Source organism: Flavobacterium phycosphaerae (assembly GCF_010119235.1).
Lineage (GTDB): Bacteria > Bacteroidota > Bacteroidia > Flavobacteriales > Flavobacteriaceae > Flavobacterium > Flavobacterium phycosphaerae.
In genome coordinates this window covers 3,091,420-3,206,762 of record NZ_JAAATZ010000001.1, presented here as the reverse complement: position 1 = coordinate 3,206,762, position 115,343 = coordinate 3,091,420, and the positions used below count along the sequence as shown (strand labels likewise).

Annotated in this window: 99 protein-coding genes and 7 pseudogenes (2 of these 106 only partly in view); 30 read left to right on the top strand and 76 right to left on the bottom strand. The window is 38.2% G+C overall.

What is annotated here, in order from left to right:
- Nucleotides 1–1,117 carry the final stretch of an HYR domain-containing protein gene (locus GUU89_RS14310; RefSeq protein ID WP_162128546.1) on the top strand. Its footprint begins 2,813 nt before the window's first position, so only the last 1,117 of its 3,930 coding nucleotides appear in the window; its start codon lies off the left edge, out of view; the stop codon is at nt 1,115–1,117.
- 90 nt (nt 1,118–1,207) lie between these two features.
- Here the strand turns inward: GUU89_RS14310 and GUU89_RS14305 are convergent, their stop codons facing one another.
- Nucleotides 1,208–2,152, bottom strand: coding sequence for a TerC family protein (locus GUU89_RS14305; protein WP_162128545.1), 945 nt, complete (start codon nt 2,150–2,152; stop codon nt 1,208–1,210).
- A 205-nt stretch (nt 2,153–2,357) separates the two neighbouring features.
- Here GUU89_RS14305 and GUU89_RS14300 point away from each other — a divergent pair, with 205 nt between their 5' ends.
- Nucleotides 2,358–4,547 carry a glutamine synthetase III family protein gene (locus GUU89_RS14300; protein ID WP_162128544.1) on the top strand — a complete coding sequence of 730 codons (2,190 nt, stop codon included), beginning with the start codon at nt 2,358–2,360 and terminating at the stop codon, nt 4,545–4,547.
- Between the two features lie 137 nt (nt 4,548–4,684).
- Here the strand turns inward: GUU89_RS14300 and GUU89_RS14295 are convergent, their stop codons facing one another.
- Together GUU89_RS14295 and GUU89_RS14290 are read right to left on the bottom strand one after the other, a co-directional pair.
- Nucleotides 4,685–5,794, bottom strand: coding sequence for a cadherin repeat domain-containing protein (locus GUU89_RS14295; protein WP_162128543.1), 1,110 nt, complete (start codon nt 5,792–5,794; stop codon nt 4,685–4,687).
- 1 nt (nt 5,795) lies between these two features.
- The gene (locus GUU89_RS14290) at nt 5,796–6,248 is read right to left on the bottom strand and encodes a T9SS type A sorting domain-containing protein (protein WP_162128542.1); all 453 of its coding nucleotides are present in this window, start codon (nt 6,246–6,248) and stop codon (nt 5,796–5,798) included.
- Nucleotides 6,249–6,359: 111 nt separating this feature from the next.
- Here GUU89_RS14290 and GUU89_RS14285 point away from each other — a divergent pair, with 111 nt between their 5' ends.
- The 5 genes from GUU89_RS14285 (at nt 6,360) to GUU89_RS14265 (ending at nt 10,764) form a co-directional block, all read left to right on the top strand.
- Nucleotides 6,360–7,247 carry an OmpA family protein gene (locus tag GUU89_RS14285; protein ID WP_162128541.1) on the top strand — a complete coding sequence of 296 codons (888 nt, stop codon included), beginning with the start codon at nt 6,360–6,362 and terminating at the stop codon, nt 7,245–7,247.
- A 1-nt stretch (nt 7,248) separates the two neighbouring features.
- The gene (locus GUU89_RS14280; RefSeq protein ID WP_162128540.1) at nt 7,249–8,088 is read left to right on the top strand and encodes an OmpA family protein; all 840 of its coding nucleotides are present in this window, start codon (nt 7,249–7,251) and stop codon (nt 8,086–8,088) included.
- Nucleotides 8,088–8,861 (top strand): OmpA family protein, encoded by a 774-nt coding sequence (locus tag GUU89_RS14275; RefSeq protein WP_162128539.1) that lies wholly within the window; start codon nt 8,088–8,090, stop codon nt 8,859–8,861. The genes GUU89_RS14280 and GUU89_RS14275 overlap by 1 nt, the downstream gene beginning before the upstream one ends.
- 80 nt (nt 8,862–8,941) lie before the next feature.
- Nucleotides 8,942–10,120 carry an AIR synthase related protein gene (locus GUU89_RS14270; protein WP_162128538.1) on the top strand — a complete coding sequence of 393 codons (1,179 nt, stop codon included), beginning with the start codon at nt 8,942–8,944 and terminating at the stop codon, nt 10,118–10,120.
- A 215-nt stretch (nt 10,121–10,335) separates the two neighbouring features.
- Nucleotides 10,336–10,764 carry a hypothetical protein gene (locus GUU89_RS14265; protein ID WP_162128537.1) on the top strand — a complete coding sequence of 143 codons (429 nt, stop codon included), beginning with the start codon at nt 10,336–10,338 and terminating at the stop codon, nt 10,762–10,764.
- Here GUU89_RS14265 and GUU89_RS14260 read toward each other — a convergent pair.
- The 8 genes from GUU89_RS14260 to GUU89_RS14225 form a co-directional block, all read right to left on the bottom strand.
- Nucleotides 10,761–11,036: an ATP-dependent Clp protease adaptor ClpS gene (locus GUU89_RS14260; protein WP_162128536.1), complete on the bottom strand. Its 276-nt coding sequence runs from the start codon at nt 11,034–11,036 to the stop codon at nt 10,761–10,763. The genes GUU89_RS14265 and GUU89_RS14260 overlap by 4 nt on opposite strands.
- 34 nt (nt 11,037–11,070) lie before the next feature.
- Nucleotides 11,071–11,904 (bottom strand): 50S ribosomal protein L11 methyltransferase, encoded by an 834-nt coding sequence (gene prmA, locus GUU89_RS14255; protein WP_162128535.1) that lies wholly within the window; start codon nt 11,902–11,904, stop codon nt 11,071–11,073.
- Nucleotides 11,905–11,976: 72 nt separating this feature from the next.
- Nucleotides 11,977–12,444: a hypothetical protein gene (locus tag GUU89_RS14250; protein ID WP_162128534.1), complete on the bottom strand. Its 468-nt coding sequence runs from the start codon at nt 12,442–12,444 to the stop codon at nt 11,977–11,979.
- A 146-nt stretch (nt 12,445–12,590) separates the two neighbouring features.
- Complete coding sequence (gene tpiA / locus GUU89_RS14245; RefSeq protein ID WP_162128533.1) at nt 12,591–13,343, bottom strand: triose-phosphate isomerase; 753 nt, start codon at nt 13,341–13,343, stop codon at nt 12,591–12,593.
- Nucleotides 13,343–13,840, bottom strand: coding sequence for a TlpA family protein disulfide reductase (locus GUU89_RS14240; protein WP_162128532.1), 498 nt, complete (start codon nt 13,838–13,840; stop codon nt 13,343–13,345). The genes tpiA and GUU89_RS14240 overlap by 1 nt, the downstream gene beginning before the upstream one ends.
- Before the next feature lie 24 nt (nt 13,841–13,864).
- Nucleotides 13,865–14,182: a hypothetical protein gene (locus tag GUU89_RS14235; protein ID WP_162128531.1), complete on the bottom strand. Its 318-nt coding sequence runs from the start codon at nt 14,180–14,182 to the stop codon at nt 13,865–13,867.
- 49 nt (nt 14,183–14,231) lie between these two features.
- A complete protein-coding gene (locus GUU89_RS14230; protein WP_162128530.1) occupies nt 14,232–15,329 on the bottom strand; it encodes a MauE/DoxX family redox-associated membrane protein in 1,098 nt (365 codons plus the stop codon).
- Between the two features lie 9 nt (nt 15,330–15,338).
- Nucleotides 15,339–15,884, bottom strand: coding sequence for a DUF1599 domain-containing protein (locus GUU89_RS14225; protein WP_162128529.1), 546 nt, complete (start codon nt 15,882–15,884; stop codon nt 15,339–15,341).
- Nucleotides 15,885–15,975: 91 nt separating this feature from the next.
- Between GUU89_RS14225 and folP the strand changes: the two genes are divergently transcribed.
- Both folP and GUU89_RS14215 read left to right on the top strand, forming a co-directional pair.
- A complete protein-coding gene (folP, locus tag GUU89_RS14220) occupies nt 15,976–16,794 on the top strand; it encodes a dihydropteroate synthase (RefSeq protein ID WP_162128528.1) in 819 nt (272 codons plus the stop codon).
- A complete protein-coding gene (locus tag GUU89_RS14215) occupies nt 16,791–17,372 on the top strand; it encodes a hypothetical protein (protein ID WP_162128527.1) in 582 nt (193 codons plus the stop codon). Before folP ends, GUU89_RS14215 begins: the two co-directional genes overlap by 4 nt.
- A 76-nt stretch (nt 17,373–17,448) precedes the next feature.
- Here the strand turns inward: GUU89_RS14215 and rlmH are convergent, their stop codons facing one another.
- From rlmH to GUU89_RS14170, 9 genes and pseudogenes are all read right to left on the bottom strand, one after another.
- A complete protein-coding gene (rlmH, locus tag GUU89_RS14210; RefSeq protein ID WP_162128526.1) occupies nt 17,449–17,922 on the bottom strand; it encodes a 23S rRNA (pseudouridine(1915)-N(3))-methyltransferase RlmH in 474 nt (157 codons plus the stop codon).
- Nucleotides 17,923–17,930: 8 nt separating this feature from the next.
- Nucleotides 17,931–18,671, bottom strand: a complete 741-nt coding sequence (locus GUU89_RS14205) for a shikimate dehydrogenase family protein (RefSeq protein WP_162128525.1) — start codon at nt 18,669–18,671, stop codon at nt 17,931–17,933.
- Entirely contained in the window at nt 18,672–20,072 is a 1,401-nt protein-coding gene (locus tag GUU89_RS14200) for a tetratricopeptide repeat protein (protein WP_162128524.1), read from the bottom strand.
- Nucleotides 20,073–20,218: 146 nt separating this feature from the next.
- Nucleotides 20,219–21,415, bottom strand: coding sequence for an aspartate aminotransferase family protein (locus GUU89_RS14195; protein ID WP_162128523.1), 1,197 nt, complete (start codon nt 21,413–21,415; stop codon nt 20,219–20,221).
- 12 nt (nt 21,416–21,427) lie between these two features.
- Nucleotides 21,428–21,673, bottom strand: coding sequence for a hypothetical protein (locus GUU89_RS14190; RefSeq protein WP_162128522.1), 246 nt, complete (start codon nt 21,671–21,673; stop codon nt 21,428–21,430).
- Nucleotides 21,673–23,264, bottom strand: a pseudogene (locus tag GUU89_RS14185) (OstA-like protein). The gene GUU89_RS14190 and the pseudogene GUU89_RS14185 overlap by 1 nt, the downstream one beginning before the upstream one ends.
- Nucleotides 23,265–23,457: 193 nt before the next feature.
- Nucleotides 23,458–26,469: a DUF7619 domain-containing protein gene (locus GUU89_RS14180; RefSeq protein WP_162128521.1), complete on the bottom strand. Its 3,012-nt coding sequence runs from the start codon at nt 26,467–26,469 to the stop codon at nt 23,458–23,460.
- A gap of 11 nt (nt 26,470–26,480) precedes the next feature.
- Nucleotides 26,481–27,242, bottom strand: a complete 762-nt coding sequence (locus GUU89_RS14175; RefSeq protein ID WP_162128520.1) for a LytR/AlgR family response regulator transcription factor — start codon at nt 27,240–27,242, stop codon at nt 26,481–26,483.
- Nucleotides 27,243–29,177, bottom strand: coding sequence for a tetratricopeptide repeat-containing sensor histidine kinase (locus GUU89_RS14170; RefSeq protein ID WP_162128519.1), 1,935 nt, complete (start codon nt 29,175–29,177; stop codon nt 27,243–27,245). It abuts the gene before it with no gap.
- Nucleotides 29,178–29,484: 307 nt separating this feature from the next.
- On the opposite strand from GUU89_RS14170, the gene asnB reads away from it, so the two are divergent.
- From asnB to mdh, 3 genes are all read left to right on the top strand, one after another.
- On the top strand, nt 29,485–31,101 hold the full coding sequence (asnB, locus tag GUU89_RS14165) for an asparagine synthase B (protein ID WP_162128518.1): 1,617 nt from the start codon (nt 29,485–29,487) through the stop codon (nt 31,099–31,101).
- Nucleotides 31,102–31,286: 185 nt separating this feature from the next.
- Nucleotides 31,287–33,227, top strand: a complete 1,941-nt coding sequence (gene gyrB, locus GUU89_RS14160; RefSeq protein ID WP_162128517.1) for a DNA topoisomerase (ATP-hydrolyzing) subunit B — start codon at nt 31,287–31,289, stop codon at nt 33,225–33,227.
- Nucleotides 33,228–33,264: 37 nt separating this feature from the next.
- Nucleotides 33,265–34,200, top strand: a complete 936-nt coding sequence (mdh, locus tag GUU89_RS14155; RefSeq protein ID WP_162128516.1) for a malate dehydrogenase — start codon at nt 33,265–33,267, stop codon at nt 34,198–34,200.
- Between the two features lie 124 nt (nt 34,201–34,324).
- Here the strand turns inward: mdh and rplS are convergent, their stop codons facing one another.
- From rplS to GUU89_RS14135, 4 genes are all read right to left on the bottom strand, one after another.
- Nucleotides 34,325–34,675 (bottom strand): 50S ribosomal protein L19, encoded by a 351-nt coding sequence (gene rplS, locus GUU89_RS14150; protein WP_162128515.1) that lies wholly within the window; start codon nt 34,673–34,675, stop codon nt 34,325–34,327.
- A 217-nt stretch (nt 34,676–34,892) separates the two neighbouring features.
- Complete coding sequence (gene trmD / locus GUU89_RS14145) at nt 34,893–35,573, bottom strand: tRNA (guanosine(37)-N1)-methyltransferase TrmD (RefSeq protein ID WP_162128514.1); 681 nt, start codon at nt 35,571–35,573, stop codon at nt 34,893–34,895.
- A 72-nt stretch (nt 35,574–35,645) separates the two neighbouring features.
- Nucleotides 35,646–36,467 carry a class I SAM-dependent methyltransferase gene (locus GUU89_RS14140; protein WP_162128513.1) on the bottom strand — a complete coding sequence of 274 codons (822 nt, stop codon included), beginning with the start codon at nt 36,465–36,467 and terminating at the stop codon, nt 35,646–35,648.
- A 7-nt stretch (nt 36,468–36,474) separates the two neighbouring features.
- The gene (locus tag GUU89_RS14135; protein WP_162128512.1) at nt 36,475–36,924 is read right to left on the bottom strand and encodes a DUF1569 domain-containing protein; all 450 of its coding nucleotides are present in this window, start codon (nt 36,922–36,924) and stop codon (nt 36,475–36,477) included.
- A gap of 75 nt (nt 36,925–36,999) precedes the next feature.
- On the opposite strand from GUU89_RS14135, the gene GUU89_RS14130 reads away from it, so the two are divergent.
- From GUU89_RS14130 to GUU89_RS14120, 3 genes are all read left to right on the top strand, one after another.
- On the top strand, nt 37,000–37,932 hold the full coding sequence (locus tag GUU89_RS14130; protein WP_162128511.1) for a peptidylprolyl isomerase: 933 nt from the start codon (nt 37,000–37,002) through the stop codon (nt 37,930–37,932).
- A gap of 94 nt (nt 37,933–38,026) precedes the next feature.
- Complete coding sequence (locus tag GUU89_RS14125; protein ID WP_162128510.1) at nt 38,027–38,338, top strand: HU family DNA-binding protein; 312 nt, start codon at nt 38,027–38,029, stop codon at nt 38,336–38,338.
- A 46-nt stretch (nt 38,339–38,384) separates the two neighbouring features.
- Entirely contained in the window at nt 38,385–38,726 is a 342-nt protein-coding gene (locus tag GUU89_RS14120; RefSeq protein WP_162128509.1) for a tRNA-binding protein, read from the top strand.
- Here the strand turns inward: GUU89_RS14120 and GUU89_RS14115 are convergent.
- The 3 genes from GUU89_RS14115 to GUU89_RS14105 all read right to left on the bottom strand — a co-directional run bounded on the left by GUU89_RS14115 (nt 38,723) and on the right by GUU89_RS14105 (nt 41,196).
- A complete protein-coding gene (locus GUU89_RS14115) occupies nt 38,723–38,935 on the bottom strand; it encodes a hypothetical protein (RefSeq protein ID WP_162128508.1) in 213 nt (70 codons plus the stop codon). The two genes, GUU89_RS14120 and GUU89_RS14115, sit on opposite strands and share 4 nt — an antisense overlap.
- Nucleotides 38,936–38,990: 55 nt before the next feature.
- Nucleotides 38,991–39,368: a PUR family DNA/RNA-binding protein gene (locus GUU89_RS14110; protein ID WP_162128507.1), complete on the bottom strand. Its 378-nt coding sequence runs from the start codon at nt 39,366–39,368 to the stop codon at nt 38,991–38,993.
- Between the two features lie 70 nt (nt 39,369–39,438).
- Nucleotides 39,439–41,196 (bottom strand): ABC transporter ATP-binding protein, encoded by a 1,758-nt coding sequence (locus GUU89_RS14105; protein ID WP_162128506.1) that lies wholly within the window; start codon nt 41,194–41,196, stop codon nt 39,439–39,441.
- A 192-nt stretch (nt 41,197–41,388) separates the two neighbouring features.
- Between GUU89_RS14105 and GUU89_RS14100 the strand changes: the two genes are divergently transcribed.
- From GUU89_RS14100 to yajC, 4 genes are all read left to right on the top strand, one after another.
- Nucleotides 41,389–42,495 (top strand): Glu/Leu/Phe/Val family dehydrogenase, encoded by a 1,107-nt coding sequence (locus GUU89_RS14100; RefSeq protein WP_162128505.1) that lies wholly within the window; start codon nt 41,389–41,391, stop codon nt 42,493–42,495.
- Nucleotides 42,496–42,607: 112 nt separating this feature from the next.
- A complete protein-coding gene (gene nusB, locus GUU89_RS14095; protein WP_162128702.1) occupies nt 42,608–43,513 on the top strand; it encodes a transcription antitermination factor NusB in 906 nt (301 codons plus the stop codon).
- Between the two features lie 10 nt (nt 43,514–43,523).
- Nucleotides 43,524–43,928 (top strand): DUF1573 domain-containing protein, encoded by a 405-nt coding sequence (locus GUU89_RS14090; protein ID WP_162128504.1) that lies wholly within the window; start codon nt 43,524–43,526, stop codon nt 43,926–43,928.
- 11 nt (nt 43,929–43,939) lie between these two features.
- A complete protein-coding gene (gene yajC, locus GUU89_RS14085; RefSeq protein ID WP_162128503.1) occupies nt 43,940–44,212 on the top strand; it encodes a preprotein translocase subunit YajC in 273 nt (90 codons plus the stop codon).
- Between the two features lie 124 nt (nt 44,213–44,336).
- On the opposite strand, the gene GUU89_RS14080 is transcribed toward yajC, so the two are convergent.
- The 12 genes and pseudogenes from GUU89_RS14080 to GUU89_RS14025 form a co-directional block, all read right to left on the bottom strand.
- A complete protein-coding gene (locus GUU89_RS14080; protein WP_162128502.1) occupies nt 44,337–44,918 on the bottom strand; it encodes a YdeI/OmpD-associated family protein in 582 nt (193 codons plus the stop codon).
- A gap of 14 nt (nt 44,919–44,932) precedes the next feature.
- Entirely contained in the window at nt 44,933–46,204 is a 1,272-nt protein-coding gene (pepT, locus tag GUU89_RS14075) for a peptidase T (RefSeq protein WP_162128501.1), read from the bottom strand.
- 159 nt (nt 46,205–46,363) lie between these two features.
- Complete coding sequence (locus GUU89_RS14070) at nt 46,364–47,119, bottom strand: hypothetical protein (protein ID WP_162128500.1); 756 nt, start codon at nt 47,117–47,119, stop codon at nt 46,364–46,366.
- A gap of 144 nt (nt 47,120–47,263) precedes the next feature.
- Complete coding sequence (locus tag GUU89_RS14065; RefSeq protein WP_162128499.1) at nt 47,264–49,669, bottom strand: alpha-ketoacid dehydrogenase subunit alpha/beta; 2,406 nt, start codon at nt 49,667–49,669, stop codon at nt 47,264–47,266.
- Between the two features lie 184 nt (nt 49,670–49,853).
- On the bottom strand, nt 49,854–52,667 hold the full coding sequence (locus GUU89_RS14060; RefSeq protein WP_317163892.1) for a gluzincin family metallopeptidase: 2,814 nt from the start codon (nt 52,665–52,667) through the stop codon (nt 49,854–49,856).
- Nucleotides 52,664–53,515 carry a hypothetical protein gene (locus tag GUU89_RS14055; protein ID WP_235922055.1) on the bottom strand — a complete coding sequence of 284 codons (852 nt, stop codon included), beginning with the start codon at nt 53,513–53,515 and terminating at the stop codon, nt 52,664–52,666. Before GUU89_RS14055 ends, GUU89_RS14060 begins: the two co-directional genes overlap by 4 nt.
- A gap of 38 nt (nt 53,516–53,553) precedes the next feature.
- Nucleotides 53,554–54,987 carry an MBOAT family O-acyltransferase gene (locus GUU89_RS14050; protein ID WP_162128497.1) on the bottom strand — a complete coding sequence of 478 codons (1,434 nt, stop codon included), beginning with the start codon at nt 54,985–54,987 and terminating at the stop codon, nt 53,554–53,556.
- Between the two features lie 57 nt (nt 54,988–55,044).
- Nucleotides 55,045–55,767, bottom strand: a complete 723-nt coding sequence (locus GUU89_RS14045; protein WP_394350926.1) for an LOG family protein — start codon at nt 55,765–55,767, stop codon at nt 55,045–55,047.
- Between the two features lie 113 nt (nt 55,768–55,880).
- Nucleotides 55,881–56,894: an acyltransferase family protein gene (locus GUU89_RS14040; protein WP_162128495.1), complete on the bottom strand. Its 1,014-nt coding sequence runs from the start codon at nt 56,892–56,894 to the stop codon at nt 55,881–55,883.
- Nucleotides 56,895–56,907: 13 nt separating this feature from the next.
- Nucleotides 56,908–59,738 (bottom strand): annotated as a pseudogene (gene uvrA / locus GUU89_RS14035) (excinuclease ABC subunit UvrA).
- Between the two features lie 80 nt (nt 59,739–59,818).
- Nucleotides 59,819–61,639: a chloride channel protein gene (locus tag GUU89_RS14030; protein WP_202924469.1), complete on the bottom strand. Its 1,821-nt coding sequence runs from the start codon at nt 61,637–61,639 to the stop codon at nt 59,819–59,821.
- Nucleotides 61,640–61,686: 47 nt separating this feature from the next.
- Nucleotides 61,687–62,210, bottom strand: a pseudogene (locus tag GUU89_RS14025) (acyl carrier protein phosphodiesterase); the annotation flags it as partial.
- Nucleotides 62,211–62,387: 177 nt separating this feature from the next.
- Here GUU89_RS14025 and glmM point away from each other — a divergent pair.
- Nucleotides 62,388–63,776 carry a phosphoglucosamine mutase gene (gene glmM, locus GUU89_RS14020; protein ID WP_162128494.1) on the top strand — a complete coding sequence of 463 codons (1,389 nt, stop codon included), beginning with the start codon at nt 62,388–62,390 and terminating at the stop codon, nt 63,774–63,776.
- A 73-nt stretch (nt 63,777–63,849) separates the two neighbouring features.
- On the opposite strand, the gene GUU89_RS14015 is transcribed toward glmM, so the two are convergent.
- The 6 genes from GUU89_RS14015 to GUU89_RS13990 are packed head-to-tail and all read right to left on the bottom strand — an operon-like array spanning nt 63,850 to nt 66,091.
- On the bottom strand, nt 63,850–64,281 hold the full coding sequence (locus GUU89_RS14015; protein WP_162128493.1) for a VOC family protein: 432 nt from the start codon (nt 64,279–64,281) through the stop codon (nt 63,850–63,852).
- A gap of 31 nt (nt 64,282–64,312) precedes the next feature.
- Nucleotides 64,313–64,726, bottom strand: a complete 414-nt coding sequence (locus GUU89_RS14010) for a VOC family protein (RefSeq protein WP_162128492.1) — start codon at nt 64,724–64,726, stop codon at nt 64,313–64,315.
- 11 nt (nt 64,727–64,737) lie between these two features.
- The gene (locus GUU89_RS14005; protein WP_162128491.1) at nt 64,738–65,142 is read right to left on the bottom strand and encodes an SRPBCC family protein; all 405 of its coding nucleotides are present in this window, start codon (nt 65,140–65,142) and stop codon (nt 64,738–64,740) included.
- Nucleotides 65,139–65,501: an iron chaperone gene (locus GUU89_RS14000; RefSeq protein WP_162128490.1), complete on the bottom strand. Its 363-nt coding sequence runs from the start codon at nt 65,499–65,501 to the stop codon at nt 65,139–65,141. The genes GUU89_RS14005 and GUU89_RS14000 overlap by 4 nt, the downstream gene beginning before the upstream one ends.
- Entirely contained in the window at nt 65,502–65,711 is a 210-nt protein-coding gene (locus tag GUU89_RS13995; protein WP_162128489.1) for a hypothetical protein, read from the bottom strand.
- 5 nt (nt 65,712–65,716) lie between these two features.
- The gene (locus tag GUU89_RS13990; RefSeq protein ID WP_162128488.1) at nt 65,717–66,091 is read right to left on the bottom strand and encodes a DoxX family protein; all 375 of its coding nucleotides are present in this window, start codon (nt 66,089–66,091) and stop codon (nt 65,717–65,719) included.
- 126 nt (nt 66,092–66,217) lie between these two features.
- On the opposite strand from GUU89_RS13990, the gene GUU89_RS13985 reads away from it, so the two are divergent.
- Nucleotides 66,218–67,192: a GlxA family transcriptional regulator gene (locus GUU89_RS13985; protein ID WP_162128487.1), complete on the top strand. Its 975-nt coding sequence runs from the start codon at nt 66,218–66,220 to the stop codon at nt 67,190–67,192.
- Nucleotide 67,193: 1 nt separating this feature from the next.
- Here the strand turns inward: GUU89_RS13985 and GUU89_RS13980 are convergent, their stop codons facing one another.
- From GUU89_RS13980 to GUU89_RS13955, 6 genes and pseudogenes are all read right to left on the bottom strand, one after another.
- Nucleotides 67,194–68,108 (bottom strand): class I SAM-dependent methyltransferase, encoded by a 915-nt coding sequence (locus tag GUU89_RS13980; RefSeq protein WP_162128486.1) that lies wholly within the window; start codon nt 68,106–68,108, stop codon nt 67,194–67,196.
- Between the two features lie 52 nt (nt 68,109–68,160).
- Nucleotides 68,161–70,784, bottom strand: a pseudogene (gene cphA / locus GUU89_RS13975) (cyanophycin synthetase).
- Nucleotides 70,785–71,037: 253 nt separating this feature from the next.
- Nucleotides 71,038–71,883 (bottom strand): alpha/beta fold hydrolase, encoded by an 846-nt coding sequence (locus GUU89_RS13970; RefSeq protein WP_162128485.1) that lies wholly within the window; start codon nt 71,881–71,883, stop codon nt 71,038–71,040.
- A 31-nt stretch (nt 71,884–71,914) separates the two neighbouring features.
- Nucleotides 71,915–72,694 (bottom strand): zinc ribbon domain-containing protein, encoded by a 780-nt coding sequence (locus GUU89_RS13965; RefSeq protein ID WP_162128484.1) that lies wholly within the window; start codon nt 72,692–72,694, stop codon nt 71,915–71,917.
- Between the two features lie 3 nt (nt 72,695–72,697).
- On the bottom strand, nt 72,698–73,792 hold the full coding sequence (locus GUU89_RS13960; protein WP_162128483.1) for a Nif3-like dinuclear metal center hexameric protein: 1,095 nt from the start codon (nt 73,790–73,792) through the stop codon (nt 72,698–72,700).
- 34 nt (nt 73,793–73,826) lie between these two features.
- Entirely contained in the window at nt 73,827–74,396 is a 570-nt protein-coding gene (locus GUU89_RS13955) for a hypothetical protein (RefSeq protein ID WP_162128482.1), read from the bottom strand.
- A gap of 59 nt (nt 74,397–74,455) precedes the next feature.
- Between GUU89_RS13955 and lpxK the strand changes: the two genes are divergently transcribed.
- Together lpxK and GUU89_RS13945 are read left to right on the top strand one after the other, a co-directional pair.
- The gene (gene lpxK / locus GUU89_RS13950; RefSeq protein ID WP_162128481.1) at nt 74,456–75,475 is read left to right on the top strand and encodes a tetraacyldisaccharide 4'-kinase; all 1,020 of its coding nucleotides are present in this window, start codon (nt 74,456–74,458) and stop codon (nt 75,473–75,475) included.
- Nucleotides 75,447–76,259 carry a purine-nucleoside phosphorylase gene (locus GUU89_RS13945; protein ID WP_162128480.1) on the top strand — a complete coding sequence of 271 codons (813 nt, stop codon included), beginning with the start codon at nt 75,447–75,449 and terminating at the stop codon, nt 76,257–76,259. Before lpxK ends, GUU89_RS13945 begins: the two co-directional genes overlap by 29 nt.
- Here the strand turns inward: GUU89_RS13945 and GUU89_RS13940 are convergent.
- From GUU89_RS13940 to GUU89_RS13900, 9 genes are all read right to left on the bottom strand, one after another.
- On the bottom strand, nt 76,256–78,424 hold the full coding sequence (locus tag GUU89_RS13940; protein WP_162128479.1) for a tetratricopeptide repeat-containing hybrid sensor histidine kinase/response regulator: 2,169 nt from the start codon (nt 78,422–78,424) through the stop codon (nt 76,256–76,258). The two genes, GUU89_RS13945 and GUU89_RS13940, sit on opposite strands and share 4 nt — an antisense overlap.
- A gap of 42 nt (nt 78,425–78,466) precedes the next feature.
- Complete coding sequence (gap, locus tag GUU89_RS13935; protein WP_162128478.1) at nt 78,467–79,468, bottom strand: type I glyceraldehyde-3-phosphate dehydrogenase; 1,002 nt, start codon at nt 79,466–79,468, stop codon at nt 78,467–78,469.
- Nucleotides 79,461–80,330, bottom strand: coding sequence for a cation diffusion facilitator family transporter (locus GUU89_RS13930; protein ID WP_162128699.1), 870 nt, complete (start codon nt 80,328–80,330; stop codon nt 79,461–79,463). Before GUU89_RS13930 ends, gap begins: the two co-directional genes overlap by 8 nt.
- Before the next feature lie 14 nt (nt 80,331–80,344).
- Nucleotides 80,345–81,214, bottom strand: coding sequence for a lipoyl synthase (lipA, locus tag GUU89_RS13925; protein ID WP_162128477.1), 870 nt, complete (start codon nt 81,212–81,214; stop codon nt 80,345–80,347).
- A 354-nt stretch (nt 81,215–81,568) separates the two neighbouring features.
- The gene (locus GUU89_RS13920; protein ID WP_162128476.1) at nt 81,569–82,465 is read right to left on the bottom strand and encodes an FkbM family methyltransferase; all 897 of its coding nucleotides are present in this window, start codon (nt 82,463–82,465) and stop codon (nt 81,569–81,571) included.
- Between the two features lie 31 nt (nt 82,466–82,496).
- The gene (locus GUU89_RS13915) at nt 82,497–83,060 is read right to left on the bottom strand and encodes an MFS transporter (RefSeq protein ID WP_162128475.1); all 564 of its coding nucleotides are present in this window, start codon (nt 83,058–83,060) and stop codon (nt 82,497–82,499) included.
- Nucleotides 82,970–83,470 (bottom strand): MFS transporter, encoded by a 501-nt coding sequence (locus GUU89_RS13910; protein ID WP_235922086.1) that lies wholly within the window; start codon nt 83,468–83,470, stop codon nt 82,970–82,972. The genes GUU89_RS13915 and GUU89_RS13910 overlap by 91 nt, the downstream gene beginning before the upstream one ends.
- Nucleotides 83,470–83,739, bottom strand: coding sequence for a hypothetical protein (locus GUU89_RS13905; protein WP_162128473.1), 270 nt, complete (start codon nt 83,737–83,739; stop codon nt 83,470–83,472). The genes GUU89_RS13910 and GUU89_RS13905 overlap by 1 nt, the downstream gene beginning before the upstream one ends.
- Nucleotides 83,740–83,838: 99 nt before the next feature.
- Nucleotides 83,839–84,987, bottom strand: a complete 1,149-nt coding sequence (locus tag GUU89_RS13900; RefSeq protein ID WP_162128472.1) for a C1 family peptidase — start codon at nt 84,985–84,987, stop codon at nt 83,839–83,841.
- A 194-nt stretch (nt 84,988–85,181) separates the two neighbouring features.
- Between GUU89_RS13900 and GUU89_RS13895 the strand changes: the two are divergent.
- The 4 genes and pseudogenes from GUU89_RS13895 (at nt 85,182) to GUU89_RS13880 (ending at nt 88,664) form a co-directional block, all read left to right on the top strand.
- Nucleotides 85,182–85,954 (top strand): annotated as a pseudogene (locus GUU89_RS13895) (1,4-dihydroxy-2-naphthoyl-CoA synthase).
- 28 nt (nt 85,955–85,982) lie between these two features.
- Nucleotides 85,983–86,933, top strand: coding sequence for a 1,4-dihydroxy-2-naphthoate octaprenyltransferase (menA, locus tag GUU89_RS13890; protein ID WP_162128471.1), 951 nt, complete (start codon nt 85,983–85,985; stop codon nt 86,931–86,933).
- Between the two features lie 18 nt (nt 86,934–86,951).
- Nucleotides 86,952–87,629: a metal-dependent hydrolase gene (locus GUU89_RS13885; RefSeq protein ID WP_162128470.1), complete on the top strand. Its 678-nt coding sequence runs from the start codon at nt 86,952–86,954 to the stop codon at nt 87,627–87,629.
- A gap of 1 nt (nt 87,630) precedes the next feature.
- Nucleotides 87,631–88,664, top strand: a pseudogene (locus GUU89_RS13880) (o-succinylbenzoate synthase).
- A gap of 31 nt (nt 88,665–88,695) precedes the next feature.
- Here GUU89_RS13880 and GUU89_RS13875 read toward each other — a convergent pair.
- The 6 genes from GUU89_RS13875 to GUU89_RS13850 form a co-directional block, all read right to left on the bottom strand.
- Nucleotides 88,696–89,460, bottom strand: a complete 765-nt coding sequence (locus GUU89_RS13875) for an oxygenase MpaB family protein (RefSeq protein WP_162128469.1) — start codon at nt 89,458–89,460, stop codon at nt 88,696–88,698.
- Between the two features lie 42 nt (nt 89,461–89,502).
- Nucleotides 89,503–90,852, bottom strand: coding sequence for a cell envelope integrity protein CreD (gene creD / locus GUU89_RS13870; protein ID WP_394350925.1), 1,350 nt, complete (start codon nt 90,850–90,852; stop codon nt 89,503–89,505).
- Between the two features lie 84 nt (nt 90,853–90,936).
- Entirely contained in the window at nt 90,937–91,530 is a 594-nt protein-coding gene (locus GUU89_RS13865; RefSeq protein WP_162128467.1) for a DUF1361 domain-containing protein, read from the bottom strand.
- Nucleotides 91,531–91,651: 121 nt separating this feature from the next.
- The gene (locus tag GUU89_RS13860; RefSeq protein WP_162128466.1) at nt 91,652–91,948 is read right to left on the bottom strand and encodes a winged helix-turn-helix domain-containing protein; all 297 of its coding nucleotides are present in this window, start codon (nt 91,946–91,948) and stop codon (nt 91,652–91,654) included.
- Between the two features lie 7 nt (nt 91,949–91,955).
- On the bottom strand, nt 91,956–92,501 hold the full coding sequence (locus GUU89_RS13855) for a hypothetical protein (RefSeq protein WP_235922054.1): 546 nt from the start codon (nt 92,499–92,501) through the stop codon (nt 91,956–91,958).
- Nucleotides 92,488–93,108 carry a hypothetical protein gene (locus GUU89_RS13850; protein WP_162128465.1) on the bottom strand — a complete coding sequence of 207 codons (621 nt, stop codon included), beginning with the start codon at nt 93,106–93,108 and terminating at the stop codon, nt 92,488–92,490. The genes GUU89_RS13855 and GUU89_RS13850 overlap by 14 nt, the downstream gene beginning before the upstream one ends.
- Nucleotides 93,109–93,192: 84 nt before the next feature.
- Between GUU89_RS13850 and GUU89_RS13845 the strand changes: the two genes are divergently transcribed.
- Nucleotides 93,193–94,560 (top strand): M28 family peptidase, encoded by a 1,368-nt coding sequence (locus tag GUU89_RS13845; RefSeq protein WP_162128464.1) that lies wholly within the window; start codon nt 93,193–93,195, stop codon nt 94,558–94,560.
- Between the two features lie 71 nt (nt 94,561–94,631).
- Here the strand turns inward: GUU89_RS13845 and GUU89_RS15455 are convergent, their stop codons facing one another.
- The 7 genes from GUU89_RS15455 to GUU89_RS13810 all read right to left on the bottom strand — a co-directional run bounded on the left by GUU89_RS15455 (nt 94,632) and on the right by GUU89_RS13810 (nt 103,283).
- Nucleotides 94,632–97,157 carry a choice-of-anchor L domain-containing protein gene (locus tag GUU89_RS15455; RefSeq protein ID WP_235922085.1) on the bottom strand — a complete coding sequence of 842 codons (2,526 nt, stop codon included), beginning with the start codon at nt 97,155–97,157 and terminating at the stop codon, nt 94,632–94,634.
- A gap of 68 nt (nt 97,158–97,225) precedes the next feature.
- A complete protein-coding gene (locus tag GUU89_RS13835) occupies nt 97,226–99,469 on the bottom strand; it encodes a fibronectin type III domain-containing protein (RefSeq protein WP_162128462.1) in 2,244 nt (747 codons plus the stop codon).
- 14 nt (nt 99,470–99,483) lie between these two features.
- The gene (locus GUU89_RS13830; RefSeq protein ID WP_162128461.1) at nt 99,484–100,527 is read right to left on the bottom strand and encodes a choice-of-anchor J domain-containing protein; all 1,044 of its coding nucleotides are present in this window, start codon (nt 100,525–100,527) and stop codon (nt 99,484–99,486) included.
- A 34-nt stretch (nt 100,528–100,561) separates the two neighbouring features.
- A complete protein-coding gene (locus GUU89_RS13825; protein ID WP_394350924.1) occupies nt 100,562–101,428 on the bottom strand; it encodes a hypothetical protein in 867 nt (288 codons plus the stop codon).
- Nucleotides 101,418–102,236: a 3-deoxy-8-phosphooctulonate synthase gene (gene kdsA / locus GUU89_RS13820; protein ID WP_162128459.1), complete on the bottom strand. Its 819-nt coding sequence runs from the start codon at nt 102,234–102,236 to the stop codon at nt 101,418–101,420. Before kdsA ends, GUU89_RS13825 begins: the two co-directional genes overlap by 11 nt.
- A 68-nt stretch (nt 102,237–102,304) precedes the next feature.
- Complete coding sequence (locus GUU89_RS13815; protein WP_394350918.1) at nt 102,305–102,685, bottom strand: 2-dehydro-3-deoxyphosphooctonate aldolase; 381 nt, start codon at nt 102,683–102,685, stop codon at nt 102,305–102,307.
- A 118-nt stretch (nt 102,686–102,803) separates the two neighbouring features.
- The gene (locus GUU89_RS13810; protein WP_162128458.1) at nt 102,804–103,283 is read right to left on the bottom strand and encodes a DUF4199 domain-containing protein; all 480 of its coding nucleotides are present in this window, start codon (nt 103,281–103,283) and stop codon (nt 102,804–102,806) included.
- A 99-nt stretch (nt 103,284–103,382) separates the two neighbouring features.
- Between GUU89_RS13810 and GUU89_RS13805 the strand changes: the two are divergent.
- Together GUU89_RS13805 and GUU89_RS13800 are read left to right on the top strand one after the other, a co-directional pair.
- Nucleotides 103,383–103,939, top strand: a pseudogene (locus GUU89_RS13805) (YeeE/YedE family protein).
- A 3-nt stretch (nt 103,940–103,942) separates the two neighbouring features.
- Nucleotides 103,943–104,356 (top strand): DUF6691 family protein, encoded by a 414-nt coding sequence (locus GUU89_RS13800; protein ID WP_162128457.1) that lies wholly within the window; start codon nt 103,943–103,945, stop codon nt 104,354–104,356.
- Nucleotide 104,357: 1 nt separating this feature from the next.
- Here GUU89_RS13800 and GUU89_RS13795 read toward each other — a convergent pair whose 3' ends face one another.
- From GUU89_RS13795 to GUU89_RS13785, 3 genes are all read right to left on the bottom strand, one after another.
- The gene (locus GUU89_RS13795) at nt 104,358–113,876 is read right to left on the bottom strand and encodes a T9SS type B sorting domain-containing protein (RefSeq protein WP_235922083.1); all 9,519 of its coding nucleotides are present in this window, start codon (nt 113,874–113,876) and stop codon (nt 104,358–104,360) included.
- Nucleotides 113,877–113,956: 80 nt separating this feature from the next.
- Nucleotides 113,957–115,117, bottom strand: a complete 1,161-nt coding sequence (locus GUU89_RS15055; protein ID WP_162128455.1) for a PKD domain-containing protein — start codon at nt 115,115–115,117, stop codon at nt 113,957–113,959.
- Nucleotides 115,118–115,128: 11 nt separating this feature from the next.
- Nucleotides 115,129–115,343, bottom strand: the 3' portion of a protein-coding gene (locus GUU89_RS13785; protein ID WP_162128454.1) for a hypothetical protein. The gene runs 247 nt beyond the window's last position; only the last 215 of its 462 coding nucleotides appear in the window; its start codon lies off the right edge, out of view; it ends in the stop codon at nt 115,129–115,131.

Below are 115,343 nucleotides of genomic sequence, written 5' to 3'. Positions count from 1 at the left end.
AGGTTCAACTCACACATTCAAATTCCGTCATGAAGCGGTTAAGCATCAAGGTGGAGTTAGTAGACATGCTTATGATTTCTTGATGTCATGGGAACAAGCAGTTGCTACAGCAGGTGATTTAGGAAATGGAGCGGTTAACGAATTGCAAAATCTTACAGCGCAACAGTGTGATGGAATTGCTTCTTGTCCAAACTTAACTAATAGTGCTTTTGCATCTTTAGCTGACACAATGGGTAACCCACCTAACCACCACGGAAATAGAAATGTTGACGCTGCAGTAGCTACTTTTGAGCAACAATACGGAAACAGACAAATTGAAATAAAAGGAGATGCTCCTATTTCAGATTTCAATATCGCTTTCGATGGCTATTCAGGTACTGCAACTGGAGATAATTATGCTTGGTATACAGTTACATGGACATCAGCTTCTAGCAACGTAATGATTAAATTGGCAGGAAGAGCGGCTCAAGGAGCTGGATCAAATGGTTATGGAAATTGTTATGGAGCTGGTTCTATTGATGGTGCGCCATATCATTTCAGATTAGAGCAACTTGATGGTGCTTCATTAGGAAGCAGAGATAATCAAGTAATGGTTGAGAAAACATGTGATGTTAATATTCCTGTCGAATTTGATACTCCAATAGTTACTGATAATTGCAGTTCATCACAAATTGACCCAGTGGTTGTAGGTGCAGATGTTGTTACTCAAAATGCTGATGGTTCTAAAACACATTGCAGAACATGGGAAGCTACAGATACTTGTGGAAAATCTAGTACTTATACTCAATGTATTACTGTTTCTTGTTCAAACGAAACTGTTGCATTCAAAAAATCTGATGTGATAGAGATGAGTGGAGCTTCACTTGGAGATAAATTAAAAGTTAAAGCATATCCAAATCCTTATACAAGTGATTTTAATTTGAGCTTGTCAACAACAGTTGAAGGAAATGTATCAGTGTTAATTTATGATATGACCGGAAGATTGTTAGAAAGAAATGACATCAATCCAAGTGAAATATCAGAAGTTAAAATTGGAAACAAATATACTTCAGGTGTATACAATGTAGTAGTGACTCAGGGTTCTGAAACTAAAACACTACATGTGATTAAAAGATAATTAGAAATAATATCAAATAACTGAAAAGCCCCTCATTGAGGGCTTTTTTATTGGGTAGTTATTTAGAAAAGTTAAATAAAGAAAATCAAATCATTCAGTAGTTTCACTCTTTTTAATAGATATTACAATTCCGATTAAAAGCGATAAAGCGATAAATCCTAATGAAATCCATTCCGGAAATTTGTAATAATGAACCAATAACATTTTAATTCCCACAAAGGTTAATATAGCAATCAAGCTGTATTCAAGATAACTGAATTTTTCCAGCATGTTAGCCAAGAAGAAATACATAGAACGCAAGCCAAGAATAGCAAAAATATTAGAACTGAAAACCAAAAAAGGGTCTGATGTGATAGCCAATATAGCCGGTACACTATCCAATGCAAATAGCATATCCATCACCTCAATAACAATCAACGCTACAAAAAGTGGAGTGGCTGCTTTAATGTGTTTTCTTTTTACAAAAAATTGTTCCCCTTCAATATGATGAGTGATTGGCATAATCTTACGCAGGTTTTTATAGACAAACGATTTCTTTGGATTGAATTCTTCCTCTTCTCCTTTAAACAGCATTTTGAATGCGGTAAAAATCAAAAAGGCGCCAAATAGATAGGTCATCCAGCTGAATTTGTTAATTAAAATGACTCCAAAGAAAATCATCAATCCTCTAAAAAGAATAGCACCTAATATCCCCCAAAATAAAACCCTGTGTTGGTATTTCTGTGGAATTTTAAAAGAAGCAAAGATTACGGCAATTATAAAGATGTTATCAATACTCAACGATAATTCAATAAGATAACCGGTGATAAACTTCATTGTGGCCACTGCCGGTTTAATACCGGTAGGATTAGCTATGTATTCATTGCTGTACAACCAGTTAATTACAATCGAAAATAAAAAGGACATGGCTACCCATATTCCGGTCCATATTCCGGCCTCTTTGGGCTTGATAACATGAGGGTTTTTATTAAATACGCCTAAATCTAAGGCAAGAAACACTAAAATGGCAGCTAAAAACAGTATCCAAACAGTCATGATAAATCTTTTGATTGCTACAAATATAGGGGATTGTATTTTTGAAGTTACTATTTAATTGTTAAATAAATCAATCTTTAAAACTATAAAAATATTATTTTTTAGATATTACCCCTAAAATTAATAGGGGGTATGTGTTATTTAAATTAAAATATTTTTATATTTGCTTCAAATTATTAGGGTATAACTTTTAAAAATTAATTTTATGTCAACTTTACGTTTTCAAGCATTAAAAGATGCATCAGGTAGAAAGCCTGTAAAATTTGAAGAAGCTGATAGAAAATCAGCCATTTTCGGTGCCAATGTGTTTAACGATAAAGCTATGAAGCAGTTTCTGACTTCAGATGCTTACAAAGGAGTCAAAGATGCAGTACAGCACGGAACTAAAATTGACAGAAAGCTAGCCGATTATATCGCCATGGGAATGAAAGAATGGGCGATTGCTAAAGGCGTAACGCATTATACACACTGGTTCCAACCTTTAACCGGAACTACTGCGGAAAAACACGATGCATTTTTCGAAACTTCTTATGATGGTTCTGACCCATTAGAAAAGTTCGGGGGAGGGCAATTGGTACAACAAGAACCGGATGCTTCTTCTTTTCCGAACGGTGGTATCCGTAATACATTTGAAGCTCGTGGCTATACCGCTTGGGATCCAACATCTCCGGCATTTATCTTTGGAACGACTTTGTGTATTCCAACCGTGTTTATTTCTTATACCGGTGAAGCCTTAGATTATAAAACACCACTATTACGTGCCTTAAATGCTGTAGATGAAGCAGCAACTGAGGTATGTAAATATTTCGATAAAAATGTTAAAAAAGTAACTGCTACTTTAGGGTGGGAGCAAGAATATTTTTTGGTAGATAGCTCGTTGGCAAATTCAAGACCTGATTTATTGTTGACAGGAAGAACTTTGCTCGGACACACTTCTGCAAAAGGACAGCAATTAGACGATCACTATTTTGGTTCTATTCCTTCTCGTGCATTGAATTACATGAGAGAATTAGAAGAAGAGTGTATGTATTTAGGCATACCGGTAAAAACTCGTCATAATGAAGTAGCGCCTAACCAATTTGAATTAGCTCCGATTTTTGAAGAAACCAATTTAGCAGTTGACCACAATTCATTATTAATGGATGTAATGTCTAAAGTTGGGGAGCGTCACGATTTTAAAATACTTTTCCATGAAAAACCTTTTAAAGGAGTTAATGGTTCCGGAAAACATAACAACTGGTCATTAGCTACGGATACCGGCGTGAATTTACTGTCTCCGGGGAAAACACCAATGAGCAATTTACAATTCTTATCGTTCTTTATTAATACTATCAAAGCGGTTAATGAGTATGAAGAATTGCTTAGAGCTGCCATTGCAACGGCAAGTAATGACCACCGACTTGGAGCTAACGAAGCACCGCCGGCCATTATTTCAGTATTCATCGGACAACAATTAACCAAAGTATTGGATGAATTAGAAGGCGTAACCAAAGGAAAATTATCTCCGGAAGAGAAAACCGATTTAAAACTAAACGTAGTAGGTAAAATTCCGGATGTGTTATTAGACAATACGGACAGAAACAGAACCTCTCCGTTTGCATTCACAGGAAACAAATTTGAGTTTAGAGCAGTAGGTTCTTCTGCGAACTGTGCCAATGCGATGACCACTTTAAATTCTATTGTGGCCAAGCAATTAAAAGATTTCAAAAAAGAAGTAGACGCTTTAATCGAGAAAAAAGATCTAAAGAAAGATGAAGCGATTTTCAATGTCTTAAGAGAATATATCAAAGGAACCAAAAACATTCTTTTTGAAGGCGACGGTTACAGCGATGCATGGGAAAAAGAAGCTAAAAAACGCGGGCTTAGCAATCATAAAACAACACCGGCGGCTTTGAAAGCTAAAGTGTCTAAAAAAGCCTTAGACCTATTCAAAGATTTGAACGTAATGAACCATGTAGAAGTAGAGGCTCGTTACGAAATCGAATTAGAAGAATACACCAAGAAAATCCAAATAGAAGGAAGAGTTCTAGGTGATATTGCGCGTAATCACGTGATTCCAACAGCTATTCGTTACCAAAACACCTTGATTGAAAATGTGCGTGGTTTAAAAGAAATCTTCGGTAAAGACTTTGAAAAAATTGCCAAAGAACAAATCGTTTTAATCAAAGAAATTTCATCACACATTGAAGGGATAAATACCAATGTAGAAGCGATGACCGAAGCACGTAAAAAAGCCAACGCATTAACTGATGCCCAAAAAATGGCTGAAATGTATTGCGATAAAGTAAAACCTTATTTCGAAATTATCCGCGAACACTGTGATAAATTAGAGTTATTAGTAGATGATGAGGTTTGGACATTAACCAAATACAGAGAATTATTGTTTACAAGATAATCCGGTTTAATTAGTTAAAAAAAATCCCGCTCATTGAGCGGGATTTTTTAGTTATTAAAATCAATACGTTACCATATAGACAAATTTGGATGTTATTAAAAAGCCGCTAATAATACTACTTTTTCATAAAATATTTTTTAAGGAACTTGTGTAACAGTATAGGTTCCTGATCCGTTAAAGTTAAGTACTAAATCAACTTTATAATTTTTAGGCGTGCTGGTGGCTCCCGGAAAGTTAATGTATTGACCGTATAAATCAATTGTCCCATCACTCAAATTATCTCCATAATATCCAGTACCAGTCGGTGTTTCCATACTAATCCTAAAAGTGTTGTTAGGACTGGTTACACCAGTTACTGTAGCGCTTAGCGTATTAGTTGCTACATTGTATGTCATAGCGCTGTAGGCACTTCCACTAGCGTTATCGTAACTAACACCTGGGCCTATTGAACTGGCATGAAAGTAAATTTGATTATCACCATCAATATTTAAATAATTGTAAATTAAGTACAGTCCGTTTGATGGGATGGTGTATAAACTTCCATTAAGGACTAAATTTTGTGTCCCGTTTATACCGTATATAGCTGCACTACTATTGTTTTCAGATATAAACTTAATTTGTGTTCCCGAAGTCAGGTATTTATAACCAAAAAAACTATAATCAGAATATCCCATTAGCAGTGCTGTTGAAGCATTAAAACTATTGAAACTACCATACATATACAATTGGGTAGGAAAGCTGGATGATGTTCCCGATGTTGGTAATGACAATTGCCCGGCATCATTAACACTCAATACATAAGGCGTTCCATTTGGTGAAACCAAAGTAATACCTTCTCCTGCTGATGTAACCAAACTGTCCGCAGCCAAAGCATAAGGAACTGATAGCAATTGGGTAGTGCCTACCAAAACATAATTGGTACCGCCTGAAGCGTCCATTTCTACTTTTAAGAATTTAGAACCGCTTCCCCAGTTTATGGTGTTAAACGCCCCTGAAACCAAGGTCCCTTGTCCGACAACCAAATTAAACAATCCTTGCGCATTGGTAGTTTTAACCTGTGTTTCCGAATATAAAACGGTTCCCGATGCTGAGGTGTTCAGAATCGAAAGACGAAGCCCAACGTTAGAACTCACCACCGGAGTTCCTGAGCTGTTTAGTGCTATAGCCTGATAAGAAATTCCTTGCGGTACTTGAGCAAAAGTCAAATAGCTTATAAAAAATGCTGATAATAGTAATAGTTTTTTCATGTTAATGTTTGATTATTTTAAAAGAATTGATGTTTTTGCTCGAAAATTGAATCAGGTAAACTCCGGTTTGAAGTGCCGATAAGTCTAATGAATTATCAGTGCCAATCTTTTTCTCGGAAACCAATTGCCCCGATGTTGTATAAATCGAAACTTTTTCATCAGTAAGTTTGGTAGCGGTCTCAAAATAAACGGCTGATGTTGTCGGATTAGGGAAAACCTTGATTTTAGCACTGAGTTCCAATTGAGGGACTTCTAATGTTTGTTGGGTTTGTGCCAAAAGACCAATAATTCCGGTGCTTGATTGATTCTGGTTTTGAGGAACTACAACAATTTCTCCGACAGATATAGAGGAATTTGCTGCTATAACACTACCCGAATTCACCGATTGTATTACCGATTGTGAACTCGCTGAAAAGGTGAGTATTAAAAATGAAAAGAGTAAAAAGTGTTTCATTTGATGAAGTTTTTATTTACAAATGTAAAAAAATAATTAGGTTTCACGACATTATATTTTTAACATACAATACTATTTTTGCGTAACTTACGTTAGTATTAAAAACAGTTTATGAAACCTATTTTTGTTTTCCTTTTTTTTATTCTTTTTGCCAATACAATTTATGCTCAAGAACAATTTGCCTTGTACTTCGATAGCAATAAATTTGAATTAAATACCAAAGAAAAAGAAAGACTCAATACTTGGATTACCGAAAACAAGAACAACAAAATTGTAGCCATTCACGGCTTTACCGATGAAGACGGCTCAATAGGTTTTAATGATACCTTGGCTCAAAAACGGGTTGACTGCATCTTTAAAATCATCAAAAACCAAATCAAAATCAGAGACGATTTTAAAACCCGAAGTTTTGGTGAAAGCTTCAATCAGTCTAAAAATAAAGCCGAAAACAGAAGAGTGCTAATCTATTATATTTTAGAAAAAGACATCGTTCGCGAAGATGAAATCCTAGGCATCAAAAAAGAAATTGCCAAAGAAGAACCCAAACCCGAAATCGAGTATCCCGAAAAGATGGTCTTTGAAAATCCCAATGGTACCACATCTGAATTTAAGCTCGACAAGGCGTTTATGAAAAGAGTAGGTGAAGCCAAACAAGGTGAAAAGCTGAAAATCGAAAATTTGAATTTCATCATCAATACTTTTGCCGTGGTGCCCGAATCCCGAGGAAAAATGTACGAACTGCTGGTTGTGCTTCAAAGAAATCCTCAATTAAAAATCGAAATTCAAGGCCACCTGTGTTGTATGCCAACGGACCGGTTGGATTTGTCAACACAACGCGCCAAAGCTATTTATAATTTTTTAGTCGCTAACCAAATTTACCCGCCAAGACTGTCCTATAAAGGTTTTGGCAGTACACAACCCATCTATCCGCTGCCTGAAAAAAATGAGCAGGAACGTGCCGCCAATAGGAGAGTCGAAATTTTAATTGTCGAAAACTAGCATGAAGAAGCTTTGTTTTGTTTTATGTATAATGCCATTTATTGTTTTCTCCCAAAAGCACTATGAAGTGTTCTTTGATTTCAATAAAGACTACCCCAATCAAGTGTCAATAACTAAACTAAATCAATGGATTGCAGAAAACAAGTTTGCTGAAGTTACCAAGATTCTAGGCTATTGCGACAGTGTTGATGATAGTAAATACAATAAAGAACTGGCTGTAAGAAGGATTAACTCGGTTATGACTTTGCTCAAAAATGAAACTATAGCGATTAATGATAAAGTGGAGTTAATACCTTTCGGCAAAGATTTTAAATTTTCTAAAAAGCAGGAAGAAAACAGAAAAGTAACCTTTTTTTATACCTCAAAAGAAGAAAAAAGCAAAGGAAATAAGGAGATTACTAAAGAGGAGGAACCGATATCGCAATTCGATAACCAAACCTTAATTGAAAAAGAGGTATCTGAGTTGTCCATGAAATTTGAAAAAGCCAAAAAAGGGGATTTAATCAAAATTAACAACATCAATTTCCTGTTTAATTCAGAGCGAATTGAAGAAATGTCCCGACCTATTTTAGAAGAATTAGTGCAAATCATGTATAATAATCCAAAACTGAGAATTGCCATACACGGTCATATTTGCTGTAATCCTAACGGTATGGATACTAAATTATCGTACCGAAGAGCTTTGGTTATTTTAAAATACCTAACCAGTAATGATATCGAAGTGAACCGACTCTCCTATAAAGGTTTTGGCAGCAATGATCCGATTTACAAATTACCGGAGCGCAATGAAGCCGAACGCAAAGCCAATCGTCGAGTTGAAATTTTAATTGTTGAAAAATAATGAAAAATGCAATCTTCATCATATTGTTTTTAGTTTCCCTAAAAAGCTTAGGACAAAATCAATTTGAAGTTTTTTTTGATTTCAATAAAGACTTTCCCAATGAAAAATCGATTTTAGAATTTAACGAGTGGTTTGCCCAAAACAAAAACCTCGAAGTAACCAAAATGATGGGTTATTGCGATAGTGTGGATACCAAAAACTACAACATAAAATTAGCCGAACGCCGCATCAACAGTGTGCAATTGCTACTGCAAAAAAGCGGAGTAAAAGTCAATGACAATCTGGAACGCATTGCTTACGGTAAAGATTTCAAGCAATCCAAAATCCAAGCAGAAAACAGAAAAGTAACCATTTTTTACAACGAAATCAAGTCTCAAAAGCCGGTGGTATCTCCATTGACAGAAAAAATATTGAACTCAAAAGTGGGGGAGACAGTGGCTTTGCCTAATATCTACTTCTTTAACAATTCGGCCCGAATCGTTCCCAAATCTGAACCTACCTTATTGGAACTTCTTTGCATCCTGGAAGAAAATCCAAAACTCAAAATCGAAATTCAAGGACATATTTGCTGCCAAAAAGTATTTGATGTCAACGATGTCTCCCTATCAAGAGCCCGCGCTATCTATACCTACTTACTACGAAATAAAATTGACCGAAAACGAATGACCTTCAAAGGTTATGGCACTTCAAGACCGGTTCATCCCATCCCAGAAAAATCAGCTCAAGAAGAAGATGAAAACCGCCGCGTAGAAGTGATGATTTTGGAAAAATAATTCTAAAAAAATCCCAATTCCTAAATCCCAAATCCCAAATCAAGTCATATCTTTGCGCCACAACAACACAACACTACAACATGAGCTCTGATAACAGCCAACGCTACAACTTGCGCGGAGTTTCGGCTTCCAAAGAAGACGTGCACAACGCCATCAAAAACATCGATAAAGGTTTATTTCCCAAAGCTTTCTGCAAAATTGTTCCCGATTATTTGACTAATGACGAAGACTATTGTCTAATCATGCACGCCGACGGTGCCGGAACCAAATCGTCACTGGCCTATATGTATTGGAAAGAAACTGGCGATTTATCCGTCTGGAAAGGCATTGCACAAGACGCTCTGATAATGAATATTGATGACCTGCTTTGCGTAGGCGCTACCGATAATATTTTATTGTCTTCCACTATCGGAAGAAATAAAAACCTAATTCCGGCCGAAGTGCTATCCGCCATCATCAACGGAACAGAAGAACTTATCGCCGAGTTAAAAAACTTCGGAGTAACCATTCATTCTACAGGTGGCGAAACGGCTGATGTAGGCGATTTAGTCCGAACCATTATTGTAGATTCAACTGTTACCGCTCGCATGAAACGTTCAGCTGTGGTTGATAATGCCAATATCCAAGCCGGAGATGTAATCGTTGGTTTAGCTTCTTTCGGTCAGGCCCATTACGAAAAAGAATATAACGGAGGCATGGGCAGCAACGGTTTGACTTCCGCGCGTCACGATGTTTTTGCTAATTATTTAGCCCAAAAATACCCGGAAAGTTTTGATGCCATGGTACCTAATGACTTAGTGTATTCCGGACAAACCCAATTGACTGATGCCGTTGCCGATTCCCCAATTGACGCCGGGAAATTAGTCCTTTCACCAACCCGAACTTATGCTCCGATTATCAAATCAATTTTAGATAAATACACTCCAAAAGAAATTCACGGCATGGTGCATTGCAGTGGTGGTGCCCAAACCAAAGTGCTTCATTTTGTGGATAACGTGCATGTAATCAAAGATAATCTGTTTCCCGTTCCGCCTTTATTCAAACTAATACAAGAACAATCCAAAACCAATTGGAAAGAAATGTACCAAGTCTTTAACTGTGGTCACCGAATGGAATTGTATGTGCCCAAGGCAATCGCTTCGGATATCATTGAAATAGCAAAATCCTTTGGTGTAGAGGCTCAAATTGTAGGTAGGGTAGAAGCTTCCGAAAATAAAAAACTCACCATCAAAAGCGAATTCGGTCTTTTTGAATACTAAATAAAGCTGCTCTTTGTATAAATAGAGTATCCCCATGTATAAATGAAGCATCCGGTTGTATAAATGGAGCATCCAGCCTTATAAATAGAGCATTCCGTTGTATAAATGAAGCATCCAGCTTTATAAATGGTGCATCCCCATGTATAAATGGAATATCCAGAGCTTTCTTTTATAAATCTAACTACCTTTGCATCGCTATTAAAACAGTATATAACATGAAAATAAATCCCAAAAACGGCGTCGATCAATTAGTATTCGGTATGAAACAAAATCATGTAGAAAACCTATACGGCACGCCCGATAAACAATTCAAAGACGAAGATGGTAATGTTATCTATTTGTATAACAAAGAAAAATTGCGCTTAACCTTCTATGAAGATGAAGCCCTTCGTTTGGGATATATCATTACTTCTAATTCAGAAGCAACATTATTAGACCAAAAAGTAATAGGCAAAAATATAGTCGAAATCAAAACTGAGCTGCCCTTCAAATCCTGGGAACAAGAAGATTTTGACAGCACCGAAAATCACTTTAACGAAAGCAACTGGCTGATACTGCAATCAGAGTTCGATGTAATTATTCGGGTAGAAATTGGAGCCATTATCAACGATAACGACGAATTCGATTGGAAGTTTAAAGCTTAAATAATTTCGGCACTCAAACCTGCCTCTAATAACTGAGTGCATTGGGGTTTCAATTCATCAAAGGGGCCTGTTTTAACAGTGCATTTTCCTTTGTAATGAACCAATATAGCACATTGTTCCGCTTGTTCCGAACTGTGTTGGCAAACACGAATCAAGGTATCAATCACGTGGTCAAAGGTGTTAACATCGTCATTATACAATACAATTTCATTGTTAATACCAACTTGCTCTTCCACTAAAACGTCTTCCTGTACTTTTTCTATTGTGCTCATTTTCATTTTCTTTTCGGTCTAAAATTTCAGGAGGCTAATTTACATATTTCAAAGAAACCCAATTGTTTCTCTCGAATTTTTTAACATAAGTCAACCCTTTCTCAGTACAAGAGGCATCAATAAACGGAATGTCTTCGGTATAAAAACCACTCAATAAAAGTATCCCGCCTTTATGCAAACAATCCACATACTGTTGCATGTCATTCAAAAGAATATTGCGGTTAATGTTAGCAATGATTAAGTCGTATTCCTTCCCTTTCAGCATTTCGGCATCTCCTTCATATACTGTGATTTGGTGACAATTATTACGTTCAGCATTCTCAATCGAATTCAAATAACACCAATTATCAATGTCGATAGCATCAATAGGTTTGGCGCCTTTCATTTCGGCAAGAATAGCCAGAATAGCTGTGCCACACCCCATATCAAGGGTTTTCATATTGGTAACATCAGTCTCTAAAAGGTGTTGGATCATCATGTGAGTAGTTTCATGATGACCGGTACCAAAACTCATTTTCGGTTCAATAACAATATCAAACTCAGCTTCAGTTTTTGGGTGGAAAGGAGCGCGCACATGACATTTCCCGTCTACATCAATGGGTTCGAAGTTTTTTTCCCATTCTTCATTCCAATTGACTTGGTCAATCTCTTCGATTGTGTAGGAAATAGTGAATTCAGGAGAATGTAGCAGATAAATATCATCTAGTATGTCTTGATTACAAAGGTCTTTTTGAATGTAAGCGATAAATCCATTATCCGTTTCAATAAAACTTTCAAACGGTTTTTCACCCAATTCGGCAATTAAAATTTCGGAACCTAATTCTTTGGGTTCTACTATAAAACTGTATCCTAAATAAATATTTGACATGCTGTAATTTTTGGCAAAGGTAACAATCAACTGCCTTACCGCGAAGTCATTTCAGGAAAACTTTTCAGTCGGTTAGTCTGATTTAACGATGGCTTTTAAGCTTGCATTAGGCGCGTCATCTGTTTTCACATAAAAAATCATCAGCTTGTTGTAACGCTTGTCATCAGCATCGTATAGATAAGTAATCGTATTCTCTTTGGGATTGTAGGTCAGTTTGCCTCTCATGAACTTGGAACGAATTAACCAAGTACCTTCTTCATCACTGTCTTGTTTAAACTGATAAATAGAGCCGTGGTGCATTCTGACTTGACCATTATCAACCATACTGATAACAATGTAACCATTAGTCTTGGAACCAATTTCGCGAACATCTACTACAGAGTTTTCATATTCGGTTTCCATTAATTCGTATTTATCATACTCTTTGTTCCAAACATAATATTTTCGAGTATCCGATTGGAAACGTTTTTGAATATCTACTTGGGCAAGCATATTCAGGCTAAAAAATAGCGCTGCTAATAGTGTGAATTTCGCTCTCATTTGATTTTTGACATTAATTATGTGATAAAACTATAATTAACTTCGATTAAATACAAATAATATCGATGAAATACATATTTAAATTTAAAAAATAAAAAAAAACTTTCAAAAATGAAAATTTCTGGTTAATGAGATTCTTTTTTTTCTTAAATCGAATTCACGATGGCGGCAAAATCATCTGCTTTTAAGGCAGCACCTCCAATTAGTCCTCCGTCAACATCAGGTTTTGAGAAAATTTCTTTGGCGTTATCAGGTTTTACACTACCTCCGTATAAAATAGAAACATCTTCAGCTACATCACTACCAAATCTTTTTCGGATGGTTTCTCTAATAAACTCATGCATTTCTTGAGCTTGCTCCGGTGAAGCAGTTTCTCCTGTTCCTATAGCCCAAACGGGTTCGTAAGCCAAAACAATTTGTTCCCAATCTCTATTGTCAAGATGAAATAAACCGTCACGCAATTGGTTTTCAACAATGTTAAAATGTTGTTTGTTTTGTCGGTCTTTCAATTCTTCACCAAAACAAAAAATCACGGTCATGTTATGTTTTAAGGCAGTAGTTACTTTTTGAGCTAAAATAGCATCGGTTTCATGAAAATAAGCACGACGTTCCGAATGGCCAAGAATAACCAAATTTACACCAATGCTTTTCAGCATATCCGCCGAGATTTCACCGGTATAGGCACCGCTTTCGTTTTGATGCATGTTTTGAGCCGCAACACCAATATTGGTAAATTCTAAATGATCTACAGCTGATGCAAGGTTGATAAAGGTTGGCGCCACAATGATTTGCGCTTCTACATCATTAGGTAATTTATCAATTAATTCATTTAATAAATCCTCGGTTTCTTCGGCATTTTTATGCATTTTCCAATTACCGGCAACTATTTTTTGTCTCATTATTGTAGTGTTTTTAGGGTCTCGTTTATTTTGTCAAAATCGGTTTCAATGGCGCGGTAAATCTGAATTTTTCCTTTAGAGTCAAGAATAATATAACGTGGAATCCAATCTAAATCAATGGATTGGCCAAATTCTCCTTTCATACCATCCGTTACCCAATAATGGTCGCCTTTCAGTTCGTGCTTTTCTATTCCGGCTTGCCATTTATCAAAAGCTTTGTCCATCGAAATAAATACATAATCCACATTCGGGTTATTGGCTTGCATTTCTTTGACTTTTGGCATGGCTTTTACACAATCACCACACCAAGAAGCCCAAATTTCGATAACGGTCACTTTACCGTTATGCTTTTTTAAAATTTCCTTAAATGAAATTTCCTTATTTTCGGGAGTGATTACTTTTTTTGCTAATGTTTTTTTAGAAAAAGACTCTTTTTGTATTGCTGAAAAGGCAAAGGCTATCATAATTACAGCAAAGACTAGCGTTATTTTTTTCATTTTATTGGGGCGTTTTATGGGATTTTATAAATCGGAATCTTGTTTTTGTTTTGTTTTACTGTCTTTCAGATAATACAATTTGTGACCTTTTCTTTTACGTTCGCGTCTTTCTTTTTTCTTTTTTGAATCGTAGAGGTATTTGAGAATGACTACTACTCCTAATACAGAAATAAACCTAAAAGCACTTCCTATAAGTATGTAGATAGTATTGCCTAATGGCGGATTTTCCATAGTGGAGATGCGACTCAAAACGAGTTCACCAAGAATGAATACAAGGATGCACAAGCCAATGCCGATTAGTCCTCTTTCATTCAGTTTTCGTGACATTATATACTTAATCATAAGTGCTGCTTTTACTGGTTAAAATTACAAAATGATAAGCAAATTAGAACTATTTTTTTAATTCTGAATAAGGTTTTTGAATTAATTTCTGATAATCTACCGGGTCAAATTTGTTATCGGTGATGCCCCAATAGTATTTGTATTCGTTACCGTTCCATAAATATTTTACACCAGGAGTGTCTTTTCCGGAACCTAAGACTTTCCAAAACGGAATGATTTCAATGATTTTGTATGGATACTCAGCACCGGCAAATTTGAAAAACTCCGGAATTAAATCAGCTTCCTCGTTCATGAAAACGATTGAAACTTCCGGGAAGTTTTTAATGGTTTTTCGCATTTCGGTAAGTTCTTTTGCGGCTTCACGACAATGGTCACAACCCGGCACAAAGAAACAAAGTGTTTTTCTTCCCTTATCAATATTTGAAAAATATTGTGCATAACCTGATTTGTGTTTTTCAGGTTCGTCGATTACTGCTTTTATTTTAGCCATTACATCATCTCCTTTTTTCAATGTATCATTGATGGTAACGATTCTTTCCGGTGCTGTTTTTGTAGTGTCAACCGCCGTTGTATCAATAGTTGTTGTTTCTTCAGGTGTAGAAACCGAAAATTGGCTCTCCATAGGTTGAATAGGGGCCAGCATAAATAACGCTAAGATAGAAGCCAATGTTACCGTGCTTAGTATCCAAAAGTTGTCTTTCTTTTCGCTTGATTTTGGCATAATAATAAACAACCAAATCAACAAAATAATAGCCACCACATTCTTGATAATGGCTTCAATTGGCGTCATAGGCAACAAACTTCCAAAACAACCACAGTTTCCAGAATTACCGCCGTCCTGTATGGTCACGATGGTTAAATGAGTTGTAAATACTGCTAATAATAATATAGTTGCCGGAATGATAATGCTTCGCAAAAAGTTCTTTTGTAAAATCAAAAAGCCTAAGGCAAATTCAATTCCAATTAATATTCGGGAGAAATAAGGAGCAAAACCTTCCGAAAATCCCATAGGGTACAATTGCTTCACTTCAAAGGTCGAAATGGCAAAATAAGGTGATGGGTACAATTTGGCTACAGCCGATAATAAGAACAGGAACGAAATGATGATTCGTATTCCCCAGGCGGTATTATTTTTTGATAAACTCATAGTATGAAATTATTTTTGCCCAAATTGCATCAAAATCAATGCAAAAACGGAGTAATTAATCATGTCTTGGTAGTTGGCATCAATTCCTTCCGAAACCAATGTTTTTCCTTGATTGTTTTCAATTTGTTTAACGCGAAGTAGTTTTTGTAAAATCAAATCGGTTAACGAACTCACACGCATTTCGCGCCAAGCTTCACCGTAGTCATGATTTTTATCTTCCATTAACGATTTGGTTAAGGCCACTTTGGCATCATACAACTCGACTGCTTTTGCCACCTCTAAATCAGGTTGCTCTACAACGCCCAAATCCAGTTGAATTAAAGCCATAATGCAATAGTTTATGATTCCGATAAATTCGCCTGTTTCATCTTCATCTACTTTGCGGGTTTCATTTTGCTGTAAACTTCGGATACGTTGTGCTTTGATAAATATTTGGTCGGTTAGCGATGGTAATCTTAAGATTCTCCATGCGCTTCCATAATCTTTCATTTTATTACTAAAAAGTTGTCGGCAAATAGCGATAACCTTATCATATTCCTGAGAAGTATTACTCATTTCAGTGTATCTTTGTATCAAATTTTTCCAAAAGTAAAGAATAAAGATTGAAGTACAAAGGACTAAATCTTATAACTAACTTAAATTACAAATGACCATTAACTGTCACGGAAACTTAATTGATTTGTCTGTTCCCAAAGTCATGGGAATACTCAATGTTACGCCCAATTCGTTCTATGATGGCGGGAAATATGCTGACGAAACCAGCCTGCTTTTGCAAGTAGAAAAAATGCTGACCGAAGGGGCTGCTTTCATTGATATAGGAGCTTATTCCAGCAAGCCCAGTGCCGAGTTTGTTTCAGAGGAAGAAGAAATTACACGTTTGCTTCCAATACTCAAATTGGTGTTAAAGCGGTTTCCGGAAGCCCTGATTTCTGTTGATACTTTTCGAGCCAATGTGGCCAGAGCGGCTGTTGAAAACGGTGCTTGTATTATCAATGATATTGCTGCCGGTAGTTTAGATGAGAATATGATGAAAACGGTTGCCGAACTGCAAGTACCTTATGTCATGATGCATATGAAAGGGACTCCGCAAACTATGCAAAGTTTGGCACAGTATGATAATATCGCTAAAGAAATGTTGTTCTATTTTTCTGAAAAAATAGCACAAGCCAGAAGTTTCGGAATTAACGATTTGCTTCTCGATCCCGGATTTGGTTTTGCTAAAACGTTGGAACAAAATTTCGAGGTGTTGAATAATTTAGAATTGTTTCAAATGTTGGAATTACCATTACTCGTTGGTGTTTCCCGAAAATCTATGATTTATAAAACCTTAGATACTTCTGCTGCATTTGCCTTGAATGGTACCTCTGTTTTGAATACGATTGCTTTGCAAAAAGGAGCCGGTATTTTGAGAGTACACGATGTAAAAGAAGCGGTTGAATGTATAAAATTAGTGTCCCAATTATGAAAAAAATAGTTATAACAGGAATCGGTTTTTTATTGCTTTCCTGTCAAAATAAAGAAGTATTGTTACCCATGGCGGGCGAAACAGTAGTGGCAGATGTGCAAGATCATTCGCCGATTTATTTCTTTTACAAAACTGAAGAAAAAGACACCTTAATTGAAGTGAATCGAAAAAATTCCATCAGTTCAACAAATTGGTTGTTCAATATTGATAAACGATTGCCCTTGCGTTTGGTTATTCCTGAAATCAAGAAGCTTCAAAACAAGAAAGAAACCAGTATGCACAAAAGTGAAACTTCAGAGAATTATTTCACGTATACCGATACAACCAAGAAAACCATGGCTTTTTTGCCGTTTACCCAACTAAGATATAAGTTTGAAAAGCCGGATAATAACTTAGCTGTAATCACTTTCGATGAAAATAATTTGGTGCGTTACAAGGATGAGGTTTTCTCAAAAGAGCAATTAACAGTATTCTTAAATGATTCTTTAAAAGATGTGCCTAAAACTATTATTTTTTGTTTCAGTAAAAAGCTGTCTTTCGGGAAATACATACAAGATAAATTGTTCTTGAAAAAATAGTAATTACCAAAAAAGGAATAGCCATTAATCATAACAAAGAATACATCTACTAAGCATGTAAAGTGTATTTCCGACTTTACTGATGATGATAAGGTTCGTTTCTTAAAATAGTGAACCCGCGATACAACTGTTCTATAAAAAACAAACGCACCATTTGATGGGAAAAGGTCATCAGCGACAGCGAAATTTTGCCTAGTGCTTTTTTGTAAACTTCTTCACTAAAGCCATACGGACCGCCAATAACAAAGACTAAAGTTTTTGCTCCCGAATTCATTTTCTTTTGCAAATAATCCGAAAAGCCAACGCTGGAGTAGGTGCTTCCGTTTTCATCCAGTAAAATTAATTGATCGGTTGGTGTGAGTTTGGCCAAAATCAGTTCGCCTTCTTTTTCCTTTTGTTGCGCTTCTGAAAGATTTTTTACGTTTTTGATATCCGGAATAACTTCCAAATCAAATTTGATGTAAAAAGACAATCTTTTCGTGTAATCGTCAATCAAAGTTTGTAATGCTTTGTTGTCTGTTTTACCAATAGCAAGTAGTTTGATGTTCATGCAACTAATTATTTATTCCAAATTTTCCAAGCTTTCTCGGCTTGAAGGACTAACATTTCATAACCGTTTTTGGTAATGGCGCCTTTCTTTTTGGCTTTTTTCAAAAATTGTGTTTCCTCGGGGTTGTATATTAAATCAAAGGCAATGTGTTTTTCGGTGAAAAAGTTATACGGAATAGGAGGGAACTCTTTAGTATTTGGACTGGTGCCCAAAGGCGTACAGTTGATAATAATGTGATAATTATCGAAAGTTGTAGCATTGATACGATCATAATCAATCCCGCTTTCTTTGACTTCGCGCGAAACAAAAGTATAGAGAATCCCAAGTTTATCCAGAGCAAATGCGACGGCTTTAGCGGCACCACCGGTTCCTAAAATTAAAGCTTTTTTGTGATGCGGTTTGATTAAAGGGGCTAAGGATTTCATAAAACCGTAATAATCGGAGTTGTAGCCTTTGAGTTTTCCTTTTTTAGTAAACCGAATGACATTGACGGCACCAATTTGAGCTGCATTCTTAGATAGTTTCGACAAATAAGGAATGATAACTTCTTTATAAGGAATAGTGACGTTCAGCCCTTTTAAATCGGGATTATTGGCAATGACAGCGGGGAATTCTTCGATGGATTGCAAATCAAAATTTTCATAAGTACAATCAACCAGATTGCCTAAAGCAAATTTTTCAGTGAAATACTTTTTCGAAAAAGAATAGGAAATATTTTTTCCGATTAGACCATATTGTCTTCTCGACATTTATTCCGGTTTTTGGTGTTTTGTGATATAATCTTGTACAGTTTTTTTATCCCAAGCTTGAGGAAACAATTCTTTTATAATGGTGTGGTGCTTGAAATTCAAACGCAAACCGTTACTCAAATGAAAGAGTCCTTTTTCTTCTTCATTCAACAACAAGTGAAAGCCGGCTAAACGGTATTCTACTTCAAATTCTTCAGGGAAGTATTCAGCAGCCTGCATTAAAGTTAAAATAGCATTATTGAATTCGCCTAAATGTTTCATACTATCCACCCAAAACAACCAAGTGTCTAATTGATAATCGCCAAACTCAACCGCTTTTCTATAGCCAAACTCGGCTTCTTCAAGCAAGTTCATAGCTTTGTTGATAGTAGCATAGCGTTTCCAATACAAACGATTTTGGTCGTCAATAGCCAATGCTTTATTTACATAGTAAAGTGCTTTTTGGTAGTTTTTTTGACGGACATAATAATCGGTGATGGCAATCCATCCTTTGTCTAAAAGCGGATCTTCGTGTACAGTTTTGTTAAAGTATTTTAAGGCTTCTACTTTATTGCCCAGTTTTTCATAACATTTTCCGATGCGAAGTAAGGCATATGAAGTTGGGTCATCCAATTCAATAGTACGATTGTAGCTTTCGATGGCTTCTTCGTATCTTTTTAAACGCTCCAAGGCTTTCCCTCTTTCCATATAAGCCCCAATGAATTCTTCATCTATATAAGAGGCCAATTCAAAGGAAGTTGCAGCGAGTTCGTATTCTTTGATGCCATAATACAATCTGCCCGATTGGTGCCAGGCAATTTCGCTGTATGGATTCTTGTCGATGTATTTTTTAAGGTATTCGATGGCTTCCAGATTTTGGTCTAAAAACTCGAAACAATACACTACATTGTATAAAGCGGATTGGTCTTCAATATCTTCTTCCAGACATTTGATAAAACTGTCTTTGGCCAATTCCAGATTGTCCATAAAAAGATATTCCATTCCCATTAAGTTGTATACATCAGCATGGTCTTCGGTATACAATAATGCAGTTTGCAGAAACTCCACAGCTTTATCGTGTTGGTCTCTTTTAGAATAAATATTGGCTTTTTGGATAAAAATTTCTTCGTTGGTAGGTTCGATGGCATATAATTCGTTGAGTAATTTTTCCGCCTGATCCAGTTTGTCATCATACACCAACATTTCTACTTGAACTAGTTTTAATCCGGTAGATTTTGGGTGTTGTTCCAATCCTAACTTTAACGCTTTTTTGGCTAAAGTTGCTTTGCCCATGTCGAGGTAATGTAGAATGATTTCCTCGAATTCCTCAGAGTCGAAAAAGAATACTTTGTTGGTTTTCAACATTGATTCAAATTTCGATAAGGATAAGTTGTAATCTTCTTCGTCGTGATCCAGGTGCATAACAGTAGGGTTTAAAATTATCCTTAATAAAATTAGGGAAACGCTGTGCTTTTTTTGTGAAATGCAATTATTGTTGTAAACAATTTAATTAACATTTTTGATTTAGGAAAAAAGGGTAAGTCTTTAGTATACAACAAGTGGGCTTGTTATTTCCCTAATGATTCTTCCATGATTTCATTCATCGCTTCGATGATGATGGCACAACCTTCTCTGATTTCATCTTCAGATACGGTTAACGGGGGAGTAATTCTGATGGCGCAACCTTCGAATAAAAGCCAGAATAAAATTAATCCTTTATCTTGGCATTTGAAGATTACTTTATTGGTAATCTCAGGATCTGTCGTCATAGCCGCCAGCATTAATCCTTTTCCACGAATCTCTTCTATCAAAGGATGTACCAAAAGCTCTCGAAACAGTTTTTCTTTTGCTAAAGATTGTAAAGTATAGTCTTTTTCTATAATTTCTTCCAAGGTAGCCAGGCATGCTGCCGCTATGACAGGATGTCCGCCAAAAGTGGTAATGTGTCCCAGTTTAGGATCGTGACTTAACAAATCCATGTGTTTTTCGTTGGCAATAAAACCACCAACCGGCATACCACCAGCCATTCCTTTTCCTATAATAACTACGTCGGGAACCACATTATAGTTTTCGTACCCGAATAATTTTCCGGTGCGTCCAAAGCCCGGTTGTATTTCGTCTATTATCATTAAGGCGCCCACTTCTTCGCAACGTTTTTTGACTTTGGCCAAGAAATCATTATTAGGTTCAATAAATCCGGCACCTCCTTGAATACTTTCGAGAATGATTCCGGCGGTTCGGGTAGTTATTTTTTGAATATCATCTTCGTTATTGAACGTGATAAAATCCACATCAGGAATCAGCGGTCTGAAGATTTGCTTGCGCTCTTCAAATCCCATGACACTCATGGAGCCCATAGTATTACCATGATAGGCGTTATGACACGAAATCAATTGACTTCTGCCGGTAACACGACGTACCAGTTTTAAAGCTCCCTCTGTAGCTTCGGTACCTGAGTTGACTAAATACACTTTATTTAAATTTGGATGTAGATTTTCGACTAATACTTTACAATACGCCACTGCCGGATGCTGAGCATATTCACCATACACCATAACATGAGAGTATTTGTCTAATTGGTTTTTGATGGCTTGGTTAACTTTCGGATGTTGGTGCCCCAAGCTACAAGCAGAAACGCCTGCTACAAAATCAAGATATTTTTTGTTATTGGCATCGTATATATAGGAACCAATGGCATGCGATACTTCCATACCCAGAGGATAAGGAGAGGTTTGCGCTTGGTATTTTAGGAAATCTTGTTTCAACGGGTGTTGATTTTATTCGTTTAGTTGATAATTTGTGACAGTATTACAATTGGAACACCAATTAAATTGCTCTTCCTGGCTTTGCAAAAAGGTTTTCGTCTTTTCAGTACAGTTTTCACAAGTTTCTTCCTCTTTATCATCTTCATATATTTGCAACGGGCAGGCATTGCAACTCCAAACGGTAATATTGGGTAGTACTTCGCTAACGTACCAAGAAAAAGCATCTTGTTTGCATTTGGGACAAAGTTGTGTTACCATTATTTTACCATTGGTTTCGGATTGTTCTTGTCGTAATCTAATGTCTCTTTTCTTGGTTTCAAAGGTTGGTCTTCTTTGGCCATTTCTGCTTTTCGTTCGGTTTGAATTTTAGCGTCTAATTCGTTTTCTTCCGGCGGAAAAATATCGTCTTTCGATTTTATCCGTTCGTCACCACGCCATATGAATCCCCTTAATTTTCGGGCATTTTCGGGCAAATCTTTTTCGGGATAAATATCGCCATCTACGCTATTGAAAAAAGTAATAGTGTCAATGGTACTTTTGTCTAAAGTCATATTGATTTTACTACTCACATTTTTATTGATGCCAATCAGTTCGTGTTGGTCATTGCGCATGTAATACACCACTTCGGTGTTTTTGATTACATCTACTTCGTAAAGTTTGTTATCCTTGAATTTACCATACAGATTTTGCCCTTTAACCTGATTATAACCGGTTCCGACAGAATCTTTGGAAACAATAAAGGCATTATTCAGCACTTTGAGTGAGTCAAGTTTTTCCGTTTTATTATTTCCAATAAGATGCATCACATCGCCGGTCATTTGGTTTTCATAATTCCAAAGTATCGGTTTTCCTATGAGTTTGGTTAAGGCCTTCTTTTGATCGGAATGAATAGAATCACATTTACCGCTCATATCCGTTTTATAAAAACGCACATTGTTAAAACCACGCACTATGCGCTCTGCGGCTTTTCCGGTAATTAGCATTTTCTTGCCATGAACGTACATTGAATCTTTTTCTACCAATGTAATAGCCACCGCTCTTTTGGTAATCATGATGGAATCGGTTTGTTTTTTCAGATTGCGGTATATCTCAGCATAGTGTCCTTTGATAAGACCTTTATTGATGGAATCTGTGATTTTGACGTTGTTAGTTGCCGAGGCATATTCTCGGTTTCGGTCATAATACAAACTGTCACCTTCAATGCGTCGGTCTTTGTATTTGATATACGATTTTCTAAGAAAATGGGCCAAGTTCTTTTTGGTGTCGTAAAAACCTTTTTCGGTATAAATATAATTTTCTTTGCTGGTAATAGTCGAAGGACCAAACAAATAGGAATGACCTGAATTAGTATAATAATCCAAATGATTGGATTTGATAGTATATTTTGGATTAGTTATAGTAACAGCGGTTAAGAAACGGAACTTTTTTCTTTGGCATAATAGCGCCCCGATTTGCTTTTTAAGGTGTTGTCTTTGTTGGTGATGGTTCCGTTAGAGTTGTAAAATGCTTCCTGAACATTTCTGTCAAAGTTAATAGTATCGGTAACTAAAGTAGATTCAGGCGAACGCATAATCACATTTCCGGTGGCATACGCTTGTTTGACTTTGCCGTTGTATTCGGCGTATTTACTGTTTAAAAAAAGCGTGTCGCCTTGTACCATCTGTACTTCACCAAAAGCTTTGATGTAGTTTTCTTTTTGAAAAAAATAAGCTTTATTACAAGTAAAAACAACTCCTTCGTGGCTTACTCTTACATTACCTCGCAGCAATAAAGCATCAGGAATTTCAGTTTGATTGACATCGGAAAAATCGGCATACTCTACATTTATCTGTGATGATTTTTGTGCCATAGCAACAGGAATCAAGCCAAATAGTAATCCGAAGCAAAAAAGTAACTTTTTCAATGGGTTGAATTTTGGGCAAATTTATAAAATTAGCGGCAATGATAATGGCAATTAAGAATTATTTATCAATGTCGGGTTTTAATAAATAAAGCGCAAACCTGTTACGATTTGCGCTTTCCAATTTACTTAACTTCTAACTTTATTCTTTAACCACTTTTTCAATTTTACTGCCGTTTTCGGAGGTTATTTTCAGAAAATAAACCCCGTTTTGTCTGATTGAAATATCAAATATTGTCTCGTTACCATTGGCCAAATCGGTTTCGAGTAACCTTCCTTGGATATCAAATAACTGAATCGTTTTGATGTTGAATTTACTACTGATATTGATAATAGCAGTAGTCGGATTTGGATAAATAGTAACGCTGTTGTCAAATTGATGAATAGGATTACTCAGTGCTTCAAAAGTAGTTTGGGCCTCATTGGTGGAAATTGGGGCATTGTAATCAAAATAGATTTTGGCGGTTTTACTAACATAATCTCCTTCTGCCAAGTCGGATTTTGATTTGATTTTGAAAAGCACATCACCATGCCCGCCTACCGGAGGATTGCCTCCCGCTGCTTCCAAATTAATGCTTTTGAAAATGAATTCTACTACATTGCCGGTAATTTTGGTGTAAGCCGGATTAGAAGTGTTTAAAACTTGTAAAGAGTTGATGTCGTATTTAGTCGAATCAATTACATCTTTAACCACCACGTTTTCGGCCAGATAATTTCCGGTGTTTTCAAAGGTTATGCCATAATGTAAGTATTTACCAATTTCTGTCGGAGCAACCGAATCGCCTTCCAAACAAGTAATGGCATTTGGGTCAAAGGAGCCTACAACGGTTTGATTGTAAACAAAAGTGTTGTCATTTACATTTTCATCTCCGGCTTGCGGGAAAATAACAGTGTTAAAAGTCAATACATCGCCTATGTTCACAGGGTTAGTATTGGTTGGTACATTAATGTGAAAAGTGACTGTAATGGCTCGACTTTCAAAAGGCAATAAGTTAGCATAGTTCCAAGAAAGTGACCCCGGGATTTCAGCAGTTGGTACTACTGATGTTGACAGCACACTCATCAAATTTTGATTGTAGAAGAAATTAATTCCATACGATGACTGCGACATAACTTGATTTCCTTTGTTTTTGTATACAATTTTGTAAACCGCATCAAATCCGGGACGGGCAGGAGTCATTGGTGTCACTATTACTTCTAAATCCGGATGAACTCCGTTGGCTCCCAGACAAAAGTTTTGAGTTACCGTATTGTTGTTATTATCGGCAAACGGAATGGTAGCTGTTGTTGGAGTAAAATTGAACCAAGCCGAATTTTCGATAGCCGGTGTGATATCAAAACTTCCTGCCTGAGTGTAAAATTTGTAGTTCCCCGAGGCATCAGTAAATGTGCTTCCCTGATTAGTGCCATCGTTAATATTTAATCGGATGTTTGCTTGTGTTAAATCGCTTGCATCACAACCATTGTTATTGGCATCAAAAGTAACTTGGCCGGTTATGGTGTTAAAATTGCCATTGGGAGTGAAAGAACAGTAAGAGTTAACTACTGCACTTGATCCGATGGAAGTAAAATAATTTTCAAAGTAATCAGCCTCGTCATCATCAACACATACAAATTGCAAATTTGAGTTTGCATTTATGGCAAACTGCATCGCATCACATGGTGGAGCACCGTTTTTTAAATTTAGATTGGTTAAAGTGTTGCTGTTAGAACATTGAAAATTACATAAAGTAGGATTGTTGCTCAAATCAAGTGTAGTAAACAAGTTACCATCACAATTGAACTCTATCAGATTGGTAAGATTAGAAACATCAATAGCAGTAAGATTGGTATATCTCACATTAAGATTAGAAATGTTGTTCAATCCTGTTAAATCTAAAGTTGTAATTGGCGCTCCGGCACAATGAAAATTAACCAAATTGGTACAATGCGACAAATCCAACGAAGTGATGTTGTTCATGCCACAGTTTAAGTCGGTGAGCGCTGTATTGTTGGTTAAATCTAAAGTACTTAAAGCATTGTTTCTACAGGATAAATATTGTAAAAGCGGTGAACCGGTAACGTCTAACGCCGTGATTTGATTCATTTCACACCAAACCGTTTTGAGGTTGGGTTTTCCGGTGAGGTCGAGTGTGTTTATCGAGCTGTTTCCGCAGAAAAGGATTTCTAGGGCAGGACAATTCGATACATTTAATGTCTCCATGAAAATGTTTTCACATCTTAAATCTTTTAAATTAAGTAGTCCGCTAACATCCAGTGAAGTTGCTATACAAGGATTTACATAGAGAGTGTTTACATTTTGAAAGCTTTTAATTCCTTCCAAAGATGCGATTGCCGGACTCTCTGGATCCAATCGGTACGCCAGCAGGGCTTCTGTTTTTTGAATTTCCCCATCATTGTTTTGGTCCAGCATGACAGGACTTGAAGTAACATCATAGGCTATGTTTCCGAACAATAGCTGTGCTTTAAAAACAGGGTCCGGAATGTAAACAATATCAGGATTGGTAACAATCAGTTGAAAGTTTGTAATGTCAAAGCAACCGGTTGTAATGTTTTCCGCTCGGGCATAAATAGTCTGAGGGTTGGTGTCGTTTACAAAGGCTGTAGGAGTTGCTATTGGATTAGTGCCGTTTTGAGCATCAGCTAAAGTAGTATAGTAATTGATTATCAAACTAGTATCTCCACCCATTATCTGAGTAGTTAGCACTGTTAAATCAAAATTGGCATGCCCATCATAAGGAATATCCTCAAGCACTATATTATTTGGATTAATGGCTGTTGGACTTGGATATATTCTTAAATCCATTGTAGTCACTGCAAAACTGTTGTCAGTTGTGTCAGTTGCTCTTACCCAAATGGTTTGCACGGCAGGCATTATGTTGTAATATGGTCCGGGAAGTATTTCATTTACTCCAGCAATTGCATCAGTCATAGTTTCATAATAACTGATAACCACATTGGGCTGTCCCATGATTATTTCCGCATCTTTAGTGTGTAAATCAAAAGAGGCAAAACCATCATTATTGGCGTCACAAAGTGAATAGGGCGCTATCGGATTGGGAACAATCGGATCAGCATAAGCAAAGCCCGATACAAATAATAAAAGCAAAAGGATTGGTTTCATGGTTAGTGATTTTATAAAGTTTGATTTCATAATTCTTGTTTTTAGAGTGCTTTAATCAATTCCTGCAATTTTTCTTTTTTGCTTTGTGCAATAGTAATCTTGGTATTATCGGCCATAATCACATAGCCACCGTCTGACTTGATGTATGATTTCAGATAAGACAAATTAATCAAATGCGATTGATGGATGCGTTCAAATCCGTGTTCGGTCAGTAACTCTTCGTATTCTTTAAGCGTTTTCGAAATCAAAACCGGTTTGTGGTTTTTGATGAAAAACTCGGTATAATTGGCTTTGGCTTCGCAACGAATGATGTCTGAAACTTCAAAAAGATGAATGCCATCACTCGTAGATAATGCGATTCGCTTAAAATTATCCACCTTCTTGCGGATGTTTTCCAACAGTAAATCAATATGCTCAAACGAGTTGCTTTTGCCTACAACTTCTTTGATTTTGGCAATGGTATTTTGCAATTCTTCAGGATCAACCGGTTTTAGCAAAAAGTCTAGAGCGCTGAATTTAAATGCCTTCACAGCATATTGTTCGTGAGCGGTAATAAAAACAATGTGTGCCGTAGTCTTGCCTTTGGTTTTGGCCAATTGTTCCAAAATGTCAAACCCGGTTCCGTCTGATAAATGAATGTCGAGGAAAATAACCTGAGGCTGTATTTTTTCTAATAACGCTACTCCTGTTTTTACACTTTCGGCCTCACTAATGATATGAATTTCATTGGTATAGCGTTCCAAAAGAGCTTTTAAACCGGTGCGTAAATGCTTGTCATCGTCTATTAAAACTGCTGTAATCATTTATTGTATGTATTGAACAGGCAAGCGCAAAGTAACTTTGGTTCCTGTGATTTCGTTATTATTTTCGATTTCCTGTATGTCTATTTGTGCCGATTTGGAGATGGTGGCTTCCATAATTTCCAATCGTTTCTTGGTGATTTCTAATGCCATCGATTTGTGAGCCTGCATCGAGTTTTCTTTCATTTGTTTCGATTTGGAAACGCCGATACCATCATCGGTAATGGTACAAACCAATTGTCCGTTTTCGACATTAAAAACCACTTCAATTTTTCCTTTACTTTCTTTAGGCACTAAACCGTGCAAGATAGCATTTTCAACAAATGGCTGAATTAATAATGGCGGTATGCCCATGTTAAATTCAACGGTGTCACTCGACTGAATCGTGAAATCAAACTTGTTGTGAAAACGAAGTTGTTCTAATTCTAAATAGTTTTGTAAACTTTCAATTTCTTTGTCAATTGGGATTAGAGACCCTTTTGAATACTCTAAGGTTAAGCGCATTAGCTTAGAAAATTTAGACAAATATTTCAAAGCTGAATCGGTTCCGTTTTGCACGATAAAACTCGAAATCGACCCCAGGCAATTAAATACAAAATGAGGGTTCATCTGTAAATGCAAAGCTTTTTGTTCGTATTCGGCCACTTCTTTTTGCAAGGTTAAACGACGTTTTACTTGCCTGCGGTTATAAATTAAGAATATCAACCCAATGAATAGTATAGCACCCAAAATAGAGAAAATAGTAAATTGAGTTTGTCTCTTGTTTTGTTCGGCCAATAAAGCAGCTTTTTTTTGGTACTCAAAATTCATTTCTGCCTGAACAAATTTTTTGTTGTTTTCCTGATTGGTAATGCTGTCACGGGCAACGATGTAATTTTTGTAATGTTCGAGAGAGGCGGATGGGTTGTTGAGATAGCCATACAACTCGCTGACTAATTTTTCAGAATGATAGGTTTGGTCGAGCACGCCAATTTCTTTAGCATAAGCCAACGATTTTTGCGCATACGTCATGGCTTCAGCATACTTTTTTTGGTCACGGTACAGTTGTCCCAAATTATACAAAGCCAAGGAAGCTCCGAATTTATTCTGAATCGATTCATACATCGTCAACGCCTTGTTGTAGTAGGCAATTGCTTTTTCTGAATCGTTTTGTTTTTGATAGTAATCGCCAAAATAATTGTTCAGTAACGCTTGCCCGCGCAAATTGTTTATGGTTTTGAAAAACTTTTCAGCTTTGTTGTAATACTGTAAGGCTTTCGCCGAATTGTTTTGCTCAAAGTAAATCACACCAATATTAGTAAGCGTCACCGAGACGGTCTGTTCACCTGTCTGCTCCTGAATTTTCAGTGCTTTTTGAAAGTATTCTAAAGCTTTTAGGTTGTTGCCCTGCGATTTATAAACTACTCCTATATTATTATACGCTTTAGAAAGACTGTTTTTTTGATTGGTTTCCAGATAAAGTTGTAACGCTTTCTGATAATTTTCGAGTGCTGCATAATAGTTGCTCTCCTGTGAAAAAATAACACCTAAGCTGGCGAAACTCCGGGCTAAGCCGTTTTTGAAGTTCTTGTTTTTTTCGTCGTTTTTGAGCAGGTTTTGAAAAAGGGTTATGGCTTGGGTAAAGTTTTTTTTAGCCATAATATAATCGCCTGAAATAATCGCAATATTACCTTGATTTACCAGACCGTTTGCCAAGCCGTTAGTGTACTGAATTTTACGAGCCAGACTAACCGCTTTTGAAGCATAATAAAAGGAAGAATCTACATGGCTTTCTTTGAACTCAAAGGCTAAATGATTATATACATTTACTTTTGCCGTATCCGTTTTAGTAACGCGTAAGACCCTTCCTAAACTGTCTATAGCAGTATTTTGCGAGACAACCATTTGGCTGTAGCTTAAGCAAAAGAATAGAACCGCTGTTTTTAAAATCGTTTTCAAAATGGCTTTGTTTTAATTTCTCAAACAAATATAGACCAAGTTCTCGCTATACAATCAACCGTTTTTTATTTTGAGGTTTTTGATTATTATTCTCTGACTATGGTTTATTATCTCAAACGGAATTGTTCTTTTTAGGATTTTTAACCAAAATCAGCTGGATTTAGTAGTTTTAGTTTCATATTTATATTTTATTATTTAATTAAGTTATAAATTATAATTAATTAGTTGTTTTTAGTTTATGTATTAAAACCAATATAGCATTTTTGCTTTATCAAATAAACCAAATAAGAATTTAAAGATTACGATTATGTGCGGAATTTTAGCCATTATAGGAAAAGGAAAAGATGAACAATTGGTAAAGCAACTTTCAAAAAGAATGTCACATCGTGGCCCGGATGAAAGCGATATGCATGTTACTGAAAATGGGCATATATTAAGTCACGAGCGTTTGTCAATCATCGATTTGCATTCTGGAAGACAGCCTATACAAGGTTGCTCTACAGCTTGGATGGTCCATAATGGCGAAATCTACAATCATCAGGAATTGAGAGATACTGTTCTAAAAGACCATGTTTTTCGTTCTAAATCTGATTCGGAAGTGATTGTTCATTTATATGAAAAATTCGGGTATGATTTTGTACACTTATTAGATGGTGATTTTGCTTTCGTTGTGATTGATGGCGATGATTACATTGCCGGACGTGACCCGTTGGGCGTGAAACCTTTATATTATGGTGTTGATGACAGGGGCAGAATGTATTTCGCATCCGAAATGAAACCAATTGCTGATCAGTGTAAAACGTTTTCCACTTTTCCTCCCGGACATTATTATACGCATGAAACCGGTTTTGTAAAATACTATCAACCGGAGTATGAAGATTTCAAAAAAGCAGATAAAGAAGTAGATTATGCACTGCTAAGAGAATCCTTAACCGAAGCTACCCGTAAAAGATTGATGAGTGATGTGCCAATAGGGGTATTGCTTTCCGGCGGATTAGATTCGTCATTAACTTCTTCTATTGCCGCTCGTTTGTTAAAAGAAAAAGGAAAGGAATTGCATTCGTTCTCTATAGGATTAGATGCTGAAGCTCCTGACGCCAAAGCAGCCAGAAAAGTGGCCGAGTTTTTAGGAACAACGCATCATGAAATTCATTTTACAGTACAACAGGGAATCGAAATTTTAGATAAATTAATTTGGCATTTAGAAACCTACGATGTGACTTCGGTAAGAGCCAGTACACCCATGTATTTTCTATCCAAAGCCATTACCGATATGGGTATCAAAGTAGTGCTTTCGGGTGAAGGAGCCGATGAGGTTTTTGGAGGCTATTTGTATTTCAGAAATGCGCCTTCTACAGAAGATTTTAGCAAAGAAACCATCGAAAGAGTGCAAAAGTTATTTACAGCCGATTTGCTTCGTGCCGATAAATCAACCATGGCCCACGGATTAGAAGCTCGAGTACCGTTTTTAGACAAAGCTTTCTTAGATGTAGCCATGTTAATTAAGGGCGAGGAGAAACAACCTAAGACCTACGAAGGTCGTGAAAAATACATATTGAGAAAAGCATTTGATACTCCGGATTCCCCATACCTTCCTGATGAAGTATTATGGCGTCAGAAAGAGCAATTTTCAGACGGAGTTGGGTACAATTGGATTGACGAATTAATTGAATACTGCGCTTCACAAGTGACTGATGAGCAAATGGCTGAAGCGACAAAACAGTTTCCTTACAACACACCGGCCACGAAAGAGGCTTATTTTTACAGAACTATTTTCCACAAATACTATCCACAGGTCAGTGCGGCTCAAACCGTGCGCAAATGGATACCAAAATGGCAGGAAAACCAAGATCCGAGCGGTAGAGCTAATGCAGCTCACGTGCAAGCGGATATTGAAATCGCAAAGTCAAGTGTGACCACTTGAGTTTAGTTTGAAGTTTAGTTTGTTTGTTAAAAACGCTCATCATTTTTGGTGAGCGTTTTTTGTTGAAATAATGCCGAAAATGTTAATAACTTAAGGGTTTTAACACCGTTTTGGGATAGGAAATCTTGTGTGTTTTCATATATTTGCGTGTTTGACAAAAATTACATTTTTTACGATAAAATTATATGAGCGACGAGATTAAAAAGAATAATTATTCAGCGGATAGTATTCAGGCTTTAGAAGGAATGGAGCACGTAAGAATGCGTCCATCCATGTACATTGGAGATACCGGAGTCAGAGGTTTGCATCATTTGGTTTACGAAGTAGTAGACAACTCTATTGATGAGGCGTTAGCCGGACATTGTGATACCATCAGTGTAATTATTAATGAAGACAATTCTATCACGGTTGAAGATAACGGTCGTGGTATTCCGGTTGACATGCACAAAAAAGAAGGTGTGTCGGCTTTGGAAGTAGTAATGACCAAAATTGGTGCCGGAGGAAAATTCGATAAAGACTCTTATAAAGTTTCCGGAGGTTTGCACGGTGTTGGGGTTTCGTGTGTGAATGCTCTTTCGGATCATTTGCGTGCTACAGTTTTCCGTGACGGTAAAATGTATGAGCAAGAGTACGAAAGAGGTAAAGCGATGTATCCGGTTAAACAAATTGGGGAAACCGCCAAAAGAGGAACTACTGTTACTTTTAAGCCCGATGCAACTATTTTTACTCAAACTTTAGAATATTCATATGATACGTTAGCGGGTCGTATGCGTGAGCTTTCGTTTTTGAACAAAGGCATCACCATTACACTTACAGACAGAAGACATACCAAAGATAATGGCGAATTTGAGGGCGAAGTTTTCCATTCGAAAGAAGGATTGAAAGAGTTCGTTAAATTTTTAGATGGAAACCGTATTCCAATCATTAGCCATGTAATTAGCATGGAACATGAAAAAGGCGAAATTCCGGTTGAAGTTGCCTTGATTTATAATGAAAGTTATGCAGAGAATATTTTCTCTTATGTAAATAACATCAACACCCACGAAGGAGGAACGCATTTACAAGGTTTCCGTATGGGATTAACCCGTACGTTGAAAAAGTATGCGGATGCTTCGGGCTTGTTGGAAAAATTAAAATTCGAGATTTCGGGTGATGATTTCCGTGAAGGATTGACAGCGATTATTTCGGTGAAAGTGGCTGAACCACAGTTCGAAGGACAAACCAAAACGAAATTAGGAAACAGAGAAGTGGTTTCTCCGGTTTCTCAAGCTGTTGCCGAAATGTTAGAGAATTATTTGGAAGAAAATCCAAATGATGCTAAAATCATCGTGCAAAAAGTTATTCTCGCAGCTCAGGCACGTCATGCGGCTAAGAAAGCACGTGAGATGGTACAGCGTAAAACGGTTTTAGGAGGTGGTGGTTTACCGGGTAAATTGTCTGACTGCTCAGAACAAGATCCTGCAAAATGTGAAGTATATCTTGTCGAGGGAGATTCGGCGGGTGGAACGGCTAAGCAAGGTCGTGACCGTAACTTCCAAGCGATTTTACCTTTGCGTGGTAAGATTCTGAACGTAGAAAAAGCCATGCATCACAAAGTATTTGAAAACGAAGAAATTCGAAATATATTCACTGCTTTAGGAGTTACTATCGGAACCGAAGAAGATTCTAAAGCTTTGAATTTAGAAAAACTACGTTACCACAAAGTAATCATCATGTGTGATGCCGACGTGGATGGAAGTCACATTTCTACCTTGATTTTGACCTTCTTCTTCCGTTTTATGAAAGAATTAATCGAAGGTGGACATGTTTACATAGCTGCACCACCATTATACTTGGTTAAAAAAGGAAACAAAAAAGAATACGCCTGGAACGATGACCAACGTGACATTGCTAACGAAAAGATGGGTGGAAGTGCCGCTATTCAACGTTATAAAGGTCTTGGAGAGATGAATGCGGAGCAGTTATGGGAAACAACCATGGATCCAAATTTCAGAACGTTGCGTCAGGTTACCATCGACAGTTTAGCTGAGGCCGACAGAGTATTCTCAATGTTAATGGGGGATGAAGTTCCGCCTCGTAGAGAATTTATCGAGAAAAATGCAGTATATGCTAATATCGACGCATAAAAATTAAATAACATAACAACAAACAAATTTTACACAAATGAAAGTTACGATTGTAGGAGCAGGAAATGTTGGTGCCACTTGCGCTGATGTGATGGCTTACAGAGGAATTGCCAGTGAAATCGTCCTATTGGATATCAGAGAAGGTTTTGCAGAAGGAAAAGCATTGGATATTATGCAATGTGCTACCAATACAGGTTTTAATACCAAATTGACAGGTGTTACTAATGATTATTCAAAAACGGCGGGAAGTAACGTGGTGGTAATTACATCGGGTATTCCAAGAAAACCGGGAATGACACGTGAAGAATTAATCGGTATCAATGCCGGGATAGTAAAATCAGTAGCAGAAAACTTATTACAACATTCACCTGAGGCTATTTTCGTAATCGTTTCTAATCCAATGGATACCATGACGTATTTGGCGTTCAAATCATTGGGTTTACCAAAAAACAGAATCATCGGTATGGGTGGCGCTTTAGACAGTTCACGTTTCAGAACGTATTTGTCTTTAGCTTTAGACAAACCGGCTAATGATATTTCGGCAATGGTTATTGGAGGTCATGGCGATACTACTATGATTCCGTTAACACGTTTGGCTTCTTATAACGGAATTCCGGTTTCTCAGTTTTTATCGGAAGAGCAATTAGCTAAAGTAGCGGCTGACACTATGGTGGGAGGTGCTACACTTACAGCTTTATTAGGAACTTCGGCTTGGTATGCACCGGGAGCTTCGGTAGCTTACTTAGTTGATAGTATTTTGAACGATCAAAGAAAAATGATTGCTTGTTCTGTTTTTGTAGAAGGTGAGTATGGTCAAAACGATATTTGTATCGGAGTGCCATGTATCATTGGAAAAAATGGTGTGGAGCAAATCGTTGATGTTAAATTGAACGATGCTGAAAAAGCTTTATTTGCTAAAAGTGCCGATGCGGTAAGAAGTATGAACGACGCTTTGCAAACCGTTTTAGGATAAAACTTAAAAGGACATAAATAGGAAAACCCGAATTGGCAACAGTTCGGGTTTTTTGTTGGATGAGGTATGTCCATAAAAAAAGTCCCGAATTATCGGGACTTTTTTATAGGCTGAAAGTTTAGAATTATCTTCTTCTTTCTTTGATTTTAGCTTTTTTACCGGTAAGTTCTCTAAAGTAGAAAATACGAGCTCTTCTAACTTTACCTCTTTGGTTTACTTCAACTTTTTGTAACGCTGGCATGTTAACCGGGAAGATACGCTCTACACCTACAGCACCAGACATTTTGCGGATTGTAAACGTTTCAGTCAATCCAGCACCTTTTCTTTGAATAACAACTCCTTTGAAAAACTGAGTTCTTGTTTTCTCACCCTCTTTAATTTCGTAGTACACAGTGATAGTATCACCGGCTCCGAACGCAGGGAAATCTTTTTTTGTCGATAATTCGTTATTAACGAAATCTACTAAATTTGCCATTTTTATTGATTATTATGGTTTGAAATCAGAGCAACATTCACGGTTCTCGCCAGAGGTTGGTCTAATGTGGGGGCAAAGATAAAAAAGAATTGTGAATTATGAATTGTGAATTGTGAATTTTTTCAATCTTTTTTATAAATTTAAAAATATGTAAATCATTAGGTTATGAATTTTATTATGTAACCATTCCTAATTCCTAATTCGTAATTCGTAATTTCTACGATTCGTCAAGCAAATCAGGACGTCTGTTTTTAGTATGTTCATACGCCATATCCTCACGCCATTTATCAATTTTGGCAAAATGACCGCTGGTCAATACTTCCGGAACTTTCCATCCTTTATAATCTGCCGGCCTAGTGTAAATGGGCCCGGATAATAAATTATCTTGAAAACTATCGGTCAAAGCTGAGGTCTCATCACTCAAAACCCCGGGAATCAATCTAATTATGGCATCGCAAAATACAATGGCTCCGATTTCTCCACCGGATAGCACATAATCGCCAATCGAAATTTCTTTGGTAATAAAATGATCGCGAACGCGTTGGTCAACTCCTTTATAATGACCGCACAGTATGATGATATTCTCATACATCGACATCGTATTGGCCATTTTTTGATTCAAAGTTTCCCCATCAGGCGACATATAAATGATTTCGTCGTAGTCTCGTTGACTTTTCAAATGAGTAATACAATCATCAATGGGTTGTATCATCATGACCATGCCGGCACCTCCGCCAAACTGGTAATCATCCACACTTTTTTGTTTGTTGGTGGTGTAATCTCTCAGATTGTGAAAGTGTACTTCAACCAATTCTTTTTCAATGGCGCGTTTCATGATAGAACCTTCAAAAGGACTTCTCAATAAATCGGGTAATATGGTGATGATGTCTATTCGCATGGCGCAAAGATAGTAGTTTTTTTGGAAGCTGTTCCCGCTATCCGCGCTACATGGTAGCTTGCTACTATCGGGCTAGGGCTTCTTCTTACTTAGGAAATTATTTTTAGTTGCCGCAATCGAATAAACCATCGGGATTTTGCTGCCTAAGTGTTGAATTCGAAACTTCCCTTTTTCAATTTGAACAGTTTCATTAAAACAATCATAAGGTGAATAATCATACTCGTTAAAACTATTGATTTCCAATCCGTTTTTAATTAAGCTGTTTAAAATTTCGGATATAGGATGGTTCCAACTGATGGTTTTGGTAGTTATCTCAGCGTCTTTATCGGCATAAGTTCCGCTAGTACTTTCTATAATTGGTTCAACATTGAAATAATTATAAAACACGGTCTTGAAATGATCGTCAAACATCCAAACCACCGGATGGAAATCGGCTATAACAAACCTTCCGCCGGGTTTTAAAAAATGAGCAACTACATTCGCCCATTTATCCAAATCGGGCAGCCAGCCTATCGTACCATAGCTGGTAAAAACGATATCAAACTTTTCATCCAGATACTTCGGTGTATCATAAATATCACAGCAAATAAAAGTAACGTCCAGATTCAGTTGAGTAGCAAACTCCCTGGCTCTGTCGATAGCTTTGTCCGATAAATCAATACCTGTTGCCTGAGCATTCATTCTAGCAAATGAAATGGTGTCTTGCCCAAAATGACATTGCAGGTGTAGGATTTTCTTTCCCGCAACCTCACCCAACAAGGACAGTTCAATTTCGTTTAAGGTAGATTTACCATTCATGAAACCTTCCATGTCATAAAACTCGGAAGCGATATGGACATCCGTCTTCTCGTTCCAGGTTTGCTTGTTGATATTGATATAATCGAGTTTTTTCATAACGATATTACACTCCAAATTGTTTTAAATGATGGTCCAAGTGCATAGTGTGCATTTGGCTCCATTCGTCATAAGTCAATTCGCCAAAGAAAGGATGATTCGTAGTCTTAATGGCCTCTTTTCCCAATTCCGAAAAAACAGTTATACGCTCAATCAATCCTTTTTTGGTTTCCTCAAAATCGTATTTCTCTGTTCGGATAAAAGTAGGTGCTGTGGGGCTGTTTTTCTTAAATTCTGATGAGCCAAAAACTTTGCCTTTCAACATTTTTCCAAAAATGCGCATGATGAAATTAGTCTTCATAGGCGTTTGTCCAAAAGTAAAATCGAGTGGAGCCTGACAGTGTGAAAGCATTTGGTCTACTGTCATTTTTCCCCATTGGGCTTTGCTTTCGGGTGAAAGTTTGTTGATTCTGGAAATAAAAATATCGTTGTCGGCTTTGCTATAAATAGAGCTCATGTTTTTCGATTTTTATGGTAGCCAAAATTACAATTTTATATACTACCTTTGCACAGCATTTAAAAAAAACACAAAATGGAAAACGGAATATACGCTAAATTTAATACTACTAAAGGAACTATTTTAGTAAAACTAACACACGATTTAACTCCGGGAACGGTTGGTAATTTTGTCGGATTGGCAGAAGGACAATTAGAAAATTCAGCTCGTCCTATGGGAAAACCATACTATGACGGATTGAAATTTCACAGAGTGATTCCTGATTTTATGATACAAGGTGGTTGCCCACAAGGTATCGGGACTGGTGGACCGGGGTATAATTTTGATGATGAAATTCATGTTGATTTAAGACACGATAAACCGGGTGTTTTGTCTATGGCTAATGCCGGACCGGGAAGTAACGGTTCGCAGTTTTTTATTACTCATGTGCCTACCACTTGGTTAGATGGTAAACATACCGTTTTTGGTCATGTGGTAGAAGGACAAGATATTGTGAACGAAATTGCGCAAGGCGATATTATTGAAAGTCTTGAAATTGTCAGAGTAGGTGAGGAAGCTCAAAAATGGAATGCTATTGAATCATTCAGAACTTTTGAAGGTTCTCGTTTGAAAAGAATTGAAGAAGCAAAAAAACAAGCTGAAGCCGCTATGGAAAAACTGGCCGCCGGATTTGAAAAAACGGAAAGCGGATTGCGTTATAAATTCATCCAAAAAGGAAATGGGAAAAAAGCAGAAGCCGGTAAAACGGTTTCCGTTCATTATACAGGACAATTAGAAAACGGCAAAACATTCGATTCTTCTTATCCAAGAAAAAAACCAATCGAATTTCCATTAGGAAAAGGTCATGTAATTGAAGGATGGGATGAAGGTATTGCTTTGCTACAAGTGGGTGATAAAGCCCGTTTTGTTATTCCGTCATATTTAGGATACGGTTCAAGCGGAGCAGGAGGCGTAATTCCACCTGATGCTACTTTGATTTTTGATGTAGAATTAATGGATGTTAAATAAGAATTACATTTAAGATTTAGTTAAAATTAAAATCCCTATAGTTTGCTGTTGGGATTTTTTTTATAGATTTACCCTAAACCAACAACAAAATCTTATGAAATATAAAGTATTAGCCTTGGCAGCACTCGCCACGATTATTTATTCATGTGCCTCTAAATCAGCTGTGGTAACAGCAGAACCACCAAAAGTTGAACCGCCAGTTGCAACTGCAGCTACGGTATTAACACCGGAATTGGCAGAAGGAAAATCGTTATATGAAAACAGTTGTGCGCGTTGCCACAGATTATACGAACCTAAAGAATTTTCGGCAGAACAATGGAAACCCATCGTATTACGAATGGCACCTAAGGCCCGACTCAATGAAGCGCAAGGGATGAAGGTTTACAATTACGTGACCATGCAATAAACAGTATTAAAACACTCTTTTTAGGGTGTTTTTTAATTTAATAATTATGGAAGAAAAATTATCCTGGTCAGATTTTGAAAAAGTGGAAATGCGCGTGGGAACCATCATCAATGTTAATGATTTTCCCGAAGCCCGAAAGCCGGCTTTTCAATTGACAATTGATTTTGGTAACGAAATTGGAATCAAGAAATCCTCGGCACAAATTACCAAACGCTACAGCAAAGAAGATTTACTCGGAAAACAAATTGTAGCTGTAGTCAATTTTCCGAAAAAACAGATTGGTACTTTTATGAGTGAATGTTTGGTACTGGGTTCTGTTGGCAACGATAATGATATCGTTTTGCTGACTTCAGATTTGAAAGTAGCAAATGGCCTGCGAATTGGTTAAGCTTTTCTTTGTTTTAAAGCTCGGTATAAATTAAAACAGGACAAAAAGAAAAACATCACTATACCACCAAAGGCAATTTTCTTGGATAACGGCAATTCTTCGGTTTGAAATCTTTGAACGTGGTTCGTTATTAACCACAACCAAAACAGGATGCTTAAACCATGAAACAATACTCCGTATTTATTAATAAAAGCAATAAATTTTTGCATATTATAAAATTTAAAAAGCCCGAAACAATTCGTTACGGGCTTTGATTATTTTGGATTAAATATCGTCAAAATCAATATCGGTGAAACTCTTTTCAGTTGGCGCAGCTTCTTCTGTAGTTTCCTGCTGGTATTCTCTTTTGAAATCTTTCTGATGTCTTTCCGAGATTACTTCTTCGCCTTTGTGGTTCAAAACATACGCTGTCATTTCTTCTAAAATATCAGTAAACGCCGCAAAGTCTTCTTTGTATAAATAAATTTTGTGTTTTTTGAAGTGAAATGAACCATCTTCTTCAGTGAACTTTTTACTTTCGGTGATGGTGATGTAGTAATCATCAGCTTTTGTTGCTCTCACATCGAAGAAATAAGTTCTTCTTCCGGCTCTTAAAACTTTAGAAAAAATCTCATCTTTTTCTAACATATCATTTTCTCTCATATTCTTTCGGTCGATTTATAGTGTTTCAATACAGTTCAAAAATGGTAAAATTTTTGTTACGAAACAACATTTAATTTAATTCTTTTTCCGAAAGTTGTTTTAAATACAATTCGGCATAATACCCCTCTTGGTTTACTAATTGATTATGAGAACCTTCTTGAATAATTTGTCCTTCGTCAATGATGATAATTTTGTCGGCATTCTTAGCAGAAGACACCCTGTGACTCACGATTATGGTGGTTTTGTCTTTTGAAATTTGGAGTAAATTATTCAGGATTTGTTCTTCAGTTTCGGTATCTACGGCTGATAAACAATCGTCAAATAATAGTATGGAAGGGTTCTTTATAATAGCTCTTGCAATGGAAACCCGTTGCTTTTGTCCGCCTGAAAGGGTAATGCCTCTTTCGCCCAAAATAGTTTCATATTGCTTGCCAAAGTTCATAATATTGTCATGAACCACCGCTTGCTTAGCAGCTATAATAACTTCTTCGTCAGTAGCGTCTTCTTTGCCAAACTTAATGTTGTTTTTAATGGTATCCGAAAACAAAAAGGCATCCTGCGGCACTATACCGATGCTGTTGCGCAAATCATACAAATTCACTTCATCTATCTTTTTGCCGTCAATGGTAATACTGCCGTTTTTGATGTCATACATTCGGGTAAGTAAAGATAAAATGCTGGATTTTCCCGAACCGGTTTTACCCAAAATAGCCAGCGTTTCCCCTTTTTTAACTTTGAACGAAATGTTTTGCAATGCAGTTATTTCGGTGTCTTCATAAGTAAAACTTACATTGTTGAATTCAATTTCACCCTGAATTGGAGTATGTTCTTCATTTTTGTTTTTGATTTCGGGTTCAATTTTCAAAAATTCATTAATCCTTTTTTGGGAGGCTTCTGCTTCCTGAATAAGTGAGGAAACCCAACCAATGGAAGCTACCGGCCAAGTCAGCATATTGATATACAAAATGAATTCGGCTATCGTTCCGATGCTTTTAATAGTCCCGTCAATATACATCAGACCGCCAAAGTAAATCACCGTTAAGTTACTCACACCAATCAAAGCGATCATTAACGGACCAAATAAAGATTGCACCCGAGCCAAACTCATGCTTTTTGTTTTGCTTTCTTTGGCTAAATCAATCAATTGGTTTTGGTATTGTTCTTCCAAAGCATAGGCTTTTACCACTCGGATTCCGGAAAATATTTCCTGTGTGAAACTCGAAACTTTGGATAAATACTGTTGGAAAATAGTACTGCGTTTATTAATCTCGGTACTTAACTTAAAAATGATATACGATAATATCGGTAAAGGCAATAAAGTGTATAACGTCAATCGAGGAGAGACATTATACATATATATAATCACTACCGTAAAGCGAATAAAAGTATTGATGGTATACATGACCGCGGGACCAACATACATGCGCACTTTGGCAACATCTTCGCTAATTCGGTTCATTAAATCGCCGGTTCGGTTGCGTTTGTAGAAGTTTTGATCCAGTACTTCATAATGTTTGAAGACTTCATTTTTCAAATCAAACTCTACATGACGCGACATAACAATTAAAGTTTGACGCATCAAAAAAGTTAAAACTCCGGCAATCAGGGTGGTACTTATAATCCAGAGGATGTTGTGAATCAATTCTGTTTTAATGACCTCGTGGCTTAATTTGTTTTTATAAAAATCTTCAATAATCATAAACGATTTGCTAATGAGCTTCGGAGTAAAAAGAGAGAAAATTTGGGCAACTATGGTGATGATAATTCCTAATAAAAAATGGAATTTATATTTGACAAAATATTTGTTTAAATACTGAAGTTCTTTCATTGTAAATTGGCAGAATTGGACTTTAAAGGCTATTTCGTGTTAAAATTTTAAAAATAATTAATTTATTATATTCTTGATTTAAATTGATTTTATTAACAAATTACTAATTATCCTTGATTTGAGTGTCATTTATTGAATAAAGTTTTAATTTTGTCGGGACTTTTTAAAAAGTCCAAATTTAATAGCTATAAAATGACTTCAGAAATCACTACCCCGGCAGAGCTGCAAAATATGAACCCTGTTTTTGGACAACTTTCTTTTGACAATCACGAACAAATTGTTTTTTGTAACGACAAAGATACAGGTTTAAAAGCAATTATTGGTATTCATAACACGGTTATGGGACCGGCTTTGGGCGGAACGAGAATGTGGAAATACAACAACGAATGGGAAGCCTTAAATGATGTTTTACGTCTTTCTCGAGGCATGACTTTCAAATCAGCAATTACCGGTTTAAACCTTGGTGGTGGAAAAGCGGTTATTATTGGTGATGCTAAAGCAGATAAAACTCCTGAAATGATTACGCGTTTTGGTGAATTTGTAAATTCATTAAGCGGAAAATATATCACGGCTGAAGACGTAGGTACCACTACGGAAGATATGGACAGAATTCACGAGGTAACTAATTTCGTAACCGGAATTTCAGAAGCTCGTGGAGGTTCAGGAAATCCTTCTCCGGTAACCGCTTATGGTGTTTACATGGGAATGAAAGCTGCGGCTAAATACCAGTTCGGTTCTGATAAATTGGACGGTAAAAAAATCTTAGTGCAAGGAACAGGACACGTGGGTGAAACTTTAATCAGCCATTTGAGAAATGAAGGTGCTGAAGTTTTTGTGGCTGATATTCACCAGGATAAAATGGAAAACATGGTGGCTAAATATGGCGCCAAGATTTACACAGGAGCTGATTTGTATGCTGCTGATGTAGATATCTATTCGCCATGTGCTTTAGGTGCTACGATTAATGATGATACAGTGTATAAAATTAAAGCTAAAGTAATCGCTGGTGCTGCCAACAATCAGTTAGCTGTTGAAGCGGTTCACGGACAGATTTTAAGAGAAAGAGGGATTACTTATGCTCCTGACTTCTTAATCAATGCCGGTGGAATTATTAATGTATATGCCGAAATTGTAAAATACAGCAAAGAAGAAGCTATCAGAAGAACTGAAAACATCTACAACACTACCTTAGAAATTTTCAGCTTTGCCGATGCCAATAACTTGACCACGCAACAAGCGGCTATGCAAATTGCACAAAACCGTATTGACGAAAGAAAAAAAGAAAACGCCAATAAATAATAGTAGGTTTTAAAATATTACTATTTTTGCAAAGCGAAAGATTTTCTTTCGCTTTGTTAATTTTTAAAAGTTCTTACCCGTGTTAAACAGAAGACATATTCGAGTGAAAGTGATGCAATCCATCTACGCGATGCATCAAAAAAGATCTGATGAATTAGAAAAAGAAGAAAAGTTTTTGATTCAAAGTATCGATAATATTCAGGATTTGTATTTAATCATGCTGTCTTCGCTGATTGAAATCAGAAAAAAGGAAGTGATATTCTTAGACGCTTCAAGCAAAAAGCATTTAGCTACACCGGAAGAAAAAAAGCCCAACACTAAATTCATCAACAACGCTGTTCTTCAATTATTGGAAGAAAACAGTTCGTTAAGTATTGCGTTAGAGAAACGTAAAATCAACAACTGGTTGATGAATGATGACTACATTTTGATTTTATTAAACGAAATCAAGAAAAGCAGTTTGTACCAAAAATACATGAGCACCAAGAAAACTACGTTTGAAGAAGACAAACAGTTTGTGGTAGATATGTTTACCGAAGTGTTGGCGCCAAATGAAAAGCTATATGAATACTTAGAAGATCATAAACTGACTTGGATTGACGATATTCCGCTAGTGAATACCCAAATTCAGAAGCAGTTGAAGCAAATTACCGAGAAAGATGATTTCAGAGTGGTTAAGCTTTACAAAGATGAAGAAGATAAAGAATTCGTGAGCTTGTTATTCAGGAAAACGGTTTTAAATGAAGTGGAATTAGCCAAAGAATACATAGACAAGACCCCTAATTGGGATGCCGATCGTATAGCCGAAATAGATACCATCATTTTGAAAATGGCCATATGCGAATTTTTGAAGTTTCCATCCATTCCGGTGAAAGTTACGATTAACGAGTATCTTGAAATTGCCAAAGAATACTCAACACCAAAGAGCAGTATTTTCATTAATGGGATTTTGGATAATTTGGTCAAAGAATTTGAAAACGAAAACAAAATCAAGAAAACCGGCAGAGGTTTAATGTAAAAGAAATAAAATGAATAAAAGAATAAGTTTATTGTCTATCGTTGTTTTATTTGTAATGACAACATCTTGTAAAAAAGAAAATGTTACTTCGGAAACAGAAATGACTTTTGAAACCCAAAAGCACGATTTCGGAACCATTACGCAAGGCGATAAAGTGGTGTTTGATTTCAAGTTTAAAAACACCGGGAAATCGGATTTAGTTATAACCGATGCTAAAGGTTCGTGTGGCTGCACTATTCCTGAATATCCTAAAGAACCTGTGGCTCCGGGAGCAGCCGGAATTGTAAAAGTGTCTTTCAACTCCGCCGGAAAAATAGGTGAGAATTCAAAGTCAGTAGTACTATCAGCTAATGTTCCGGAAGGGAAAAAAATATTATACATTCAATCTAACATAGTTCCGAAAGGAACAAAATAAAACATCCTATTATGAATCCAATGTTTGCGTTACAAATGGTCGCCTTATTGGCAATTTTCTATTTCTTTATGATTAGACCACAACAAAAGAAAGTGAAACAAGAAAAAGAATTCGAAGCCGGATTAAAAGTGGGCGATAAGATAATCACTAAAAGTGGTTTTCATGGTAAAATAGTTGAAATAGGAGAAGGGACAGTCGTTATTGAAACCATGTCGGGGAAATTAAAAATTGAGCGTTCGGCTATATCGTTAGAGATGACCGCTGCGTTGAATAAGAAAGCCTAGGTATAAAAATTATGAATTACGAATTATGAATTACGAATTATGAATTACGAATTATGAATTACGAATTCATATTTCTATTAAAAAACCCAAATGCCTTTGTCGGATTTGGGTTTTTTATTTATAATTAACTTCTGTATTTATCGTTCAAGCCTCTGCCTTCGAGTATCATGGGTTTTATTTTTTCGAGGCGGCTGACTTTGGTTTTTTCCTGCTTGGCAGTGGCCATATACTCCCAATATTCTTTTTGTTTGAAAGGAGTTAGTTGTTCCAAAGCAATATTGAGTTTTTTGTCATCCTTCAAAGCCGCCGCAAAATAATCACATTGCATGGCTTCTTTCTTTTCGGGTTTGATGGAAAGTCCGGCCTTTTCGTTTTCTATGGCTTCGCGGATGTACTGCATAATCAGTTTTTCGTTGACTTCCTTTGCCGAAGTAAAACGCCACTGACGTAAAGCTCGAGTCACTCCTTCATTAGCATTGACTAAAACCTGAGCTTCATCTTTGAGAAACACTCCGTTGAAAAACCAAATGGTAAAGAAGTTTTTAAAGCCACCAATGCCCAACACATTTTTGTTGTTGATAGTATACACTTCGCCACCCCATTTTGTGGTTTCTACCAGCTCGGTCTTTTGAATAATGTTTCGCAACAAGGCTAATTCTTCTCCCCATTGGTTGACTTTATCCCAAGTGTGCTTTTCTTCTTTCATTACTGAAAAAAATATTATTTCTTCTTTGCTTTTTCCTTTTTCGTGAAATCAGTAGTAGCGGTTAGTTCAGCGATTTTTACAATCACATCAATGGCTTTTTGCATGCTTTCTACCGGAACGTATTCGTATTTTCCGTGGAAGTTATGACCCCCGGCAAAAATGTTCGGACAAGGTAAGCCCATATAAGACAAACGACAACCGTCAGTACCACCGCGGATAGGTTTGATTAAGGGTTTAATACCTAAAGACTTCATTGCTTTTTCGGCTAAATCAACAATAAACATTACCGGTTCTACTTTTTCTTTCATGTTGTAGTACTGGTCGGTGATGGTTGTAACAACAATATCTTCCCCAAATTGCTTAGCGAATTTTTTATTGAATTTGGCTGTGATTTTTTCGATTAAGGCTTTACGTTGTTTGAACAACTTCATATCATGGTCACGAATGATTAATTCCAATTTGGTTTCTTCAATGCTTCCTTGTAATTGGGTAACGTGGAAGAAGCCTTCATAACCTTTGGTTTCCTGCGGAGTTTCGCCTTTAGGCAATTCGTTGATGAAATCGTTAGCAATCAGCATCGAGTTAATCATTTTGCCTTTGGCATAACCAGGATGCACCGACTTCCCTTTGAAAGTAATCTTTACACCGGCTGCGTTGAAGTTTTCATATTCTAATTCACCAATCTGACTACCATCCATGGTGTAGGCCCAGTCGGCTCCGAATTTTTTCACATCAAATAAATCGGCACCACGACCAATCTCTTCATCGGGAGTGAAGCATACTCTGATTTTTCCGTGTTTGATTTGCGGGTTGTTAATCATGTGCTCCATAGCGGTCATGATTTCGGTGATACCGGCTTTGTCATCGGCACCAAGCAGCGTTAAACCATTGGTAGTAATTAACGTTTGCCCTTTATACAGTAATAAATCTTTAAAATAATTTGGCGAAAGCACTATGTTTTGCGCTTTGTTCAACACGATATCGCCACCATCATAATTTTTTATGATTTGTGGTTTTACGTCTTTTCCGGTGAAATCGGGGGTGGTGTCAAAGTGAGATACAAAGCCAATCGTTGGCACTTTGTGGTCTACGTTTGACGGTAAGGTTGCCATTACATAACCGTATTTGTCAATCGTCACTTCTTTCATGCCGATGGCTTTAAGTTCGTCGACCAGTTTGTTGGCTAAATCAAATTGTTTTTTGGTGCTTGGGGTTGTAGTGGAGTTCGGATCCGATTCGGTGTCAATAGTGACATAGCTTACGAAACGGTCAATGATATGTTGCATGAGTTTATTTTTTGGTAAAGATAATTAATTTAAGAATTAGGAATTGCGATTGGGGAATTTTGTGTAACTATAAATATCCGAAAGTTTTCATAGCCTTTCGAGGATTGATAATTGTTCTTGATTTGTTTGAACGAGTTTACATCAAGCTAACATAGTCAATCATTTTTCAATTATATCAGCATCCTGCGTTAGTATTTCTTTTTTACCTTTGGTAACGGCTAGATAGGCAGGTGGTGAGTCATCTTCCCCCATAATTACGATACCACATTCATAAGTATACCTCCCTTTTTTGAATTGATAATGGTGGTTGCCACCGCTTCCTTCAAAAATAAGTTCACCCTTTGAAATAACTAAATCGGGTCGGTCTGCCATGGTTTTATTTACAGGCCATGAAGCATAACGGTAGTTGTAGTTTCCCAAGTCATCTATGCGGATAAGGAATTTTTTGGTTCTGAGAATGCAAATAGGTTCTACATACTTTTGAAGGGAAGGGTGAAGTCGGTTCCTATCGGCTTCAATTAACTCGTGTCTTTTTTTGGTCTCCCATGCTGATTGATGGTTTACGGCCAACAATGAACCGTCATAATCAATCCACAACTCTCCATTGTTTAACATAATGCCACGCCAACCTACATCAGACCAATCTTTGGCAGGGTCTGAATTGAGAATCTTTTGGAGTAACGGTTCATCAAAAACTTCATTATAGCGTTGTCCCATTTCGGTTTTTTCTTTTATGTCGGGCAGGGGATATTGGCGGCTCAAAGGATAGCGTATCATAGAGTCGAGCAGTACTTGCTTCTTATTTTTGATAGTATTGATGAACTCCACGACGGTTTCTTTGTAATCTTCGTTGGTGAGTTGACACAAGGCGATGAAAGGACTAAATAAGCATAGGAATAGCATCCGTTTTTTCATAGGATAAATATACAAGACAAATTGATTGGGTTGCCATTTGAGAGTGTTATTTTAAGGAAGTTCCAATATGACCATTGTTGTTTGATAGTATTTGGTTTTGAAAGCAAAGTATAAAAAAAGGAACCATTAAGGCTCCTTTTACTATTAATATAAACTCGGAAACTTGTCCGGTTTGGCTTCGTGCATGATGGTGTATACTTTTTCGAAGACGTCTTCTGCTGAGGGTTTAGAAAAGTAATCCCCGTCAGTACCATAAGCCGGTCTGTGGGCTTTAGAAGCTAAGGTTTGCGGTTGGCTGTCTAAATGTTGGTACCCGTTTTGTTCGTCTACTATTTGTTGTAACAGGTAGGCTGAAGCCCCTCCCGGTACGTCTTCATCTATTACCAATAAACGATTGGTTTTGGCTACGCTTTTGGCACAGTCGTGGTTTATGTCAAACGGTAATAAGGATTGCGCATCTATAATTTCCACATCAATTCCCACTTCGAGTAATTCTTTGGCGGCTTGTTCGATGATTCTTAACGTAGAGCCATAAGAAACTATGGTGATATCGGTACCGGTTTTAATGGTTTCCACTATACCGATTGGCGTTTTGAATTCGCCTAAATTGGTAGGCATTTTTTCTTTTAGTCGGTACCCGTTCAAACACTCCACTACTAAAGCAGGTTCGTCAGTTTCTAACAAAGTATTGTAGAAACCGGCCGCTTTGGTCATGTTTCTCGGTACCAAAACATGAATACCGCGAATGGCATTAATAATCATTCCCATTGGTGAGCCTGAATGCCAAATACCTTCTAAACGGTGGCCACGAGTTCTGATAATCAAGGGTGATTTTTGACGGCCTTGTGTTCTGTATTGCAACGTTGCTAAGTCATCGCTCATGATTTGGATGGCATAGAGCAAGTAATCTAAATATTGAATTTCGGCTATAGGTCGTAAACCACGCATGGCCATTCCTATTCCTTGTCCGAGGATGGTAGCCTCACGAATACCGGCATCGGCCACACGGAGTTCTCCGTATTTTTCCTGCATCCCTTCTAAGCCTTGGTTTACGTCGCCAATATTTCCGGCATCTTCACCAAAAATCAATGCTTCAGGGTATTTATTGAAAATGGCGTCAAAGTTATCGCGTAATATTAAACGAGCGTCTACCTCTTCGGCTGTGTTATCATAAGTTGGTGCTACTTCAGTGGCTTGCAATACATTTTGTGCCGATTGCGAAAACAAGTGCGAACTGAATTTAGGCTGGATTTTATTGGTGTAATTCGTTATCCAAGTGGCCAATGAGGCTTTACCGTTTTCTGTTACAACCAAACGCAACACTTTGCGTGCTGTGGTGATGATATCTTTTCGGATAGGCTCTTTGATGGAAGCTAAATCAGCAGCATATTTTTCGATGAATACTTTATTAGCACTTGTTTCGGCTATGGTATTTAATAGGGAAACCAACTCCTGTTGCTCTTCTTTCATTGGCGTTACAAAGGCAGTCCAGGCGGCTTTTTTGCCTTCCATGACTTCTTTTTTGGCTTCGTTGTCAATGGTTTCTAATTCTTCGGCGGTGGCCAAATTGTTGTCTATTAACCAAGTTCGCATTTGGGCCAAACAATCAAACTCAGCTTCCCAAGCTAAACGTTCAGCGTTCTTATATCTTTCGTGTGAACCTGAAGTCGAATGTCCTTGTGGCTGAGTCAATTCATCCACGTGGATTAACACCGGAACGTGTTGTTCACGGGCAATGGCAGAGGCTTTTTGATAGGTTTCAACCAAAGCCGGATAATCCCAACCTTTCACGGTCATGATTTCGTAGCCGTTGTTATCTTCGTCGCGTTGGAATCCTTTCAGGATTTCAGAAATACTTTCTTTAGTAGTTTGATAGCGGGCGTGAACTGAGATACCGTACTCATCATCCCAAACGCTCATTACCATAGGAACTTGTAGTACACCGGCTGCGTTGATGGTTTCAAAAAATAGGCCTTCAGAGGTAGAAGCATTACCGATGGTTCCCCAAGCGACTTCGTTACCTTCCTTAGAAAATTTGTTGAAGTCTTCTAAGCCACGAACGTTTCTGTATATTTTGGAGGCTTGTGCCAATCCTAACAAACGCGGCATTTGTCCGGCAGTAGGAGAGATATCAGCACTCGAGTTTTTTTGTTGCGTTAAGTTATTCCAATTACCGTTTTCATCCAAAGAATGAGTAGCAAAGTGTCCGCCCATTTGTCGTCCGGCACTCATGGGGTCATGTGACAAATCAGTATGTCCGTATAAACCGGCAAAGAATTGCTGAATGGTTAACTGCCCAATCGCCATCATAAAAGTCTGGTCGCGGTAATAGCCCGAACGGAAGTCTCCGTTTTGAAAGGCTTTGGCTAATGCCAATTGCGGTACTTCTTTACCGTCGCCGAATATTCCAAACTTGGCTTTTCCGGTTAACACTTCTTTTCGTCCCAGTAGACTACATTCTCTGCTGATTTTAGCAATTCTGTAATCGTTTACTACTTCGGTTTTGAAATCATCAAAGGTAATTTCGGTCTTGGTTTGTGCTTCGGTCATAATGAAATGCTGTATTGAAGAAACAAATTTAAATAAAAAGAAGTAACTTTTGTTATTTCCGCGTAAAAATAATATTTAAGTATCTGTAATTTTAAACCAATAAAAAGCAAGTTGGTTGTAAAATATTTAACGATATTTAAATTATGCAAAGAATAATGTAATTTTTATTTCATTTCAACCCGTTTTAAAACCATTTTCGGGTGAAAAGATTGATAAGGGTTTCAGGTCTGAAAGTGACAATAAAACGAATCTTTTCGCCATAATTTTTATCGCCAATTTCCCAGCCATTGTTAGAATACACCGGAAGATATAATTCGAAATAATCGGTAACGAGGTTCAGACGAATTCCACTGTCATACACAAACTTACCGCAGGTTTCTTTGTTTTTAATAGCACCGATATCGCCATAAGCTTCAATCCAGTTCCAAATCCCGTAGCTGGCATTGACAGTTGTCATCCAACGGTTGGCGGTTCGGGTTTCTAATTTTGACTTAAAGAAACCATCGGCAATGATGGATTGTTGGCTGAACAAACCGGTTTTTTCGGAACGGCCCAAGTATTCGCTTTCAAACAAATAATCGGTTGGACGGTCTAAGCCAAAATCAAAATAATCGTCTTCTGCTTTGTTGTGCAAAAAGGTTCCGGCAAAAAAGCGCAGGTTCAGTTGGCGGTTGTCATCAAACAATCTACGGTACTGAACTTCAGAAGCCAGTTTGCCAAATGTTTTTGAATATTGAAAATCGCCCAAGAAATGAAAATGATGGGTAACTTCTGTTTTAGTATTTACATATTTGACGTTAAATACCTGATAGTTTCGAGTGTCTTCTGAAGTGGTATAAGACGATTTTTGTTTGTCTACCATAATTTCTTTGATGATAATAGACGATTTTTGATTATCGCGGTAATCATCCGGACGGAAATTGAGGAAAACGGTTGGTGCAATTTTGCTGTAATAGGCATCTGGAGCGTAGTGCAAGTAATGCCCACTTAACATGTATTTTACATTGTATAATTTGCTATCGCGGTTGTATTGGTTTACAAAAAACAAAGCTTTTCCGGAGAGGTTTTGGGTTTTGGTAGAAACGGTCGGATTGACATCAAAGATGAACGGTTTGTCCAAAATGGTTTTGTTGTGAAAGCGGAAACCCGGCAAAAAACCATCGTATAAGTTGTATTCCAAAGTAGGTACATACAGAATTTGGTTGTAATACGGATCTTCCAAATCTTTCATGAAGTTGAACTTTATCGGGCGATTATTCAATCGAAAGCCTCTAAGGGATTGCCAGTTGTTTCTCAAATTGAATTCGGGCACTTCGTTTTTGTAATTGATGACAATTTTCTCGGCCTCGTTTCTAGGAACTGTAAACACGCTGTCTTTTGAGAACGTGTCTATCCATTGTTTGAAAACAATTTGCTTGTCTTTGATACCATAGACCGGAATCGGAACATTGGTTTGGGTTTTGTTGTTCAGTTTGAAACTAACACTGTCTTTGGTGCGGGTAACGTCTTCAAATTTGTAATCAATGATGTCGCGTGATTCGATAATTTTATCAAAAAACCAGTTGATTTTCTTGGGGGAATTAGTAGTTAATATCGTTTCAAAATCCTTTCGGTTGGTTTGTTGTCTTTGATTTAAAACCAAAAACTGACGGATGCTGTTTTGCACAATATCCTGCTCGAGATAGCTGTCGAGGTATTTCAGACTCAGACCGGCCCTGTATTTTGAAGCAATTTTTTCGTTGAATCGGATTAAGGTATTTTTCGGATTGCCCAGCGGTTGGTCTAAGTTTTTACGCGCCATCAGCATATAAAAATAGCTGTACTGTCCATTAAAACCAAGACTTACCAAGTTGTAACCACGCACCAGTCGCAACTTCGCCACGCTACCCATCATCTTGCTGTCGGGATGAAATTCTTCTATGTATTTCATCATGATGTACACCTGAATTCCGTCGTAAATCCAGTTGTCCTGTCTTGGGTCGAGTTGAAGCGTGCTGTGCAAATAGTTATTCAGATAGGTTTTTAGGAATTTAATTTCATACAAAAACTCATCCGAAAACGGGCTGATAAAAACCGGTAACTGATTCAATCCATAAAAAGGATTTCGCTCATAATCGGCTTCGGAAACGGTGATTTTTTGGTTGGGGAATTTGCCCAGATTATCGCCGACAAAGCTGACTATTTTATCAATGACAATGGCTTTTTGAATGTCGTTCAAACGGGTGTTGCCCAAATCGGAAACAACTTCTAAACTACCGTTTTTATATAAGGAGAAGGCCGCGTTTTTATCAATAAACAAATTAAAATCCAAACGGTTTTTTCCGGTGAGTTGGTAATAGTTTTGGTTGTTTTGGACTTCTTTTTTTAGTTCGTTTAAATCAGAACTCAGCGTCAGGTTTTGCGGAATTTTGATTTCCAAATCATAATCAGAAAGGCTGTTGGCGCAATCGTCTAAGTTTAAATTGTCATACTTAACAAATGCATGGTTTTCATACCGTGCCGGTAACAGGAAACAGTTTTTTAAATACATTTTTCCGTCATCGCCATAGCCGAATTTGGTAAACTTATCACTGGGAACTTTAACGAAGTAGGTAAGGGAAAGTGTTACTTTTTGATTGGGTAAAAGCTTCTCTCTTAATCTGATTTGAATCACATCAGGATGATTGGCATCGCGCTCCCAAGTCAGGAAGGTTTTCTTTTGGTCGATGATGGTTATGTGGTCTGTGCGACCGCGTTCTTTTTCTTTGGCCAAATGAAAACTTCGTTCAAATTCATCTGAAAATCTTGCGGCCAGCGGCGTGTTTTTAGACGAATATCCATTGGTCCAATCGTTTAGTACGATGTTATTTAAGGTATCGTTGGTTTGATTGAAAAAGGTTAGTTCCTGAATAACAGTCAGTACTTTTTTATCACTGTCAACTTCCACTATCATTTTGGAATGGTGTTGAGCCGCAGCAATAAAACTAAAAAAGAAAAGTATGTAGGTTAGTTTTTTCAAGGTTGGATTTTGGGTTTAAAGAAAGCGTTAAAAACCACTTTGGTAAATTTAATAGCGCCGGCTTTGTTCATGTGTCCGCAAGTTGCAAAATATTTATCCTCAGTTACTGCGTTTTCAAAACTGTAAATTTCCGGGTATACCGATTTGATATGATTGAAATACTCACGGTTTATGGTACTCATGCACATAGGAGTTGTCATAGCAATCAGGTTGATGTTATTGGCTTTACAAATGGCTTTTATTTCTTCGTATGCTACGTTTCTTTTCGGATAATATTTTGACAAATCAGCCGGAATCATTTTGCCTTCATGCGAAGTTAACGGGTAAAAACCTTCGTTATCCAAAGCATTGGTTCTCTTATGAACAAGTGAATAGTACATTTCCCTAAATCCGACCCGAGCATCATAATGTAAATAGCGGTAAAACGGAATATAAAGTAACTCGTTATATTCAGGAATATTTTTATAGTGGTCACGTATGATTTGCGAGCGATGCAGATATGGCATAAACAACGAGCGAATCGCTTCGGAATGGTCGTTGGTATTGATATTTAAATCTACCTGAAGGATGAGATTCTTGATTTTATAGTTTCTTTCCACCATCAATTTCAGCATCAAAGCCGATTCTTCTAAGCGGGAACGGGTGATGCCGAAGTTGAACGTTTTGTAGCCTTGCTCGTTGAAAATCTTTGGCACAAAATGATTGTTAACTCTGGATGAACCAAGGAAAACCACATCGTAATCTAGGTCTTTGGAATTGTATAAATAATCAATTTTGGTTCTCGAATTTGATTGCAGATAAACAGTAGTATACAACACATCCAGCAATCCCATGGTGAGTAGGAGCAATGCTAACGTTTTTAATATGAAGTATAGAAACTGTTTCATCAGAATTGAAAATAAATGAATTCTTTATAATCAGAAAACACGCCCAAGGCTACTATAGCGGCTAAGCACAAGCCTAATTTTAACCAACTGAATTTTCCTGAAATCGGTTCAATTTGGTTTCGACTGTTCCACTCGGCAACAATGAATAGCAGTACTAATGGCAGTAACTCGTAATTGTATCTTTCGATAGCGAAATACTGTTCGGAGAAAATACCGTTTTCAAACAATCTTTTGATGTATTGAAAAGCATCGGTAATGGTTTTGGCCCTGAAAAATATCCAAGCTAAGCACGTAAGACCAAACGTAATCAAGATGTTGAAAAGAATGCGGATGGATTCAAAGTTGAAGCCCAAGGCAAACTCGTCGAGGTTTTTTCTGTTTCGGTTCAACAATAACAGCGGAAGGAAATACAAGGCATTGATAAGTCCCCATGCAATGAATGTCCAATTGGCGCCGTGCCAAAAACCACTGACCAAAAAGATGATGAAAGTGTTTCTGACTTTGAGCCATTTTGACCCTTTGCTGCCTCCTAATGGGATGTACAAATAATCTCGGAACCAAGTGGTTAAAGAGATGTGCCATTTGCGCCAAAACTCGGCTATATCTCTGGAGAAATAAGGATAGTTGAAGTTTTTCAGTAAATCGATACCAAAGAGTTTAGAAGTTCCTAAAGCGATATCGGAATAACCGGAAAAGTCACCGTAAATCTGGAACGCAAAATAAACCGCTCCTAACAGCAACGATAAGGAATTCATTGAATGGTAATGATCAAAAACCGCATTGGCATAGATGGCGCACGAATCAGCGATAACGACTTTTTTAACCAAGCCCCAAACGATTTGGTAAACACCTTCTTTGGCTTTGTTAAAATTGAATTTGCGTCGTTTTTTGACTTGTGGCAAAAGATGTGTCGCCCGTTCAATGGGACCGGCCACCAACAGTGGGAAGTAGCAAACAAACAGGGAATAATCGACAAAATTTTTCTCTGATTTGATTCTTCCGTAATAAATATCAATGATATAGGATAAACCGTGGAAAGTATAAAATGAAATGCCGACCGGCAGGATAATGTCTAATAATAAAGGACTCGTATGTAATCCGAAACCGTTCAATACTTCGGCAAAAGAATCGGCGAAGAAGTTGTAGTATTTGAAAATACCAAGGAAACCCACATTAATCACAACACAAAGCCAGAGCCACATTTTTCGTTCGGACAGCGTTTTGCTTTGTTCTATTTTCATTGCTGAAACATAATCCAATAAGGTAGAAAAAACCAGCAAAAACAGAAAGCGCCAATCCCAACATGAGTAAAAATAATAGCTCGCGAGGATTAAAATGTAATTTTGATTGATTTTCGATTTATGCCCAACAAACCAGTACAGTAAAAAAACTATAGGAAGGAATGCTGCGAAATGAAACGAATTAAAAAACATAGCGTCAGTAGAGCAATATATTGAAAAAAGCCCGAAGCTAAGTTCAGGCTTTTGGTATTAAAAGTTAGGGCTGAGGTTGTATTTTTTATAGAAATTATCCAACGCTTCCACCACTTCGTCTTCGGTATCCACAATTTTAATGAGGTTCATGTCATCCGGATTCGCGTTGTGTTCTTTTTCAATCATCACGGTTTTTATCCAATCAATTAGCCCGGACCAGAATTCGGTTCCAACCAAGATAATAGGGAATTTACCAATTTTCTTAGTTTGGATAAGGGTAACCGCTTCGAATAATTCGTCTAATGTACCAAAGCCACCCGGCATGACCACAAAACCTTGGGAGTATTTGACAAACATTACTTTGCGCACAAAGAAATAATCAAAATTCAGGTTTTTATCTTTGTCAATGTAAGGATTGTAATGTTGTTCAAAAGGCAATTCGATGTTTAAACCAACCGAAGTACCACCACCGTTGTGGGCTCCTTTGTTTCCGGCTTCCATGATTCCGGGACCACCACCGGTGATAACCCCATAACCTGCTTTACTGATTTTATAAGCAATTTTTTCGGCCAATAAATAATATTTGGTATCCGGTTTGGTTCTTGCCGAACCGAAAATAGAAACACAAGGCCCAATGCGCGCCATGCTTTCGTAACCGTTTACAAACTCGGACATGATTTTAAAAATCGCCCAAGAGTCGTTGGTTCTTATTTCGTTCCAGGTTTTTTGTTTTAATTTTTCCTGAATTTTATCGTCTTCATTTAGAAATTCGTCTCTCATCATTGTTATCTTTTTTATTGTAAATTTTATGGTTAAAGCAAACGCGCAAAAATACTCTTTTTTTTATAATACGCTAACCAATATAACGGAATGTTTACTACGTTCAATATGGGTTAACGGGCAATCATTTTTCTCACATAAGGTTCTACTTTCGCCGCTATAAGATATGTGATTCCGCATAAAATAAGTATAGGAATTACAGGCAATAAAATAAAAGGTATGCCTGCTATGTTCTTGTCCAGTTTCACAATCATAGCTATCATCGCATTTTCATGAACCAAATACAACGGATAACTGATAAAACCGAAAAAAAGTAAAATTGAATTGGTAAAAAAAACTCTGAATCTTTCAACGTAAATAGGGACATAGAATAATGCCGCTAAGCAAACTCCAAATGCCAGTGTTCGATTTCCGGCTTTCATCATGTATAATTCTATTACGGTTACGATGATAGCAAATAAAAAGTATTTATGTTCTTGTGTTTTGAAAAACAAATATGCGGCACATCCGCCGGCAAACCACCCGTAATACTCAAGCGAAAGAAAATCAGAAACCGGCCAAAAATAGCTGTCCTGGTGAGTATTCAGATAGATAGAGGAAAGATATAAAAGGGTCAGGATGACTATAGCTTTGAATTTATCCAAATAAAAATAAAGTAATCCGAAGATTATATAGAATTTTACTTCTACAAACAAAGACCAAAAGGCACCTTCCAAGGGTTGTATAGTGTTGCCGGTTATTGCCTTAATCCATAATGGGTCAATAAAAAACAACCCCGGAATCACCGACGATACATCCGGTTTTCCCATAGGTCTTTCATATAAAAGAAAAGCAGTGGTAAACACTAAAACAGTCGCTATCAGCATCCCCGGAAATAACCGTAGCCAACGTTTATACAAAAAAGTGAGGATGTTTGTGTTTTTCTCCAGCGACATTAAAATCACGAAACCCGAGATGAGAAAAAACAGTTGCACGCCCAAATACCCATCTTTAAAAACAGGAAAGGAAGCGAATTTGTCACCATACGGAACGACGGAAGTCCATCTGGAATAGGCATGAAACAACACAACTAATATAATTGCAACGCCGCGTAGCCCATCTAAAAAATCAATTCTTTTTCCTTCCATGGATTGTTTAAGGTTATGCTAACTCTTTTTTCAAAAACTGTGCAGTGTAGCTTTTTTTATTTTTTACCAATTCTTCGGGAGTGCCTTTGGCTACTACTTCGCCACCGCCTTTTCCGCCTTCGGGACCGATATCGATTATATAATCGGCTAGTTTAATGACATCCATATTGTGTTCAATAATCAAAATAGTATTGCCTTTATCTACCAATTTAGTAATCACATCCATCAGCACTCGAATGTCTTCAAAATGCAAACCTGTAGTGGGTTCGTCCATGATGTAGAAGGTGTTTCCGGTGTCTTTTTTAGATAATTCGGTGGCCAATTTAATGCGTTGGGCTTCTCCGCCCGAAAGCGTGGTACTTTGTTGGCCTAAAGTGATGTAACCCAATCCGACATCCTGTATGGTTTTGACTTTACGGTAAATTTTCGGGATGTTTTCAAAGAAAGAAACGGCTTCATCCACGGTCATATTCAACACATCCGAAATCGATTTGCCTTTGTATCGTATTTCCAAAGTTTCTCGGTTAAAACGTTTGCCTTGACAGGTTTCACACTCAACATAAACATCCGGCAGGAAACTCATTTCAATAGTTCGTACACCCGAACCTTCACAAGTTTCGCATCTTCCGCCCGAAACATTGAAACTGAAACGTCCTGCTTTATACCCACGAATCATGGCTTCCGGCGTTTGCGTATACAAACTTCTGATTTCCGAAAACACGTCGGTATAAGTTGCCGGATTGCTTCGTGGTGTTCGGCCAATCGGACTTTGGTCAATATCAATGACCTTGTCAATGTGCTCTAAACCTTCAATCTTTTTGTACGGTTGTGGTTTTTTGACGCCGTTGAAATAATATTCATTCAGAATTGGATACAGTGTTTCGTTTATTAAAGTCGATTTTCCGCTACCCGAAACTCCGGTTACGCAAATCAGTTTTCCTAATGGTAATTCTATGGAAACATTTTTAAGATTGTTTCCGGTGGCTCCTGTCAACTTCAAGAACTTTCCATTGCCTTCACGACGTTTTTGGGGTACTTCAATTTTCATTTCACCATTTAGGTACATGGCCGTCATAGTGTGTTCTTTGTGTAATTCGACCGGTGTTCCTTTGCTGATGATTTCTCCCCCAAATTTTCCCGCTTTGGGACCAATGTCAATCACATAATCAGCCCGTTCTATCATGTCCTTGTCGTGTTCAACAACTAAAACCGAATTGCCTATATCTCTTAACTGTTCCAACGAATGGATTAGTTTTTCATTGTCTCTTTGGTGCAAACCAATACTCGGTTCATCCAAAATATAAAGAACCCCAACGAGTTGCGAACCAATTTGGGTAGCCAGTCGAATACGTTGTGCCTCTCCGCCCGAAAGCGATTTAGAACTCCGGTTTATGGACAGGTAATTGAGTCCCACATTTACTAAAAAGCGCAAACGGTCTTTGATTTCTTTGACAATTTCGGACGCAATAATCGTTTGTTTTTCGGATAGATGTTTGTCTAAATCATCAAACCAGAGCGATAAATCGGATATGTCCATAGTCGATAAATCGAAGATGTTTTTCTCGTGAATGCGGAAGTACATAGCTTCTTTTTTCAAACGCGACCCGTGGCATTCCGGACATTCAATTTCATCCATGAATTCTTTTGCCCAACGTTTGATTGAAGTAGAGCCGCTCTCGTCAAATTGGTTTTTGATGAAATGCGAAATCCCTTCAAACTCAATTTTGTATTCTTTGGTAATGCCTAATGTTTTTGATTCTACTGAAAATTTTTCCTTCCCGCCGTGCAAAATAATCTGCATCGCTTCTTCGGAAATGGTGTCAATGGCATCAGTAATTTTGAAATCAAATTTTTCACCAATGATTTCCAATTGCTTAAAAATCCAAGATGATTTATATTCGCCCAAAGGAGCAAATCCCCCATTTTTGATGGATTGTTTTGGATTCGGTATAATTTTTTCAGATTGATTTCGTGTACAGTACCTAAACCTTTACACGTTTCGCAAGCGCCTTTGGGTGAATTGAACGAAAACAAATTCGGCTCCGGATTTTGATACGAAATCCCGGAAGTAGGACACATCAAGTTTCTACTGAAATAGCGCACTTCGTTGGTGTCTTGGTCTAGTATCATCAATACATTTTCGCCGTGATACATAGCTGTCTTGATACTTTCAGCTAAACGTTTTTCGTTTTCTTCATTGTTTTCAATCACCATTCGGTCAATGACAATTTCGATATCGTGGGTTTTGTAACGGTCGAGTTTCATGCCCGGCAATAAGTCCTGTACTTCACCATTGACGCGCACTTTCAGGAAACCTTGTTTGGTAATTTGTTGGAATAACTCGGCGTAATGCCCTTTACGAGCTCGAATTATTGGTGCCAAAATATTGATGCGTTTTCCGGTGAAATTCTGAATAATCAAATCTTTAATTTGCTCATCGGAATACGAAACCATTTTTTCGCCGGTCACATAGCTGTAGGCTTCACCACCACGGGCATACAATAAACGCAAAAAGTCATAAATCTCGGTAATCGTTCCCACTGTAGAACGCGGACTTTTACTGGTGGTTTTTTGCTCAATGGCAATTACCGGAGAAAGACCGTCAATTTTATCTACATCAGGGCGTTCCAAACCACCAAGGAATTGACGGGCATAGGCAGAAAAAGTTTCAATATATCTTCGTTGTCCTTCGGCATAAATAGTATCAAAGGCCAAAGATGATTTTCCCGAACCCGAAAGACCGGTAATAACGACCAGTTTTTCACGCGGAATAGTAATATCAATATTCTTCAGATTGTGAACTCGGGCGCCGAGAACTTCAATGGTGTTTTCTGTATCTAGCATAGCATTTTTGGCAAAACGCAAAGGTAGTGTTTTGGAAGGAAATTTTAAACAGTAGGAGTAGAAGTTATTAGTAAAAAAGATTAATCAATCACCATCTCTTTTAAGCGTTGACGATAACTTTCGAGGACATCAATTTTGGATAAAAAACCAAAATATTTTCCTTTGTGAATAACCGGCAAAATAGGACTTTTGGACACTTCAAACGACCTCATGATTTTCTCCGGTTTGTCTTCAAACAAGAGGAATTCTTTGGGTTGGCTGATGATTTCGCTCATCGTCATAAATTTCAAATGATTCGGATTGAAAATAAAGGCTTTGACTTCATCAAAATCGATAAGACCAATCAGCACTTTATGTTCGTCAATAATCGGGATTATTTTTTGGTCGGTGGTAGCAAAAATAGTTACGGCTTCACTGGGCGAATCTTGCAGGGTCAGTGTTCTGTAATTTTGCTGTACCAAATTATAAAAATCAATACTTTGCAGGATATTCTTGTCTTTGTCGCTGGTAAATACATCGCCTTTATCGGCCAAACTTTTAACATCCATGGAGTGCTTTTCAAACTGTTTGGAAACCGCAAAACTTACCGAAGACACTATCATCAATGGGACCATTAAATCGTAGCCTCCGGTAATCTCACCAATAAGGAAAATGGCTGTCAATGGGGCATGAAACAATCCGCTCAAAATTCCGGCCATGCCTACAATGGTAAAATTGGCTATAGGTAAATGATGCGTGAAGTTTAAAAGATTTACCGTTTTTGCCACCACAAAGCCCAGATAAGAACCCACAAAAAGCGAAGGTGCAAAGTTTCCACCGTTACCGCCACTACCTAATGTTAAACCGGTAGCAAACGCTTTTAAGAGCATGGTTACCCCAACAAAAGCCAACAACACCCATTCGCTGCTTTTAAACTTTTCAAGCATGGTATTATCCAATAAAACACTCGGATTTTTGGAGGCCAGGGTCTTAATAGTTTCATAACCTTCTCCGAACAAGGTGGGGAAAAAGAAAATTAAAATGGCCAAAATAGAAGCTCCGAAAAGCGCTCTACGATAGCCTTTGTTTTTAAAGCTGCCGAAAAACTTTTCAATCTTTTGAAAATTCCGAGCATGATAAATAGAAGTCAATCCGGCCAAAATGCCCAGTAAAATATAGTAAGGTGTATTGTGGTAATCAAATTTTAGGGTTTGTTCAAAATTCAAAATCACATCGTGACTTAAGGTTACCGTTGAAATCAAAGCACCGGTCGCGGCCGAAATGATAATCGGAATAAAAGCCGAAATAGTTATATCGGTCAAAACCACTTCGATAGCAAATAAAACTCCGGCAATGGGAGCGTTGAACGCAGCACCAATTCCGGCTGCCACACCACAGGCTAACAACAGTATTCTGTCTTTTTGTGATAAATGGTATTTTTGCGCAAAGTTGGAACCAAAAGCCGCTCCGGTAATTACGATCGGACTTTCTAATCCGGCAGAACCTCCGAGTCCTACTGTTAAAGAGCTGGTGATTATTTGGGCATACATTTGTTTTTTGGGAAGTATACCGCCTTTTTTGGCTACCGCATACAGTACTTTTGAACTTCCTTTTTCCAAGTTGTTATCCAGGAAATTCCGAATCACAAAAACGGTCAGCAGGATACCGGCAATCGGCAGTAAACTGTTGATATAAGGAAGTTTCAGAAACCCATTGATATCATTGGCCCAAAGGAAAATATTGTGCGCAAAACTCTTTAGTATAATTACGGCAAACGAACAGGTAATGGCCACGGCCACACTGGCGAAATAGATAAAGTTTCTTTCGCTTAATTTGTCCTTCAGCAGAAAAACCATGTGTTCGGCTCTTCTGAAAATACTTCGGATAATAATTTTAAAAAAGGAAGCTTTGTTCGACGGCATTATTTTCAAACTTTTGAAGTGCTAAAATACAATAACTGCCGTCAATTTTAAAGTTCTGCCAGCTTTTGTTGGCAATGTTTTCGCAATTCTTCAAAAAACAGCGTGAATTCGTTTTCAAATTCGGTGTAAAATTGTTTGAGTTCTACTATTGATTCGTGCATGTCCACTCTGTTCTTGGTGCGGTGATCCATTTGAAACATGATCATTTCCAGCCCTTCAATGGTGGCATAACTCACCAGCCAATTCCTTCCAATCATATATGGCAGCATTCCTTTGGCTCTTTCCGTCAGTACTTCCTGGTGGTTGGTTAACAGCGTATAGAAATTTTCGGCATAGGTTTCCAGTTTTTCGTCTGAATAGGTTTTCCAATTTTTGGCCAAAAAATGATCGTAGAAAATATCCATGATTACGCCTGAATAATGCCCGTATTTTTCATGTAAGCGATGCTTGCTTTGACGATAAATAGGATGCATGTCGGTAAAACTATCTATAGAACGGTGCAGTAAAATGCCTTTTCTGATTTCTTCAGGATAGTTTTCATAAGAATGCCCCGAATGCTGTCCGCCATGAAGTTTCCGATTTTTACCAAATCGTTTTCGCCGGAAAGATAGATGTGAGCTAAGAAGTTCATGTGCCTAATTTAGCAATTTTAAATTATAAATTTTGAATTTTAAATTAGAATTGAAAAACACCATTCTTTATATTTGTAAGCATTTAAAATTTAACATTCAATTTCAAAAGAATCAAAATGACTCTAATCAAATCAATATCAGGAATTCGCGGAACAATTGGCGGCAAAGTGGGCGATAATTTAACGCCGGTAGATGCCGTGAAATTTGCTTCGGCTTACGGAACCTTTCTGAAAAACAACATACAAAAAGATAAACTAACCGTTGTAATTGGTCGTGATGCCCGTATCTCCGGACCTATGATTCATTATTTGGTGGTGAATACTTTAATTGGTTTAGGCATAAATGTGATTGATTTAGGTTTGTCGACTACACCAACGGTAGAAGTGGCCGTGCCTTTGGAGCAAGCGGACGGCGGTATTATTTTGACAGCTTCTCACAATCCGAAACAATGGAATGCCTTGAAGTTGTTGAATGCCAAAGGAGAATTTTTAAGCGGAGCCGATGGGGCTAAGATTTTGGAAATTGCCGAAGCCGAAGCGTTTGATTTTTCGGATGTAGACAGTTTGGGCGAAATTACGATGAATGATGCTTACATGGATATTCATATTGATGAGGTTTTGGAATTACCATTGGTAGATGCAGAAGCCGTAGCCAAAAGAAAATTCAAAGTAGTAGTTGATGGCGTAAATTCATCCGGAGGGATTATCATTCCGAAGTTATTGGAACAAATGGGCGTGGAGTGTGTGAAATTATACTGTGAGCCGAATGGTCATTTTCCTCATAACCCTGAGCCTTTGAAAGAACATTTGGGAGATATCTGTAAATTGGTGGTAGAAGAGAAAGCTGATTTTGGAATTGTAGTTGACCCGGATGTTGACCGTTTGGCTTTTATTTCTAATGATGGCGAAATGTTTGGCGAAGAATATACCTTGGTGGCTTGTGCCGATTATGTGTTGAGTAAAACACCCGGCAATACGGTTTCTAATATGTCCTCTTCAAGAGCCCTGCGCGATATTACCAACAAACACCAGGGCAGTTATCAAGCCAGTGCTGTAGGTGAAGTGAATGTGGTGGAGTTAATGAAGTCTACCAATGCCATAATAGGAGGAGAAGGTAACGGAGGGATTATTTATCCGGAGTTGCACTACGGGCGTGACAGTTTGGTGGGTGTGGCTTTGTTCTTAACTCATTTAGCCGGTTTAGATATGACTGTGGCGGAGCTAAGAGCCTCGTATCCGCAATACTATATGAGCAAAAATAAAATAGAATTGACACCACAAATTGATGTAGATGCTATTTTGGTAGGTATGACCGAAAAGTATAAAAACGAAAATATCTCTACTATTGATGGCGTTAAAATAGATTTTGCTACCGAATGGGTGCACTTGCGCAAATCCAATACTGAACCTATTATTCGTATTTATACCGAAGCACCAACACAGGAGGCAGCCGATGCTTTAGCGTTACGAATTATAGATGAAATTAAAGCAGTAGCCGGAATTTAGTTTCAGTCGCTTTAAAATAATAGTATTAAAAAACCCTTTCAATTGCTGAAAGGGTTTTCTTTTTCATTGTATTTTATTTTTCGTTTTCGTCAAAGTTGACCATCCAGTGAATGCCGAACTTATCTTTGAACATCCCAAAGTAGGCGCCCCAAAACGTTTTGTCCATAGGCATAAAGGGCTCGCCACCTGCTGATAATCCGTTAAAAATGCGGTCAGCTTCTTCTTTGCTGTCGGTGTTAATGGATACATGGAAATTATTTCCAAAAGCAACATCACCACTTGCAGCATTGCTGTCACCTCCCATCAGGATAGTATTCCCGATAGGTAAGGAGACGTGCATAATTCGGTTAGCATCCGCCGGACTCACCTCCGGACAACCATCCATTTTAGGCATTTCACTATATTTTCCCATATAAGGGAAAGTTCCGCCAAATACGGATTGATAAAACAGAAATGCTTCTTCGCAATTTCCGTTAAAAATTAAATAAGGGTTAACCTGTGCCATTTTTTATTGTTTTTAAAGTTTACTATTTTTTTTACTGTTTGGGCATTTTACTGAAGTCCATATGCAATACATTCCAACGGTGCCCGTCTAAATCACAAAAGCCACAGCCGTACATCCAACCTTGGTTTTCACCCGGAGCGGCATAAACAATTCCACCGGCCGCTTTTGCTTTTTGAGCCAATGCGTCTAGTTCATCCCGATTTTCAGCATCAATAGAAATTAAAAATTCAGCGGATTTTTCGGTGTCTGTAATGTTGTGTTGAATAAAACTTTGGAACATCGTTTCCGAAAACAACATGATGACAAAATTGTTTTCACCCACCAACATGCAGGCGGAATCAGGTGTGGTTCTTTCTTCTAAAAATTTAAAACCTAAAGCAGTATAAAATTCTTTTGATTTCGAGGCCTCTTTCACCGGAAGATTAAGCCATATTTGCTTGGTCATAATTTGTATTTTTAGTGTTGTTCTGTGTATTTCTTAAAATTATCTAAGATGTTTTGCCAACCTTGACGTTGCATTTCCTCGGGATTTACTTTTTCAGGGTCAAAACTTTCGGTAATGTCTACGCCTTCCGGGGTAACTTCAAATGTTATGCTTACTTTTCGTCCGTCAGCTATCACATATTCAATTAATGCTAATTCTTTAATGGCGGTGTAAGTGCCTTCAAAATCAAAGCTCATAGCACCATCTCGGGAAGCCATCGTAGCACAGAATTTTCCACCCACTGTAAGATCATTACTGGCTTTGGGCGTATGCCAATCCTCGGAAGCATTATTCCATTGGGTGATGTGTTCGGGTTGTGTCCAAAATGCCCATACCTTTTCAATGGGAGCTTTTACGGTGTTTTGTATGGTTATCATTTGTTTAATTTGTTTAAATTTTCGTTTAGTTTAAATCGTACCATTTGGGTAATTAACTTATGCGGAATTGGCTGGTCTAAAGGAAACTGAACCGCTCCTTTAGAATTTTTGTAAACCTCTATTTCCTTTTGAAAAGCTTTGATACCTGTACCGGTTGGATAAAAGCCAATATGGTTTTTGTAGGCGGCAAAATAAACCAAAGGGCCGTGGCATTTGAAAGCCGGCATTTGGTAACTGATGGCTTCTTCCGCTTGAGGGGCAGCCTTTCTTATGGTTTGTCGGATGGCTTCCAATATGACCTGCACTTCCTCGGGTTGCATGGCAATATACTTATCGATACTTTTAAAAGTTGTTTTCATTTAGTTTAAAATTTCACAGTGATAGCCCTGCGCTTGAACGACTTCAATAATGGCAGCCGAATTAATACTATGGCTTTCTACGCGAAGTATTTTATCACAATCTTCTAAATCAAAAAGAATGGTCGTATTAGCAAATCGATTAGACAAAATTACGATTAAAGCTGTTGCTTGTTTGGTTTTTTGTACGTTAGTTTTAAATACTTCGACCATAAAAATTAAGCGTTCACAGTTTTACTTATCTTATGATAATAGATATAAGACACGGCTAAAATCCCTAAGAAGAATAACGGAAATACCGCAAGGAAATTAAATCCTTCCACACAAATATAGCTGATGCTGGCAAAAATAAAATCGAAACCAAAGCCGGCATAAGCCCATTCTTTTACGTTTTTCGGAGCTTTGGGAATAACTAAAACCAATACGCCCAAAATTTTAAAGACCACCAAAGCATTGCCGAAATACTCGGGATACCCTAAGTGACGGAGGCCTTCTTTGGCCATTTCTGTTTGCGAGGTGAACGCCGGCATTACTCCTTCAAAAAGAAAGATAATAAGGGTAGCCACCCAAAAAATGATTTTGTCTTTTTTCATAAATACTTCGTTTTAATAGATTAGTATAACAAAAGTAAATCAGAAATTTGCCCGAAGGATAACCAAAAAAGTTAAACTTAGGGTCATTTAGGACAAAATCAGTATTTTTGATAAAAACAATTTAGGATGAAGCGAGTCGGATTAGTATTGACAGAAGATTACAAACTTTTGAGTGTAGCCGCTCTTTTAGAAGTATTGGAAACGGCAAACAAATTGGTCCTTGAAAAAGGACAGACAGCGCCTTTTGCTATTGCGATGTATCAGTTGCCAACCCAATTGGAAAACGGAGAAGTTACTTTTCACGGCTATACTATTCAGTCGATAGCAGAGGAAACAGGGGTTTTGGATGTGATTTTACTACCGGCCTTTACCACAAATGATATCCCAGCTACTATAGGAAAGAATCTGGCTTATATTCCGTGGTTGCAACAACAATACAGGAGTGGGGCCGAGGTAGCCAGTTTTTGTTCGGGCGCTTTTTTGTTTGGAGCTTCGGGCCTATTGAACGGGAAGAGTGCTACAACACATATTGATTCCTGTGCTGCTTTTGCTCGTGCTTTTCCGGAAGTAAAATTAAAACCCAATGAAACGGTAACTGCAGACGACAGAACTTTCACCAGTGGTGGTTCGACCTCATTATTTCATTTGATTATTTTATTGGTTCAAAAATATTGTGGACATGAAATCGCCATTCAGGTGGCCAAGCTTTTTGCCATTGATATGGATAGATATCAGCAGAGTTATTTTGGTACGTTCCGCCCAAATTATACCCACAATGACGCTTTGGTTTCTTCGATACAAGAAAAAATTGAAAAACGATTTCATCAGATAGAAAACCTCGAAGAAGTCTTGGGAGATGTCCCTGCAAGCCGCCGGAATTTGGTTAGACGATTCAAGCTGGCGACCGGTATTCCACCTATTGAATATTTGCAAAACATCCGAATAGAAACTGCTAAACGCCATTTAGAACAATCGCAGCTTTCGGTTTCTGAAATCATAGATAAATCGGGCTATACTGATCCGAAATCATTTCGAAAAGTATTTCAAAAAGTGGTGGGGATGAAACCTTTGGAATACCGAGAGAAATTTAAGGTACGCTAAACTATTTTTTCTGAATCCATAAACTACCGCCTATATTTTGATAACTCATAGGCATTTTTTCATATACTTCTTTGTGCAGTAAATGCATATAGTGATTGAAAAACTTAATTTCATACTGGTCATTATACATCAGAAAAGCTCTTAAGATATAATCTTCATTCCAATTATAGCCACGATAAATCCAGTCTTTAGGATATTCAAACGGATAAAAAATATCATGAAAATGAATGATTACACCGCTTTTGAGTTTGGGTAAAATTTCAAATAAAATATAATTTACATCACTACCGGTTTTGGTAACGTGGGTGCTGTCTACAAAAAGGATGTCACCAGCTTCCAGTTTTTCAAAAACATCCAAAGCGATAATCTGCACATCGGTTGGGTAAATGGTCACGCTGTTTTTATCCGCTTCAGTAATTAAGGAATATAGTCTGTCAGGATAAGGATCGATGAACGTCAGCTTGACTTGGTTATCCAAAAACAACTCGTTGGTATCGAGCATCAATGATGAAGTATGTCCTGAGCCAATTTCAATAACTTGTTTAGGCTTGTAATGACGCAGCATCGAATACAACACGATACCATCCGTATAGGAATAAGAGGTGTTTTCAAATTGGTACCGAATACTTCCTTCTTTCAAGGCTCGAAAAGGCATTTCTTCATAGTATTCACTAAAAGCTTTGGCCAATTGTTTTTGGTCTTCCGTTCTTAGATTGATCCCCGCAACACCTTCTACATTCAGGTTTTTCCATATTTGATCTTCTCTTTTTTTAATCTCGGCAATATTAAAAACGGGAGAGTAAAAATGACCATTCGGAAAAAGACATTGTTGCGACTGTTGATACAATGGCTTTATATAGGGCAACTTGTTGAGTTGCCCTTTTATTTTATTAAAGATTCTAGTTTTAAGCTTCATGGTGTCTTTAGTTTGCTATGTTGAGGTTTTTGCAGTCGGTGATTGCAAATCCTTATACATTTCCATCTTCATTTTCTTTATCCAAATATTCTTGAACAATTTCAATGGCATTGGTTACAACATCGCTTAATGCAGTAATGAAGGTTCCTTCTTGTGCACTGTTGATGGCATGTTTAATAGCTTCGGTTTCTTTTGAAATGATTTCGTGGGTAATCGTTTTGCCTGATGCCGCTATACCTTCCATTATTAAGCCGATGATTTCTTCTTCGGTTCGACCGCGTAAGTATTTCTCCTGACGGATAATGATGTGGTCAAACATGCGGGCCGCAATGGTAGCACATTCTTTGATGTCTTCGTCACGACGATCCCCAACACCGGCAATGATTCCGATTTTCTTGGTCGCTTCCACTGAAGCTAAAAACTCTTCTACCCCTTTATATCCTGATGGATTATGGGCAAAGTCAATCATTACTTTGAATTTTTTGAATTCAAAAATATTCATACGACCCGGTGTTTGTGCTGCACTCGGAATGAACGTTTGCAATGATAAACTGATGTCTTCGGTTTTAAATCCTTGTAAATATGCAGCTAAAGTAGCGGCCAGTACATTGGCAATCATGAATTTGGCTTTACCACCTAGCGTTAATGGCACATGAGTAGCACGTTCCACACGGATTTTCCATTCGCCTTTTTGATGGTAATATAACCGTTTTCATAAACCGCTACAATTTTACCTTCTTTGGCAAATTGCTGAATGGTCGCATTGTTTTCATCCATACTGAAGTAAGCAACGTTGCAGCTAAGTTCATTAGCAATTTTCAAACATTGGTCGTCTTCGGCATTTAAAATGGCCCAGCCGTCTTTTTTAACTGAGCGAACTACGGTTGCTTTTACACGAGCCAAATCATCTAAAGTGTGAATATCGCTCAAGCCCAAATGGTCTTCCTGTATATTGGTGATAATAGCAATATCACAGCGACTGAAGCCCAAACCGGAGCGAAGGATACCGCCACGGGCTGTTTCTAATACCGCAAATTCTACAGTAGGATCTTTCAAAATATATTCGGCAGAAACGGGTCCGGTAGTATCTCCTTTTTCCATCATGTGGTTTTGCACATAAATCCCGTCTGAAGTGGTGAACCCAACTTTATAGCCGTTGTTTTTTACAATATGTGCCAACAATCGGGTAGTGGTAGTTTTACCATTTGTACCGGTAACAGCTATAATTGGGATACGACTTGGTTTTCCCGGAGGGTACAACATGTCGATTACCGGAGCTGCTACGTTTCTTGGCAAACCTTCGGAAGGCGCTAAGTGCATACGGAAACCGGGTGCTGCATTAACTTCCAAGATACAACCCCCGTTTTCTTTTAAGGGTTGTGTTAAGTTTTCGGCCATGATATCTACCCCGCAAATGTCTAACCCAATCACACGCGATATGCGTTCGCAAAGGAAAATATTTTCCGGGTGCATCATGTCGGTTACATCTACCGATGTTCCGCCGGTGCTGAGGTTGGCTGTTGACTTCAAATACACGATTTCGCCATTTTTCGGAATGGTATCAACGGTGTAATTGAGTTTTTCCAATAAATCTAATGTATCTCGGTCGACATCAATTTCGGTAAGTACGTTTTCGTGTCCGTAACCGCGTCGTGGGTCTTTGTTGGTTTCTTCAATTAATTTTTGGATGGTATCGGTACCGTTTCCAACTACGTGAGCCGGCACTCTTTTGGCAGCGGCTACCAATTTGTTATCAATGATCAGTACTCTGAAGTCAAAGCCGGTAATGAATTTTTCTACAATCACTCGTCGGCTATATTTTTGAGCATAAGCCAATCCGGAAACAGCATCTTCCCATGTTACTACATTGATAGAAGCGCCTTTGCCGTGATTCCCGTCTAAGGGTTTTAAAACGATAGGATACCCAATTTTTTTGATGGTGTTTTCTAAATCTTCTTCGTCCACACAAATGCTACCACTAGCTACCGGTATAGAGGCTAAGTCGAGCATGCGTTTGGTTTCTTCTTTATTACAAGCAATGTCAACCGCTATATTACTGGTTTTGCAGGTAATGGTGGCTTGAAAGCGCATTTGGTTGATTCCGTAGCCCAATTGTACTAAGGAATTAGTGCCTAAACGAATCCAGGGAATATCACGAGCCACGGCTTCGTCAACGATACTGCCGGTTGAAGGACCAAGACGCACACGCTCTCTGATTTCACGCATTTTTTGTATGTCGGCTTCCACATCATAAGAGGTTCCGGCGATTAGGGCTTCGGCTATGGCTACGGCGCTTTCGGCGGCAAACATACCAACGTTTTCTTCGGTATAGCTAAAGACTACATTGTAGACTCCCGGAGTTTTGGTTTCCCGAGTTCTTCCGAAACCGGTCTCCATGCCGGCCAGGGTTTGAATTTCTAGAGCAATATGTTCAATGACATGTCCCATCCAAGTACCGCGTTCAATTCGGGAGAAGAAGCCACCTCTGGTTCCTTCAGAGCAACGGTGTTCAATCATGGTGGGAAACATGGCTTCTATACGTTCGCGGAAACCTTCAATTTTATTAGTGGGTGATTGTTCCATTTCTTCTAAGTCCAAACGCATTTGGATTAGTTTTTTGCGTTGTACACTCCAAATATTCGGTCCGCGTAATGCTTGTATTTTTAGAATCTTCATAGTTAGGGATGGTTAATAATACTAAATGCTAATGATTTTGTTAAAAATAGGAAATATTTGTTTTCTACTACCACTTTTTTTTGCAGAAAAGCTAAAAAGATTAGGGATTAGAAAAGCAAGGATTGATTAGTATTGATTTTCAGCTTTTTAGAATACAAGAAATCAAGACCATTCCTGTCTAGCCCCGATGATTTGAAATTAAAAGGAGGACAGCCAGTGGCTGTCAGGTATTTTTGCTTTAGCAAAAAATGGTTTACGCTTCTGCAATAAAATCGGCTATTTTTTGATATAAGTCGCCGTTGTGCATGCTGTGCCCGAGTCCGTTGGTTTCGATATAAGTGGCATTTTTCCAGTTTTGGGCGTACTTCCTGCCTTCCTCCACCAAGATTATATTGTCTTGCAAATCGTGGGCAATGATGGCTTTTTGATGGAAGTTGGAGGCGAATAAATGGCCGGCAAAATCATTGACGTGGATGTTGAATCTTTCGAAATAGTAATTTTCGAGTAGGGTTTGGATTTTGGCATTCAGGCTCAGCATTTCAATAAAATTATCGCTTATTCTTTTGAAGCTGGACGGAGCGCCGAGCAAGACAATTTTTTCGACATGGTCATTTCGGTATTTGTGCAGGTAATACGTAATCGCGGCACCACCGATGGAATGACCAATGAGCGTTTTTGGGTTGTATTTTTGGGTTAAAACGTGAATAAACTCGGCGTACTTGGGCGTATTGAATTCTTTTCCGTCAGTTAAACCGTGAGCAGGCGCATCAATGGCGATGATGGTATTGGGCAGTTTTTTGAGGTAAGGCAATATTTTTTTCCAACGGGAGGCATTGCTTTCCCAGCCATGCACTAAGAGAATGATGTCGTCGTTGCCTTCCCAGATATAGGTTTGAAAGTTTTCGTTATTATAGGTAAATGTTTCCTTGGTGCTGTATTGTAATGTTTTGGGAAGTTTATCTTTTTTGAGCCTGCCTTTTCGGGGTTCGCTGAAAAATTGGTAAGCAATCGTTTTGGCCTTCTCTGCATTGATAAAACTCAGGCAATTGAGGTAAAGGCCTATGGATTTGGTAATGATAAACAGTTGTATTCTTTTCATAAAAAAATCCCGAATGAATCGGGATTAATTATTATAGGTGAGCAAATAATTGTTGCATTTTTTCTCTTTCTTCTTCTGCTAGAGAAGCATCTACTAAGATTCTTCCTGAGTGCTCATCGGTGATGATTTTTTTGCGGGCTGCAATTTCCACCTGTGTTTGTGGCGGAATGGTAAAGAACGAACCGGCAGACGCACCACGCTCTATTGAAACTACGGCTAAACCGTTGCGAACGCTAGAACGGATTCTTTTGTAAGCCGCTAACAAACGCTCTTCGATTTGTGCTTCATATTCGGCAGATTTTTCCATTAAGAAGTTTTCTTCTTTTTGGGTTTCGGCCATGATATCGTTTAGTTCCGATTTTTTGTGTTTTAAATGCGAAGTTTTTTGGTCTAATCTTTCTTTAGAGCTTGATATCACTTCTTTTTTGTGCTCGATAGAAGCTTTCAATTCTTTGATTTGTTTTTCAGCCAATTGGATTTCCAATTCCTGAAATTCTACTTCTTTAGTCAACGAGTTGAATTCTCTGTTGTTGCGAACATTTTTTTGTTGTTCGGTGTATTTTTTTATTGCGGCTTGATGCTCTTCGATAGCATTCTTTTTGGTTTTGATTTGTTCTTCAATCGCAACCAAGTCGCTTTTTAATTTATCTAAACGAGTGCTTAAACCGGTAACTTCATCTTCTAAATCTTCCACTTCTAAAGGTAATTCTCCTCTAACGTTTCTGATTTCATCAATTCTTGTATCTATGATTTGCAAGTCGTAGATAGCTCTCAATTTGTCTTCAACACTTAGTTCTTTTGTAGTCGCCATATTTTATAAGTACTTAACGGGATTTGTATTTTCTTCCGAAAAAATGATGGCAAAATTAAGGATTTTTTTCTTAAGAAAATCAACAATATAATTTTTTGTAAATCTTTCACTTTCAAAGTGCCCGATGTCGGCTAAAACCAACTGATTTTCAGCTTCGTAAAAGTTATGGTACTTTAAATCGGCGGTTAAAAAAATATCGGCTCCGGCTTGTTTGGCCTGGCTGATGGCGAAACTGCCCGAACCGCCCAGCACGGCAACTTTTTGGATAGGTTTTCCAAGTAAAGCACTGTGACGAATGCCTCCGCATTGCATTTTGGTTTTGACCAGCGAAAGGAAGTCGGTTTCACTCATGGGTTTTTCGAGTTCACCCATCATGCCTAATCCTATGTTTTGGTGAGCATTTTGCAAATCATAAATTTCGTAAGCCACTTCTTCATAAACATGATGTTTGAAAAGAGCTTTTAGAATTTTGGACTGCAAATGTTTTTCAAAAGTCACCTCGATTTTGATTTCCTCATTTTCAACAAATTCAAAGCGTTCGCCAATTTCCGGATTGCTGTCTTCGTTGCCCATATAGGTTCCGACGCCTTTTGAGTTGAAACTGCAATCTTCATAATTGCCAATCTTTCCGGCGCCGGCTTCGAACAACGCATTGCGCAATTTTTCTACGTTTTCCGGAATGGTATAGGTTATGAGTTTTTGAATGAAGTTCTTTTTGGGTACTAAAATTTTGGTATTGGTCAAACCCAACGCGTCGCAAAATATTTTGTTGACTCCCTTTTTATGATTGTCTAATGCGGTATGCACAGCATAAATGGCAATGTCGTTTTTGATGGCTTTGATTACGGCGCGCTCAACATAATTCTTTCCGTTGATTTTTTTCAAACCCGAAAAAAGAATAGGATGGAAGCATACCACCATATTGCAGTTCTTCACTATAGCTTCATCAATTACACTTTCTAAAGCATCGTGACAAACCAAAACTCCGGTAGCTTCGGCATTGCTGTCGCCTACTAGCAAACCTACATTGTCAAAGTCTTCGGCATAAGCCAGAGGGGTCATTTCTTCTAAGGCGGAGAGAATTTCTTTTATTTTCATATTTTTTATCTGCGTTCTGCCAACGGCGTTCTACTTAAGTCGCCCATTCGTTTAAATATTCTTTAATAGTCCAAAGACCGTTTACTTTTTCGAGCAATAAAAAGCTACCGCTGTTATGTTCAATGTTTCTGTAAAAAGCCACTTTTACCAAAGTTAAATTGTTCTTGGCAAAATAAATCGGTTTGCTGACAATCATCAGGCGTTGGTTGTTTTCCCCATGACGGTCGGAAACGGTTTTGTATTCTTCAAACGACAGACAGGCGTTGACTTTGCTTTTCAAATACTGGTTCTGATTGTTAAACAGTGCAGTATATTCTTTGTCCCAATCCTCATTGACAGTGATATCGATTTGCTTTTTGATTTCGTCGGCATTTTTTTTCAGGACATCACTTTTTGAAATGACTTCTAAAACCTCCTCGTTGTTCGGTGCTTTTTTGCAATAAAAACTGAGCAGTTGTAATCTTCCTTTGGCAATGACTTTTTCGTTTTTGTAGTATTTGGTAAAAATGATTTTCAAAATAGCCACATTATCGGCTTCCTGTGAAAAAGCTGCGGGAGCAATCAGCAATAAGACCAAAAGGATTTTTACTAAACGGAATTTCATTTGGGCAGTGTAAATTGAATAATTTTCATTCAAAGATAAAAAATCGTTACTTTCGTGCTATGATTTTGTTGCGAAAATTACTTTTTCCTTTTGCCATTCTTTATGGCTTGGTGACTTCTCTGAGAAATTATCTTTATGATAAAGGGATACTGAAATCCTATTCTTTCGATATACCGGTGATTGCTGTTGGAAACCTTAGTGTAGGTGGTACCGGAAAAACTCCGCAGATAGAGTATTTAATTCGGTTGTTGTCGCCCAAATATAAAGTAGCAACGTTAAGCAGAGGCTACAAAAGAAAATCCGAGGGCTTTATTTTGGCTGATAGTACCAGCAATGCGGAACTATTAGGCGATGAACCGTTTCAGTATTATCAAAAGTTTCCTCAAATTCAGGTGGCTGTAGATGCTGACCGACGCAATGGGATTACACAATTACTAAATCAGAAAGACCGACCGGAAGTTATTTTGCTGGATGATGCTTACCAACACCGCAAAGTTAAAGCCGGATTTTATATTTTACTGACATCCTATGGCGACTTGTTTTGCGATGACTGGATGTTGCCTACAGGAAATCTTCGGGAAAGCCGCAGTGGTGCCAAAAGAGCGAATATGATAATTGTCACTAAATGTCCGCCTACTATTTCTCAACTTGCACAGGAAAAAATTGAAAAGCAGCTTGGTTTAAATGTGCCGATATTTTTTAGTTGTATAGATTATGATGATAAAGCTTATAATACTACATCGAGTTTGGAAGTGTCAGCTGTAAAATCACAAGCTAAAGTTTTGGTCGCGGGAATTGCAAAGCCTAAACCTTTTTTTGAATATTTGCAATCTGATAATGATGATATTATGGTTTTTTCCGACCATCATGATTTTAGCGAAAGCGAAATATTGAACATAAAAAATAAAGCGAACGATAAAATTGTTATTACAACCGAAAAGGATTTTGTACGTTTGAAGACTGAAATTTTAAAAGAGCAATTATATTATTTACCTATCAAAAGCAAGTTTGTCAACAACTCAGAGACTTTTGATCAAATTATTTTAAACTATGTGGGAACTTGTTCAGGAAACTGTTAATTACATAAAAAACAAAACCAACTTTACGCCGGAATACGGTGTTATTTTAGGCTCCGGTTTAGGGAGTTTTACCGATGATATAAAAATTGAATTTACATTGCCTTATAACGAGATTCCTAATTTTCCGGTTTCTACGGTAGAAGGGCACAAAGGAGCGTTGGTTTTTGGAACCATTGGTGATAAAAAAGTAGTAGCCATGCAAGGAAGATTTCATTATTATGAAGGGTATTCTATGCAGGAGGTTACTTTCCCGGTGCGTGTGATGAAATATATTGGAGTGACTAAATTAATTGTATCTAATGCTTCAGGTGGTGTAAATCCGGCTTATAAAGTAGGTTCAATTGTTTTGATAAAAGACCATATTAACATGATGCCAGAGCATCCGCTCAGAGGTAAAAATGATTCTCGTTTCGGTCCAAGATTTGTAAATATGAGCGAGCCTTATAGTCTTAACATGATTGCTAAGGTTAAAGCTATAGCGACAGCTTCAGCTATTGAAGTACATGATGGTGTTTATATGGGATTGCAAGGACCTACTTTTGAAACCTTGCACGAATACAAAATGGTGAAAACCATCGGGGCTGATTGCGTCGGAATGTCTACCGTTCCCGAAGTAATCGTAGCGCGTCATATGGAGTTAGAAACGTTTGGTATTTCGGTTATTACAGATATTGGCAGCGAGGAACATTTAGAATCCATTACGCATGAAGAGGTATTGAAAGCTGCTCAAGCAGCCGAGCCGCACCTAAGACAATTAATCAAAGAATTAATTGTGCAGTACTAAGCTAAATTTTGGGCAATCACCCGATAAAAATTTTCCGGTTCAAAAGGTTTGGTAATAACATCAGTCATGCCAAAGGATAACAGCATTTCCCTATTTTCATTTAATGAAATAGCGGTTAGTGCTATGATTGGTTTTTTGGAGTCAAATTCGCGGATGTGTTGCGTGGCAATGGTTCCGTTGATGCCCGGCAAATGAACGTCCATCAACACCAAATCAAATTTATTTTCAGCACGAAGCAACTCGATAGCTTCTTCGCCGTTGTCAATGATTTTGCATTTGATGCCTTTGTTTTCCAGCATTTTTTTGGTCACCATTTGGTTGATTTTATTGTCTTCTACCACCAAAATATATTTGTCTAACAGTACATCATCCGAATAGAATTTAGGTTTTTCTATCGTGATTTGCTGTTCACCATGAAGCAGGTTTAATTCAAATTCAAAAGTGGTTCCTACGCCAACTTCACTTTTCAGTGAAATTTCGCCACCCAACAAATCAACCAATTTTTTCACAATGGTTAAGCCCAAACCGGTACCACCGTATTTTCGATTGATTTCAATTGAACCTTGCGAAAAGCTGTCAAATATGGTTTCCTGTTTTTCTTCCGGAATACCAATGCCGGTGTCGCTTACGGCAAAATTGATTCTTGAAAAATCGTCTCCGTTTTCAATCAGTCGGGCCATGACGGTAACGCTTCCGTTTTTGGTGAATTTTAATGCGTTATTAATTAGGTTGATAAAAATTTGAGATAGTTTGGTAGGATCGCCCAAGAGCACATCCGGTACGTTTTCATCAATATTCAATGTAAATTCGTTGTTGTTCTTAGAGGCTATTTCGCTCATTGAATGCTGAATGTCGACCAACAGTTGTTTGATGTTAAAATCGATATATTCAATTTCAATGTTATTGGATTCGATACGGTTAATTTCGAGAATTTCATTAATAAAAGTCAGCAGGTAATTGCCTGAAAACTTTAACGAATTCAGATAATGCAATTGGTTTTTCTTGGGTTTGTCTTCCAGTAACAAATGGGTGATTCCGTTGATGGCGTTTAACGGCGTTCGCAATTCGTGACTAACCGTTGATAAAAATTCAGCTCTGGCTTTAGACGCTTTTTCGGCTTTTTCTTTGGCAATCTGTAATTCAAAATTTTTCTCTTTCAGCAGTATATTCGATTGGTTTCGAATGATGTTGTTTTTATACAATGACAAACTTAAAAGCGATAAAATCGAAATCAAGGCAATGGCCAAAACACTGATTAGCTTGGCAAATTTGTTTGTTTTTTGTTGGGCTTCATTCTCGCGGGTCATGATCTCAATGGCTTTCAAACGCTCACTTTCCTTAAAATCTACATAGTCATTGGAGTCTAATTTTTTATTGTTCAACTGCGATAAACTGTCTTTCAGTTGGAGGTGTGCTTTTAAGAAAGCATGCGATTTTTTGATATCGAGCAGTTTTTCATATACCGTGCTTAAGTCGAGCAGGATTCTCACTTTTTGATCAAGGTTTTTGTCTTTGGCATTGAGGGTTAAGGCTCGGTTGAGGTAGTTAGCGGCCAAGTTGTTGTGATTCAAATTTTCTTCAATGGTACCCAGCTGGTACAAAGCTTCGGCTTTTGTTTTGAAAAAATCTTTAGAATCATTGCTGGATACTATTTCGTTGAACAATTTTGAGGCCTGTTCGGTTTTGCCATTGTTTTTATATAAAATACCTTTTTGCAAATTCAAAAATCCTGAGCTGTCAATTTTTAGCAAATAATAAATAGATTGTGCTTTATCAAAGTTGTACTCGGCTTTGCCAAATTCTTCCAAATTCATATAGCAAAGGCCAATGTTGTAGTAGCACAACGCATAATCGGCTGAAGGAGGAAGTTGGCTGTAGAAAGCTGCACTTTTAGAAAACGTTTCGATGGCATCGTTCATTTTCTTTAGCTCTGAATAGGTTGAACCCAATGAAAACAGCGCCGCCGCTTTTCCTTTAACGTTATCCTGACTTTTGGCGTAGTTGTAGGCTTTTTGAGCAAAAGCTAATGAAAACTTATAATTGTTGGTTTTTTTATTGAAGTTGGCCAATTGTATATAATAGGCCGTGCTATCGATTTTATCGGTAGTTTTTGGTTGTCCGAAACTCAGCGTTTGAAATAGTAATATAAGCCAAAACCATTTCATAAATTGTAGATTACATAGCATTAGGAATGCTAAAAATAAGAATTATTTTTTTAACAAAATAATCAAGTCGATAATTCGGCTGGAATAGCCAATTTCGTTATCGTACCAGCCAACTACTTTTACCATTTTATCAATGACAGAAGTTAGTTGGGCATCAAAAAGACATGAGTTAGGATTGCCCAAAATATCGACCGAAACTATAGGGTCTTCGGTATAGGCCAGTATTCCTTTTAAGTGGGTTTCAGCGGCTTTTTTAAAGGCCGAGTTGATTTCTTCAATGGTCACTTCTTTTTTGACATAGCAAGTAATATCAGTCAAAGAACCATCAGGAACCGGTACGCGGATGCCACTACCTCCAATTTTACCATCCATTTCGGGGAAAATTTTCGTAAGCGCTTTGGCAGCGCCGGTAGTGGTGGGAACAATAGATTGACTGGCTCCTCGGGCACGGCGTAAATCTTTATGGGGTTGATCGTGCAAACTTTGATCAGTAGTATACGAATGGACAGTAGTAATGTAAGCTTGTTCAATGCCACACAATTCGTTAATGACTTTTATCATTGGGGCAGCATTGTTGGTGGTGCAACTGGCATTAGACACTATTGTTTCTGTTCCGTCCAGTATGTTTTCGTTTACACCAAGTACTACGGTTTTGATTTCGGGTACTTCAGAAGGAGCGGAGAGGATTACTTTTTTGGCTCCAACGATCAGGTGCTGATTAATATCTTCAAACGATTTGTATTTTCCGGTGCTTTCTACCACAAAATCGATGGCAAGGGCTTCCCAATTCAGCTTCCCGATTTCTTTTTCATGAAAAAACAAATAAGGTTTTCCATCCACAATAATAGCCTGGTTATCATAAGACACTTCGTTAGGCAATACGCCGTGGATGCTGTCGTATTTAATCAAATGCGCCATGGTACGATTGTCAGCAATGTCATTGATAGCCACCACTTCGAGTGTAGGATGATTCAAAAGCAATCGAAACAAATTGCGTCCAATTCTTCCAAAACCATTAATAGCAATTCGGGTTTTCTTATTCATGGGGTTCAATATGGATTAAAATATGACCAAGTTGCGGAATTTCAGCTCGCAGGGTATCTTTCAGTAAATGCGCTATGTCGTGTCCTTCTTTTACCGTAATGTGAGCATTTACCGTAGCATGCAGGTCAACGTGATATTTCATGCCTGCTTTTCGGATAAAACATTTTTCGGTATCAATAACGCCTTCAACTTTATGGGATACTTGGCGTATGTCTAAAATCAAATCGTCGTATAAATGTTCGTCCATAATTTCGCCCAAAGCCGGTCTGAAAATTAAGTAGCTGTTGTAAAGTATAAATCCAGAGGCAAAAAGTGCCGCCCAATCATCTGCCGATTCATAACCTTTGCCTAAAAGCAATGCAATAGCAATTCCGATAAAAGCAGCTACGGAGGTGATAGCATCGCTTCGGTGGTGCCACGCATCAGCCTTTAAGGAAGAACTGTTGGTTTCGATTCCTTTTTTCATCACTTTGCGAAAAGAAAACTCTTTCCATATAATGATGATTCCCAGTATGATTAATGTCCAGGCTTTTGGTAAATTATGGGGGGTGTTAATGTTTTGAATGCTTTCATAGGCAATAATGGTTGCCGAAGTAATTAAAAACCCGACCACTATAAAGGTAATTAAAGGCTCTGCTCGGCCATGTCCGTATGGGTGATTTTCATCCGCAGGACGGTTAGAGTATTTTAAGCCAAACAAAACAAGGAAAGACGAAAAAATATCGGTAGTCGATTCAATCGCATCAGCAATCAAAGCATAAGAGTTGCCAAAAATACCTGCTACACCTTTAATCAAAGCCAGACAAGCATTGCCGATTAAACTAAAGTAAGTTGCTTTAATAGCCGATTGTTCGTGCGTTATTTCCATTTAGGCCACTATAAAATATGTTTTTCAGCATGGTAGGAAGAACGAACCAAAGCGCCGCTCTCTACATGGCGGAATCCCATTTCCTTCCCGATTTTTTCATATTTCTCAAATTGCTCCGGGGTAATGAATTCTTTTACAGGCAGGTGTTTTTTACTGGGTTGTAAGTATTGTCCAATGGTTACGATGTCAACATCATTATCCCTAAGGTCGCGCATGGTTTGGATTACCTCTTCTTCGGTTTCGCCAAGACCCAACATGATGCCCGACTTGGTACGGCGAACGCCCTGAGCTTTTAAGTATTTCAATACCGCTAAACTACGGTCGTATTTGGCTTGTATGCGGACTTCACGCGTCAAACGACGTACGGTTTCCACGTTGTGCGATACTACTTCCGGATTGGCTTCTACTATACGGTCAATGATTCTTTCTACACCTTGAAAATCGGGGATAAGGGTTTCTAAAGTCGTTTCAGGATTCATTCGGCGGATGGCTTGTACCGTTTCAAACCAAATGATGGACCCCATATCTTTTAAATCATCGCGATCCACACTGGTAATCACAGCGTGCTTGATTTTCATAATCTTAATAGAACGCGCCACTTTTTCGGGTTCATCCCAATCTACCGTTTCCGGACGACCGGTTTTAACTCCGCAAAAACCACAAGAGCGGGTACAAATGTTTCCTAAGATCATGAATGTAGCGGTACCTTCTCCCCAGCATTCGCCCATATTAGGGCAGCTGCCCGAGGTGCAGATGGTGTTGAGCTTGTATTTATCTACCAGCCCGCGAAGTTCAGTATATTTTTGACCAATAGGGAGTTTTACCTTTAGCCATTTTGGTTTTCCAACAGGTAAATTGTTATCAATAACGGATTCCATGCTTTATAATTTTGCGCTACAAAGATACAAAGGTAAATGTTAGTATGAAGTTAAGAAAGTTTTGATTTTTTGGCTTTTTGATAGGTTTTATTCCGGCAGCTTTATATCCTTTACTTGAAAATGATTGGCGCACTTTTTTTACCTTAAAAATAAATGTACCAACTAAATGGGCAAAAAATTTCAAAACAAAAAAAATGCGCCAAAAAAATGGGCAAAATTTTTAAAATGAAAAAAAATGCGCCAAAGAATAAAAAAAGTGTAGCCTTGTGGTGCGAGAGTTAAAGAATGTAGTTTGACGATTCTTGATTTTTTTGGGAAGAAAAGATGATGGCACCCATTGTTTCGGTATCGTTTTTATTTAGAAGTAATCAAACTTTTCAGTCCAATTCGTTTTGAAACTTCAGGAGTACAAATCAAATAGTTCAATGAGTTATTTCTACAAATTTTATCCATTTTTGTTATTCCGTCTGTTTCATTAATGCTGTAGAATTCATAATCCATATCGCCAATCAGTTTTGCGATACCATCAGCGATAGTTTCATTGAGGATTTCAATCAACATAGAGGGCCTGAATCGTTTTAAATGCTCCTGAAGACCTTCTAATACTTCTACTTCAAAAGTTTCCACATCAATTTTTATTAAATCAATTTTGGGAATTTCATTTTGTGTTATAAATGAATCAAGTGTGGTCACAGTTACTTTTTGGGGAATTGTCTTTGTGTTACTAGTATCTCCCGGATTCGTTAAACTGGCAGTTGTAGTATGAGCGGTGTCATGATCGTATAAAATAGCTTCTCCGTTAGTGTTGGAAACGGCATGATTAGAGGTGTGTATGTCGTAACCGTTTAATTGAATGTTATGATTTAATTTTTGGTATATTCTATCTACGGGTTCAAAGGCGTAAATGGTTGAAGTTGGATTAAGGCATTTGGCTAATAGGGAATAAACTCCTGTATTGGCTCCAACGTCAAAAATATATTCTGATTCTTTAGCTAAGGCGGACCATACTTTTAACGAATTTTTTTCCCATTCCCCATAAAGACCTTTCCAAAACAGGCATTTTTCAATAAAAAGGTATTCGTGATTTTGAATCTTGAAATTCTTTTCCTCGGTTACTGTTACTGTAAATACACCGTTAAAATTTAGTTTTCGGTAAATCTTTTTATTAGGAGTGGCTATTTTTCGTAACAGAAAACAGAATTCTTTCTTGAAAGGAAATATTTTATAGCAATAAATGAGAATTTGTTTCATCGTTTTGAGAATTAAAAAGGTCTAATTAAGATTACTCCACAAAATCCATTTCACGATTATGGGTTTCGCTGATGGATAACGTTGCATAAATGCCCATGCTAAAAGCAATCAAGCCGATAACCGCTGCTGAAAAAATGACCGTATGGTTTAGTTTTAAATGGTCAAACGCAATTAGCATTAAAGGCACTGAGCCTCGTACCATATTGGGGACACTGGTAGTAGCAGTACTTCGCAGGTTGGTGCCAAATTGTTCGGCAGCGACCGTAACAAACATGGCCCAAAAACCACAGCCAAGGCCAATCCAGCCACAATAGAAGTAATATATGTTTTCGCTTTTATTACCGCTAAAAAGAAGCAAAGCCACACCCACAAAAGTGAACAGCAGCATGTATAAAATCGTTTTCTTCCGCGAACGCAGCAGGTGTGAAATATAGCCGCAAGAAAAATCACTTACTGAGGTCGAAATGTAGGTCCACATAATAGCTTTCCCCGGGTTGATGGAAGCTATGCCCATTTCGGGAGCAAACTGATTGGCCATAAAAACCAAAATTCCGATACAGTACCAAATAGGAATGCCAATAAAAATGCAGCGCATGTATTTAACAAAAAGTACTTTGTTGGTAAAAAACGAAAAGAAATCCCCCGTTTGATGGCGGTGTTTTCTTTAACGGTTTTAAAAATCCCGCTTTCGGCCACACTGATGCGAAGCACTAAAAGCACTAAGCCTAAGCTTCCGCCTATGATATATGCGGTGGTCCAACTTCCGGCTAATTCGACCGTAAATTGGGCTACAACAGCACCAAGCACCCCAAAACCCGCCACGATAGAAGTTCCCATGGCTCGTAATTCTTTGGGCAATGATTCTGAAACCAAAGTGATTCCGGCACCGAGTTCCCCGGCCAAACCTACTCCGGCTATGAATCGCAACCAAGCATAAAGCATGGCTTTGTCGCCAAAGTTCATTTGCGGTAAAAACCCACAAGCAATATTGGCCAACGAGTACACTAATATCGAACCGAATAATACGGATAGTCTTCCTTTTTTATCACCGTAAATCCCCAAATGATGCCGCCCAAAACCAAACCGGCCATTTGATAGTTGATAATCATGGTGCCCACTTTATCCGCATCGAGGTGCATGTCATTCAGACTCGGAATGCGTACTATGCCAAAAAGCAACAAATCATAAATGTCAACAAAATAGCCTAACGCCGCTATGATAACAGGAAAACTAAATAAGATTTTGAATTTTTCTTGACGCGTGAACGTTCTCATTGGTTGGGTTTTAGAGGGCTAAATATACCAATTAAAACAAAAAACCTGCAAAAATTTCATTTCTGCAGGTTTCACTGAATCTGATTATTTGTTCTTTGACTATAATCCTAAGCTTGTTTTTGTTTTTTTGGTTAAACCGTTTTTGTTCACCATTACTGAAATCGCCTTTAATCGAACATAAGGAATGCTCATGTAAACAAAGCCATCTTTCCCTGATTTTGTTCCCCAGGAGTTTTTTACTTTGTAGTATTGATTTCCTTTTTGATCGACTACTTTTCCAACGATGTGCATCAAGTGGTCGTCCATAGTATCGTAATTTTCAAATTCGGCCTGACGGTATTCGGGCGTAATGTTTTTTTCCGGTTTGATTTGGGTCAGGATGGTTTTCGAATCGTTTTCGTCATTCGGAATCACCGCGATGCCTTTTTCGCCTGAAAATGTTTTCTCGCTTACATCAGTATCCAAAGCCAGAGTGAATCCTTTATCTAGTGCATTGTCTATAGTTTGCATAAATTCATCTAAAGGTAAGTTATAAAAACTTCCGTTGGCAAAATTATCAGGAATACTTAAAATAAACTTCGAATAAAACGGCTCGTTGGTAAAAGATGTCACCGTTACATAGTCCTCTAAATTAAGTTTGGTTGTGGCCAAAAATTGTTTAGGAGTGAGCATTTTTCCTTCGTAATTGATTTTGTTGTTATCTATGGCTTGTTGTGAGGAAACTATTTTATCACTTTCATTGAATTTACCCATGTAGGTATCTAAAACCTGTGCATAATCAGCTTTCCAATTTGGGTATTTTTTTGGGGTTTCGGCCACTGCTTTTTTTACTATGGCTTCTAATTCAGCTTCCATTTTTTCGTGATTGTAATTTGAATTAGGATCGGTTTTTCCAATAAAACTACTCTCAGGAACTACACCGTATTTTCGAGCGCTGTTGATCACATCGTGACTCAATCCGCCCTCACCAAACTGCGCTTTTCCTTGTCGCAACACATAATTTTCGGCTTTGTCAAGATAAGTATTTCGCACATTGTACATTTCAGAAAGATCGATGCGTTTGCCTGTGGTACGTATTATTTCGGCCTCAAGGAATGAAGTTGTAGAGAAGCTCCAGCAGGTTCCGGTTTGGTCTTGCGAAATCACCGGGTTGGCTTCGATATCTTTAATCGTTTGAAATTCATAAGCTTGGGAAAACCCTGTTAATCCTAAAAGTGAAAAAGCAAGGCAGAATATTGTTTTATTCATAAGTATTACACTAAGTTTTGAAATTTTAGTTGAAAAATGATTTATTTTTACGCTAAAATAATGCAATTCCTTTTGTGCGCTATTTTTTTAACTAAATTATAAGAAACTATAAATAGTAATTCTTTCCTATGAACACTATCGATTGGAAGACCGTCAGAGAATTTGAAGATATAACCTATAAAAAATGCAATGGCGTGGCCCGAATTGCCTTCAACCGACCGGAGGTACGCAATGCCTTCCGCCCGAAAACCACCGCTGAGTTACTGGAAGCTTTTCACGATGCCCAAGAAGATACTTCAATTGGCGTAGTATTGCTTTCTGCTGAAGGACCTTCTTCTAAAGACGGAATTTATTCCTTTTGCAGCGGAGGCGATCAAAAAGCCCGTGGCCAACAAGGGTATGTTGGTGACGATGGCTATCATCGATTAAACATACTGGATGTGCAACGTTTGATTCGTTTTATGCCAAAAGCGGTTATTGCGGTAGTACCAGGATGGGCTGTAGGCGGCGGACATAGTTTGCATGTGGTTTGCGATTTGACTTTAGCCAGTAAAGAACACGCCATTTTTAAACAAACCGATGCCGATGTGACTAGTTTTGATGGGGATATGGTTCGGCTTATTTGGCTAAAATGGTGGGGCAAAAGAAAGCGCGTGAAATTTTCTTTTTAGGTCGAAATTACAACGCACAGGAAGCCTTTGAAATGGGTATGGTAAATGCGGTCATTCCGCATGCTGAACTCGAAGACACGGCTTATCAATGGGCGCAGGAGATTTTGGCGAAATCACCTACCTCTATCAAAATGCTGAAATTTGCTATGAATTTAACCGATGACGGTATGGTGGGGCAACAAGTTTTTGCCGGTGAAGCCACGCGATTAGCCTATATGACCGAAGAAGCCAAAGAGGGAAGAGATGCGTTCCTGGAAAAACGCAAACCCAACTTTGAAAAGAAATGGTTGCCATAAGTCTCAAATTCTAATACGCTGAATAAATATGAAACATTGGATTGAAGCCGCGCGAGTGAGAACCTTACCGCTTTCGGTATCCGGAATTATTGTAGGGAGTTTTTATGCCCTTTCGAGCCCAACAGACGAAGTGCTGACGCCAACGCAAGTGTTTAGTTGGAAAATCTTTGGTTTGTTGATACTGACCACTATCGGCTTACAAGTCCTTTCCAATTTCGCCAATGATTACGGCGATGGGGTAAAAGGGACAGACAACGAAGACCGAGTAGGGCCGAAACGCGCTATACAAAGTGGGGTGATTACCCCGGCAGCTATGAAACGAGCTGTTATTATCACGGCGTTCCTGACTTTTTTGTCGGCTGTAGCATTGATTTATACTTCTTTTCACTTTAAATACTTTTATTATTCGGTGGTCTTTTTGATTCTCGGAATTATGGCTATTGCTTCGGCAATACGCTATACAGTTGGTAAAGGTGCATACGGGTATCGTGGGTATGGCGATTTGTTTGTGTTTGTGTTCTTTGGTTTGGTGAGTACTTTCGGGTCTTATTTTATGTTTGCCAAAGAGTTAAACTGGCTGTTGTTTCTGCCGTCAATTGCGATTGGGTTTTTGAGTGTCGGTGTTTTGAATTTAAACAACATGCGTGATGAAGAAAGCGACCGGAAAGCCGGAAAGAATACAATAGTTGTCAAGATGGGCGGTGCTGCGGCTAAGAAATACCATTTCTTTTTAGTGATTTCGGCTATGATATTGGTGCTGATTTTTGCGTTTTTAAATGACTTTCATTTTGACCAATACATCTTTGTAGTAGCTTATTTTCCTTTGGTTGGCCATTTGATAACCGTGTATAAAAACCAAAATCCTAAACTCTTAGATCCTGAGCTCAAAAAATTAGCCATCAGCACTTTTCTGTTGTCAGTGCTTTTGGCTTTGTGCCTGATTTTCTTTTTATCTGATTTGGTGGTGAATTACGTTTAATCGTTTAAATTTTAACTCATGAAAATTACATTTTACGGGCATTCGTGTATCGGTATTGAAGTCAGCGGAAAGCACATTCTTGTCGACCCGTTCATTTCTGCCAATCCAAAAGCTTCACACATTGATATACTGGCTTTAAAAGCCGATTACATACTGCTTACTCACGCACACCAAGATCACACTTTAGATGTTGAGACCATCGCAAAAAAAACTAATGCTGTGGTTGTTTCCAATTGGGAAATCGCTACTTATTACGGAAACAAAGGTCTTACCTCACATCCTATGAATCACGGCGGTAGTTGGTCTTTTGATTTCGGTAAAGTGAAATATGTGGCGGCTGTGCATTCGAGTTCGTTTCCCGATGGTACTTATGGCGGTAATCCCGGCGGTTTTGTAATCGAAGGGGAGCACAAAAACATTTACATTTCAGGCGATACGGCACTGACTTTTGATATGAAACTGATTCCGTTACGCACCAAACTCGATTTGGCCGTGTTTCCTATTGGAAATAACTTTACGATGGATGTGGAAGATGCTATCTTGGCGGCTGATTTTGTGGCGTGTGATAAAATTTTAGGATGTCATTACGATACTTTCGGTTTTATTGTTATTAACCACGACGAAGCCAAAAAGAAGTTTTTTGATGCCGGAAAAGATCTAATGCTTTTGGAAATAGGAGAGAGTATAGTGCTTTAAAATGAAAGCTACTTACCACAAATACATACTCGATTTCAAGCAACCTTCAGGTACTTCACGAGGGTTCTTACGACCAAAGAAACTTGGTTTATTCTGTTAGAAGAAAACGGAAAAACCGGAATAGGAGAATGTGGTATTCTTCGTGGACTTTCTGTTGACGACAGAATCGATTACGAAGAAAAACTAAAATGGACTTGCAAAAATATCCATCTTGGTGAGCAAAAACTCTGGGAAGAATTGCTCGAATTTCCCTCAATTCAGTTTGGCGTAGAGATGGCTTTTTTGTCTTTAAAAAGCGACACACCCTTTGATTTATTTCCTTCAAAATTTACTTCCGGAGAACAATCTATCGCTATAAACGGATTGGTTTGGATGGGAGATGAGACGTTCATGAAACAGCAAATTGAGGACAAAATCGACCAAGGATTTAGCTGTATAAAACTCAAAATCGGCGCTATTGATTTTGATAAAGAATTGAATTTATTGCGGTTTATTCGTCAAAATTTTGATGAAAATACCATCGAAATCCGAGTCGATGCTAACGGAGCTTTTGATTCAAATGAAGCTTTATTTAAAATAAATCAATTGACTGGTTTTAAATTACATAGCATAGAGCAACCAATTCGAAAAAACAACACTGACATGATGTCAGTTTTATGTAAAAGTACGCCAATTCCTATAGCTTTGGATGAGGAGCTGATTGGCGTGTTTACGTTGGAAGCGAAGCAACAATTGTTAGAAAAAGTGAAGCCACAATACATCATTTTGAAGCCAAGTTTCATAGGTGGTTTTCGCGGTACTTTAGAATGGATTGCGCTAGCCGAAAAATATAATATCGGTTGGTGGATTACCTCGGCTTTGGAAAGTAATGTGGGTTTGAATGCCATTGCTCAATTTACATTTATGCAACATAATTTGATGCCTCAAGGATTAGGAACCGGAAGTTTATATACCAATAATTTTGATTGTCCGTTGGTGGTTTCTGAGGGACAACTTTGGTATGATAAAAATAAAAAATGGTCCTTCCGTTTATAAAAAAAACCTGCTCAAAAGAACAGGTTTTAGGTTAGCCTACCCGAATGTCTAATTCGTTTATTTGTGTTTTATAGTCATAAGGAAGTAAGAGGTTTTTAATGGATTTATCCATCTTGATAAGCCTACTCATTTTATAAACAGAAATCATAGGTTTAAGCCAATAGAAATCATTAAAATGCAGTAGTCGCTTTACCCTATTCGGGACTAACAACTTTTGGCTTTCGATCAGCATTTTGAATCGAATGTTGCCAAGATGCTTTTTATATTGTTTGAAAAGATCAGCGGTGTACTTACTTCTTTTTAAGTCTTCGTTCAAGTGATTTTCTCTTACCAGCAGCCATTCTAAATAATTTGACGGTAATCCAGTTAATCCCATTCTAATTCCAACACGATAAAACACATTGTAAATTTCTTCTTTTTCATCATTGCTAAGTCTTTTTTCTAAGAGTTCGTAGGATGCTATTGAATAATGAATCAGCATAAACAGTACATCACGGTAAGCCCAATCGGGTATGCTTGTACCTCGATTTTGCTCTACAGTGCTATGTATTTGGCGCATGATATCAATAGCTTGGTTGGCTTCCTCTGTAGAAGAGAAAACTATTTTTCTCGCGTAGCTTACGGTGGAAAACAACCTTCCTAAAGGATCGGAAGGCAATTTCCCAGTAAAATAAAGCCAGTCCACCGCTTTGTTAAGGGCAAACTCGGCAGCCGCTCCGGCAAAGATGAAAAGCACGGTGTCGCTTTTACCCCAAATTTTTCTAACTACCGAGTTTTGTTTGACAAAGTATTCCATAATTTTAACTACAGTTTAGTCATGAGTTTTTACTCATTTTACTTATTTATTCCAATCGATTTTTCTTGAAAAATACATCACAGCGGCCAAAATCGCAAACAAGCCAATGCTGCCTACCAACAGCGCGTAATCTTCCAACTGAATAATCACATAAATGAAAGTATACAGTACCGAAAGTGCTACGCCAATAAACATTGGGAATTTTCTATTTTTTAAAATAGAGACCGAATAAAGCGTGATCAGTCCTACAACGGAACTTCCGGCTATGGCATAAGCCAAACTAAAACTGCTGTGCTCTGTAATCGAAATCAGCAAGGTGTAAAACATAATCAGCGCCAAGCCAATCATGGAATACTGAAAAATGTGAATATTGATTTTGCTGATCGATTGAATTAGGAAGAAAATCAGGAAGGTCAAGCCAATAACCAGAAATCCGTATTTAGAAGCGCGTTCGTTTTGTTGGTATTCGTCTACGGTTTTAATGAATTTGACCCCAAACTGATAATCGTCTAAAAAAGGCGCCGCGCCGATATATTGTTGTGAAAAGGTTCGGTTAATGTCTAATATTTTCCAATCGGCATGAAACCCTTTATGGCTGACGTCTTTTGTGTTGTGGCTTGCTGCAAACGAGCCTTCAAAACTGGGTGAATCCCAATCAGAATCAATACTAACCTTGGTTATTTTGCCTATCGGAATAAATTTGATGCTATTACTTCCGTTATAGATAATACTAAAATTGAAGTCTACTTTACCACCACGAGCCAGTTGCTTGTAATTAAAAGGATTGGAAGCTAAAATACAGTAATCACTTTTGTTGCTGTTTTGAGGTTCGAAAATTAATTTCTCGTTATTTAACTGAATCTTGAGTTCGCTTTTAATGCTTTTCAGGTTGGTGGTTTTGACTAGAATGGTTGCTTTGTCCCATTGCATATTTTCTTCGGTTATGCCCAGTTTTGAAAAATCAGGATTTGCAAAATTCCCTTTAAAATTCATATTGGCCGTGAATACCACATGGTTAAAAATACCTCGTTTTAGTGATTCATTCTTTTTTACATTAGAAGTATTGGTCAGTTCATTCGGAAAGAAATAAGCATAACTGGTGGTTGCTTTTTTCTCTATCGTCGTTACTTTGGTCTTGGTATCCGTTACACTGAAATTTTCATAAGAAGTATACGGTACTCGGAGCATAGGGCCATAAAACAAGATGTCTTTTCCCCATAAATCGGTTACTTCGTCTACCATTTCCGACTTGCGTTGGGAGCGTTCCCTAATTAAATCCTGAACAAAGAATAGCGGAATCAATAGGACTAGCGTTAGGAATCCCACCATGATCATTTTGGCAGTATTCGATTGAAGGAATGATTTGGTTTCGGTGATTTGATTTTCTTGAATTTCCATGATTAAATTTTTAATAGTTATTAATTTTTGATTGAATAAATAGTGATGATAAATGGATATTTTTTCTATTGTTTTGTACTACCATGATTTGATTATGGTCTTGTTTGTTAGATAAAAAAAGATATTGTAAACAAGCCAAAGAAAACTTCCAAAAGTTATTGTGAACAATACGGTATCAAAATTGAAAATGCTTTTACTGCTATAGTATAAAAGAGAAATAGGGTTGCTTAAAATATCCCAACTGTTGAAACGTAATATTCTTCCCAAGTAGATGGCAAAGGCGGATAAGTAAATAATACAACTGATAATTGACCAACATTTTTGTCTGTTGTATTTCATTTGTAACAACAGATGAATGTCTTTCAAAGAAAGTAGCCCGGCATAAAATCCGGCAATGGTAAAACTGCTCAATAGTACAATGTCAAAAGTATATTGTTGACTGTTTATATGGCGCAGATGTATAAAATCGGTTATCAGGTAAAACGTATTGGGCAGAAAAAGTAACCAGCTCAATAAGATTAAATAAAAACTCAGAGTGTTGGGTACCGTAGTTTTTATTTTTGAAGACAGTAAACATGGAATGTAAGCCAGAAACAAATTCCAAATCAAAAAGAGTAAATAAATCTCGTGTGTCAATTTTACTCTCAACAATATAAGCGCTATAGGCAGCATACCCTAGAGAATTAAGATTGAATCTTGTTTTTTGTCAAATAAATAGAGGGTCAATAACTTATTCATAATAATTAAATTAAAAGTACTTTGAAATTCAAAGTTTGTAAATAAAAAAATAGAACTAACTTTTCGAGATTAGTTTTTCTAAGGCTTCAATATGATCTTGAAAAGCTTTCTTCCCGGTGGGTGTAGCCATGTATTTGGTATTTGGTTTTTTTCCGATGAATTGTTTTTCAATCATAATATAATTTTCACTTTCCAAAGCTTTGGTGTGACTCGCTAGGTTACCATCCGTGACGCCCAATAATTCTTTCAGCATATTAAAATCGGCATTTTCATTCACCATGAGAATCGACATGATGCCCAAACGAATTCGGTGGTCAAAAGCTTTATTGATATTTTGGATAATGTTTTTCATTTGTTACTTAATCAATCGAATGCCAAGTGCCTTTTTTGAAAAATACGTTTTGGTATTTATCGGAATAAAACACATAATAAAAAGACCAAATTTCCCTGTATAATGCTGGATTGTCTGCAATGATATGAAATTTTGGTTCCTCAAAAATTAGTTTTAGTCTCGGACTTGGTGTATAATATTCTTTAATTTCTGCTTTTCCTTTGATGGTTTTTACAATTCGTTCTTTGTTGGTTATATAAAACAGTATTTGGTTGTCCTTTGTAATGGTAAAGCGATAGTGATTGTACTGCCAATCGGCTTGTTTTCCGGCAAATTTATCACGATCAATGACATAATCACCGTAAATATCTTCTTTCTCTATTTCTTTTTGGAAGTCACAAATTTTACGATACATAGCAAAACAATCAAGTAAATCAATCCAATCCAAATCCCACCCGCTATTTTTCCAAAAATACGTTTTTTTGTAATGAGCCACAGCAATAGCAGTAAAACAGTTGCCGGAACTAGGATGAGAAGAAGAAAAAAGAAGAGGAACATTGTTAGTTTCGATCATATTTAAAATACATAATGCTTCCGTATAAAATATGGCAAACGCCAAACCCTAAAGCCCAAAACAATAAACCGTAATTTAAAATCCAGGTGGATAACAAACCTAATACGATCATTGTAATTCCCAAATAGCGAATATCACCCAAAGTATATTTACTGGCATTGACACACGCTAATCCGTAAAAAATAAGCATTAGTGGTGCTATCAAATTGAGCATTTCCTTTTCAAGAAGAAAGACAATAAAAAAACCACCCGTCAATAGTGGAATGGCAAAATTGATCACTAATCGTTTGGAGGCGGGATTCCAAATTGTTTCATTGCTTTTAATGGCTTTTTTATAGCTCAAAGCTATGCAGGTTACTAAAGATAAAAGGATAACGGATACGGCAATACTAAAAAGGTTGATGACAGCATCATAAGCAATAACAATCTGGTCAGATGTTCCCATAGCGGCCTCAGTGTATATGGTTTTGTAGGCCAACCAAGCGCCAATCAAGCAATAGATACCGGCCAGTACTCCAGATAATCCACTAAGTGAAATGAATCGTGACGATTGCGACATCATTTGCTTGATGTCCTTTATATCTTTTAAATAATCTTTTGTTTCCATTTTTAAAGTACTTTGAAAAACAAAGTAAATAAATTATTTTTCTGTGACCAAATGTTTTTTAAATTATTTTTGAAAAAAAAACATATGAAAAAAACAACCCTTTTCTTCTTGATGGTTACCGCTTTTTTGCATTCGCAGAGCAAAGACGAGCTAATGCTGAAAGACATCTACAAATTTTCACTAACAAAAGTCCAATGTTATGCTTGGTTAGATGATTTGTCTAATAAAATTGGAGCAAGACCATCAGGTTCACCCGGTGCTGAAAAAGGGGTGGCGTATACTAAAAAGCAATTGGAAACACTAGGTATAGATAAAGTCTATCTTCAGGAAGTGATGGTGCCAAAATGGGTAAGAGGAGAAAAAGAAACAGCTTATATACTGGATAATAAGACCAAAATTGCGGTCCCTATTTGTGCTTTAGGCGGTTCGGTAGCTACTTCTCAAAAAGGATTGAATGCTGAAGTGATAGAGGTACATTCAATAGAAGAAGTAAAGCAATTAGGAGTAGCAGTTAAAGGAAAAATAGTTTTTTACAACCGCCCAATGGAACCCGAAAATATTGAAGCTTTTAAATCGTATGGCAATTGTGTTGACCAGCGTTTTTACGGAGCCAAAGAAGCTGCTTTGCAGGGAGCAGTTGGGACTATTGTTCGTTCTATGAATTTGCGACTAGATGATTTTCCGCATACAGGAGCGCAAAGTTATGGCGATTTGCCTAAAGCCAATTACATTCCGACTGCGGCTATCAGTACTAATGGTGCTGAACTTTTGAGTAAAAAGTTAAAAGAAAACAGTCATTTGCAATTTTTCATGAAGTTGTCTTGCAAACAATATGACGATGTACTCTCGTATAATGTGATAGGCGAAATTACCGGTACTGAGCATCCGGAAAAAATTATGGTGGTGGGTGGCCATCTTGATTCCTGGGATTTAGCCGATGGGGCTCAGGATGACGGTGCCGGCTGTGTACAAGCAATGGGAGTAGCAGAAATCTTCAAAAAACTAAATTACAAACCCAAAAATACTATAAGAGTAGTACTTTTTATGAATGAAGAGTTTGGAGGCAAAGGAGGGAAGAAGTATGAAGAACTGTCAAAACTAAATCAAGAAAATCACATTTTTGCTTTAGAAAGTGATTCCGGTGGTTTTTCACCAAGAGGATTTTCGTTGGAGTGTGATGAGGCCAATTTCAATAAAGTAAACAGTTGGGTCAAATTATTCGAGCCTTACCTGATACATAGTTTTGTTAAAGGACATGCCGGTTCTGATATTACGCCACTAACATCAAGTAAGATTGTAAAAGCCGGATTGAAACCTGACTCGCAGCGTTATTTTGATTATCATCATGCGGCTAATGATAAATTTGATTCGGTCAACAAAAGAGAGTTAGAGTTGGGAGCCGCTACCATGGCTTCTTTTATATATTTATTTGATCAATATGGAATTGATTAAACAGAATTTAAAAATGTTATAAATAAAAAACGTCCCAAGTAATGGGACGTTTTTTTATTGCAGTCTAACTTTTATTGTTCTCTGTTGATGTAGACCCAGCCCGTTTTAGCAGATTGATTGTCATTGAAATCAATTACATAGTAGTAAGTTCCGTCCGGTAATTCATCTCCTTTATCAGATTGACCCACCCATTGATTAGTGTAATTGGCTTGGGTGTATACTTTCATTCCGTAACGGTCAAAAATAGTCAACTTTTTCACGTTGTATCCGGTCAAATCTAAACTGTCATTTTTACCATCAGGCGTATTATTTACAGAAATTCCCTTTTGAATTTCACACAAAATTCTGTCCACTGATTTTAAATGCGATTTGATACAGCCGTCAACCGTAGTTACTTCAACTGAAAAATCAATAGGCACTGTTTCTGTAGCCGGAGTTGAAGCCAGATAATCGGTTACGTTGAAAGTATTTGAGTTGGTGCCAATAGTTTGTAAACTACTGTCGTACCAAGTGAAATTGGCCAAAGACACATCAAATGAATTGTTCAAAGCTACTACTTCCAAAGTGTATTTATTATTAATACAATTACCAATGATGTCAAAATCAAATCCGTTTTGTACCGTTACTGTTATACTTCCACCGCTAGAACATTGTGAAGCAGGAACTGGTGTAAAGACATAGGTTCCGGTTGCTGTATTGTCAATTGTTGCGGGTAACCAGGTTCCTGTAAATCCTTCAATCGAATTTGTCGGAAGAGCAGGAGCAGTTTCCCCAACGCATAATTGCGCAATAGAATTGAATGTTGCCGGTGTTTTTTGATTCACCGTAATAGTCAGTGTAGCTGACGTGGCACATTGTAGTGCATCAGGCGTAAAGGTATATAACGTAGTTATTGTATTGTCTAAAGCCGGTGACCAAGTCCCGTTGTAACCGTTATTTGAAGTAGTTGGTAAAGCACCACTTAAGGCATCGCCATTACAAATAGCGGCTACAGAGTTAAATGTTGGCAGTACCTTATCAGTAATATCAACCGTTAAGGTTGCCGCTATGGCACATTGACCCGCATCTGGTGTGAATGTATAAATCGTTTGCCCAACAATAGAATAATCCAAAATTGACGGTGACCATGTTCCGGGAATGCTTTCCAATGATGTAGTTGGTAAAACCACAGTGTTTGATGATACACAAGCACTAATAGCAGTTCCAAGACTGAACGTTGGAGTGGTTGGAGTTATCAGTGTTATGCTTGCTGTGTAGGCTGTTGCACATTGATTTGATGGCGTGAAAATATAATCTCCGGGTGTTGTGGTATCAATTGTGGCCGGTGACCAAGTTCCTGCATATCCATTGTCTGAAATTAAAGGCAATGCTGGGGCTACACTATTCTGACATATCGAAGTATCAAATGTGAATGCTGTAGTGACAAGTGGATTGACAACTAAATTAAAGGGTCTAACTTCAAAACAATGTGAGCCGTTATTTTCAATACGAACATATACGGTTTGTAAGTTAGCCACAGTGTTGGTATATAATGTCGGTAGCGGACTGGCAGCAGCATCGGCATTGTTTACACCGTCGTAGTAACTCAAAGTGTAATCCGCCGGATTCAAACTTCCTAAGGATGGTAAATCATTTTGACTTAAATCAAATTGACTAAAACCTGAATCATCACAAGCCGTTAAATTATTCGGAGTACCCGGAATTATCTGAGGATAATATTCAACCGTTATAGTATCTATAGCCGCACAAGTAGTATTGTTAAACTGAGCCGAAATACCATAGATTCCTGATTGTGTGATTACTAAATCCGGGCTGGTTTCATTTGGAATCGGATTGCCGTTGAAGGTCCAAGTAAATGTATATTGAGTTGGATCTAAACCACTTTCAATAGTGTAAATATCACCCGCACACAAAGCATTGTTAGTGGATTGAAGGAAATCGGTTCCTAAGTCAACGTTACCAATGTCCAAACTTCCGCCTTCAAGGAAAACGGCCGAATCAAATGCTGTATCCTGTCTGTCGGCAATCACTAATTTAATGTGATATTGATTCCCGGGAGTAACATTAGCTGTTGCTGTTAATGGTGTTGTTCTTCCGTTATAATTGGTCGGTGAAGCCAAAGGATCTAACCCCGTTAAGCCATAATATTCTCCAAAATATTGTGAGTTTACAGAATTACAACCGTTATTATATAATTGATCACGAATGGTAACAACCGATATCGGAGTGGTAGTATTTGGAACTACAGCAATATTAGTTGTAACTCCTGTGGCAATATCTGTCAGTAAAAAAGCAAAAGCATCTGAAAACAGACATTGGTATGTACCATACTCTTCAGAAGCAAAAATAAAATTAAAATTGATGGTATTCACCAACGGAACAAAATCAAACTCCAATTTAGTAGCATTTTTAGAATTCATAGGATTACCGGTAGCAGCTAATACAATAGCTTCCAACTGTGTATCTCCTGTCCATCCATTAGCTCCATCACTCAAGGTTGTGCTATTAGGTCCCGGGGCGCTAAGTGCATTTCCAGTGGTTAAAACAATTCCATCATTAAAAGGGAAATTAGATCCATTTTTGTTAAAATACCCAATACCGTTAGTCGAACTGAAGTTAGTTCCGGTAGAAGACGTTACATTGGTTACACTGGCACAACTTGAATTTAAAAGACATCCTCAACCAATTGTTGATTTGTATACTGTGTAGTATTAGTTTTGATTGAAGGGGGCAAAGTGGCAACACAAACGGTAAAGGTTGTGGTTTGCCCGGCTGTAGCCGTATACGAATAAACTCTTATGTAATAAGTTTGCCCGATTACTAAATTGGTCGCAATACTTGAATTAGGATCGCTACATGCAATTTGTGTTAAGGTACCACAAGATCCTGTATAAAGAACATGAAATAAATCTGTAGTGCTGCCAACAACATTTAATAATGAAATAACGTGTTGTGTACTGGTTGCCGTAAACTGGAACCAAACATCATCATCGTCAGTTCCGCCACATGTATTCCCTTGAGCCGAAGCTGTTGCGCCTAATATGCTTCCCGGTGCGGTTGCAACACAGTCAATGGTTGGATTCACCGGAACTACAGTAGCATTTATACATTCGTCATTGGCTATTAAAGTAGTAAATGATTTTTTATTAGACCAAAAACTCACATCTGATGCCGAACAAATAGCTCTTATATAAACATCATAAGTAGTTGCTGGTGATAGTAATGTAAATACAAATGGATTGACTGTGGTTAAAACCCCGGTAGAAGTTGCTGTTGGCGCTGGTGAGCCTCCTAACAAAATAATAACTTCCCATTGGGTGGCTGTTCCTGATTCAGTCCAAGCTACTGTAGCTCCGGTTTGCGTTACACCACTAATGGTTACGTTGATTGGTTTCGGACAAGTAGCAGGAAAACATTCCGCTGTACCGGTAAATAATGTTGTTAAAGGTGTGCCGGTTCCGGCAGGTTTTGTAAAAATCGTGGCTTGAGGTGCAAGCGATTCTTTGATAGATACGCCAAGTTCAGCAGGGAATGTTCCGGCATTACTCCAAAACAATTCAAAAGGTATACCATGACACAAAGGAACAAGTACTGTAATTGGGTTTAAATTATCAGCATCAGCCGGTCCGGTAAGAGTAGCTACTACTATACCATTTTGTTTCACTTGCATCGTACCACCGTTCCATCCATCTCCAAACGAATCGGTCATGATGAAAGAGTAATTACATTGATTGGCTAACGGACACAAGGCTGTCGTAAATGTTTTTACAGCACTCCAAGGTCCGATGCTGGTTGAAGAACATACAGGTCTTACATAAAAATCATAAATGGTGCCCGCCGTTAAATTGGTAATAACAAATGGGTTTGTCGGTGCTGCTACCCAGTTGGTTTCAGCAGCTGTAGGTGCTGGTAAACCCGTTAGCTGTACAAACACCTGCCATGAGGTTTCCGGACCATTAGGGGTCCATCCCAAAGTGACAGAGGTGTCGGATATACTGGTAGCCGTTAAGGCAGTAGCCGGTAAACATGCCGGGGTTACACAATCAACAACACCTGTGTAAAGCGTTGTTCCTGCTGATCCTACACCGGACGGTTTTACAAATAAGGTTTGTCCAAATGAATTGACAATTGAAATGCCCATGTCTCCGGGAAATGTTCCACCGTTATTCCAAAATAATTCAAACGGAATACCATCACACATAGCGACAGTAACAGTTATGGGGTTTAAGTTGTCAGCATCCGCTGGACCGGTAAGCGTAGCCACTACAATTCCATTTTGTTTTACTTGCATTGTACCACCAGTCCATCCGTCTCCAAAAGAATCTCTCATAATAAAAGAGTAGTTACATTGCTGAGCCACATCACAAATTTTGGTGTCGAAAGGGAAAGGTCCAGTCCATGCACTAAAAGTACCGTTACCACAGTCGGCTCTTACATAATATTGATAAGAAGTAGCGGCTGTTAAGCCACCGGCTAGGTAATTGATATTACTGTTGGTTGTGACTCCTGAACCCGATGGGATAGGATCTCCCAGGGTTTGTACTGCTACTTCCCATGAAGTGGCTCCACTCGGATTTGACCAAGATAAATTAGCCGAAGTTTGTCCGATACTAGAAACACTAAGATTGGTTGGAGGAGCACAGTTTACAGTTTGTATTACTAAAGTATAAGCAACAGTGTTAGGTGTTGGATTGGCCCAAGTTGAAATAACAAAATAATAGGTGGTTCCGGCTGTTACCGGTAAATCAAAAACTCTTGGGGTTACTCCTGCATTGGCAACTCCTGCCAAACAACTAACTCCAATATTGGAACAGCTATTATAAGCAAAAATTCCCGAATAGGTTGCAGTTGCTGTTGGAGTCATGCTAACGTTAATCGTTCCTGAAGCGGTTGCGGTATATGCATACACAACATCGTTTCCAGCTAAATAATTATTGGTAGAACCACAACCACTAGCCCCGGGCTTCCTTCTATTGCAGGATTATCGGTATAGTTTGAAGTGTTGTCTGTTGTGCTGTAGGGTAAAGTGCTAATTTGTATTGGTGCCGAACAACTGGTGCCGGGTGATGCGGTAGTAAAAGGGAATGGGCCTATCCAGCTACTGTGAGTGGCTGAACATAGAGCTCTGACATAATATACATAAGCGGTAGATGGTGTTAACGGGGTTCCTGTGGCTGTAGCTGTGGCAACATAAGGTAAGGAACCGTTATAAGTTACACCAACTCCGGTTGGAGTAGCAGAAGCCGGTAAAACTTCGATTTCCCATGATGTGGCACCACTCGGATTTCCCCAGTTTAAATTTGCTGAAGTTAAGCCAATAGCCGTGGCAGTTAAATTGGTGGGATCTAAACACTGTTCTACTATGCTAACATTATCCACTAACCAACGATCACCTCCTAAAACTGTTGAAGGTTGGGTATACACCATGACAAAAGCCACATAAACTTGTTGCCCGGCAAAAGCAGAAAGATTGACTACTTTTTCTTCATAAACATTATATACAGCGGTCAATTGAGCTTCTGTCCACTGCTGTATAGTAGAGTAATCTCCGGGAGTGGTTTGATTACCTGTAACCGGAGCCACTCTGATTTGATATATGGTCCCTTGATTGGCACTACTGAAAGAACGAGTGTAAAAATGCAACTGACCATTGGTAGGAATAGTTACTAAAGGCGTTGCCAAAAAATCTTCTGAAGTATTGTTTTGACCAATATTTTCTCGACTTACATAAGCTGCGTTAGCACCTTGATATACAATTGGTGGTGTGGTAACAGTACTGTTAATTCCCCATCGTTGTCCTAATCCTATACCGTTGTCAAAAACGGCCCAGTTTCCTGTTCCTAATGTCCAATTGGTTGAGGGTAAGACGTCAGGCCCCGTTGTTGATTCAAATCCTTCTACGGCCATTTGCGAATAACCGCTTACGGATAAGAGTAAAAGTAACAGCAATAATGTAATTTTCTTCATAATGATTGGTTTTTGGTCAATAGCTTACTAAAAATTATACTTTAAAAATTCCGCCAAAGGCAATAATCCTTTGGAAAAATAAAAAATGTTGTGAGGCCCTGTCTGCCGGATCTTGAGTGGTTCTAATATCCGGCATGTTAATATAGCCGCCTTTCAATTCTCCTTGCACAAAAAAATGTTTAAAGAAGGTTAAATTCAACCCTACTTTTGCCGAAACACCATAGCCTGAAACATGAAAATCATCGTGTCTTTCTTTACCTAAAAGTGTAACATTTGTTTTCGGAAGTAAAATTCCGGTACCAACGCCTTCGGTGATATTTACCTGAAATTTATCGGTGTTATTAATTTTGAATAACTTTGAAATATCATCTACGCGGCAAAACTCTGTATTGATATAATTTAAACCGTCCGTATGCTCAAATTTAAGAAATGCTTCAGTTAATAAAAGCTGTCCGTTAGGCAGTTGTTCTCCATAACTCCCTTCATTGGGATAATATCCGCTATAATTTACGGCTTTATCCTGAAACATAACATATTTCATGTGGTCTAAACCAATAGATATATTATAGTGGTCGTTTATAAAATACCCCATTCTGAAATTGGTTTGCGGAATGGTCATTCGACCCGGATTCACATAATCCATTTGCCAACCTTTTGGTTTGTCGTGCGCTACAACATCATACAAAGTAAAATCATAGTTGTCTCCTGTAAAATGGATATCAGATTTGGTAAAGCTATCGCGGTTTCCTCCCCAATAAACATAGAATTTTCCTTTATTGTGTGCGGTATATTTATCCGGAGTTGCCATTTGCTCTTGCGCTGTACCCACTAGGGTAATCCCAAAAAAAGCACTAGTTAGAAGAAGTGTAAATTTTCTCAAAATCGGATAATTAAAATTGATTAATGGTTTTACGTATGGCCACTAAGCGAGTCATAAGCCCTTCAAAATAATCGAGGTGTAACATATTGGCTCCATCACTTTTGGCATGTGCCGGATCAAAATGGGTTTCTATAAAAATACCATCAACACCTACCGCAATTCCGGCTTTGGCAATGGTTTCAATCATATCGGGTCTGCCACCGGTTACTCCGGCAGTTTGATTGGGTTGTTGTAACGAATGAGTAACGTCAAGTACGGTTGTAGCATAGTGTTGCATGGTTGGGATACCACGAAAATCAACAATCATATCCTGATAACCAAACATAGTCCCTCTATCGGTGACCATAACGCTTTGGTTATTGCAATCCAATACTTTTTGGACGGCGTGTTTCATGCTTTCCGGACTCATAAACTGTCCTTTTTTCAAATTCACCACTTTGCCGGTGTTGGCAGCTGCCACCACTAAATCGGTTTGGCGAACTAAAAATGCCGGAATTTGTAATACATCAACATATTCGGCAGCCATAGCAGCATCTTCATTAGTATGAATATCAGTAACAGTAGGAATATGAAAAGTTTCAGAAACTTTGCGAAGAATTTTTAAAGCTTTTTCATCTCCAATTCCAGAAAAACTGTCTATTCTGGAGCGATTGGCTTTTTTGAAAGAACCTTTAAAAACATAAGGAATTTGGAGTTTGTCAGTAATGCCGACTAATTTTTCAGCAATTCGCATTGCCATTTCTTCACCTTCAATAGCACAAGGGCCGGCAAGGACAAAGAAATTTCCACTATCAGTATTCTTGATTTGTGGAATGGTATTTATATTCATAAATTTTTGGATTTAAAAACCGCTAAGTTATGAATAATTTGGTTACTTTTTACAGATATTATGTTAACTTATTTTTTAACAGAAAGGCCAACTGGAACCAACAAATAGCCTCGTTCATAAATGTTTAGGTAAAGTTTTGTCGGACTGGTTTGCCCTTGCCAAGTTAGTTCATAAACATCTAAAAATCCGGCTCCCATTTCGCTTCTTTTGGTAGGAAACGGACAACAACTTTCTAACTTGGTGAACGTTATTTTTTCGCCTTTGGGTCCCGCTAACGCATTGAGGAATCGCTCAGCATTTAAATTTTCATTTTTTGTATTTTGATAAAATACATTTACAGGATAATCAGGGTCGTAGCCATATTTTTTGTCTTTACTGTATTCGGTCAACAAAAAAGTATTGTCTTTGGTTAAAGTGGGAATCGGTGCATTGTTGTCTACATTTTTCAAAGTAGATTTAGTACTGACGCAGGAAGTAAAGAAAACTGCCAGCGCAACGAAATAACTTAGTTTGATTATTTTTTCATGGTGAAATATTTTTTTTGGATAACACAATAACCGTGCAACTTTATTTTTTGGTTCTGATGAATAGAGAAACCAATGCTCCGGTAATAATACCCATTGACAAATTACTGAATGAATTTTGCAACATATAAGTTTGTAAATTGAAATATTGTTGGGCTACTTCCGCAGTCATAAAACCGCTTTTTAATTTGTAAGCAATAATAGTGTCAAAAAAATGCGGCGTAATGCTTTTATAAATAACATACTGCGTAATGGGGGTAAATAAAGCAATAACAAATGATAAAATCACTCCGCTGACAAATCCTTGCGTCCAAGTCATAGTTCCGTTGAAAAAGTATTTTTTCTTTTCCTTCAAAGCTAAGATGAAAAACAATAGTGCCGGAAAACCAAAAAGATTAGTATAAAGCGCATAATCAGCAATAAATTTGTCATGCAATCCTGCAAATTTTTCGCCTATGGCCCAGGCTAATGTCAGTAAGGTAAAGCGAATCGCCCATTTTATTTCTATCGAGTAGTTTTTCATGTTATCTTATCAATTTGAAGCCAAAAATACTTTATTTTTAATAAAAAGGAGTAAGGTTGCAAATGGTTAATATTGCTATTTTTGTAAAAAATATTCAAAATGGAATATATCACGCACACTTGGCATTGGGCCATTTCAGGTTTTCTGATTGGTTTGATTATGCTGACACTTATTTATTTCGGAAAAGCTTTTGGAATGTCTTCCAATCTTCGTTCGCTTTGTGCCATGACGGGAGTGGGGAAAAAAGTGCCTTTCTTTGATTGGGACTGGAAATCACAACGCTGGAATTTAGCCGTGGTAATAGGGGCTATGATTGGAGGTTACGTGGCGATTCACTTTTTAAATGATGCTTCCAATGTGACTTTAAATCCAAAAACCGTAGAGCAATTAGCGGCCATGAATATTGATGCGCCTAATGGAAAAGTGTTGCCGGATGCTATATTTGGTAATCAAGTCTTCCAATCGCCCAAAATGATTTTAATCCTTATTGTGGGGGGATCCTGATTGGTTTTGGTTCTCGCTATGCCGGAGGTTGTACTTCGGGGCATGCCATTTCCGGAATGAGCAACCTACAATTACCGTCTTTAAAAGCGGTCATAGGTTTCTTTGTGGGCGGATTAATTATGGCTCATTTTATTTTACCTTTACTTTTTTAAGCTATGAAATTATTCAAATTTATATTGGTTGGTTTTGTTTTCGGTATTGTATTAACCAAGGCAGAAGCGGTGTCCTGGTACCGTATTTATGAAATGTTTCAGTTTCAGTCGTTTCACATGTTTGGCATCATCATGGTGGCCATTGCTACAGGAGTGATTGGGATTCAACTTATCAAAAGAAAGCAATTGAAAGATATAGCAGGTAACCCGATTGTTATTTTGGATAAAGAAAAAGGAACCGTGCGCTATCTAATTGGCGGTACTCTTTTTGGTTTAGGTTGGGCACTAGTTGGTGCTTGTCCGGGTCCTATTTTTATTCTTCTGGGAGCCGGTTTTTTAAGTGCAGGATTAATATTGATTGGTGCTGTTTTTGGAACGTTTCTTTATGGCGTTATCAAAGATAAATTACCTCACTAACTTATCGTTTCAGCGAGAAATGGGCTTTAAATTCTTTCCATTCTAAACCACTCGGATATTCTACTTTGAACCAGTAATCGGTAGCCGGAAGTTCATGTCCGTTGTATGTCCCGTCCCAGCCATCTCCTGAAGTACTCAGTTGTTTCAGTAATTTGCCATAACGGTCAAAAATGTATAAACGTGCCGGCTGATTTTCCAATCCTGTTACATTCCATGTGTCGTGAAAACCATCGTTATTGGGCGTAAAGTAATGCGGATAATCAATGGTTTGTATATCCATCAACAAAATTTCACCACAACTATTATTCGTTTTAACATCTCGAACGGTTACCGTATGTGGACCTATAGCCAGATTTTGAAAAACATTACTGCTTTGGAACGGACCGTCATCTAAACTGTATTCATAAAGACCGAATCCTAACACATTTACCGTCACAATTTGATTAGCATCAAATGCATTAGTAATACTATAAGCCGGATTAGAAGCCATAGCCGGTCCCGATTGAATCACGGTAAACGTATTCGAAACAGTAGAGACACAACCCAATAATGGAGGATTATTACTGGTGGCCACTACTGTATAATCGCCCGGAGCAACAGTGTTAATCGTATGAATAGGACCAGTGGCATTCGGGATTACAGTACCCCCAAATGACCATGTAAAAGTATAATTGGAATTGGTAATCCCACTGTTCAATTGCAATCCACTGATTAAAGTGTTGCTGCCATATTCGACACAAATAGTATCGCTACCCGAAGTTATAAAAGGTTCAGCCAGCTTTTCAACTGTTAGCGTAAATTGGGCTAATTGGAAACAGCCCGTTGAGTTATCTTCCACACGAATCCAAAGGGTATGGGTATCGGCTTGATAGTTGGTTAAGTCAGTTATGGCATTAACACCATTTTGTGCTTCTGTCTGATTGTTGTAAAAAGTTGCGGTTACATTGGTTTGAGTGCCAATAATTCCGTTTATATAAGTGTTTAAATCCAAAGTAAAGAAGCCATCATTAGTACCATCGGTATCACAAGTTTCAAAATTAGCAGGAGCTGTGGCGGTTGGTTTCGGATTTACTTTAATAATGAAACTTCCAACGGCACTTTTACATCCGGTAGTAGTGTTGGTGATTTGTACAAATACCGGTTGCGGATTATTCGTATTAATGTAAGTTGTCGGACTGTTTATAGGTAAGGTCAAACCGGCATCTTCGTAAAATGTAACACTGTAATTGGATACCGGAGTGGTTTGATTGCCTGTCAATAAAGTTGAGGTTTGTGAAGTTAAATCAAATACCTCAAAGCCATCATTCACCCCTGATGGATCATTTTCACAAATTTGAAAATCGGGGATTGTGGCTACCACCGGTAATGGATTCACAATGAAACCTTGCTGCACTTCTTTATAGCATTTTCTACCGGTATAATCAATGAATGCGTTGTTGCTTACCGCGATATAAACATATTGAATTTGATTAATAGTTGTACCGGCAATGCTACTATCTCCAACTAAAGCCGAAGTAGGAACCATAATTTCGTTGGTATTATTTTCCAAATCGGTATGCGTTGGGAAATAATGTAATTCCTCATTAGGATTGCCATTCGTGATATAATTTTGATTTAATGTCAAATCAAATAAGGCAACTCCTGAACCGGCCACCGTTTCACATTGCATAGGCAGAACCATTTCAGGACTATAGGTATGTGGATTATTTGGTGTCGGAATTGGTAACACTCTAATGTCTAAAGTGGTATAACTGCGACAACCTTGGGCATTGGTAACCATTACTCCCAATGTTTGTACGGATGGTGAGCTATTTGTATAAGCGGTCGAATTTGAAATAGGAATGCTTGATGCTGTAACAGGATAACTAGGGTAGTAGGTTACGGTCATACCGGCCTGATTTTGTGTAATTTCATTATTCTTAACGGTTAAATCAAAAACAGTGAATAAATTATTCGGTATCGCATCATCGTCACACATATTTAAAGGGGTTGGTGTGATTAGCGGCAATGGCGGATTGATTAATAACTCAAAAGAACCAATAGCAAAACAATCTGAAGCGTTATTTTCTACTTTAACCCAAATAATTTGATGATTGGCTCCGGTATAACTAGTTGTATTAATAACAGGATTCAAACCGACTATAGCATTAGCTTGAGAAGTATAATAAGTTACAGTATAACTAGCCGATGGTAAATCCTGATTGGCTAAAACAAGTGGTGTAATTTGAGTTAAATCAAATAACATCGATAGATTTTGAGGGTTATTATCCTGATCGCACTGAACCAAAGGCGCTATGGTTATTGGCATTTTGGGTTGCGGTTCCACATGCAATTCAATTGGAATCACACTGCGACAACCGTTCACATTGTCTACAGCCGAGGCATAGATAAATTGAATAAACGGATACAAATTGAAATACGGACTCGCCAAAGGATTATTTCCTAATTCGGCATCGGTAATGGTTTCGTGGTAGGTGATGGTATAATCGGCACCCTGCAAAATATCGGCTGTCAGCGTATTCAAATTAAATCCATCCACGCCATCCTGATTGGTATCGCATATGGTAAATGGCTCAACCGGCGGAATAGGACTTGGTATAGGCTCGACCCGAATATCTATCGTAGAAAGCACAAAGCATCCGGTATCGTCATTTTCTAATCTTATCCATAAGGTTTGTACTGCCGGAACCGCATTGGTATAAAGTAATGGCAACGGGTTGACAGCTGTCACAGCATCAGTCTGACTATAGTAAAAAGTAACAGTCACACCGGTTTGTCCCATTAATATATCCGTAATTTTCGAACCCAAATCAAAAACTTCATAGGCATTTGGCAGGCTGTCATCACATAAAGAATAAGGAAGATACGCAGGTTGCATAGCCGTTGGTAAAGGATCTACAATCAATTGCAAAGTAACGATATCAGAACAACCTGTAGCAGTAGTTTCTACGCGAATCCATATCGTTTGGGTGTCAATGGTTTGATTAATGAAATTGGTAAGATTGCTTATCGGATTCGTTTCTGAGGTTGCATTTGCTAGACTGGTGTAATAAGTAATAGTATGGGTAGCCGGATTTATGGTTCCCATCACTTCCGGTGTTATGGAAGTTAAATTAAAACTGGCAAAACCATCATAATCGTTGTCACATACATGATAATCTTCCGGTTCAGTGGCTTCCGGGGTTGGATTTACAATCAACTCCAAAGTAATTATTTTATAACACATTGAAGTCTCAACCGATTCAACTCGGATAAAAATAGTTTGATAATCAGCAAAAATGTTTGGATAAGCTGACGGATTCGGGATGACTGTACCATTAATTTGTGCATCGGTTATAGTTTCATGAAAACTAACCGGATAAGGATTTCCTCCTGTAATAATCGGAATAACTTGTGTCAAATCGAACGTTCCGAATCCATCATTATTAGGGTCACAATAATACAATGGTGAAAGTGAGTTCAATAGTGGCAGAGCATAAACGGTTATTGTTAAACTTGCTGTTGTAGCACATTGCCCGGTAGTAGGGGTAAATGTATAAGTTGTGGTGCTGGTATTGTCCAAAGCCGGTGACCATGTTCCCGTGTAGCTATTGTTTGAAGTGGTGGGCAAAGCCGATAAAGCATCTCCCGAACAAATAGGAGCCACCGAAGCAAAGGACGGCAGTACATTCGGAATAACCGTTATCGTTAATGTAGTTGTGGTAGCACATTGTCCTGTGGCTGGGGTAAAGGTGTAAGTGGTTGTAACCGTGTTATTCAAAGTTGGTGACCAAGTTCCGGTATAGCCATTATTTGAGGCAGTTGGTAAAGCCGGTAAAGGAGTTCCCGAACAAATAGGGGCGACTGTCGTGAATGTTGGTGTAATATTAGGATTAACCGTAATGGTTAAAGTAGTAACTAAAGCACATTGTCCGGTTGTTGGCGTAAATGTGTATGTTGTAGTAGCAGTATTATTCAAAGTTGGTGACCAAGTTCCGGTATAGCCATTGTTTGAGGAGGTTGGCAAAGGAGATAATGTCGCTCCCGAACAAATTGGTGCCACTGCAGTAAAAGTTGGTGTAATATTAGGATTTACTGTTATAGTTAAAGTAGCTGTTGTGGCACATTGCCCTGTTGTTGGCGTAAAGGTGTATGTTGTTGTAGCGGTATTATCCAGAGTTGGTGTCCATGTTCCGGTATAGCCATTGTTTGAGGTGGTTGGTAATACTGTTAAAGTTCCACCCGAACAAATAGGAGCCACAGCGGTGAATGTGGGCGTGATGTTAGGATTAACCGTAATGGTTAAAGTAGTTGTTGTAGCACATTGTCCTGTCGTTGGTGTAAATGTATAAGTTGTTGTAGCGGTATTATCTATAATCGGAGACCAAGTTCCGGTATAACCATTGTTTGAGGTAGTTGGCAATGCTGTTAAAGTTCCACCCGAACAAATAGGAGCCACCGCGGTGAATGTGGGCGTGATGTTAGGATTAACCGTTATAGTTAAAGTAGTTGTTGTAGCACATTGTCCGGTTGTTGGAGTAAAAGTGTAAGTTGTTGTAGTGGTATTATTTAGAGTCGGAGCCCAGGTTCCGGTATACCCATTATTAGAAGTCGTAGGCAATGCCGATAAAGGAGTTCCCGAACAAATAGGAGCCACCGCTGTGAACGTTGGAGTAATATTGGGATTAACCGTAATGGTTAAAGTAGTAACCAAAGCACATTGTCCGGTTGTTGGTGTAAATGTATAGGTAGTAGTTGTAGTGTTGTCTAGTGCGGGAGTCCAAGTACCGTTAATCCCATTATTAGAAGTAGTAGGTAAAGCGGATAATGTTCCTCCTGAACAAATCGGAGCCACGGCTGTAAAGATTGGAGTAATATTAGGATTTACCGTAATGGTTAAAGTAGTAACTAAAGCACATTGTCCGGTTGTTGGTGTAAACGTATAGGTTGTGGTTGTTGTATTGTCTAAAGCCGGAGCCCAAGTTCCCGTGATGCCATTATTAGATGTTGTCGGAAGTGTAGTTAGCGTTCCCCCCGAACAAATTGGAGCCACGGCAGTAAAAGACGGGAGAATATTTGTGGCAACAACAACTGTTGCTTTTACAAAACAACCATTACTATCTGTATAAGTGATGGAGGTGGTACCATTGGTAATGCCGGTAACCAATCCGGTATTGTCAATGGTGGCTACAGCGGTATTGGAAGAAACCCAAGGTGTAAAGACAGCAGGTGTCCCTGAACCTATGAGTTGCGATGTGCTGCCATTACAAAAAGTCAAATTCCCGGTAATAGTTGGTTTCGAATTTACAGTTATCGTCAGAGTGGTGGCGGTAGCACACTGTCCGGTATTTGGTGTAAACGTATAAGTCGAGGTTGCGGTATTATCTAACGCCGGAGTCCATGTTCCGGTATAGCCATTGTTTGATGTAGTTGGCAAAGCTGATAAAGTCCCCCCAGAACAAATCGGAGCCACGGCTGTAAACGTTGGGGTAATATTCGGATTTACAGTAATGGTTAAAGAGGTGGTTGTAGCACACTGTCCGGTAGTTGGCGTAAACGTATAAGTTGTTGTTGCAGTATTGTCTAAAGCCGGAGCCCAAGTTCCGGTGAAGCCATTATTAGATGTCGTTGGTAAAGCTGATAAAGTTCCGCCAGAACAAATCGGAGTCACGGCTGTAAACGTTGGGGTAATATTTGGGTTTACAGTAATGGTTAAAGTCGTCGTTGTAGCACACTGTCCGGTAGTTGGGGTAAAAGTATAGGTTGTGGTTGCAGTATTGTCTAGGGCTGGTGACCAAGTACCGGTATATCCATTATTTGAGGTAGTTGGCAAAGGAGATAATGTTCCACCCGAGCAAATTGGGGCTACTGCTGTAAAGGTTGGTGTAATATTAGGATTAACCGTAATGGTAAAGTTTCTGTTTGTAGCACATTGTCCGGCCATTGGGGTAAAAGTATACGTTGTAGTTGCTGTGTTGTTAATAGCCGGAGACCAGGTTCCAGTAAATCCATTATTTGATGTCGTAGGCAAAGCCGATAAAGCTGCTCCCGAACAAATAGGAGCCACAGGGGTGAATGTTGGTGTGATTTTCGGATTAACTGTAATAGTTAAAGTAGAAGTAGTGGCACATTGCCCGCTTGTTGGTGTAAACGTGTAAGTTGTAGTTGCGGTATTGTTCAAAGCAGGTGTCCAACTTCCTGTAAATCCATCGTTTGAAGTGGTTGGTAAAGGAGATAAAGTTGTTCCCGAACAAATCGGAGCTACCGCCGTAAAGCTAGGTGTACTATTCGGAGTGACATTAATTGTCAAAGTATTGGTCACAGCACATTGACCGACCGTCGGTGTAAACGTATAAGTTGTAGTGGTAGTGTTATCTAAAGCAGGTGACCATAGTCCTGTAATACTATTATTGGAAGTGGTTGGCAAAGCCGATAAAGTTCCTCCTGAACAAATAGGAGCCACGGCTGTAAAAGTTGGAATTATATTCGTTGCTATAGTAACGGTTGCAGTTACAAAGCAGCCATTGATATCGGTATAGGTTATAATTGAAGTCCCATTCGAAATCCCGGTCACTAATCCGGTATTAGATACGGTTGCCACGCCAGTGTTTGATGAAATCCACGGACTAAGTACTGCTGCTGTCCCTGAACCGGTAAGTTGTGAGGTACTACCATTACAGAATGTCAAGCTTCCGGTTATGGTTGGATTAGCATTTACAGTGATGATTAAAGTAGTTGTGGTAGCACATTGTCCAATGGTTGGTGTGAACGTGTATGTTGTTGTAGCGGTATTATTCAAAGTAGGTGACCAAGTTCCGGTATACCCATTGTTAGAAGTTGTAGGCAAAGCCGATAAAGTGCCTCCCGAACAGATAGGGGTCACCGCCGTAAAGGTTGGTATAATATTCGGATTTACGGTTATGGTTAAAGTGGTTGTCAGTGCACATTGTCCTATACTTGGAGTAAATGTATAAGTAGTGGTTACAGTATTGTCTAAAGCCGGTGCCCAAGTTCCGGTGAAACCATTATTAGATGTTGTTGGTAAAGCCGATAAAGAACCTCCTGAACAAATGGGAGTCACTGCTGTGAATGTTGGTGTAATCTTAGCATTAACTGTAATGGTTAAGGTTGTTGCTAAAGCACATTGCCCTGTAGTTGGAGTAAATGTATACGTTGTTGTTGCAGTATTGTCTAAAGCCGGTGCCCAAGTTCCGGTAAACCCATCATTGGAAGTGGTTGGTAAAGCTGCTAAGACACCTCCCGAGCATATTGGTGCTACCGGAGTGAAGTTTGGAATACTATTCGAATTAACTGTAATGGTTAAGGTTGTGGTTGTGGCACACTGTCCTGTTGTTGGAGTAAAAGTATATACTGTTGTGGCAGTATTATTTAAAACCGGCGACCAAGTTCCGCTAAATCCATTAGTAGAAGTGGTAGGTAAAGGCAATAAAGTGGCTCCCGAACAAATGGGGGTTACTGCTGTAAAAGTTGGTGTAATGTTAGAATTAACTGTGATGGTTAATGTTGTAATTGTCGCACATTGTCCTGTTGTTGGTGTAAAGGTATAAGTTGTGGTAACTGTATTGTTTAAAGCCGGCGCCCAAGTCCCTGTAAAGCCATTATTAGATGTCGTTGGCAAAGCCGATAAAGCAGCGCCTGAACAAATGGGAGCCACTGCTGTGAACGTTGGTGTAAGGTTTGGATTAACGGTAATAGTTAAAGTTGTATTCTGAGCACATTGTCCTGTTGTTGGCGTAAAGGTATAAGTCGTTGTAGCGGTATTATCCAACGCAGGTGCCCAAGTTCCGCTTATACTGTTGTTCGAAGTGGTAGGTAAAGGCGATAAAGTGGCTCCCGAACAAATGGGAGGCACCGCTGTAAAAGTTGGAATTATATTTGTGGCAATCGTAATTGTTGCCGTTATAAAACAACCGTTACTATCGGTATAAGTTATGGTTGAGGTCCCATTTGAAATTCCGGTTACTAACCCCGTACTACTAATAGTTGCCACTGCGGTATTAGAAGAAACCCATGGAGTAACAGCGGCAGGCGTTCCGGATCCATTCAATTGAGAAGTACTGCCATTACAAAAAGTCAATGTACCGGTTATAGTTGGATTGTTATTTACCGTAATAGTTAAACTAGTTGTCGTAGCACATAATCCTGCGGTTGGTGTGAAGGTATAGGTGTTAGTTGCCGTGTTGCTTAAAGCCGGAGCCCAAGTTCCTGTAATACCGTTATTAGAAGTGGTTGGCAAAGCCGATAACGCTGTTCCCGAGCAAATCGGAGCTACTGCTGTAAAGGAGGGACTAATATTAGGATTCACCGTTATGGTTAATGTGGTTGTCGTAGCACATTGCCCTACTGTTGGTGTAAAAGTATAGGTTGTTGTTGCTGTGTTGCTCAAAGCGGGTGTCCATGCTCCTGAGATGCCATTAGTAGAAGTAGTAGGTAATGCGGATAATGTTCCTCCTGAACAAATCGGAGCTACTGCTGTAAAGGTGGGAGTAATATTAGGATTCACCGTTATGGTTAATGTGGCTGTCGTGGCACACTGACCTACTGTTGGTGTAAAAGTATAGGTTGTTGTTGCTGTATTGTTCAATGCCGGCGCCCAGGTTCCTGTAATACTATTGTTAGAAGTAGTAGGCAAAGCCGATAAAGTTCCTCCCGAGCAAATAGGAGCTACTACTGTAAATGTCGGAGTGATATTTGGGTTAACAGTTATGGTCAAAGTCGTTGTAGTAGCACATTGTCCTGTTGTTGGTGTAAAAGTATAGGTTGTTGTTGCCGTGTTGTTTAAAGCGGGTGCCCAAGTTCCCGTAATGCCATTAGTAGAGGTGGTTGGCAAAGCCGATAATGTGGCACCGGAACAAATAGGACCGACAGCCGTAAAAGTAGGAGTGACAGAAGCATTTACATTTACGGTAACAGTATCCGAAGTAGTACAACCGGTTCCGTTATTTCCGGTTAATGTATATGTGGTGGTTGAAGTCGGACAAACTGTTGGTGATAATGTTGTGGTATTAGTCATTGCTGTTGTTGGTGACCAAGTAAAAGGAGGTAAATCATTATTAAAGGTTATCGTCCAGCCCGTAATGTTTCCTGATATTGCCCCGGCATCATCCCGAACAAAAAGTTGCCAGGTACCATTGGCATTGCAACCATTTAAAAGACTAAAAGCTTGCTCAGGTGAATACGTTCCCGAAAAAGGAGCCAAACCGGAAGTTACCGGGTTGGTAGAAGTAGGCGTAAAACAAGTATTGGTATAGTTATCTCCCGAAGTTCCGTTGTCAGTTGATAGCTGAATTCTAGTACCGTTTGGACATTCAAGAAAAATATCTAAATCCTCATCCCAAGCGTGGGTTATTGATAAACATACTGAGGCAATAGAGGTGTTTGTAATGGTAGTTGGAGCGATACCACTTACTGTTATTGGTGAGTTGACTCCTGTTGTATTATTGTCTGGTATAGCATAAGTTCCTCCGTTAGTAAATACAGCCGGTTCGGTAGCACCAATAGCATTTGTTGTACCTCCCAATGTTACACATCCGCCCGAGCAAATTGCAGCAGCCGTTCCTGCATCAACAGTCGGAAATGGTTTTACGGTTACCGATTGTGTTATAGCGTTTTGACATCCCCCGGAACAGCTGTTAATAAAAGTGTGGCGTTGTAAGTTCCCGCTGCTGCATAAGTATGGGTCGGATTTTTTAATGTGGAAGTGAATCCATCGCCAAAAGTCCAATTATAGGTGTAATTTCCGTTAGTAGTATTGGTGAATTGAGTTGGTGTTCCCACGCAAGCGGTTGTAGCTGTAAAAGAAGGGTTGGGGCTCGTAACGGTGGCTGTGGTACCGGTAAAATCTAATGTGAATCCTGCCGATGAAGTTGCTGTAAATCGATCTACAAGAATCGTATAAGTCTGTCCCGCTGTAACTGTAAAAGTAGGGTTGCATTGAGGTCCGGAACAGCCTAAACCTGTAACGCCACCTGGTCCTGTAGTACCGCTCCAGTTACAAGATATTTCTGTACCCGGACAGGAGCTTGAGGTATTGAAAACGGCAAAATCATAATCAATTACAGAAGTAGGCGTAATAGCAAATTGCAATATTCCCGATGTGGCTACTGTAAAACTATACCAATTTGAAGAACGTTCTCCCGGTGCTCCAAAACAAGATGGACTTTCTTGATTAACCCCAACACTTCCGGTTCCGTTTGGTACCGAAACACTGTTGAGATTACATAATGTAGAAGCTGTTATACAGTCTTGTACCGGTAAAGTAGGCCCGATGGGTAAAGCTTCCTGAGCACAAATTCCAAAAGTTCCCGTAGTATTTCCGTTGCCGTCTACTAGCAAATAATAAGTGTTGCCAACAGTTAAACCATGTAAGATGATATCGGTATGATATAAACCGGTAGCCGGATTGATATCTTCCTGACAGGCAATTTGGGTTAAAGAGCCACAGCTTCCGCTAAAAACCGCTAATTGTGTATTGGCTAAAGTTCCACTGAAGTTGGTTGAAATTTCTATATCAGCCAAAGTGGCTACAAAAGAAAACCAAACGGAATGACTTAAACTATTTGGAGACCAACAGGCCGGGGTGGCGGGATCTCCTACTGTGGTAGCAGCAACATTAGTATAAAAAGTAGAATTACAGCTTCCGGCAGTTACAGCTATCGGTATGGCGGAACCACAGGCATCATTTGCGGGTTGGGCAAAAAGACCGGTTGAAAAACCGATGTAAATCAAACATACATACAGATAGGAAACTAGTTTTTTCATCCTTTTGACTTTTACTTTTCTTTCGGATTATTCAAATAGACTTCACGACTGACCGGTTTGTCATTTTTAATATAAAAAACATCCGGAGCATTTTTTTCATTGGCAGGAAAAGGTGTTTTAGTAAAAACATCCTCAGATTGGCCTCTTATAATAAAGTGTATATTCTTTTTGTTTTCAAACCGTAATTCTCCTTTTGTATTGATTTCTGAATAATTTCCGGTATCAA

Bases quoted from the DNA above. Each gene is read 5' to 3' on its own strand.
- prmA (WP_162128535.1), bottom strand. From the start codon at position 11,904: ATGTCAAATATTTATTTAGGATACAGTTTTATAGTAGAACCCAAAGAA.
- GUU89_RS14305 (WP_162128545.1), bottom strand. From the start codon at position 2,152: ATGACTGTTTGGATACTGTTTTTAGCTGCCATTTTAGTGTTTCTTGCC.
- GUU89_RS14015 (WP_162128493.1), bottom strand. From the start codon at position 64,281: ATGGCACAGGTTAACCCTTATTTAATTTTTAACGGAAATTGCGAAGAA.
- GUU89_RS13810 (WP_162128458.1), bottom strand. From the start codon at position 103,283: ATGAAAAACTACTCGATAGAAATAAAATGGGCGATTCGCTTTACCTTA.
- GUU89_RS13970 (WP_162128485.1), bottom strand. From the start codon at position 71,883: ATGAAAAGAATACAACTGTTTATCATTACCAAATCCATAGGCCTTTAC.
- GUU89_RS13920 (WP_162128476.1), bottom strand. From the start codon at position 82,465: ATGAAACAAATTCTCATTTATTGCTATAAAATATTTCCTTTCAAGAAA.
- GUU89_RS13875 (WP_162128469.1), bottom strand. From the start codon at position 89,460: ATGGAATACTTTGTCAAACAAAACTCGGTAGTTAGAAAAATTTGGGGT.
- GUU89_RS13995 (WP_162128489.1), bottom strand. From the start codon at position 65,711: ATGGTCGAAGTATTTAAAACTAACGTACAAAAAACCAAACAAGCAACA.
- GUU89_RS13915 (WP_162128475.1), bottom strand. From the start codon at position 83,060: ATGCGCTGCATTTTTATTGGCATTCCTATTTGGTACTGTATCGGAATT.
- GUU89_RS14040 (WP_162128495.1), bottom strand. From the start codon at position 56,894: ATGGAAGGAAAAAGAATTGATTTTTTAGATGGGCTACGCGGCGTTGCA.
- GUU89_RS14080 (WP_162128502.1), bottom strand. From the start codon at position 44,918: ATGAAAGAAGAAAAGCACACTTGGGATAAAGTCAACCAATGGGGAGAA.
- GUU89_RS14265 (WP_162128537.1), top strand. From the start codon at position 10,336: ATGAAAATAAATCCCAAAAACGGCGTCGATCAATTAGTATTCGGTATG.
- GUU89_RS14120 (WP_162128509.1), top strand. From the start codon at position 38,385: ATGGAAGAAAAATTATCCTGGTCAGATTTTGAAAAAGTGGAAATGCGC.
- GUU89_RS14205 (WP_162128525.1), bottom strand. From the start codon at position 18,671: ATGTCGAGAAGACAATATGGTCTAATCGGAAAAAATATTTCCTATTCT.
- lpxK (WP_162128481.1), top strand. From the start codon at position 74,456: ATGATTTTGTTGCGAAAATTACTTTTTCCTTTTGCCATTCTTTATGGC.
- GUU89_RS13960 (WP_162128483.1), bottom strand. From the start codon at position 73,792: ATGAAAATAAAAGAAATTCTCTCCGCCTTAGAAGAAATGACCCCTCTG.
- GUU89_RS14175 (WP_162128520.1), bottom strand. From the start codon at position 27,242: ATGATTACAGCAGTTTTAATAGACGATGACAAGCATTTACGCACCGGT.
- GUU89_RS13850 (WP_162128465.1), bottom strand. From the start codon at position 93,108: ATGGAAACAAAAGATTATTTAAAAGATATAAAGGACATCAAGCAAATG.
- glmM (WP_162128494.1), top strand. From the start codon at position 62,388: ATGACTCTAATCAAATCAATATCAGGAATTCGCGGAACAATTGGCGGC.
- GUU89_RS15055 (WP_162128455.1), bottom strand. From the start codon at position 115,117: ATGAAAAAACTAGTTTCCTATCTGTATGTATGTTTGATTTACATCGGT.
- GUU89_RS14270 (WP_162128538.1), top strand. From the start codon at position 8,942: ATGAGCTCTGATAACAGCCAACGCTACAACTTGCGCGGAGTTTCGGCT.
- trmD (WP_162128514.1), bottom strand. From the start codon at position 35,573: ATGCGAATAGACATCATCACCATATTACCCGATTTATTGAGAAGTCCT.
- mdh (WP_162128516.1), top strand. From the start codon at position 33,265: ATGAAAGTTACGATTGTAGGAGCAGGAAATGTTGGTGCCACTTGCGCT.
- GUU89_RS13985 (WP_162128487.1), top strand. From the start codon at position 66,218: ATGAAGCGAGTCGGATTAGTATTGACAGAAGATTACAAACTTTTGAGT.
- GUU89_RS14190 (WP_162128522.1), bottom strand. From the start codon at position 21,673: ATGGTAACACAACTTTGTCCCAAATGCAAACAAGATGCTTTTTCTTGG.
- GUU89_RS14295 (WP_162128543.1), bottom strand. From the start codon at position 5,794: ATGAAAAAACTATTACTATTATCAGCATTTTTTATAAGCTATTTGACT.
- GUU89_RS13940 (WP_162128479.1), bottom strand. From the start codon at position 78,424: ATGAAATGGTTTTGGCTTATATTACTATTTCAAACGCTGAGTTTCGGA.
- GUU89_RS14010 (WP_162128492.1), bottom strand. From the start codon at position 64,726: ATGACCAAGCAAATATGGCTTAATCTTCCGGTGAAAGAGGCCTCGAAA.
- yajC (WP_162128503.1), top strand. From the start codon at position 43,940: ATGAATCCAATGTTTGCGTTACAAATGGTCGCCTTATTGGCAATTTTC.
- GUU89_RS14030 (WP_202924469.1), bottom strand. From the start codon at position 61,639: ATGCCGTCGAACAAAGCTTCCTTTTTTAAAATTATTATCCGAAGTATT.
- GUU89_RS14300 (WP_162128544.1), top strand. From the start codon at position 2,358: ATGTCAACTTTACGTTTTCAAGCATTAAAAGATGCATCAGGTAGAAAG.
- gap (WP_162128478.1), bottom strand. From the start codon at position 79,468: ATGAATAAGAAAACCCGAATTGCTATTAATGGTTTTGGAAGAATTGGA.
- GUU89_RS14100 (WP_162128505.1), top strand. From the start codon at position 41,389: ATGACTTCAGAAATCACTACCCCGGCAGAGCTGCAAAATATGAACCCT.
- GUU89_RS13845 (WP_162128464.1), top strand. From the start codon at position 93,193: ATGAAAAAAACAACCCTTTTCTTCTTGATGGTTACCGCTTTTTTGCAT.
- GUU89_RS13885 (WP_162128470.1), top strand. From the start codon at position 86,952: ATGAAAATTACATTTTACGGGCATTCGTGTATCGGTATTGAAGTCAGC.
- GUU89_RS14090 (WP_162128504.1), top strand. From the start codon at position 43,524: ATGAATAAAAGAATAAGTTTATTGTCTATCGTTGTTTTATTTGTAATG.
- GUU89_RS14180 (WP_162128521.1), bottom strand. From the start codon at position 26,469: ATGAAATCAAACTTTATAAAATCACTAACCATGAAACCAATCCTTTTG.
- GUU89_RS14065 (WP_162128499.1), bottom strand. From the start codon at position 49,669: ATGACCGAAGCACAAACCAAGACCGAAATTACCTTTGATGATTTCAAA.
- GUU89_RS14050 (WP_162128497.1), bottom strand. From the start codon at position 54,987: ATGTTTTTTAATTCGTTTCATTTCGCAGCATTCCTTCCTATAGTTTTT.
- folP (WP_162128528.1), top strand. From the start codon at position 15,976: ATGACCATTAACTGTCACGGAAACTTAATTGATTTGTCTGTTCCCAAA.
- GUU89_RS13955 (WP_162128482.1), bottom strand. From the start codon at position 74,396: ATGAAATTCCGTTTAGTAAAAATCCTTTTGGTCTTATTGCTGATTGCT.
- GUU89_RS14115 (WP_162128508.1), bottom strand. From the start codon at position 38,935: ATGCAAAAATTTATTGCTTTTATTAATAAATACGGAGTATTGTTTCAT.
- GUU89_RS14125 (WP_162128510.1), top strand. From the start codon at position 38,027: ATGAAATATAAAGTATTAGCCTTGGCAGCACTCGCCACGATTATTTAT.
- GUU89_RS14005 (WP_162128491.1), bottom strand. From the start codon at position 65,142: ATGATAACCATACAAAACACCGTAAAAGCTCCCATTGAAAAGGTATGG.
- GUU89_RS14235 (WP_162128531.1), bottom strand. From the start codon at position 14,182: ATGATTAAGTATATAATGTCACGAAAACTGAATGAAAGAGGACTAATC.
- GUU89_RS13980 (WP_162128486.1), bottom strand. From the start codon at position 68,108: ATGAAGCTTAAAACTAGAATCTTTAATAAAATAAAAGGGCAACTCAAC.
- GUU89_RS13855 (WP_235922054.1), bottom strand. From the start codon at position 92,501: ATGATCGAAACTAACAATGTTCCTCTTCTTTTTTCTTCTTCTCATCCT.
- GUU89_RS14200 (WP_162128524.1), bottom strand. From the start codon at position 20,072: ATGCACCTGGATCACGACGAAGAAGATTACAACTTATCCTTATCGAAA.
- GUU89_RS14070 (WP_162128500.1), bottom strand. From the start codon at position 47,119: ATGAAAAAACGGATGCTATTCCTATGCTTATTTAGTCCTTTCATCGCC.
- GUU89_RS14000 (WP_162128490.1), bottom strand. From the start codon at position 65,501: ATGAAAACAACTTTTAAAAGTATCGATAAGTATATTGCCATGCAACCC.
- gyrB (WP_162128517.1), top strand. From the start codon at position 31,287: ATGAGCGACGAGATTAAAAAGAATAATTATTCAGCGGATAGTATTCAG.
- tpiA (WP_162128533.1), bottom strand. From the start codon at position 13,343: ATGAGACAAAAAATAGTTGCCGGTAATTGGAAAATGCATAAAAATGCC.
- GUU89_RS13865 (WP_162128467.1), bottom strand. From the start codon at position 91,530: ATGCTGCCTATAGCGCTTATATTGTTGAGAGTAAAATTGACACACGAG.
- GUU89_RS14215 (WP_162128527.1), top strand. From the start codon at position 16,791: ATGAAAAAAATAGTTATAACAGGAATCGGTTTTTTATTGCTTTCCTGT.
- GUU89_RS13830 (WP_162128461.1), bottom strand. From the start codon at position 100,527: ATGAAGAAAATTACATTATTGCTGTTACTTTTACTCTTATCCGTAAGC.
- GUU89_RS14240 (WP_162128532.1), bottom strand. From the start codon at position 13,840: ATGAAAAAAATAACGCTAGTCTTTGCTGTAATTATGATAGCCTTTGCC.
- GUU89_RS13860 (WP_162128466.1), bottom strand. From the start codon at position 91,948: ATGAAAAACATTATCCAAAATATCAATAAAGCTTTTGACCACCGAATT.
- GUU89_RS14130 (WP_162128511.1), top strand. From the start codon at position 37,000: ATGGAAAACGGAATATACGCTAAATTTAATACTACTAAAGGAACTATT.
- GUU89_RS14140 (WP_162128513.1), bottom strand. From the start codon at position 36,467: ATGAAAAAACTCGATTATATCAATATCAACAAGCAAACCTGGAACGAG.
- GUU89_RS14285 (WP_162128541.1), top strand. From the start codon at position 6,360: ATGAAACCTATTTTTGTTTTCCTTTTTTTTATTCTTTTTGCCAATACA.
- kdsA (WP_162128459.1), bottom strand. From the start codon at position 102,236: ATGAATATAAATACCATTCCACAAATCAAGAATACTGATAGTGGAAAT.
- GUU89_RS14230 (WP_162128530.1), bottom strand. From the start codon at position 15,329: ATGAGTTTATCAAAAAATAATACCGCCTGGGGAATACGAATCATCATT.
- GUU89_RS13800 (WP_162128457.1), top strand. From the start codon at position 103,943: ATGAAATTATTCAAATTTATATTGGTTGGTTTTGTTTTCGGTATTGTA.
- GUU89_RS14275 (WP_162128539.1), top strand. From the start codon at position 8,088: ATGAAAAATGCAATCTTCATCATATTGTTTTTAGTTTCCCTAAAAAGC.
- menA (WP_162128471.1), top strand. From the start codon at position 85,983: ATGAAACATTGGATTGAAGCCGCGCGAGTGAGAACCTTACCGCTTTCG.
- GUU89_RS14135 (WP_162128512.1), bottom strand. From the start codon at position 36,924: ATGAGCTCTATTTATAGCAAAGCCGACAACGATATTTTTATTTCCAGA.
- GUU89_RS14260 (WP_162128536.1), bottom strand. From the start codon at position 11,036: ATGAGCACAATAGAAAAAGTACAGGAAGACGTTTTAGTGGAAGAGCAA.
- nusB (WP_162128702.1), top strand. From the start codon at position 42,608: ATGCAATCCATCTACGCGATGCATCAAAAAAGATCTGATGAATTAGAA.
- rlmH (WP_162128526.1), bottom strand. From the start codon at position 17,922: ATGAACATCAAACTACTTGCTATTGGTAAAACAGACAACAAAGCATTA.
- GUU89_RS14290 (WP_162128542.1), bottom strand. From the start codon at position 6,248: ATGAAACACTTTTTACTCTTTTCATTTTTAATACTCACCTTTTCAGCG.
- GUU89_RS14045 (WP_394350926.1), bottom strand. From the start codon at position 55,767: ATGAGAGACGAATTTCTAAATGAAGACGATAAAATTCAGGAAAAATTA.
- rplS (WP_162128515.1), bottom strand. From the start codon at position 34,675: ATGGCAAATTTAGTAGATTTCGTTAATAACGAATTATCGACAAAAAAA.
- asnB (WP_162128518.1), top strand. From the start codon at position 29,485: ATGTGCGGAATTTTAGCCATTATAGGAAAAGGAAAAGATGAACAATTG.
- GUU89_RS14250 (WP_162128534.1), bottom strand. From the start codon at position 12,444: ATGAGAGCGAAATTCACACTATTAGCAGCGCTATTTTTTAGCCTGAAT.
- GUU89_RS13965 (WP_162128484.1), bottom strand. From the start codon at position 72,694: ATGGCGACTACAAAAGAACTAAGTGTTGAAGACAAATTGAGAGCTATC.
- GUU89_RS14105 (WP_162128506.1), bottom strand. From the start codon at position 41,196: ATGAAAGAACTTCAGTATTTAAACAAATATTTTGTCAAATATAAATTC.
- GUU89_RS13905 (WP_162128473.1), bottom strand. From the start codon at position 83,739: ATGAGAACGTTCACGCGTCAAGAAAAATTCAAAATCTTATTTAGTTTT.
- GUU89_RS13900 (WP_162128472.1), bottom strand. From the start codon at position 84,987: ATGAATAAAACAATATTCTGCCTTGCTTTTTCACTTTTAGGATTAACA.
- GUU89_RS14225 (WP_162128529.1), bottom strand. From the start codon at position 15,884: ATGAGTAATACTTCTCAGGAATATGATAAGGTTATCGCTATTTGCCGA.
- GUU89_RS13945 (WP_162128480.1), top strand. From the start codon at position 75,447: ATGTGGGAACTTGTTCAGGAAACTGTTAATTACATAAAAAACAAAACC.
- pepT (WP_162128501.1), bottom strand. From the start codon at position 46,204: ATGCAACATATCATTGACCGTTTCGTAAGCTATGTCACTATTGACACC.
- GUU89_RS14110 (WP_162128507.1), bottom strand. From the start codon at position 39,368: ATGAGAGAAAATGATATGTTAGAAAAAGATGAGATTTTTTCTAAAGTT.
- GUU89_RS14280 (WP_162128540.1), top strand. From the start codon at position 7,249: ATGAAGAAGCTTTGTTTTGTTTTATGTATAATGCCATTTATTGTTTTC.
- GUU89_RS13990 (WP_162128488.1), bottom strand. From the start codon at position 66,091: ATGAAAAAAGACAAAATCATTTTTTGGGTGGCTACCCTTATTATCTTT.
- lipA (WP_162128477.1), bottom strand. From the start codon at position 81,214: ATGGAATCCGTTATTGATAACAATTTACCTGTTGGAAAACCAAAATGG.